This window comes from Pseudomonas cremoricolorata, assembly GCF_000759535.1.
Taxonomy (GTDB): Bacteria; Pseudomonadota; Gammaproteobacteria; order Pseudomonadales; family Pseudomonadaceae; genus Aquipseudomonas; species Aquipseudomonas cremoricolorata_A.
The window spans coordinates 1,204,745-1,317,080 of record NZ_CP009455.1 but is presented as its reverse complement, the minus strand read 5'-3'; the positions used below and the strand labels follow the sequence as shown (position 1 = coordinate 1,317,080).

At 63.8% G+C, this 112,336-nt stretch carries 108 protein-coding genes and 1 other RNA gene (1 of these 109 only partly in view); 61 read left to right on the top strand and 48 right to left on the bottom strand.

The window, feature by feature from the left end; translation table 11 throughout:
- The 7 genes from LK03_RS05655 to LK03_RS05625 all read left to right on the top strand — a co-directional run.
- Positions 1–476, top strand: the final stretch of a protein-coding gene (locus LK03_RS05655) for an MFS transporter (RefSeq protein WP_038411449.1). 814 nt of this gene lie to the left of the window's left edge; only the last 476 of its 1,290 coding nucleotides appear in the window; its start codon lies beyond the left edge, outside the window; it ends in the stop codon at positions 474–476.
- Positions 477–618: 142 nt separating this feature from the next.
- Entirely contained in the window at positions 619–1,617 is a 999-nt protein-coding gene (locus LK03_RS05650) for a phosphate ABC transporter substrate-binding protein PstS (RefSeq protein WP_038411448.1), read from the top strand.
- A gap of 416 nt (positions 1,618–2,033) precedes the next feature.
- Complete coding sequence (locus LK03_RS05645) at positions 2,034–4,043, top strand: ABC transporter permease subunit (protein ID WP_205621235.1); 2,010 nt, start codon at positions 2,034–2,036, stop codon at positions 4,041–4,043.
- Between the two features lie 17 nt (positions 4,044–4,060).
- On the top strand, positions 4,061–5,731 hold the full coding sequence (pstA, locus tag LK03_RS05640) for a phosphate ABC transporter permease PstA (RefSeq protein ID WP_038411446.1): 1,671 nt from the start codon (positions 4,061–4,063) through the stop codon (positions 5,729–5,731).
- A gap of 95 nt (positions 5,732–5,826) precedes the next feature.
- Positions 5,827–6,660: a phosphate ABC transporter ATP-binding protein PstB gene (gene pstB / locus LK03_RS05635; RefSeq protein WP_038411445.1), complete on the top strand. Its 834-nt coding sequence runs from the start codon at positions 5,827–5,829 to the stop codon at positions 6,658–6,660.
- A gap of 143 nt (positions 6,661–6,803) precedes the next feature.
- A complete protein-coding gene (gene phoU, locus LK03_RS05630; RefSeq protein WP_038411444.1) occupies positions 6,804–7,574 on the top strand; it encodes a phosphate signaling complex protein PhoU in 771 nt (256 codons plus the stop codon).
- Positions 7,575–7,716: 142 nt separating this feature from the next.
- Positions 7,717–8,631, top strand: coding sequence for a response regulator (locus LK03_RS05625; protein WP_038411443.1), 915 nt, complete (start codon positions 7,717–7,719; stop codon positions 8,629–8,631).
- Positions 8,632–8,662: 31 nt separating this feature from the next.
- Here the strand turns inward: LK03_RS05625 and LK03_RS05620 are convergent, their stop codons facing one another.
- The 5 genes from LK03_RS05620 to LK03_RS05600 form a co-directional block, all read right to left on the bottom strand.
- Positions 8,663–10,003: a hemolysin family protein gene (locus LK03_RS05620; RefSeq protein ID WP_038411442.1), complete on the bottom strand. Its 1,341-nt coding sequence runs from the start codon at positions 10,001–10,003 to the stop codon at positions 8,663–8,665.
- Positions 10,004–10,129: 126 nt separating this feature from the next.
- Positions 10,130–11,437 carry a phosphate regulon sensor histidine kinase PhoR gene (gene phoR, locus LK03_RS05615; protein WP_038411441.1) on the bottom strand — a complete coding sequence of 436 codons (1,308 nt, stop codon included), beginning with the start codon at positions 11,435–11,437 and terminating at the stop codon, positions 10,130–10,132.
- A 132-nt stretch (positions 11,438–11,569) separates the two neighbouring features.
- Positions 11,570–12,259 (bottom strand): phosphate regulon transcriptional regulator PhoB, encoded by a 690-nt coding sequence (gene phoB / locus LK03_RS05610; RefSeq protein WP_038414621.1) that lies wholly within the window; start codon positions 12,257–12,259, stop codon positions 11,570–11,572.
- A gap of 88 nt (positions 12,260–12,347) precedes the next feature.
- Positions 12,348–13,238 carry a 4-hydroxybenzoate octaprenyltransferase gene (ubiA, locus tag LK03_RS05605; protein WP_038411440.1) on the bottom strand — a complete coding sequence of 297 codons (891 nt, stop codon included), beginning with the start codon at positions 13,236–13,238 and terminating at the stop codon, positions 12,348–12,350.
- The gene (locus LK03_RS05600; RefSeq protein ID WP_038411439.1) at positions 13,238–13,795 is read right to left on the bottom strand and encodes a chorismate--pyruvate lyase family protein; all 558 of its coding nucleotides are present in this window, start codon (positions 13,793–13,795) and stop codon (positions 13,238–13,240) included. The genes ubiA and LK03_RS05600 overlap by 1 nt, the downstream gene beginning before the upstream one ends.
- Before the next feature lie 316 nt (positions 13,796–14,111).
- On the opposite strand from LK03_RS05600, the gene LK03_RS05595 reads away from it, so the two are divergent.
- Both LK03_RS05595 and LK03_RS05590 read left to right on the top strand, forming a co-directional pair.
- Positions 14,112–14,453, top strand: a complete 342-nt coding sequence (locus LK03_RS05595) for an HU family DNA-binding protein (protein WP_049870435.1) — start codon at positions 14,112–14,114, stop codon at positions 14,451–14,453.
- A 144-nt stretch (positions 14,454–14,597) separates the two neighbouring features.
- Positions 14,598–14,972 carry an SCP2 sterol-binding domain-containing protein gene (locus tag LK03_RS05590; RefSeq protein WP_028693153.1) on the top strand — a complete coding sequence of 125 codons (375 nt, stop codon included), beginning with the start codon at positions 14,598–14,600 and terminating at the stop codon, positions 14,970–14,972.
- An 18-nt stretch (positions 14,973–14,990) separates the two neighbouring features.
- Here the strand turns inward: LK03_RS05590 and LK03_RS05585 are convergent, their stop codons facing one another.
- The 6 genes from LK03_RS05585 to exbB form a co-directional block, all read right to left on the bottom strand.
- Positions 14,991–16,391 (bottom strand): aminoacyl-tRNA deacylase and HDOD domain-containing protein, encoded by a 1,401-nt coding sequence (locus tag LK03_RS05585; RefSeq protein ID WP_038411438.1) that lies wholly within the window; start codon positions 16,389–16,391, stop codon positions 14,991–14,993.
- A gap of 79 nt (positions 16,392–16,470) precedes the next feature.
- Positions 16,471–18,549 (bottom strand): ATP-dependent DNA helicase RecG, encoded by a 2,079-nt coding sequence (gene recG, locus LK03_RS05580; protein ID WP_038411437.1) that lies wholly within the window; start codon positions 18,547–18,549, stop codon positions 16,471–16,473.
- A 3-nt stretch (positions 18,550–18,552) separates the two neighbouring features.
- Positions 18,553–19,476 carry a hydrogen peroxide-inducible genes activator gene (locus LK03_RS05575; protein WP_038411436.1) on the bottom strand — a complete coding sequence of 308 codons (924 nt, stop codon included), beginning with the start codon at positions 19,474–19,476 and terminating at the stop codon, positions 18,553–18,555.
- A gap of 93 nt (positions 19,477–19,569) precedes the next feature.
- Positions 19,570–20,301: an energy transducer TonB gene (locus LK03_RS05570; RefSeq protein WP_038411435.1), complete on the bottom strand. Its 732-nt coding sequence runs from the start codon at positions 20,299–20,301 to the stop codon at positions 19,570–19,572.
- A complete protein-coding gene (gene exbD, locus LK03_RS05565; protein ID WP_028693158.1) occupies positions 20,298–20,726 on the bottom strand; it encodes a TonB system transport protein ExbD in 429 nt (142 codons plus the stop codon). Before exbD ends, LK03_RS05570 begins: the two co-directional genes overlap by 4 nt.
- 3 nt (positions 20,727–20,729) lie before the next feature.
- Complete coding sequence (gene exbB, locus LK03_RS05560) at positions 20,730–21,692, bottom strand: tonB-system energizer ExbB (protein ID WP_038411434.1); 963 nt, start codon at positions 21,690–21,692, stop codon at positions 20,730–20,732.
- A gap of 190 nt (positions 21,693–21,882) precedes the next feature.
- Between exbB and LK03_RS05555 the strand changes: the two genes are divergently transcribed.
- Positions 21,883–22,737, top strand: a complete 855-nt coding sequence (locus LK03_RS05555) for an SDR family oxidoreductase (protein ID WP_038411432.1) — start codon at positions 21,883–21,885, stop codon at positions 22,735–22,737.
- Positions 22,738–22,757: 20 nt separating this feature from the next.
- Here the strand turns inward: LK03_RS05555 and LK03_RS05550 are convergent, their stop codons facing one another.
- The 5 genes from LK03_RS05550 to LK03_RS05530 all read right to left on the bottom strand — a co-directional run bounded on the left by LK03_RS05550 (position 22,758) and on the right by LK03_RS05530 (position 27,352).
- Positions 22,758–23,486, bottom strand: a complete 729-nt coding sequence (locus LK03_RS05550) for a hypothetical protein (RefSeq protein ID WP_038411431.1) — start codon at positions 23,484–23,486, stop codon at positions 22,758–22,760.
- 54 nt (positions 23,487–23,540) lie between these two features.
- Positions 23,541–23,921: a RidA family protein gene (locus tag LK03_RS05545; RefSeq protein ID WP_009684531.1), complete on the bottom strand. Its 381-nt coding sequence runs from the start codon at positions 23,919–23,921 to the stop codon at positions 23,541–23,543.
- A gap of 23 nt (positions 23,922–23,944) precedes the next feature.
- The gene (spoT, locus tag LK03_RS05540) at positions 23,945–26,053 is read right to left on the bottom strand and encodes a bifunctional GTP diphosphokinase/guanosine-3',5'-bis pyrophosphate 3'-pyrophosphohydrolase (RefSeq protein WP_038411430.1); all 2,109 of its coding nucleotides are present in this window, start codon (positions 26,051–26,053) and stop codon (positions 23,945–23,947) included.
- A gap of 41 nt (positions 26,054–26,094) precedes the next feature.
- On the bottom strand, positions 26,095–26,358 hold the full coding sequence (gene rpoZ / locus LK03_RS05535; RefSeq protein WP_038411429.1) for a DNA-directed RNA polymerase subunit omega: 264 nt from the start codon (positions 26,356–26,358) through the stop codon (positions 26,095–26,097).
- A gap of 118 nt (positions 26,359–26,476) precedes the next feature.
- The gene (locus tag LK03_RS05530; RefSeq protein ID WP_038411428.1) at positions 26,477–27,352 is read right to left on the bottom strand and encodes a LysR family transcriptional regulator; all 876 of its coding nucleotides are present in this window, start codon (positions 27,350–27,352) and stop codon (positions 26,477–26,479) included.
- 522 nt (positions 27,353–27,874) lie between these two features.
- On the opposite strand from LK03_RS05530, the gene LK03_RS05525 reads away from it, so the two are divergent.
- Positions 27,875–29,422, top strand: a complete 1,548-nt coding sequence (locus LK03_RS05525; protein WP_038411427.1) for an APC family permease — start codon at positions 27,875–27,877, stop codon at positions 29,420–29,422.
- 28 nt (positions 29,423–29,450) lie between these two features.
- Here the strand turns inward: LK03_RS05525 and gmk are convergent, their stop codons facing one another.
- Positions 29,451–30,080, bottom strand: a complete 630-nt coding sequence (gmk, locus tag LK03_RS05520; protein ID WP_038411426.1) for a guanylate kinase — start codon at positions 30,078–30,080, stop codon at positions 29,451–29,453.
- A gap of 13 nt (positions 30,081–30,093) precedes the next feature.
- Positions 30,094–30,957 carry a YicC/YloC family endoribonuclease gene (locus LK03_RS05515; protein WP_038414619.1) on the bottom strand — a complete coding sequence of 288 codons (864 nt, stop codon included), beginning with the start codon at positions 30,955–30,957 and terminating at the stop codon, positions 30,094–30,096.
- Between the two features lie 178 nt (positions 30,958–31,135).
- On the opposite strand from LK03_RS05515, the gene rph reads away from it, so the two are divergent.
- The gene (gene rph / locus LK03_RS05510) at positions 31,136–31,858 is read left to right on the top strand and encodes a ribonuclease PH (RefSeq protein ID WP_028693168.1); all 723 of its coding nucleotides are present in this window, start codon (positions 31,136–31,138) and stop codon (positions 31,856–31,858) included.
- A 61-nt stretch (positions 31,859–31,919) separates the two neighbouring features.
- Here the strand turns inward: rph and LK03_RS05505 are convergent, their stop codons facing one another.
- Positions 31,920–32,699 (bottom strand): exodeoxyribonuclease III, encoded by a 780-nt coding sequence (locus LK03_RS05505; RefSeq protein WP_038411425.1) that lies wholly within the window; start codon positions 32,697–32,699, stop codon positions 31,920–31,922.
- An 80-nt stretch (positions 32,700–32,779) separates the two neighbouring features.
- On the opposite strand from LK03_RS05505, the gene pyrE reads away from it, so the two are divergent.
- On the top strand, positions 32,780–33,421 hold the full coding sequence (gene pyrE / locus LK03_RS05500) for an orotate phosphoribosyltransferase (protein ID WP_038411424.1): 642 nt from the start codon (positions 32,780–32,782) through the stop codon (positions 33,419–33,421).
- 87 nt (positions 33,422–33,508) lie between these two features.
- On the opposite strand, the gene LK03_RS05495 is transcribed toward pyrE, so the two are convergent.
- From LK03_RS05495 to coaBC, 7 genes are all read right to left on the bottom strand, one after another.
- On the bottom strand, positions 33,509–34,168 hold the full coding sequence (locus LK03_RS05495; RefSeq protein ID WP_038411423.1) for a DUF799 domain-containing protein: 660 nt from the start codon (positions 34,166–34,168) through the stop codon (positions 33,509–33,511).
- On the bottom strand, positions 34,165–34,533 hold the full coding sequence (locus LK03_RS05490; RefSeq protein ID WP_038411422.1) for a DUF4810 domain-containing protein: 369 nt from the start codon (positions 34,531–34,533) through the stop codon (positions 34,165–34,167). Before LK03_RS05490 ends, LK03_RS05495 begins: the two co-directional genes overlap by 4 nt.
- A 29-nt stretch (positions 34,534–34,562) precedes the next feature.
- A complete protein-coding gene (locus LK03_RS05485) occupies positions 34,563–35,243 on the bottom strand; it encodes a CsgG/HfaB family protein (RefSeq protein WP_038411421.1) in 681 nt (226 codons plus the stop codon).
- Positions 35,244–35,304: 61 nt separating this feature from the next.
- The gene (gene argB / locus LK03_RS05480) at positions 35,305–36,219 is read right to left on the bottom strand and encodes an acetylglutamate kinase (protein WP_028693174.1); all 915 of its coding nucleotides are present in this window, start codon (positions 36,217–36,219) and stop codon (positions 35,305–35,307) included.
- 29 nt (positions 36,220–36,248) lie between these two features.
- A complete protein-coding gene (locus LK03_RS05475; protein WP_038411420.1) occupies positions 36,249–37,637 on the bottom strand; it encodes a phosphomannomutase/phosphoglucomutase in 1,389 nt (462 codons plus the stop codon).
- A 66-nt stretch (positions 37,638–37,703) separates the two neighbouring features.
- Positions 37,704–38,159 carry a dUTP diphosphatase gene (gene dut, locus LK03_RS05470; protein ID WP_038411419.1) on the bottom strand — a complete coding sequence of 152 codons (456 nt, stop codon included), beginning with the start codon at positions 38,157–38,159 and terminating at the stop codon, positions 37,704–37,706.
- 5 nt (positions 38,160–38,164) lie between these two features.
- The gene (gene coaBC / locus LK03_RS05465; RefSeq protein WP_038411418.1) at positions 38,165–39,376 is read right to left on the bottom strand and encodes a bifunctional phosphopantothenoylcysteine decarboxylase/phosphopantothenate--cysteine ligase CoaBC; all 1,212 of its coding nucleotides are present in this window, start codon (positions 39,374–39,376) and stop codon (positions 38,165–38,167) included.
- Positions 39,377–39,501: 125 nt separating this feature from the next.
- On the opposite strand from coaBC, the gene radC reads away from it, so the two are divergent.
- Positions 39,502–40,182, top strand: coding sequence for a RadC family protein (gene radC, locus LK03_RS05460; protein ID WP_038411417.1), 681 nt, complete (start codon positions 39,502–39,504; stop codon positions 40,180–40,182).
- A gap of 6 nt (positions 40,183–40,188) precedes the next feature.
- On the opposite strand, the gene LK03_RS05455 is transcribed toward radC, so the two are convergent.
- The gene (locus LK03_RS05455) at positions 40,189–41,778 is read right to left on the bottom strand and encodes an ABC transporter substrate-binding protein (protein WP_038411416.1); all 1,590 of its coding nucleotides are present in this window, start codon (positions 41,776–41,778) and stop codon (positions 40,189–40,191) included.
- 362 nt (positions 41,779–42,140) lie between these two features.
- Between LK03_RS05455 and rpmB the strand changes: the two genes are divergently transcribed.
- On the top strand, positions 42,141–42,377 hold the full coding sequence (gene rpmB, locus LK03_RS05450; protein ID WP_028693180.1) for a 50S ribosomal protein L28: 237 nt from the start codon (positions 42,141–42,143) through the stop codon (positions 42,375–42,377).
- Positions 42,378–42,387: 10 nt separating this feature from the next.
- Positions 42,388–42,543, top strand: coding sequence for a 50S ribosomal protein L33 (rpmG, locus tag LK03_RS05445; RefSeq protein ID WP_021702025.1), 156 nt, complete (start codon positions 42,388–42,390; stop codon positions 42,541–42,543).
- A 90-nt stretch (positions 42,544–42,633) separates the two neighbouring features.
- Here rpmG and LK03_RS05440 read toward each other — a convergent pair whose 3' ends face one another.
- Complete coding sequence (locus LK03_RS05440; protein WP_156109514.1) at positions 42,634–42,963, bottom strand: hypothetical protein; 330 nt, start codon at positions 42,961–42,963, stop codon at positions 42,634–42,636.
- A 98-nt stretch (positions 42,964–43,061) separates the two neighbouring features.
- Positions 43,062–43,421: a cupin domain-containing protein gene (locus LK03_RS05435; RefSeq protein ID WP_038411414.1), complete on the bottom strand. Its 360-nt coding sequence runs from the start codon at positions 43,419–43,421 to the stop codon at positions 43,062–43,064.
- A 195-nt stretch (positions 43,422–43,616) separates the two neighbouring features.
- On the opposite strand from LK03_RS05435, the gene LK03_RS05430 reads away from it, so the two are divergent.
- Together LK03_RS05430 and LK03_RS05425 are read left to right on the top strand one after the other, a co-directional pair.
- Positions 43,617–45,110 (top strand): aldehyde dehydrogenase, encoded by a 1,494-nt coding sequence (locus tag LK03_RS05430; protein ID WP_038411413.1) that lies wholly within the window; start codon positions 43,617–43,619, stop codon positions 45,108–45,110.
- A gap of 97 nt (positions 45,111–45,207) precedes the next feature.
- Positions 45,208–46,347: an MFS transporter gene (locus tag LK03_RS05425; RefSeq protein ID WP_038411412.1), complete on the top strand. Its 1,140-nt coding sequence runs from the start codon at positions 45,208–45,210 to the stop codon at positions 46,345–46,347.
- Positions 46,348–46,356: 9 nt separating this feature from the next.
- On the opposite strand, the gene LK03_RS05420 is transcribed toward LK03_RS05425, so the two are convergent.
- Both LK03_RS05420 and LK03_RS05415 read right to left on the bottom strand, forming a co-directional pair.
- Positions 46,357–47,913, bottom strand: coding sequence for a phospholipase D family protein (locus tag LK03_RS05420; protein WP_038411411.1), 1,557 nt, complete (start codon positions 47,911–47,913; stop codon positions 46,357–46,359).
- Positions 47,910–49,400 carry a PLP-dependent aminotransferase family protein gene (locus tag LK03_RS05415; RefSeq protein WP_081951559.1) on the bottom strand — a complete coding sequence of 497 codons (1,491 nt, stop codon included), beginning with the start codon at positions 49,398–49,400 and terminating at the stop codon, positions 47,910–47,912. The genes LK03_RS05420 and LK03_RS05415 overlap by 4 nt, the downstream gene beginning before the upstream one ends.
- A gap of 176 nt (positions 49,401–49,576) precedes the next feature.
- Between LK03_RS05415 and LK03_RS05410 the strand changes: the two genes are divergently transcribed.
- Positions 49,577–49,798: a DUF1127 domain-containing protein gene (locus LK03_RS05410; protein ID WP_038411410.1), complete on the top strand. Its 222-nt coding sequence runs from the start codon at positions 49,577–49,579 to the stop codon at positions 49,796–49,798.
- Here LK03_RS05410 and LK03_RS05405 read toward each other — a convergent pair whose 3' ends face one another.
- A complete protein-coding gene (locus LK03_RS05405; protein ID WP_038411409.1) occupies positions 49,799–51,079 on the bottom strand; it encodes an NAD(P)/FAD-dependent oxidoreductase in 1,281 nt (426 codons plus the stop codon).
- Between the two features lie 137 nt (positions 51,080–51,216).
- On the opposite strand from LK03_RS05405, the gene LK03_RS05400 reads away from it, so the two are divergent.
- Entirely contained in the window at positions 51,217–51,570 is a 354-nt protein-coding gene (locus tag LK03_RS05400) for a YkgJ family cysteine cluster protein (RefSeq protein ID WP_038411408.1), read from the top strand.
- Positions 51,571–51,583: 13 nt separating this feature from the next.
- On the opposite strand, the gene LK03_RS05395 is transcribed toward LK03_RS05400, so the two are convergent.
- A complete protein-coding gene (locus LK03_RS05395; RefSeq protein WP_028693190.1) occupies positions 51,584–52,072 on the bottom strand; it encodes an Lrp/AsnC ligand binding domain-containing protein in 489 nt (162 codons plus the stop codon).
- A 155-nt stretch (positions 52,073–52,227) separates the two neighbouring features.
- Between LK03_RS05395 and dadA the strand changes: the two genes are divergently transcribed.
- From dadA to LK03_RS05370, 5 genes are all read left to right on the top strand, one after another.
- Positions 52,228–53,529 (top strand): D-amino acid dehydrogenase, encoded by a 1,302-nt coding sequence (gene dadA, locus LK03_RS05390; RefSeq protein WP_038411407.1) that lies wholly within the window; start codon positions 52,228–52,230, stop codon positions 53,527–53,529.
- A gap of 92 nt (positions 53,530–53,621) precedes the next feature.
- On the top strand, positions 53,622–54,695 hold the full coding sequence (gene alr, locus LK03_RS05385; RefSeq protein ID WP_038411406.1) for an alanine racemase: 1,074 nt from the start codon (positions 53,622–53,624) through the stop codon (positions 54,693–54,695).
- 97 nt (positions 54,696–54,792) lie between these two features.
- Positions 54,793–55,341 (top strand): cupin domain-containing protein, encoded by a 549-nt coding sequence (locus LK03_RS05380; RefSeq protein WP_038411405.1) that lies wholly within the window; start codon positions 54,793–54,795, stop codon positions 55,339–55,341.
- Between the two features lie 137 nt (positions 55,342–55,478).
- Positions 55,479–55,901: a c-type cytochrome gene (locus tag LK03_RS05375; protein ID WP_038411404.1), complete on the top strand. Its 423-nt coding sequence runs from the start codon at positions 55,479–55,481 to the stop codon at positions 55,899–55,901.
- Between the two features lie 103 nt (positions 55,902–56,004).
- Positions 56,005–57,876: an acetyl-CoA hydrolase/transferase C-terminal domain-containing protein gene (locus tag LK03_RS05370; protein ID WP_038411403.1), complete on the top strand. Its 1,872-nt coding sequence runs from the start codon at positions 56,005–56,007 to the stop codon at positions 57,874–57,876.
- A gap of 102 nt (positions 57,877–57,978) precedes the next feature.
- Here LK03_RS05370 and LK03_RS05365 read toward each other — a convergent pair whose 3' ends face one another.
- Positions 57,979–58,548 carry a xanthine phosphoribosyltransferase gene (locus LK03_RS05365; RefSeq protein ID WP_028693196.1) on the bottom strand — a complete coding sequence of 190 codons (570 nt, stop codon included), beginning with the start codon at positions 58,546–58,548 and terminating at the stop codon, positions 57,979–57,981.
- 73 nt (positions 58,549–58,621) lie between these two features.
- Positions 58,622–60,631 (bottom strand): DNA helicase Rep, encoded by a 2,010-nt coding sequence (gene rep / locus LK03_RS05360; RefSeq protein ID WP_038411402.1) that lies wholly within the window; start codon positions 60,629–60,631, stop codon positions 58,622–58,624.
- Between the two features lie 248 nt (positions 60,632–60,879).
- Here rep and LK03_RS05355 point away from each other — a divergent pair, with 248 nt between their 5' ends.
- Positions 60,880–62,547 (top strand): putative bifunctional diguanylate cyclase/phosphodiesterase, encoded by a 1,668-nt coding sequence (locus LK03_RS05355; protein WP_038411401.1) that lies wholly within the window; start codon positions 60,880–60,882, stop codon positions 62,545–62,547.
- Positions 62,548–62,553: 6 nt separating this feature from the next.
- Here the strand turns inward: LK03_RS05355 and LK03_RS05350 are convergent, their stop codons facing one another.
- From LK03_RS05350 to gcvA, 3 genes are all read right to left on the bottom strand, one after another.
- Complete coding sequence (locus LK03_RS05350; RefSeq protein ID WP_038411400.1) at positions 62,554–63,909, bottom strand: NorM family multidrug efflux MATE transporter; 1,356 nt, start codon at positions 63,907–63,909, stop codon at positions 62,554–62,556.
- A 79-nt stretch (positions 63,910–63,988) separates the two neighbouring features.
- On the bottom strand, positions 63,989–65,383 hold the full coding sequence (hglS, locus tag LK03_RS05345; protein WP_038411399.1) for a 2-oxoadipate dioxygenase/decarboxylase HglS: 1,395 nt from the start codon (positions 65,381–65,383) through the stop codon (positions 63,989–63,991).
- Between the two features lie 102 nt (positions 65,384–65,485).
- The gene (gcvA, locus tag LK03_RS05340) at positions 65,486–66,388 is read right to left on the bottom strand and encodes a transcriptional regulator GcvA (protein WP_038411398.1); all 903 of its coding nucleotides are present in this window, start codon (positions 66,386–66,388) and stop codon (positions 65,486–65,488) included.
- Between the two features lie 134 nt (positions 66,389–66,522).
- On the opposite strand from gcvA, the gene amaB reads away from it, so the two are divergent.
- The 6 genes from amaB to LK03_RS05310 all read left to right on the top strand — a co-directional run bounded on the left by amaB (position 66,523) and on the right by LK03_RS05310 (position 73,373).
- Positions 66,523–68,013 carry an L-piperidine-6-carboxylate dehydrogenase gene (gene amaB / locus LK03_RS05335; protein ID WP_038411397.1) on the top strand — a complete coding sequence of 497 codons (1,491 nt, stop codon included), beginning with the start codon at positions 66,523–66,525 and terminating at the stop codon, positions 68,011–68,013.
- Between the two features lie 125 nt (positions 68,014–68,138).
- Positions 68,139–69,425, top strand: coding sequence for an L-pipecolate oxidase (amaA, locus tag LK03_RS05330; protein ID WP_038411396.1), 1,287 nt, complete (start codon positions 68,139–68,141; stop codon positions 69,423–69,425).
- Between the two features lie 259 nt (positions 69,426–69,684).
- On the top strand, positions 69,685–70,584 hold the full coding sequence (locus tag LK03_RS05325) for a TauD/TfdA dioxygenase family protein (protein ID WP_038411395.1): 900 nt from the start codon (positions 69,685–69,687) through the stop codon (positions 70,582–70,584).
- Between the two features lie 19 nt (positions 70,585–70,603).
- On the top strand, positions 70,604–71,623 hold the full coding sequence (locus tag LK03_RS05320) for an ABC transporter substrate-binding protein (RefSeq protein ID WP_038411394.1): 1,020 nt from the start codon (positions 70,604–70,606) through the stop codon (positions 71,621–71,623).
- A 6-nt stretch (positions 71,624–71,629) separates the two neighbouring features.
- Entirely contained in the window at positions 71,630–72,496 is an 867-nt protein-coding gene (locus LK03_RS05315; protein WP_038411393.1) for an ABC transporter ATP-binding protein, read from the top strand.
- A 13-nt stretch (positions 72,497–72,509) separates the two neighbouring features.
- Positions 72,510–73,373 carry an ABC transporter permease gene (locus tag LK03_RS05310; RefSeq protein ID WP_038411392.1) on the top strand — a complete coding sequence of 288 codons (864 nt, stop codon included), beginning with the start codon at positions 72,510–72,512 and terminating at the stop codon, positions 73,371–73,373.
- Between the two features lie 40 nt (positions 73,374–73,413).
- Here the strand turns inward: LK03_RS05310 and LK03_RS05305 are convergent, their stop codons facing one another.
- Positions 73,414–73,971 (bottom strand): WYL domain-containing protein, encoded by a 558-nt coding sequence (locus LK03_RS05305; RefSeq protein WP_038411391.1) that lies wholly within the window; start codon positions 73,969–73,971, stop codon positions 73,414–73,416.
- Between the two features lie 208 nt (positions 73,972–74,179).
- Between LK03_RS05305 and LK03_RS05300 the strand changes: the two genes are divergently transcribed.
- The 8 genes from LK03_RS05300 to LK03_RS05265 all read left to right on the top strand — a co-directional run bounded on the left by LK03_RS05300 (position 74,180) and on the right by LK03_RS05265 (position 81,234).
- Positions 74,180–74,980, top strand: a complete 801-nt coding sequence (locus tag LK03_RS05300) for a tetratricopeptide repeat protein (RefSeq protein ID WP_038411390.1) — start codon at positions 74,180–74,182, stop codon at positions 74,978–74,980.
- Positions 74,981–75,108: 128 nt separating this feature from the next.
- Complete coding sequence (locus tag LK03_RS05295; RefSeq protein ID WP_038411389.1) at positions 75,109–75,546, top strand: MarR family winged helix-turn-helix transcriptional regulator; 438 nt, start codon at positions 75,109–75,111, stop codon at positions 75,544–75,546.
- Entirely contained in the window at positions 75,543–77,630 is a 2,088-nt protein-coding gene (locus LK03_RS05290; RefSeq protein ID WP_038411388.1) for an FUSC family protein, read from the top strand. The genes LK03_RS05295 and LK03_RS05290 overlap by 4 nt, the downstream gene beginning before the upstream one ends.
- Positions 77,627–77,839, top strand: coding sequence for a DUF1656 domain-containing protein (locus tag LK03_RS05285; RefSeq protein ID WP_028693214.1), 213 nt, complete (start codon positions 77,627–77,629; stop codon positions 77,837–77,839). The genes LK03_RS05290 and LK03_RS05285 overlap by 4 nt, the downstream gene beginning before the upstream one ends.
- Entirely contained in the window at positions 77,836–78,711 is an 876-nt protein-coding gene (locus tag LK03_RS05280) for an efflux RND transporter periplasmic adaptor subunit (protein ID WP_038411387.1), read from the top strand. Before LK03_RS05285 ends, LK03_RS05280 begins: the two co-directional genes overlap by 4 nt.
- Positions 78,708–80,111, top strand: a complete 1,404-nt coding sequence (locus tag LK03_RS05275; protein ID WP_038411386.1) for an efflux transporter outer membrane subunit — start codon at positions 78,708–78,710, stop codon at positions 80,109–80,111. Before LK03_RS05280 ends, LK03_RS05275 begins: the two co-directional genes overlap by 4 nt.
- Before the next feature lie 352 nt (positions 80,112–80,463).
- Positions 80,464–80,718, top strand: a complete 255-nt coding sequence (locus tag LK03_RS05270; RefSeq protein WP_038411385.1) for a hypothetical protein — start codon at positions 80,464–80,466, stop codon at positions 80,716–80,718.
- Positions 80,719–80,781: 63 nt separating this feature from the next.
- On the top strand, positions 80,782–81,234 hold the full coding sequence (locus LK03_RS05265; RefSeq protein ID WP_028693218.1) for a YaiI/YqxD family protein: 453 nt from the start codon (positions 80,782–80,784) through the stop codon (positions 81,232–81,234).
- Between the two features lie 36 nt (positions 81,235–81,270).
- Here LK03_RS05265 and elbB read toward each other — a convergent pair whose 3' ends face one another.
- Positions 81,271–81,939: an isoprenoid biosynthesis glyoxalase ElbB gene (gene elbB, locus LK03_RS05260; protein WP_038411384.1), complete on the bottom strand. Its 669-nt coding sequence runs from the start codon at positions 81,937–81,939 to the stop codon at positions 81,271–81,273.
- 77 nt (positions 81,940–82,016) lie between these two features.
- Complete coding sequence (locus LK03_RS05255; protein ID WP_038411383.1) at positions 82,017–82,658, bottom strand: DedA family protein; 642 nt, start codon at positions 82,656–82,658, stop codon at positions 82,017–82,019.
- Between the two features lie 209 nt (positions 82,659–82,867).
- Here LK03_RS05255 and hemB point away from each other — a divergent pair, with 209 nt between their 5' ends.
- Positions 82,868–83,878 carry a porphobilinogen synthase gene (gene hemB, locus LK03_RS05250; RefSeq protein WP_038411382.1) on the top strand — a complete coding sequence of 337 codons (1,011 nt, stop codon included), beginning with the start codon at positions 82,868–82,870 and terminating at the stop codon, positions 83,876–83,878.
- Positions 83,879–83,952: 74 nt separating this feature from the next.
- The gene (gene ppk1 / locus LK03_RS05245; protein WP_038411381.1) at positions 83,953–86,178 is read left to right on the top strand and encodes a polyphosphate kinase 1; all 2,226 of its coding nucleotides are present in this window, start codon (positions 83,953–83,955) and stop codon (positions 86,176–86,178) included.
- On the opposite strand, the gene ppx is transcribed toward ppk1, so the two are convergent.
- Positions 86,165–87,667, bottom strand: a complete 1,503-nt coding sequence (gene ppx / locus LK03_RS05240; RefSeq protein ID WP_038411380.1) for an exopolyphosphatase — start codon at positions 87,665–87,667, stop codon at positions 86,165–86,167. The two genes, ppk1 and ppx, sit on opposite strands and share 14 nt — an antisense overlap.
- A 318-nt stretch (positions 87,668–87,985) precedes the next feature.
- Here ppx and trxA point away from each other — a divergent pair, with 318 nt between their 5' ends.
- The 7 genes from trxA (at position 87,986) to LK03_RS21555 (ending at position 96,468) form a co-directional block, all read left to right on the top strand.
- Positions 87,986–88,315: a thioredoxin TrxA gene (gene trxA / locus LK03_RS05235; RefSeq protein WP_038411379.1), complete on the top strand. Its 330-nt coding sequence runs from the start codon at positions 87,986–87,988 to the stop codon at positions 88,313–88,315.
- Positions 88,316–88,543: 228 nt separating this feature from the next.
- Positions 88,544–89,803 (top strand): transcription termination factor Rho, encoded by a 1,260-nt coding sequence (rho, locus tag LK03_RS05230; RefSeq protein ID WP_028693225.1) that lies wholly within the window; start codon positions 88,544–88,546, stop codon positions 89,801–89,803.
- A gap of 170 nt (positions 89,804–89,973) precedes the next feature.
- Positions 89,974–91,440 carry a 4-hydroxy-3-polyprenylbenzoate decarboxylase gene (gene ubiD / locus LK03_RS05225; RefSeq protein ID WP_038411378.1) on the top strand — a complete coding sequence of 489 codons (1,467 nt, stop codon included), beginning with the start codon at positions 89,974–89,976 and terminating at the stop codon, positions 91,438–91,440.
- Positions 91,440–92,408, top strand: coding sequence for a CDP-6-deoxy-delta-3,4-glucoseen reductase (locus LK03_RS05220; RefSeq protein WP_038411377.1), 969 nt, complete (start codon positions 91,440–91,442; stop codon positions 92,406–92,408). The genes ubiD and LK03_RS05220 overlap by 1 nt, the downstream gene beginning before the upstream one ends.
- A gap of 210 nt (positions 92,409–92,618) precedes the next feature.
- Entirely contained in the window at positions 92,619–93,269 is a 651-nt protein-coding gene (locus LK03_RS05215; RefSeq protein WP_038411376.1) for a gamma-glutamylcyclotransferase, read from the top strand.
- Positions 93,270–93,434: 165 nt separating this feature from the next.
- Positions 93,435–93,842 carry a flagellar basal body-associated protein FliL gene (locus LK03_RS05210; protein ID WP_038411375.1) on the top strand — a complete coding sequence of 136 codons (408 nt, stop codon included), beginning with the start codon at positions 93,435–93,437 and terminating at the stop codon, positions 93,840–93,842.
- Between the two features lie 151 nt (positions 93,843–93,993).
- Positions 93,994–96,468, top strand: coding sequence for a M60 family metallopeptidase (locus tag LK03_RS21555; RefSeq protein WP_049870434.1), 2,475 nt, complete (start codon positions 93,994–93,996; stop codon positions 96,466–96,468).
- A 28-nt stretch (positions 96,469–96,496) separates the two neighbouring features.
- On the opposite strand, the gene LK03_RS05190 is transcribed toward LK03_RS21555, so the two are convergent.
- A complete protein-coding gene (locus LK03_RS05190; RefSeq protein ID WP_038411371.1) occupies positions 96,497–96,949 on the bottom strand; it encodes an EVE domain-containing protein in 453 nt (150 codons plus the stop codon).
- Between the two features lie 175 nt (positions 96,950–97,124).
- Between LK03_RS05190 and LK03_RS22285 the strand changes: the two genes are divergently transcribed.
- Positions 97,125–97,274, top strand: a complete 150-nt coding sequence (locus LK03_RS22285; protein WP_167334486.1) for a hypothetical protein — start codon at positions 97,125–97,127, stop codon at positions 97,272–97,274.
- Here LK03_RS22285 and LK03_RS05185 read toward each other — a convergent pair.
- The 4 genes from LK03_RS05185 to LK03_RS05175 all read right to left on the bottom strand — a co-directional run bounded on the left by LK03_RS05185 (position 97,271) and on the right by LK03_RS05175 (position 98,747).
- The gene (locus LK03_RS05185) at positions 97,271–97,900 is read right to left on the bottom strand and encodes a 5-formyltetrahydrofolate cyclo-ligase (protein WP_038411370.1); all 630 of its coding nucleotides are present in this window, start codon (positions 97,898–97,900) and stop codon (positions 97,271–97,273) included. The two genes, LK03_RS22285 and LK03_RS05185, sit on opposite strands and share 4 nt — an antisense overlap.
- Positions 97,901–97,981: 81 nt before the next feature.
- Positions 97,982–98,161: non-coding RNA, 6S RNA (ssrS, locus tag LK03_RS21775), on the bottom strand.
- 17 nt (positions 98,162–98,178) lie between these two features.
- Complete coding sequence (locus tag LK03_RS05180; protein ID WP_038411369.1) at positions 98,179–98,496, bottom strand: cell division protein ZapA; 318 nt, start codon at positions 98,494–98,496, stop codon at positions 98,179–98,181.
- Positions 98,493–98,747: a TIGR02449 family protein gene (locus LK03_RS05175; RefSeq protein ID WP_049870433.1), complete on the bottom strand. Its 255-nt coding sequence runs from the start codon at positions 98,745–98,747 to the stop codon at positions 98,493–98,495. The genes LK03_RS05180 and LK03_RS05175 overlap by 4 nt, the downstream gene beginning before the upstream one ends.
- Positions 98,748–98,856: 109 nt before the next feature.
- On the opposite strand from LK03_RS05175, the gene LK03_RS05170 reads away from it, so the two are divergent.
- The 11 genes from LK03_RS05170 to gabT all read left to right on the top strand — a co-directional run bounded on the left by LK03_RS05170 (position 98,857) and on the right by gabT (position 111,233).
- A complete protein-coding gene (locus tag LK03_RS05170) occupies positions 98,857–99,411 on the top strand; it encodes a YecA family protein (protein WP_038411368.1) in 555 nt (184 codons plus the stop codon).
- A 22-nt stretch (positions 99,412–99,433) separates the two neighbouring features.
- Positions 99,434–100,768 carry a Xaa-Pro aminopeptidase gene (pepP, locus tag LK03_RS05165; RefSeq protein ID WP_038411367.1) on the top strand — a complete coding sequence of 445 codons (1,335 nt, stop codon included), beginning with the start codon at positions 99,434–99,436 and terminating at the stop codon, positions 100,766–100,768.
- Positions 100,765–101,961: a 2-octaprenyl-6-methoxyphenyl hydroxylase gene (gene ubiH / locus LK03_RS05160; RefSeq protein WP_038411366.1), complete on the top strand. Its 1,197-nt coding sequence runs from the start codon at positions 100,765–100,767 to the stop codon at positions 101,959–101,961. The genes pepP and ubiH overlap by 4 nt, the downstream gene beginning before the upstream one ends.
- A gap of 32 nt (positions 101,962–101,993) precedes the next feature.
- Positions 101,994–102,440 (top strand): DUF4442 domain-containing protein, encoded by a 447-nt coding sequence (locus LK03_RS05155; protein WP_430962058.1) that lies wholly within the window; start codon positions 101,994–101,996, stop codon positions 102,438–102,440.
- A 9-nt stretch (positions 102,441–102,449) separates the two neighbouring features.
- Positions 102,450–103,667: a 2-octaprenyl-3-methyl-6-methoxy-1,4-benzoquinol hydroxylase gene (locus LK03_RS05150; protein WP_205621234.1), complete on the top strand. Its 1,218-nt coding sequence runs from the start codon at positions 102,450–102,452 to the stop codon at positions 103,665–103,667.
- 117 nt (positions 103,668–103,784) lie between these two features.
- Positions 103,785–104,786 (top strand): extracellular solute-binding protein, encoded by a 1,002-nt coding sequence (locus tag LK03_RS05145; RefSeq protein ID WP_038411363.1) that lies wholly within the window; start codon positions 103,785–103,787, stop codon positions 104,784–104,786.
- Between the two features lie 90 nt (positions 104,787–104,876).
- Positions 104,877–106,499 (top strand): ABC transporter permease, encoded by a 1,623-nt coding sequence (locus tag LK03_RS05140; RefSeq protein WP_038411362.1) that lies wholly within the window; start codon positions 104,877–104,879, stop codon positions 106,497–106,499.
- 124 nt (positions 106,500–106,623) lie between these two features.
- The gene (gene gcvT, locus LK03_RS05135) at positions 106,624–107,706 is read left to right on the top strand and encodes a glycine cleavage system aminomethyltransferase GcvT (RefSeq protein WP_038411361.1); all 1,083 of its coding nucleotides are present in this window, start codon (positions 106,624–106,626) and stop codon (positions 107,704–107,706) included.
- Between the two features lie 50 nt (positions 107,707–107,756).
- A complete protein-coding gene (gcvH, locus tag LK03_RS05130; protein ID WP_038411360.1) occupies positions 107,757–108,140 on the top strand; it encodes a glycine cleavage system protein GcvH in 384 nt (127 codons plus the stop codon).
- A 193-nt stretch (positions 108,141–108,333) separates the two neighbouring features.
- Positions 108,334–109,776, top strand: a complete 1,443-nt coding sequence (gene gabD, locus LK03_RS05125) for an NADP-dependent succinate-semialdehyde dehydrogenase (RefSeq protein WP_038411359.1) — start codon at positions 108,334–108,336, stop codon at positions 109,774–109,776.
- A 179-nt stretch (positions 109,777–109,955) separates the two neighbouring features.
- A complete protein-coding gene (gabT, locus tag LK03_RS05120; RefSeq protein ID WP_038411358.1) occupies positions 109,956–111,233 on the top strand; it encodes a 4-aminobutyrate--2-oxoglutarate transaminase in 1,278 nt (425 codons plus the stop codon).
- A gap of 89 nt (positions 111,234–111,322) precedes the next feature.
- Here the strand turns inward: gabT and LK03_RS05115 are convergent, their stop codons facing one another.
- The gene (locus tag LK03_RS05115) at positions 111,323–112,312 is read right to left on the bottom strand and encodes a GGDEF domain-containing protein (protein WP_038411357.1); all 990 of its coding nucleotides are present in this window, start codon (positions 112,310–112,312) and stop codon (positions 111,323–111,325) included.
- Positions 112,313–112,336: the final 24 nt, after the last annotated feature.

The following is a 112,336-nucleotide window of genomic DNA, read 5'->3' as shown; positions in this document are numbered from 1 at the left end:
CGGCGCTGCTGCAAAGCCTCTATCACATCAGCCCTACCGACGCGCTGAAGGCCAACAGCCTGGCGATCGTGCTGCTCAGCCTGGGCTGCATCGGTGCCGGCTGGCTGTGCGACCGCATTGGCGCCGGTCGTGTGCTGGTGATCGGCAGCCTGCTGCTGCTTGCCACCTCCTGGACGTTCTACCACAGCCTGGAAAGCCACCCTGAATGGCTGTTCATGCTCTACGCCGCCACCGGCCTGTGCGTCGGCACCATCGGCGCCGTGCCGTTCGTGATGGTCAAGGCCTTCCCAGCGGTGGTGCGCTTCACCGGCCTATCGTTCTCCTACAACGTGGCCTACGCGATCTTCGGCGGCCTGACCCCGATGGTGGTCACCGCACTGCTCAAGTTCAGCCCGCTGGCGCCGGGGTATTACGTGGCGGGGTTGTGTGGGTTGGGGTTGGTCGTTGGGGGGTATTTGTTGAGCCGCAAGCGTTGAGCGACTCACAGAGCGGATGAAAGGCCATCACTCATGATGGCCTTTCATCCAATTGTCACAATCCGTACATAGAGTCTTCATACGGTCTTTCGATACTTGGCCCGCTCTCTTCCGACCCCCGAATTCCTGCTAGGAGCAAGGCATGAAACTCAAGCGTTTGATGGCGGCCCTGACATTCGTCGCCGCTGGCGTTGCCACCGCCAACGCGGTTGCTGCTGTCGATCCCTCGATCCCGACCTACACCAAGACCACCGGTGTTTCGGGCAACCTCTCCAGCGTTGGCTCCGACACCCTGGCGAACCTCATGACCTTGTGGGCCGAGGCCTATAAAAAGGAATACCCGAACGTCAACATCCAGATTCAGGCGGCCGGTTCGTCCACGGCGCCACCTGCGCTGACCGAGGGCACTGCCAACCTCGGGCCGATGAGCCGCAAGATGAAAGACGTCGAGCTGCAGGCCTTCGAGCAGAAGTACGGCTACAAGCCCACCGCCATTCCGGTCGCGGTCGATGCGCTGGCGGTGTTCGTGCACAAGGACAACCCGATCAAGGGCCTGACCATGGCGCAGGTCGATGCGATCTTCTCCTCGACCCGCCTGTGTGGCGCCAAGGCCGAGGTCAAGACCTGGGGCGATGTCGGTGTAACGGGCGATCTGGCGAACAAGCCAGTGCAGCTGTTCGGTCGCAACTCGGTGTCGGGCACCTATGGCTACTTCAAGGAAGAGGCGCTGTGCAAAGGTGACTTCAAGCCCAACGTCAACGAGCAGCCTGGCTCGGCCTCGGTAGTGCAGTCGATCAGCAGCTCGCTGAACTCCATCGGTTATTCGGGCATTGGCTACAAGACTGCCAGCGTCAAGACCGTGCCGCTGGCGAAGAAGGAAGGCGGCGAGTTCGTCGAGGACAACGAAGCCAACGCGCTGAACGGTACCTACCCGCTGTCGCGCTTCCTCTACGTGTACGTCAACAAAGCGCCGAACAAGCCACTGGCGCCGCTGGATGCCGAGTTCATCAAGCTGGTGCTGTCGCAGTCGGGCCAGCAGGTTGTGGTGAAAGACGGTTATATCCCGCTGCCGGCCAAAGTGGTGGAAAAGACCTTGGCTGACCTGGGCTTGTCCCACGCGGGCAACGTCGCCAAGCAGTAACCGTCAACAGGGCGCATCGGCCTGGCCGATGGCGCCCATCCTGTTTCCGGTCCGTGGCACAGACTCTCTGGGCTGCGGGCCTTTTTGCGTCACGCGGCTGTAACGTTTCTGTCATATGTCGCGGCTAGGGTGTGCGCATGAATGATCTGGTCAAGGCTTCCATGACTCAAAATTCCTCCTCTGCGCGGATCGATTTCAACACCCCAGAGATGCAGCGCAAACGCCGCCTGCGCGCCCTGAAGGACCGCGTCACGCGCTGGTACGTGCTGGTGGGCGGGCTGGCCGTACTGGCTGCGATCACCCTGATCTTCTTCTACCTGGCCTATGTGGTACTGCCGTTGTTCCAAGGCGCGGAGCTGACACGCAAGCCAGCCCTGACGCCCGCCTGGCTGCAGCAGGAGGCTGGCAAGCCGCTGATGATCGCCCTGGAAGAGCAGAACCTGGTGGGACTGCGGGTGTCCGACCGCGGTCAGGCATTGTTCTTCGATACCAAGACTGGCGCCGAGCTCAAGCGCGTCGACCTGCCGCTGCCGGCGGGTACCCAGGTCACCGCCATCGGCAGTGATCAGCCGGGTAGCCCGCTGATCACCCTGGGCCTGTCCAACGGGCAGGTCCTGGTGTTCCAGCACAGCTACAAGATCACCTACCCCGAGAACAAAAAGACCATCACCCCCGGTGTTGATTTCCCCTACGGCGAGCAGCCGTTCGTGCTCGACGAACAGGGCCGCGCGCTCGATCACGTCAGCCTCAACCGCAACGGCGACAGCCTGCTGCTGGCCGGCTCGGTCGGCGCGCAGTTGCAAGTGATGAAGATCACCCGCGAAGAAAACATGATGACCGGGGAAGAGACCCGCGAGCAGAGCCGCATCGTGCTGCCGCAGATGATCGAGCCGGTCAAGGCGATCTATGTCGATCCACGCCAGCAATGGCTGTACGTGATCAATGGCCGGGCGACGGCAGACGTGTTCAGCCTGCGCGACAACAGTCTCAACGGTCGCTACAAGCTGCTGGAAGATGGCAACGCCGAGGTGACGGCCAGTGGTCAGCTGGTCGGCGGGATTTCGCTGATCTTCGGTGATTCCAAGGGTGGCCTGAGCCAGTGGTTCATGGCCCGCGACGCCGATGGCGAGCAACGCCTCAAGCACATTCGCAGCTTCCAGCTGGGCAAGGCGCCCGTTGTGCAGATCGACGCCGAAGAGCGTCGCAAAGGCTTCACTGCCCTCGACAGCGAAGGCCAGCTGGGGGTGTTCCACAGCACTGCGCACCGCACCTTGCTGGTCGAGCCGGTGGCTGACGGTGCTGGAGTTCTTGCGCTGTCGCCGCGGGCCAACCGCCTGATCATCGAGCGCAACGGCCAACTGCTGCCGCTGAGCCTGCGCAACCCGCACCCGGAAGTGTCGCTGAGCGCGCTGTGGGGCAAGGTCTGGTACGAAAACTACGACGCGCCGCAGTATGTCTGGCAGTCCACCGCCTCCAACACCGACTTCGAGCCCAAGCTGAGCCTCTCGCCGCTGACCTTCGGCACCCTCAAGGCAGCGTTCTACGCCATGATCCTGGCCGCGCCGCTGGCCATCGCCGCAGCGATCTACACCGCCTACTTCATGGCGCCGGGCATGCGCCGCAAGGTCAAGCCGGTGATCGAGCTGATGGAGGCGATGCCGACGGTGATCCTCGGCTTCTTCGCCGGGCTGTTCCTCGCGCCGTATCTGGAGGGCCATCTGCCCGGTGTGTTCAGCCTGTTCCTGGTGCTGCCGCTGGGGATTGTGCTGACCGGATTCGCCTGGAGCCGGCTGCCTGAGTCGATTCGTCTGCGCGTGCCCGATGGCTGGGAAGCGGCGATTCTGATTCCGGTGATCCTCGCCATCGGCTGGTTCGCCCTGAGCATCAGCCCGCAGGTGGAAAGCTGGTTGTTCGGTGGCGACATGCGTCTGTGGATCAGCAACGACCTGGGCATCACCTACGACCAGCGCAACGCCTTGGTAGTCGGTATCGCCATGGGCTTCGCGGTGATCCCGAACATCTACTCCATCGCCGAGGACGCCGTGTTCAGCGTGCCGCGCAGCCTGACCCTGGGCTCGCTGGCCCTGGGCGCGACGCCGTGGCAGACCCTGACCCGCGTGGTCATCCTCACCGCCAGCCCGGGCATCTTCTCGGCGCTGATGATCGGCATGGGCCGCGCCGTGGGTGAAACCATGATCGTGCTGATGGCCACCGGCAACACGCCGGTGATGGAGATGAACCTGTTCGAAGGCATGCGCACCCTGGCCGCCAACGTGGCGGTGGAAATGCCCGAATCGGAGGTCGGCGGCAGCCATTACCGCGTGCTGTTCCTCGCTGCGCTGGTGCTGCTGGTGTTCACCTTCATCATGAACACCTTGGCCGAGCTGATTCGCCAGCGTCTGCGCAAGAAATACTCGTCGCTTTGATTGAAAGGTAGAGATCCGTGAAGCAGGATTCCCTCAAAGGCTGGTTCAAGAGCGGCGCGCCCGGTGTGTGGATCAGCGGTGGCGCAGTCGCCATCGCGGTGATCATGACCATCGGCCTGCTCTCGGTCATCGCCGTGCGTGGCCTTGGCCACTTCTGGCCGGCCGACCTGGTGCAGGCCAGCTACCAGGTGCCGGGTCAACCCGAACAGACCGTCATCGGCGAAGTGGTGCAGAGCGAGCAGGTGCCCCGTGCGCGGCTCAAGAGCGCAGGCTTGCCGGTGCCGGATGAAGGCCCCGAGTTCATGACCCGCGAGCTGATCAAGATCGGCAACCGTGACCTCAATGGCAACGATTTCAGCTGGGTGATCGGCGACTGGCTGGTCAACCAGCAGCGCCCCGCTGAGCTGATGGCGCTGGAGCGTCGCGAATGGGGCAATTTCTATGGCTATCTGGTCAGCGTCAAGGAGGGTGACCGGGTGGTGGCCCAGGGGCCAGCCGCCTGGGCCGAGCTGCATGCGCGGCTCAAGCGCGCCAGCCAGCTCAGTGCCGAGCTGCAGAGCCTGGAAAAGAAAGACATCGGCGCCATCAATCACGGCCTCGAGCGCCTGCGCCTGCAAGGGCGCAAGCTGGAGCTGGAAGGCAAGCTCGATGCGGCAGCGCAAGCTGATCTGGACGCTGACCGGGCCGAGCTCAATAGCCGCTACAAGGCCATCGAAGAACGTCTCGGCAGTCTGCACCAGGCCTTCGCCCGCGACAGCCTGGTGGCCCGTGACGGCAATGGCCGGCAGGTCGAGATCAACCTGAGCAAGGTGGTTCACGCGATCCAGCCCAACGGCATGTCGACCCTGACCAAGCTCGGCACCTATTTCGCCAAGGTGTGGGAATTCGTCAGTGACGATCCACGGGAAGCCAACACCGAAGGCGGTATTTTCCCGGCCATCTTCGGCACCGTGATGATGACCCTGATCATGGCGGTGATCGTCACCCCATTCGGCGTGCTGGCGGCGGTTTACCTGCGCGAATACGCCCGGCAAGGCCCGGTGACCCGGTTGATCCGCATCGCGGTGAACAACCTCGCCGGGGTGCCGGCGATCGTCTACGGCGTGTTTGGCCTGGGCTTTTTCGTCTATGTGCTGGGCGGCTCGATCGACCGATTGTTCTTCCCCGAGTCACTGCCGGCACCGACCCTGGGCACGCCAGGGCTGCTGTGGGCCTCGCTGACCCTGGCGCTGCTGGCCGTGCCGGTGGTGATCGTGGCGACCGAAGAGGGTCTGGCACGTATCCCGCGCACGCTGCGCGAAGGCTCGTTGGCGCTCGGCGCGACCAAGGCCGAAACCCTGTGGAAGATCGTCATTCCCATGGCCAGCCCGGCGATGATGACCGGAATGATCCTGGCGGTGGCGCGGGCGGCGGGCGAGGTCGCACCGTTGATGCTGGTCGGTGTGGTCAAGTTGGCGCCTTCGCTGCCGCTGGACGGCAATTACCCCTACCTGCACCTGGACCAGAAGATCATGCACCTGGGCTTCCACATCTATGATGTCGGGTTCCAGAGCCCCAACGTCGAGGCGGCTCGGCCGCTGGTGTATGCCACGGCCTTGCTGCTGGTGCTGGTGATCGCAACGCTCAACCTTTCGGCAGTGTGGATTCGCAACCACCTGCGGGAAAAATACAAGGCCCTGGACAGCTGACCGCAGCGCCAAGCCACAAGCGGCACGCCGTTCGCCGTTGTGCCCCAACTTGCAGCTTGCAGCACACCGCCTGCAGCTCCCGAAGGAGTGTGACCATGCAACAAGATTCCCACCCCCGCAGCATCGACCTGTCTGCCCTGGGCCGTGACAAGCAGGGCCTGCGCCTGGGTGAAGAAACCGTGGCGATCGAAGTGCCGGGTCTGTCGCTGTTCTATGGCGATAAACAGGCACTGTTCGACATCAAGCTGAACATCCCCAAGCAGCGCGTGACCGCGTTCATTGGTCCCTCGGGCTGCGGCAAGTCGACCTTGCTGCGTACCTTCAACCGCATGAACGATCTGGTCGACGGCTGCCGCGTGGTCGGCGAGGTCAACCTGTATGGCAATGACATCTACCGCAAGGGCGAAGAAGTGGCCGAACTGCGTCGCCGCGTCGGCATGGTGTTCCAGAAGCCCAACCCATTCCCCAAGACCATCTACGAGAACGTGGTGTATGGCCTGCGCATTCAGGGCATCAACAAGAAGCGTGTGCTCGACGAAGCCGTGGAATGGGCGCTCAAGGGCGCTGCGCTGTGGGACGAGGTCAAGGACCGCTTGCATGAGTCGGCGCTGGGGCTCTCTGGTGGTCAGCAGCAGCGTCTGGTGATCGCCCGCACCATCGCTGTCGAGCCGGAAGTGCTGTTGCTCGACGAGCCCTGCTCGGCACTCGACCCGATCTCGACCCTGAAGGTCGAAGAGCTGATCTACGAGCTCAAGTCCAAGTACACCATCGTCATCGTCACCCACAACATGCAGCAGGCGGCGCGGGTGTCGGACTACACCGCGTTCATGTACATGGGCAAACTGGTGGAATTCGGTGATACCGATACGCTGTTCACCAACCCGGCGAAGAAACAGACCGAAGATTACATTACCGGCCGCTATGGCTAGCGGCAGCGGCAAGCTGCTGGCGGCAAGCTGTAAGCAAGTCGCTGAGCCTGTTCCCAATGTATGAAACCCACACACGTGCAGCTTGAAGCTTGCAGCTCAAAGCTTGCAGCTCGCCTCCAGAGGCGCGATCGCGGAGCGACAGCATGATCAACAAAGAAAGCCTCACCCACCACATTTCCCAGCAATTCAACGCCGAGCTGGAGGAGGTGCGCAGCCATCTGCTGGCCATGGGCGGGCTGGTCGAGAAGCAGGTGAACGACGCGGTCACCGCGCTGATCGAGGCCGACTCGGGGTTGGCCCAGCAGGTGCGAGAGGTCGACGAGCAGATCAACCAGATGGAGCGCAACATCGACGAGGAATGCGTGCGCATTCTCGCCCGGCGTCAGCCGGCAGCCTCGGACTTGCGCCTGATCATCAGCATTTCCAAATCGGTAATCGACCTCGAACGTATCGGCGACGAGTCGACCAAGATCGCCCGCCGCGCCATCCAGCTGTGCGAAGAGGGCGAATCGCCGCGTGGCTATGTCGAGGTGCGACACATCGGTGACCAAGTGCGCAACATGGTCCGCGATGCCCTCGACGCCTTCGCCCGCTTCGATGCCGACCTGGCCTTGTCGGTGGCGCAGTACGACAAGACCATCGACCGCGAGTACAAGACCGCCCTGCGCGAGCTGGTGACCTACATGATGGAAGACCCGCGCTCGATCTCGCGGGTACTCAGCGTGATCTGGGCGCTGCGTTCGCTGGAACGTATCGGCGACCATGCGCGCAACATCTCCGAGCTGGTCATCTACCTGGTGCGTGGCACCGACGTGCGGCACATGGGCCTCAAGCGCATGCAGGCCGAAGTCCAGGGCAAGGGCCTGGATGATGTACTCCTGGCTAATGTTCCGCCCTCGCCTGACGATAAATAGTACTGCGCGTTCGCCAAGACGCCCGGCCAGTGCCGGGCGTCGTCGTTTTCACCGGACGCCTGCGATGAGCGCGGCTGGCACGGCTTTTTGGCAAAATGCCACTAGTCGGCGGTATGCTAGCCGGCATAGATGAGGAATATCGATGAGTAAAGTCAAAGTGCTGGTGGTGGACGACGCCTCGTTCATTCGCGACCTAGTCAGAAAAGCCCTGCGCAGCGCCTTCCCCGGCATCGCCGTGGAAGATGCCATCAACGGCCGCAAGGCCATGGCGATGTTGAGCAAAGAGCCGTTCGACCTGGTGCTGTGCGATTGGGAGATGCCGGAAATGAGCGGCCTTGAGCTGCTCGAATGGTGCCGCCAGCAGCCGTCGCTCAAAGGTTTGCCGTTCATCATGGTGACCAGCCGCGGCGACAAGGAAAACGTTATCCAGGCGATTCAGGCGGGCGTCTCGGACTTCGTTGGCAAGCCCTTCACCAACGAGCAGTTGCTGACCAAGGTGAAAAAGGCCTTGAGCAAGACCGGCAAGCTCGAAACGTTGCTCAGTGGTGTGCCGGCACGGGCTACCTCGGCCTTCGCCAATGACTCGCTCAATGCTTTGACCGGTGGTCGTCCGCAGACGGCCCAGGCTCCGGCAGCGGCCATGGCCGCGCCGGCCAGTGCCGCACCGCGTGCCCCTGTGGCGCCGGCGCCGACTGCTGCGCCGACCCCCGCGCCTGCCGGCCGTGGCCAGGGCCAGTTACGTCTGGCCAGCGGTGCGGTGCAGGGTTGTGTCATCAAGGCGCTGAGCCTCAAAGAGGCGCTGCTGGTCATCCGCCGCAGCGAAGCGCTGCCGCAGATTCTGGAAAGTGCGGTACTGGACCTCGAGCAGGGCGAGCAGGCCGAGGTGGCACGGCTCAATGGCTATCTGCACGCCATCGCCGCGCTGGAGCAGCGGCCGGACAGCGACTGGCTGCAACTGACGTTCAAGTTCGTCGATCAGGATGCGCAGAAGCTCGACTACCTCTCGCGGCTGATCGCCCGGGGTACGGCGCAGAAGCACTTCACCCCAGGCGCCTGACGCTGGGGCTGTTGCCAGCCCCGCTGGGTGCTCAGTCGAGCTTGAGCACCTTGGCCAGGACGATCTTCGGGCCTTTCATCTTCTTGATGTTGATGCGCAGGCCTTCGACCTCCAGCAACTCTTCCTCTTCCGGAACGCGCTTGAGGGTCTCGTAGACCAGGCCTGCGAGGGTCTCGGCCTCGATGTGGTCAAGGTCGACACCGAGCAGACGTTCGACCTTGAACAGCGGCGTGTCGCCGCGCACCAGCAGCTTGCCAGGTTGATAGGCAAGAATGCCGCGCTCGGTCTTGCGGTGCTCGTCCTGAATGTCACCGACCAGCACTTCCAGCACGTCTTCCATGGTCAGGTAGCCGATCACCTTGCCATCGGCCTCTTCGACCAGCACGAAATGCGCACCGCCCTTGCGGAACTGCTCCAGCAGTTGCGACAGCGGCATGTGCCGCGACACACGCTCCAGCGGGCGAATCAGGTCGTCGAGGTCGAGTGTGCCAGGCAGGTGGTCGGGCTCGGCCAGCTCCAGCAGCAGGTCCTTGATATGCAGCAGACCGATGAACTCTTCGCGCTCGTGGTCGTACACCGGATAACGGCTGAACTTGTGGCGACGGAACATCGCCAGGATTTCCTTGAGCGGCGCGCGTGAGTCGAGGCTGATCATGTCCTCGCGCGAGTTGGCCCAGTCGACCACCTCCAGCTCGCCCATCTCCACCGCCGACGCCAGCACGCGCATGCCCTGGTCGCTGGGGTCCTGGCCACGGCTGGAGTGCAGGATCAGCTTGAGTTCTTCACGGCTGTAATGGTGCTCGTGGTGCGGGCCTGGCTCGCCCTGGCCGGCAATGCGCAGGATGGTGTTGGCGCTGGCGTTGAGCAGGTAGATCGCCGGGTACATGGCCCAGTAGAACAGGTACAGCGGCACGGCCGTCCACAGCGACAGCAGCTCGGGCTTGCGAATCGCCCACGACTTGGGCGCCAGTTCGCCGACCACGATGTGCAGGTAGGAAATCACGAAGAAGGCGACGAAGAACGAGATGCCCTTGATCAGCTCGGGGCTGTCCACGCCCAGATAGGCCAGCAACGGTTCGAGCAGGTGGGCGAACGCCGGTTCACCGACCCAGCCCAGGCCCAGCGACGCCAGGGTGATACCCAGCTGGCAGGCCGACAGGTAGGCGTCCAGCTGGCTGTGTACCTTGCGCAGGATACCGCCACGCCAGCCGTGCAGTTCGGCGATGGATTCGACGCGGGTCGAGCGCAGTTTGACCATGGCGAACTCGGCGGCGACGAAGAAGCCGTTGAGCAGAACCAGGAACAGCGCAAAGAGAATCATGCCGAAATCGGCAAATAGCGAGGTGAGGCTAAACGCAGGGGAAGGGTCCATGATGGATTTTTTACGGGGTCCGTCTGTTGTTGAGAAGGGAAAAAAAGTGCCAGCGGATGCTGGCACAAGCGATCCAATGTAGCGGTTGAGACCATAAAAGCAAAGGGGAGTGCTGAACCGTGGGCCTCAGCGGGCGCGTGTGGCCACCTGGGAAGCCGGGAAGTGGCAGGTGAAGGTGCTGCCGTGACCCAGCACGCTGCTGATCTCCAGGCGCCCGCGATGGCGCAGCAACACGTGCTTGACGATGGCCAGGCCCAGCCCGGTGCCGCCAGTGTTGGACGCGCGGCTGGAGTCGACCCGATAGAAGCGCTCAGTCAACCGCGGCAAGTGCTTGGCTTCTATGCCCGGGCCGGTGTCCTGCACGCTCAGGTGCGCGCCATGCTCATCGCGCCACCAGCGAATGCGGATGTCGCCTGCATCCTGGGTGTACTTGACGGCATTGAACACCAGATTGGAAAAGGCGCTGCGCAGCTCCGACTCACTGCCCTTGAGGCTGACACCGGGTTGCGCCTCCAGGCTGATCCGTTGCTGGCGCGGCCCGGACAGCGCCAGGGCGTCGGCCTGAATGGTCTTGAGCATTGCCTCGACGGGCACAGGCTGGTTGTCCGAGGGGTAGTCGGTGGCTTCCAGTTTGGCCAACAGCAGCAAGTCGTTGAGCAGGGCCTGCATGCGCGAGCCTTGCTGGCTCATCTGCTGCAAGGCGCGAGCCCAGCGCGGATTCACTTCATCGACGTTGTCGAGCAGAGTCTCCAGATAACCGGCGATTACCGTCAGCGGAGTGCGCAGTTCGTGGGAGACGTTGGCGACGAAGTCCTTGCGCATCTGTTCGAGCTGATGAATGCGGGTGACGTCGCGCACCAGCATCAGGTGCTCGTTGTTGCCGTAGCGAGTGATGTTGAGCTGGATGCGCAGGCGGTCGTTGATTGGCGAGGGGATTTCCAGCGGTTCGGCGTAGTTTTCCGCTTCGAAGTATTCCTTGAAGCGCGGATGGCGCACCAGGTTGGTGACGGCCTGACCGCCATCCTGGGGCGTCTTCAGACCAAGCAGGGTCTCGGCTGCGCGGTTCCACCATTCCAGGTTGCCGTCGCTGTCGAGCATGATCACCGCATCGCGCAGCGCGGCGGTGGACTCCTGCACTCGGTCGATCACCGCTTGCAGCCGGCCTCGCACCCGCTGATCACGACGTTGCAGGTGGTAGATGCTGTCGAACACCTCGCCCCACAGGCCATAACCGTCGGGCGGCGCTTCGTCGGGTTTGTGGTGGCTCAGCCAGTCATGCAGACGCAACAGTTGCTTGAGCGTCCAGCCCAGGTACAGCGCCAGCCCGACGGTCAGGCTCCAGCCGTAGTGCCCGCTGATCAGGCCGCCGAGCAGGCAGAGGGTGATCAGCAGCAACAGGTGGCGAATAAGGGTCGCATGCCAGTTCTGGTTCACGTGGAAATCCTTCGGACCCGACGGCCCACCGCAGGCCAGGCGCTGCGAGCGGGTGCGGATCGGTGGTGCTGTGACGTCCGTTGTTCAGCCCTGCTGCAAGCAGCATGGGATTACAGGCGTGGCGCTGCCGGTTCAGCTCTTGGTGGAGAAGCGATAACCGGTGCCGCGGACGGTTTGTACCAGATTCTCGTAGGCTTCACCCAGCGCTTTGCGCAGGCGACGGATATGCACATCGACGGTGCGTTCCTCGACGTAGACGTTGCCGCCCCACACCTGGTCGAGCAACTGCCCACGGGTGTAGGCACGTTCCTGATGGGTCATGAAGAACTGCAGCAGACGGTATTCGGTAGGGCCCATGTCGGCGGGCTTGCCGTCGATGGTGACGCGGTGGCTGATGGGGTCGAGCAGCAGGCCGCCGATCTCGATGGGCGCTTCGCTGTCGGCAGGGCCGGTGCGGCGCAGCACGGCCTTGAGTCGCGCCACCAGTTCACGGGGCGAGAACGGCTTGGTGATGTAGTCGTCGGCGCCGACTTCCAGGCCCTGGATCTTGTTGTCTTCCTCACCCTTGGCGGTGAGCATGATGATCGGAATGCTGCCGGTCAGCTCATCGCGCTTCAGGCGCCTGGCCAGCTCAATGCCCGAGGTGCCGGGAAGCATCCAGTCGAGCAGGATCAGGTCAGGCTTGCGGTCGACGATGATGGCGTGGGCCTGTTGCGAATTCTCGGCTTCCAGGCAGTCATAGCCGGCCATTTCCAGCGCGACGGCGATCATTTCGCGAATGGGCGCTTCGTCGTCGACGATCAGAATGCTTCTGCCAACCATGCTCACAACCTCTCCTGGGCTAACCGTTTCATGCAGCGCATTAGATAACGGAATTATTGCAGCTGTGTGACAGGCAGTGGTCTTGCGTTCAGCGCCAGGCGTAGTCCAGGACCACGCCGATGAACACCAGCAGCCCGGCCCAGTGGTTGTGCAGGAAGGCTTTGAAGCAGACTTCACGCCCCAGGCTGCGGGTCGTCCAGAACTCCCACACGAAGCACAGCGCCGCAGCGAGGATGCCCAGCTGGAACCAGCCGCCCAACTCGAAACGGTTGCCGGCCAGCAGCAGACAGCCCAGCGACAGCAGTTGCAGGCTAAGGATGATCACCCGGTCTGCTTCGCCGAATAGAATCGCTGTCGACTTCACGCCGATTTTCAGATCGTCGTCACGGTCGACCATGGCGTAGTAAGTGTCGTAACCGACCGTCCACAGCACGTTGGCGATGTACAGCAGCCAGGCGCTGGCCGGCAGCGTGCCGGTGGCGGCGGTGAAGGCCATGGGGATGCCCCACGAATAGGCGGCGCCCAGCACCACCTGTGGGTAATAGGTGTAGCGCTTCATGAAGGGGTAGCACGCCGCCAACGCCAGTGCGCCGAACGACAGCCAGACCGTGGTGGCATTGGTGCACAACACCAGAAGGAAACTCAGCGTCACCAGCGCGGCGAACAGCGCCAGCGCTTCGCGCGAACGAATGCGCCCGGCCGCCAGAGGGCGATCTGCAGTACGTTTGACGTGGCCATCGACCTTGCGGTCGGCGAAATCATTGATGCAGCAGCCGGCGGCGCGCATCAGCACCACCCCAAGGCCGAAGATCAGCACGTTGGCCAGGGTGGGTGCGCCGTTACCGGCGATCCACACCGCAGACAGGGTTGGCCACAGCAGCAGGTAGATGCCGATCGGGCGATCCATGCGGCTCAGTTGAATGAAATCCCAGGCACGCGGGTGCAGACGGTTGAGCGATTTGAGCAGTTGCAGGTACATCAACGAGCGTCCTTGTCGGCCGCGCGCCAGAGGGCGGGCAGGAAGATTTCAGCCACCAGCAGGCTCAGGCCCTCGCGCTCGAAGCGCGAGCGGCGTGCCCACAGGTGTTGTTGGGGCGCGTCGGCAGGCAGCCAGGCGGGTGGGTACTGGCAGGCCTGCAGCGGATGGCGCACGAATGCCTGGTCACAGAACAGCAGCTCGCCCAGCGAGCGTGTCCCCAGCGTCTGCAGGTCGAGCCCGCCGCGCTCCAGCGCGCTGCGCGCCGCCACGCTGCGGGCAAACACCCAAGGCTGGCCATGGCCGCGCAGGTAGACCTCGCGTACCCAACCTTCAGCACCTGGCACAATGCCCAAGGCTGCGCATTCGTCGGCCCGCAATGCTTGCCAGCCTTCACGCAAAGGGGTGACGGAGAACTGCTGGTCGGCCAGTTGGCTCAGGCGGCGGGTAAGTGAACCTTCATCGAACAGCCAGTCGAGCAGGTGCGCATCGAGGTCGCCTGCCAGCTGTGCGGGGGTCAGCCACTGAAGGGCGGTTACTTGCGAAATGTCGTCGGGCACGTCGGTACGCTGATACAGGCCACAGAGGCGACGAGCTTAGCATGTTCGCCTGGCTTTCCAGACTCCGGTGCGGTGCTGGCGCGTCGATCACAGGAGTACTGCCCATGGCCTGAGCGGCGCTTTGGCGGAAAAACAGTGCTGTATGGCATCTATGCCATTACCTCTAAGCGACAAGGCCCCGGCGGCCACTGGCGCGGTCCAATGGGGCGTGCCATTCTCAAATCCGCCTACCGCAGGCTAGAGCCTGTCGGCGCTGTCAGCGTCGCGTTACTGGCAGTACGGCATAACAACAAAAACCCGTCTACGAGGCATCATTATGCGTAAACCCGATTTGGCCGGCGTCATTGCCGAGAAAACCGACCTCACCAAGGAAATGGGCAACCACGTGCTCAATGCCATTCTCGACTCGATCACGGCAGCAGTTGCCAAAGAATCGGTGACCCTGGTCGGTTTCGGTACGTTCGAGAAACGTCACCGCGGCGCGCGCACGGGCAAGAATCCTCAGACCGGCGAGCCGGTGCAGATCAGAGCCACCAACACCGTTGCCTTCAAACCCGGAAAGCTGCTCAAGGACACGGTCGCCGTGCCAGCGCAGGGTGCTGCCAGCGCGTCGCGCAAGAAAGGCGCCACAGGCAAGACTGGCAAATCCGCCACCTAGCGTTCTTCAGCTTTCCCCGTCAGCAAGCGGGCGCCTTGGGCGCCCTTTGTGTTGATGCGCTGCCGCTGGCACGAAAGTCCCTATACACATTGATTTTTGCGGATAGAATCGCGGTTTCAGTCACTTTGAAGCCGAGAAGCCTTGATGAAGTTTCGTTTCCTGCTCTGGGCCATGGGCCTGCTGATGGCCAGGGCCAGCCGTAACAACCCCGCTTTTCAGCAGCAGTTGGCTGACAAGGACCTTGTGTTCCAGATGCAGACCCTCGACGGCAAGATCGCGCGGCATTTCTTCGTTCGCGACCAGCGCGTGAGCAGCAAGGCGGGCGTGCATCCGCAGCCAGCGTTCGCCATCGCCTTCAAGGATGCCGCCTACGGCTACGCCACCTTGCAAGCCAGCAACAAGCAACTGGCGTTCATGCAGGGCATTCAAGACAAGCACATCCAGATCAAGGGCAATCCCGCGCTGGTGATGTGGTTCCAGAACCTGATGAAGTACCTCAAGCCGCGCAAGAAAGCCTGATCGATCGGGACGCTGGATTTACGGCGTGTTGAATTGCGAGGCCAGCTCGCGCAGCAGCGCTTCGGCATCGAGCACCTTGCTCACCACGTCCTCGGCCTTGTCCTGCGAAAGCCCCAGACGGCTCAGCAGTTGGTCAGGAATCGGTTTCTGCGGTCCGGCACCGATGCCACGCGTGCGCAGCAGGCGATTGGCCAGGCACACCAGGTTCGGGTATGCCGCGTACTCGCCGTCGTAGCTGGCATCGTCCTGAAAGCGCAGCGCGGTACAGATTTCTTCCGGCATGTCCCACAGCTTCATCAGCCAGGCACCCATCTGTTCGCGATTGATGTCCAGCAGATGCTGTTCCACGTAGGTGTGGCTCAGGTGCGGGTTGACCTCGAGGTGGCGGCAGATCAGCGAGAAATGCGGCGGAAACACATGGGCCAGCAACAGATAACCGAAGTTGTGCAGCAGGCCTGCCAGGTAGGTAAGGCCGGCTTCCGGGCGTGAGGGGCGTGGCATTGCCCGGGTCAGGCCCTCGATGACGGCAGCGGTGTAGATCGCTTGTTGCCAGTAGGGGGTCATGTGTTCCGGCTGGTCCTTGGGCAGGCTCATGGTCTTGCCCAGGGCCAAGCCCAGCGCCAGGTTGATGACCAGATCAAAGCCCAGCACACGGACGATGGCGTCCTCCACCGAGCGAATCTTTCCAGGCGATGCGTAGTAGGGCGACGCCGCCCAGCTCACCACCTGCGCCGCCAGTGCAGGATCGGTTTCGACCACACCCGTGATGTCGTCGACACTGGCGTTGGGGTCGACCCGCAGCTTGATGATCTTCTGCGCGGTGTCGGCCAGCGGCGGAATCTCGATGGTCTGCTGCAGGCGCTGCTGGATACGCCGTGCGGTGAACACCTGCACGGCGTGTGTGATTTCTCGGGGGTTGTCATTGAGACGATCGAAACTGGGTTGGATCAGTCGCACGTGTTCGCCGAAGCTGCCGGCGCTGGCCTTGCTCAGCAGGCGCTTGAAGACGTCGCGCTCAAGCTCCAGCCATAAACCGGTTTCCCCGGACTGCAGCAACACCGCGTCGAGCGCAAGCAGGCTCTGTTCATACAGGCAGGGCGAACTGGTCAGGGCCGGGATGCCGGGTAGCGCCTTGAGGCCGTGCTTGTCGAGCATGGTTTTCAGGCGAGCGCCGCGCACCGCCAGCAGGCTGCGTCCGGTCAGCTCTTGAAGGCGCTGGAGGTCGAGCAACTGGCTCTGCGGGAACAGCACCATCAACGCGCCGACTTCGTCGTCGAGCAGAATCGCCTGCACCTTGGCAGCGGCAGGCAGCGCAAAGTGGTCCGGCACTTCGCGGTAGGCCACGCCGAGTTTGTCGAGCAGCAGCCGGATTACAGACGGTGCGCGTGGGGTTGCGGTGTCCAGGGCAACTTCAGTCATGGTCTGGTCCAGATTCTCCTTGCAATCGCGAAAGTATAATCAGCCGGCTGTCCTCACCGGCCTGATTGTGAGACCGGTATCACACCTGGCCATATTGCTGGCCATGGCGTAACCAGCGGTCCAGCAGTGGGCTGACGTGACCGGGCCAGCGTGCCAGCAATGCTTGGGCAGCATCACGCACGGCAGGCAGCAGATCGGCGTCGCGCATCAGGTCGGCGACCTTGAACTGTAGCAGCCCGGTCTGCCGCGTCCCGAGCATCTCGCCAGGACCGCGCAGTTCCAGGTCCTTTTCAGCGATGACGAAGCCGTCGTTGGTCTCGCGCATGATGCCCAGTCGCTCGCGACCGATCTGCGACAGCGGCGGGTGATACAGCAGCACGCAATGGCTGGCCGCACTGCCGCGACCGACCCGTCCACGCAACTGGTGCAGTTGCGCCAGACCCAGGCGCTCGGGGTTCTCGATGATCATCAGGCTGGCATTGGGCACGTCCACACCGACCTCGATGACGGTGGTGGCCACCAGCAGTTGCAGCCGTCCCTCTTTGAATTCGGCCATGACCGCAGCCTTGTCGGCCGGCTTCATGCGGCCATGGATCAGACCGACGCTCAGCTCGCCCAAGGCGCTGCCCAGGTCCTCGAAGGTGCTCTGCGCAGCCTGGCAGGTCAGTTCTTCGGATTCTTCGATCAGGGTACAGACCCAATACGCCTGGCGCCCTTCGGCGCAGGCCGCGCGGACGCGCTCGACCACCTCGAAGCGACGGCTGTCGGCCACCAGTACGGTGTTGACCGGGGTGCGCCCCGGCGGCAGCTCGTCGAGCACCGAGGTGTCGAGGTCGGCATAGGCGCTCATGGCCAGGGTCCGTGGGATCGGCGTGGCGGTCATGATCAACTGGTGCGGGCACAGCTCGCCAGCGACCCCTTTCTTTCGCAGGGCCAGGCGCTGCTGCACGCCGAAGCGGTGCTGCTCGTCGATGATGGCCAAGGCCAGGTGCTTGAAATGCACTTCTTCCTGGAACAGGGCGTGGGTACCCACCACCATCGGCGCACCACCGGCGATCTGCTCCAGAGCGCTGACGCGGGCCTTGCCCTTGAGCTTGCCAGCCAGCCAGGCCACTTCCAGGCCCAGTGGCTCGAGCCAGCGTTTGAAGGTCAGGTAATGCTGCTCGGCAAGAATCTCGGTGGGTGCCATGAGCGCCACCTGATAGCCGGCCTCCAGCGCCTGCAGGGCGGCGAGGGCCGCGACCACGGTCTTGCCCGCGCCGACGTCACCTTGTACCAGGCGCATCATCGGCTCGTGCAGGCTCAGGTCGTAGGCAATCTCGTTGCCGACCCGCTGCTGGGCACCGGTCGGGGCGAAACCGAGGTTGGCCAGGTACTGGGTCGGCAGGCGTCTGGCCTTGGGCAGCACGGGCGCGCGCAAGCTGCGCAGGCTTTCGCGCAGGCGTTGTTGCGAGAGCTGGTGGGTCAGCAGCTCTTCGAAGGCCAGGCGATGTTGCGCCCAATGATGGCCCTCGGCGAGCTCGTCGACATCGGCGTCGGCAGGGGGGTTATGCAGGTAGCGAATGGCGTCGTCGAGCGACGCCAGCTGGTACTCACCGATCAGTTCGGCCGGCAGCCAGTCTGGCAGGCTGCGCGGGCCGAGCAGGCTCAGGCTCTGCTGGCAGAGCAGGCGCAGGCGTTGCTGGGTCAGGCCTTCGGTGGTGGGGTAGATCGGCGTCAGGGTCTGTTCGACCGCAGGGGCCGGCTCGCTGCCATTGAGCGCGCGGTATTCGGGGTGGTAGATCTCCAGCCCCGAGGCGCCTGGCCGGGCTTCGCCATAGCACCGCAGTTGCGTGCCACGCTTGAGCCCTTCTTTCTGCGCATTGCTGAAGTGATAGAAGCGCAAGGTCAGAGTGCCGCTGCCATCGTTGAGCCGCACCACCAGACTGCGGCGCTTGCCCATGGTCACGTCAGTGCCGCTGACCACGCCTTCGATCACCGCATCCTGGCCAGGGCGCAGCTCGCCGATGGGCACGACGCGGGTACGATCCTGATAGCGTGCGGGCAAGTGGAACAGGACGTCCTGAACCGTTTCCAGGCCGACTTTGGCAAGCTTCTCGGCCATCGCCTCGCCGACTCCTTTGAGCGCCGTGACCGGCACGTTCGACAGCTCTGTCATGGTTCAGGTCGGCTGTTCCGTGCGGTTAGGGATCACCGAGCACAGGCGTATCGAATCGGCGAGGATCTCGATCGCCTTGGGCCGCGGGAAACTCGCCCGCCAGGCGATGGCGACCGTGCGGAACGGTGCGGGCGCCGTCAGCGGACGCACCTCGATGACGCCTGGCGCGTAGTGATGGCTGTGCACCGCCGACAGCGGCAGAATCGACACCCCGAGGCCGGAGGCGACCATGTGGCGGATGGTTTCCAGCGAGCTGGATTCCACGGTGGTGTGGCGCGAATCGCTGTTCTTGCTCAGCGTCGGGCAGGCTTCCAGCACCTGGTCACGAAAGCAGTGGCCCTCGCCGAGCAGCAGCAGGCTCTTGTCGTTGAGCAAGGCGGTATCGATGGTTTCGCGCGCGGTCCATGGGTGGCCGCTGGGCATCAGTGCGCAGAATGGCTCGTCGTAAAGCGGCAGGGTCAGCACGTCGGCTTCGTTGAACGGCAGGGCGATGATTACCGCGTCGAGCTCGCCATTGCGCAGCTTGTCGCGCAGCACGTGGGTGAAGTTTTCCTCGATGTACAGCGGCATCTGCGGCGCGACCCGGTGCAACTGCGGAATCAGGTGCGGGAACAGGTACGGGCCGACGGTATAGATGGCGCCGACCTTGAGCGGGGCGGTGAGCTGGTTCTTGCCGGCCTGGGCCAGTTCGCGGATGCCCTGCGCCTGCTCCAGCACCTTCTGCGCCTGGGCGACGATGCCTTCACCGACGGGGGTCAGGCGAACTGCGCTCTTGCTGCGCTCGAAGATCAGCACGCCGAGCTCGTCTTCGAGCTTCTTCACCCCGACCGACAGGGTTGGCTGGCTGACGTGGCAGCGTTCGGCGGCGTGGCCAAAGTGCTGTTCCTGGGCGAGAGTGACGATGTAGCGGAGTTCAGTGAGGGTCATAACGTGCGTCCATGAAGTTGCGGGCCCAGCATAGCGGCTGCAATCGATAGACGCACGTTATCAGACGTGCGCAGGTGTGACAGAAGCAACGGTCTAGCGTTTATCCAGCGAGTAGACGAACGGGGCGACCACTTCGATGCTGCCGTTGCTCAGCAGTTCTGCTGGGGGCTTGGGCAGCGGTTGCGCACGGCGGATCATCTCCAGAGTGGCGCGATCGAGCGCCGCACTGCCCGAGCCTCCGGCCATTTCGTATGACAACACCTTGCCGTTGGCATCGACGACGAAACGCAGTCGATTGATACCCTGCAGGCCGCGGCGACGCGCGTCCTCCGGGTAACGCTTGTACTTGGCCAGGTGGCGCAGCAAGTCGCTCTGCCACGTGGGCAAGGCTTTACTGTTCGACGCGATGCTCGGCGCCGGGGCTGCCGACTTTTTCGGCGGCTCGGTGCTGGGCGGCGTGTCGGCTACCTGCTCCTGGGGCGGTTCCTCGCGCGGCGGCTCAGGCTTTTTCTCAGGCTTGGGCGGCTGTGGCTTGGCCTTGGGCTTGGGCGGTTTTGGAATCGCGATTTTCGGTTTCGGTGCTTCGACCAGTTTCGGCAACGGCGGTTCTTCGACCGGCGCCGGTGGTTGGGGCACCACCTTGGGGGGTGGTGGCGGCGCAGGCTCAGGCAGCGGTGCCAGCTCGACCATCATCGCTGCCGGGGGCAGTTCGATGGCTTGCGGCACCGACCAGTCGAGCATGAGCAGCACAGCGGCGGCATGCAGGCCGAGCACGATGCCCAGGCTGGTGCTGTAACGCGCCAGGGTTCGCCGCGTCTTCGTCATTTTTTCGCTGCCGTCTCAAGCCCTACCAGACCGACTTTCAGGTAGCCGGCCGCGCGCATGGTGTTCATCACTTCCATCAGGTCACCGTAATCCACGCCCTTGTCGGCCTGGAAGAAGATGGTGGTCTCCTTGTCGCCCTTGGTCTTGGCGTCGAGCATGGCGCCGAGCTGAGCGTTGGTGGGCACCTGATCGTCGCCGACGTAGAGCTTCTGGTCGGCCTTGACGCTGACGAACACCGGTTTCTCCGGCCTAGGCGCCGGCTTGGCGGTAGAGGCGGGCAGATCGACCTTGATGTCGACGGTGGCCAGAGGCGCGGCGACCATGAAGATGATCAGCAGGACCAGCATCACGTCGATGAACGGCGTGACGTTGATTTCGTGGTTTTCGGCGAGGTCGTCGCCACCTTCATTCAGATGCAGGCCCATGGCTTACCCCACTTTCACCATGTGAGGGGCGCTGCGGTCGCTGCCCTGGTGGTCGAGGTCACGGCTGACCAGCAGCAGCACCTGTGCCGAAGCGTCGGAAACCTGCGCCTTGTAGCCAGCGATGGAGCGAGCGAAGACGTTGTAGATGACCACCGCAGGGATCGCCGCGACCAGGCCCAGGGCAGTGGCCAGCAAGGCTTCGGCGATGCCTGGCGCAACCACGGCCAGGTTGGTGGTCTGGGTCTTGGCGATGCCGATGAAGCTGTTCATGATGCCCCACACGGTGCCGAACAGACCCACGAAGGGTGCGGTCGAACCGATGGTGGCGAGTACGCCGGTGCCGCTGCTCATGTTGCGGCCGCTGGCGGCGACCAGGCGCTCGAGGCGGAAGCTCACACGTTCCTTGATGCCTTCCTTCTCGCGGGTATTGGCCGACAGACGCATTTCTTCGAGGGCGTCGTGTACCAGGGTATGGGCGAGGGTGCCTTGCTTGCTGGAGACGTCGCTGGCTTCCTTGAGGCTGGCGGATTTCTTCAGCGCAGCGATTTCACCGCGCAGGCGACGCTTGGCGCCCATCAGCTCGAAGCCTTTGGCGATCCAGATGGTCCAGGTGATGATCGAGGCGATGGCCAGGCCGATCATGACGATCTTCACCACGATGTCGGCGTTCTTGTACATGCCCCAGGGCGAGAGGTCGTGGGCCATGCCCAGGCTGGTGTCTTCGACCAGCGCCTGAACGTTTTCGTCGGCGGCAGCTTCGCTGGCCGGAGCGCTGTCGGCAGGCGCGGCTGGCGTTTCGCTAGTGTTGGCCGGGGCTGGCGCGGCGGCGGCCGCTGGCGCAGGCGTGGTGGCACTGGGTTCATCGGCCATGGCAGCGGGGGCCAGTGCCAGGCTGAACAGCAGCGCGGCAATGGCGCGCCAGGCGCGCGATGGGGTTGGCGAGGCGGAGGGTTGGATGCGTGTCATGCTGGCCGGACCTGATGAAGAAAAGAGTTGACGTCACCACGGCCCCGTGTAAGGCCGAGAACAGAGAGGGCGCCATTATTGCAATTAATTCTTGTTAACAGAAGTAATAGAGTAACTTTTTTTATTCGTCTCCTAGCCGCTGACCGTCAGGTCTGTCTAGGGCGTTTGTTTTCAGATCAGGAGTTAGGTGATGTCAGAACTGTCCGCGATGATCGTAGGCTGCGGCGATGTTGGAGGGAGACTGGCCCTTCAGTTGCTCAATAAAGGCTGGCAGGTCAGTGGTTTACGCCGCGCGGTGGAGCATCTGCCAGCGGGTGTCACGCCGATTCGCGCCGACCTCGGCCAGGACGATCTACCGCCAGAGTGGCCCTCGCGCAGCCCTGACTACCTGGTGTATTGCGTTGCTGCCGATCAGCATGACGAGGCGGGCTACCAGGCGGCTTATGTCGACGGTCTGCGCCGGGTGCTCGGCTGGCTGGCGCAGAACCAGCAGCGCCCACGGCGACTGTTGTTCGTTTCCAGCAGCAGCGTGTATGCCCAGCAGCAGGGCGAGTGGGTCGATGAAACGGCGCCCACCGAGCCGCACAGTTATTCCGGACGGATCATGCTGGCTGCCGAGCGACTGGCCCTGGACAGCGGTCTGGCAGCCAGTGTGGTGCGCCTGACCGGCATCTATGGTCCAGGGCGGGAATGGCTGCTCAGCCAGGTGCGACAGGGCTACCGCGTGGCCGAACAACCGCCGCTGTATGGCAACCGCATTCATGCCGAAGACGCGGCAGGGCTGATGGCTTTTCTGCTGGAAAGCGACTCGCGCGGCGTAGGGTTGGAAGACTGCTACCTCGGCGTCGACGATGACCCGGCGGCGTTGTCCGAGGTGGTGGCCTGGTTGCGTGAGTACATGGGGGTGACGCACTGGTCCGATGAGCAGCGCGTGCGCCGTACTGGCAGCAAGCGATGCAGCAACGCCCGGGCGAGGGCGTTGGGCTGGGCGCCGCAGTACCCCAGTTACAAACAGGGGTATGCGGCGATTCTCGCGCAGCCTTGAAGGGCTGAGGGCGAGTGGGGTTACTGCTTTTCCAGCACCCAGCGACGTGCAGCCGGGGCCAGCAGCGGCATTTGGTCCGGCTGCGCGCGGTTCATGGCCTGGAAGATTTCCATCCGGTTGCCCTTACGCGTGAAGATCCACGGCGAACCGCGCTGTTCGCGCTCTAGCCACAGGCTGTCGTGCTCGCCACCCATGGTGGCGCAGTCGCCGGCCAGGCACAGGGCGTAGCGATCTGGGCCGGGCAGGCCGTCGACACTGCCGTTTTCGCGGAAGTGGGCGACACCGCCCTGGCCCGGACCTTCGACGATCTTCCAGTTGCCGCCCAGATACGCCTGGTACAGCGCCTTCTCGAACGCGCCACCCAGCGGCGTGTTGGCCGGTGGGTTGGCACGGCTGAACGCTTGCTCCTTGCCGAGTTGGCCAGGAGCCTGAACCAGCGTCTTGCCATCGAGGCTGAGCTGTTCGCTCTGGCCGCTCTGGAAATTGACCTGCCAGTCGTTCTTGTTGGCCAGCAGCTGGCCGTCGGCAGCCTCGAAGCCGTTGCTCAGGGTCGCCTGCTGTTTGCTGGTGTCGATCTTCCATTCCAGGACCGGACCATTGTCGGCGATGGCCTGGCGCAGGCTGGTGCCTTTACTGGCGGCGTCGATGGCGCGCTGGTTGATCCAGGTGCCGTTGAAATCTTCAGGTTTATGGCTGGCGCAACCGCCGAGAAGCAGGGCTGCCAGTGCAAGGGAAAGGGCATAACGCATGGTAGGAACCTTATGCAGGAGAGGCGACGGGCTCGAGCGCCCGTCACGCGGGCATCACTCGATGACGAGGATGGCGTCCATCTCGACCTGGGCACCCTTGGGCAGGGCAGCGACGCCGATGGCGGCGCGGGCCGGATAGGGCTGTTCGAAGTAACGGCCCATGACCTCGTTGACCTTGGCGAAATGGCTGAGGTCAGTGAGGAAGATGTTCAGCTTGACGATGTCTTTGAACGAACCGCCCGCCGCTTCGGCGACCGCCTTGAGGTTCTCGAACACCTGAACGGTCTGCGCTTCGAAGCCTTCGACCAGTTCCATGGTCTTGGGATCGAGGGGAATCTGGCCTGACATGTAAACGGTGTTGCCAGCCTTGATCGCCTGGGAATAGGTTCCGATGGCGGCGGGGGCCTTGTCGCTGTTGATGACAGTCTTGCTCATGATGACTCCTTGCGGTTGACGGACTACGCACGCATACGGGTGATGCGGACCACGCCGGTCAAGGTGCGCAGCTTCTTGATCACACGCGCCAGGTGCACGCGGTCGTGCACGCTGACCACCAACTGGACCACGCTGATACGGCCGTCGCGTTCGTCCATGCTGATTTTCTCGATGTTGCCGTCGGCGGCGTTGACGCTGCTGGCCAGCAAGGCGATCAGGCCGCGTTGGTGTTCCAGCTCGACCCGCAGCTCGACGTTGAACTCGCCCGTGACGTCCTTGGCCCACGACAATTGCAGGCATTTCTCGGGGTTGTGGCGAATTTCGCTGATATTCCGGCAGTCTTCCAGGTGCACGACCATGCCCTTGCCCGCCGACAGGTGACCGACGATAGGGTCACCCGGAATGGGTGTACAGCACTTGGCATAGCTAAGCACCAGGCCCTCTGTGCCGCGGATCGCCAGCGGGCCTTCAGGCGCAGGCAGTTGTTCGCTTTCCGCCGACAGCAAGCGACGGGCGACGACATAGGCCATGCGGTTGCCCAGGCCGATGTCTTCGAGCAGGTCTTCGAGCAGTTCGAGGCGATACTCGTCGAGGATCGGCTGGATGCGTTCGGCGGCGATCTGCTCGAGGCTGCTGTCGAAGCCGGTCAGTACCTTGTTGAGCAGGCGTTCGCCGAGGTTGATCGACTCGGAGCGGCGCTGCTGCTTGAGGGCATGACGGATGTGCGTGCGAGCCTTGCCGGTGACCACGAAATTGAGCCAGGCCGGGTTCGGCCTTGCCCCAGGGGCGCTGACGATTTCCACCGTCGAGCCGCTCTGCAGCGGTTCGGACAACGGTGCCAGGCGGCGATTGATGCGGCAGGCGATGCAGCTGTTGCCGACGTCGGTGTGCACGGCATAGGCAAAATCGACGGCAGTGGAGCCTTTGGGCAGCTCCATGATCCGGCCTTTGGGGGTGAAGACGTAGACCTCGTCGGGGAACAGGTCGATCTTCACGCTCTCGATGAACTCCAGCGAGTTCCCGGCGCGCTGCTGCAACTCGAGGATGCCTTTGACCCACTGCCGCGCGCGGGCATGGTTGCCCTGGGGCTGTTCATCGCCATTGGACTTGTACAGCCAATGGGCGGCGATGCCATTGTTGGCCATCTCTTCCATTTCGCGGGTGCGAATCTGGATTTCGATGGGCACGCCATGCATGCCGAACAAGGTGGTGTGCAGCGACTGGTAGCCGTTGGCCTTGGGGATCGCGATGTAATCCTTGAAGCGGCCCGGCAGCGGCTTGTACAGGTTGTGCACGGCGCCTAACACGCGATAGCAGGTGTCGACCTTGTCGACCACGATGCGGAAGGCGTACACGTCCATGATTTCGGTGAAGGCGCGGCGCTTGCCGCGCATCTTCTTGTAGATGCCATAGAGGTGCTTCTGCCGACCGCTGACGTCGCCTTCGATGCCATCTGCAGCCAGGCAATTGGCCAGCGAGTGTTCGATCTTGGCGACGATTTCCTTGCGATTGCCGCGTGCGCTCTTGACCGCCCGATTGATCAGCGACGAGCGCATCGGGTGCATGGCCTTGAAACCGAGGTCTTCGAACTCCACGCGCACGGTGTGCATGCCCAGCCGGTTGGCGATGGGCGCGTAGATTTCCAGGGTTTCCTTGGCGATACGACGGCGTTTTTCCCCCGACAGCACTTCCAGAGTACGCATGTTGTGCAGGCGGTCGGCCAGCTTGACCAGGATCACGCGGATATCGCGGGCCATGGCCATGGCCATTTTCTGAAAGTTCTCGGCCTGGGCTTCGGCTTTGGTCTCGAAGTTCATCTGGGTCAGCTTGCTGACCCCGTCGACCAGTTCGGCGACGGTTTCGCCGAACTGCTGACTGAGCGCTTCCTTGGCGATGCCAGTGTCTTCGATGACGTCGTGCAGCATGGCGGCCATCAGGCTCTGATGGTCCATGTGCATGTCGGCCAGGATGTTCGCCACCGCCAGCGGGTGGGTCACGTACGGCTCGCCACTGCGGCGGCGCTGGCCATCGTGCGCCTGTTCGGCGTAGAAATAGGCGCGCCGTACCAGGTTGACCTGGTCGGGGCCCAGGTAGGTCGATAGCCGTTCGGCGAGAGCGTCTATGCTTGGCATGCGTACACCTCTGAGACCCTACGACGTCGACCTGGCTGCAATCAGACGGCCTCGTTGGACTCGTCCTCGAAGGCGGCGAAGACCGGATCTTCGGTGACGATTTCTTCGGCGGCAAGGAAGTCTTCAGTGATGATGCCTTCGGCGATTTCGCGCAGGGCAACGACGGTGGGTTTGTCGTTTTCCCACGCCACGCGCGGCTCTTTGCCGCCGGTGGCCAATTGGCGCGCGCGTTTGGTGGACAGCATTACCAGCTCAAAGCGGTTGTCCACGTGTTCAAGGCAATCTTCGACGGTTACGCGGGCCATGGTGTTCCTCGGTAGCAAAATCGGTGAGCGTGCCCAGAATGGGCGGGCGGACTCGATAGTTTAAAAAATCACCAGCCAATAGGGAAGCGCTGTTTTGTCGCCGACGCTGCCTGACCCCTCAACGTTGCAGCGCCTCGCGCAGCCGCGGAGTGAGTTCTTCGAACAGCGTCTGCACCGAACGCAGCGCGCGACAGTCGGGACGCGTCAGCAGCCACAGTTGAGTATCGCAACCGGGCAGTGGCCCGCTCAGCGCCTCGACACCCTCCAGGGTCGGCACCATGTAGTCGGCCAGTACCGCCACGCCCATGCCGCTTGCCACCAACTGCGCCACGGTGGACATGCCGCTGCACTGGTAGCGTGGGATCAGCTCGGGGTGATGCTGATTGCGCCAGACGACCGTGGGGTGATCGGCCATGGAGTCATCCGGGGTGATCCAGGCCACGTTGTGCACCCCTTGCTGCAGGGCTTGCTGTAGCTCCGGGCGGCCGCACAGCACGTAAGAGGTCGAGCCCAGGCAGCGGCCGACCAGATGCTCGGGCGGAGCGTTGGTCAGGCGCAGGGCGATGTCGGCATCGCGCCGGCTGAGGTTGGCGAAGGTGTTGGAGGTGCCCAGCTCGAGCGATAGCGCCGGGTACGCAGGCATGAAGTCTGCCAGCGCGGGCAGCAGCAGGCCGTGCAGCACCGCTTCGGTACAGGTCAGGCGGACCGTGCCGCTGACTACCTGCTCACCGCTGGTCAGAGCGATACGTGCAGCTTCCAAGGCCAGTTCGGCGCGCTCGGCCTGCTCTGCCAGAGCCTGCGCGGTGTCGGTAGGCAGATAGCCCTTGCGGCTTTTCACGAACAACGCGCTGCCCAAGGCGGACTCGAGCCGGCGAATCGAGCGAAAAACCGTGGATACATCGACCTTGAGCAGTTCGGCTGCCTTGGCCAGGGAGCGTCCGCGGTCCAGTGCGAGGACCAGCGTCAGGTCGGCATGGGTAATCTGATATTGCATGGGTGCACGCTCTGCTTGCCAGAATGCCAGTGTCTGTTGCGTGAGGGCCATTTTATAGTGAAACGGCACTCGGGAATCAACGTGCAGGCCACCGGCCTTTGCCCCATCGATGGGGCCTGAACAATAACAACGCCCGCGTACATCGCCTGCTCCAGGCGTAAGCCGCTGTTTCCAGCATTGCTGCTCCCCAAAGGATGCACTGCCATGACGTTTCAGCTTCCCATCTGCGCATCCGCACTTGGCCTGCGCCCATGATCGGCGTCACGGACCGTCTCGCCTGGCCTCCCCGTGACGGTGACGGCAGCCTTTTGGGCTCGCCCCCTTCAAATCTGCACCGTCGTCATTACAATGGCGCCCCCCGAATCGATACCCAGCGCTGGCTAGAGGACATCTGCCAGAGCCTGTAGCGAACATCGCTGGCGGCGGCGAGCGTGTGGTCGTGTCAGCAAGCGTGCAATGAGTCCGAGCAGCCCTTGTAGGCAAGGCCTGCGAAAACAATATCAATAGCGATGGCAACTACTCATGAGCGAATACACAGAAGCCGGCCGCCCTCCCGACGGCGTGGCCGATTCGACAGCGCCAGGCAAGACGGCCAGTAAAGGTCTGGCCAAGGGTCGCCTGGGGTTGCTGGCCAGCGTGGTGCTGGGCATTTCCACCATCGCGCCGGTCTACACCCTGACCGGCGCGCTGGGACCGACCGTCCGCGAAGTCGGAGCGCACCTGCCAGCGGTGTTCATCGTCGGCTTCCTGCCGATGTTGCTGGTCGCGCTGGGTTACCGCGAGCTGAATGCCGCCGAGCCCGATAGTGGCACCTCGTTCACCTGGTCGGCCCGCGCCTTCGGGCCGATGATCGGCTGGATCGGTGGCTGGGGCCTGGTGGTGGCGACCACCATCGTGTTGTCCAACCTCGCCGGCGTGGCCGTCGACTTCTTCTACCTGTTTCTCGCTCAGATCTCGGGCGAGCAGAGCCTTGCCGGCCTGGCCGACAATCTGTTGATCAACATCACCACCTGTTGTGTGTTCATCGCGCTGGCGGTGTGGATCTGCTGCCGCGGCATGGGTACGACCATGACCGTGCAGTACGCGCTGGTGGCTTTGCAACTGATGGTGTTGATCGGCTTCGCGTTCGCGGCATTTGGGGAAACCACCGCGCCACCGCCGCTGGCCTTCGACCTATCGTGGTTCAACCCATTTGGTGTGGAATCGTTCTCGGCGTTCGCCGCTGGGTTGTCGTTGTCGATTTTCATTTTCTGGGGCTGGGATGTGTGCCTGACGGTCAGCGAAGAATCCATCGGCAGCGAGCAAGTGCCGGGCAAAGCCGCGACCTGGACGGTGGTGCTGATTCTCTGCCTGTATTTGCTGACCGGCATCGCAACTCTGCAATTTGCAGGCATCAGTGAAGAAGGGCTGGGGCTGGGCAATCCACGTATCCAGGAAAACGTGTTCGCCCACCTGGCCGGACCGGTGATGGGGCCGCTGGCGATCCTGATGTCCATCGCCGTGCTCGCCAGTACCGCCGCCTCACTGCAATCGACCTTCGTGTCGCCGGCCCGTACCTTGCTCGCCATGGGCTACTACGGCGCCGTGCCACAGCGATTTGCCAGGGTCTGCCCGCGCTCGCAGACCCCCCGCTACGCAACCATCTGCGCTGGCGTGGCGGCCGCAGTGTTCTACGTCACCATGCGCACCCTCAGCGAAAACGTGCTGGCCGACACCATCACCGCGCTGGGCATGATGATCTGCTTCTATTATTCGCTGACGGCGTTCGCCTGCGTCTGGTACTTCCGCCATAGCTTGTTCAGCAGCCTGCGACATTTGCTGATGCGCGGACTGTGCCCGCTGGTCGGTGGCGTGATTCTTTCGGTGATCTTCGTGCGCACGGCCATCGACAGCGCTTCGCCGGATTTCGGCAGCGGTTCGCATGTCGGCGGTCTGGGGCTGGTGTTCGTGATCGCCGCGATCATTTCCGTGCTGGGCATCGTGCTGATGGTGCTATCACGGTTGCGGGCACCGGCGTTCTTCCTCGGCGCCACGCTGCAGCAGCAGGCCACCTTGCAACTGCGCGACTGAGACTGGGCCCCGTGGCGGCCCTGATGCTTCAAGCGATCAGTTGTTCGAACAGCGCGCCATGGCGCTGGCGCTGTTTGCCGAGCAGCACGCGGTTGGCCAGGAACACCGCGCGCAAGTCCTGCAACGCGACCTCGAAGTCATCGTTGACGATGACGTAGTCGAATTCCTCATAGTGCTGCATCTCGCTGACCGCTTCGCTCATGCGTGCGGCGATGATCGCTTCGCTATCCTGGCCGCGACCGTCCAGACGGTGACGCAGCGCTTCTTTGCTGGGCGGCATGATGAAGATCGAGCGAACGTCGGGCATCAGCTCACGCACCTGCTGCGCGCCCTGCCAGTCGATCTCCAGGATCAGGTCGAAACCTTCGTCGAGGGTCTGCTGGATCGCGCTGCGCGAGGTGCCGTAATAGTTGCCGAACACCTCGGCATGCTCGAGGAAGTCGCCTTGGGCGATCAGTTCCTTGAACTGCGCCTGGCTGACGAAGTGGTAGTTCACCCCATCGACTTCGCCTGGGCGCATGGCGCGAGTGGTGTGCGAGACCGACACGCGGATCTTGCTGTCGGCGCTGTCGCGGGCGGTGAGCGCCGTGACCAGGCTGGTCTTGCCGGCGCCGGAGGGCGCCGAGACGATGTAGAGGGTGCCGCTGCAGTGATTCATGGTGGGAATGGCCTTACTCGATGTTCTGTACTTGTTCACGCATCTGTTCGATCAGCACCTTGAGATTGACCGCCGCCTGGGTGCTGCGCGGGTCGAAGGCCTTGGAACCGAGGGTGTTGGCTTCGCGGTTGAGTTCCTGCATCAAGAAATCCAGGCGCCGACCGGCAGCGCCGGCCGACTTCAATACCCGGCGAACTTCGCCAATGTGGGTGTCGAGACGATCCAGCTCTTCGGCGACGTCACTTTTCTGCGCCAGCAGGACCATTTCCTGCTCCAGGCGCTGCGGGTCGAGTTCGGCCTGCATGTCGCGGAAGCGGTCGAGCACCTTCTGCCGCTGGGCGGCGAGCATCTGCGGCACCAGCTCGCGCAGGGTGGTGACCTCACGGGCCATGCTGTCGAGGCGCTCGTTGATCAGGCGCGCCAGTTCCTGACCTTCGCGCAGGCGGCCGGCAACCAGTTCCTTAAGTGCTTCGTCGAACAGGCCCATGGCCTCGGCGTTGAGCGCCTGCGGATCGCTGGCATCGGCCACCAGCACACCGGGCCAGGCCAGTACTTCCAGCGGATTGAGCGGGGCCGGCTGCTGGATCAGGCTGGCGACGGTCTCGGCGGCGGCCACCAGTTGCGCTGCGCGCTCGCGGTCGACCTGCAGCGGCTTGCCGGTGCTGTCTTCAGCCAGGCGCAAGGTGCATTCGACCTTGCCCCGCGACAGCCCCTGGCGCAGCCCTTCGCGGACCGCGCCTTCGAGGTCGCGCAGCGCCTCGGGCAGGCGCAGGTGCGGCTCGAGGTAACGGTGATTGACCGAGCGCAGCTCCCAGGCCAGGGTGCCTTGGCTGCCGGCGCGCTCGACGCGAGCAAAAGCGGTCATGCTGTGCACCATGGGGACGACCTCGCGAACGGTGATGAGTTGAAGATCAGCCATGCGGCTGCAAGGCGCAGGATTGTAGCGCAGTGCGGCAGCGCCGCCCAATCCACTCCCCGCGACGATAAGGCATGTCCTCGTCGCAGCCCCGGCTTTATACTGCCCGGCAGATTCGAACCCGGTACAGGTATTCCAGATGAAACGTCCAAGTGGTCGCGCTGCCGACCAACTCCGCTCGATCCGCATCACCCGCAATTACACCAAGCACGCAGAGGGGTCGGTTCTGGTCGAGTTCGGTGACACCAAGGTCATCTGCACCGTCAGCGTCGAGAACGGTGTGCCGCGCTTCCTCAAGGGGCAGGGCCAGGGCTGGCTGACTGCCGAGTACGGCATGCTGCCGCGCTCGACCGGTGAACGTAACCAGCGTGAGGCCAGCCGTGGCAAGCAAGGCGGCCGCACCCTGGAAATCCAGCGCCTGATCGGCCGCTCGCTGCGCGCTGCGCTGGACATGAGCAAACTGGGCGATATCACCCTGTACGTCGACTGCGACGTGATCCAGGCCGACGGCGGCACCCGCACGGCGTCCATCACCGGTGCCATGGTCGCGCTGGTCGATGCCTTGCGCGTCATCAAGAAACGCGGCGGCCTGAAGGGCGGTGATCCGCTCAAGCACATGATCGCTGCCGTGTCGGTGGGCATGTACAAGGGCGAAGCGGTACTCGACCTCGACTACCTGGAGGACTCCGCTGCCGAAACCGACCTCAACGTGGTGATGACCAGCGCGGGCGGTTTCATCGAGGTGCAGGGCACCGCCGAAGGTGCGCCGTTCCAGCCGGAAGACTTCAACGCCATGCTGGCGCTGGCGCAGAAGGGCATGGACGAGATTTTCGAGTTGCAGAAGGCCGCGCTGGTCGACTGACCGCTGGGCAGACACGAAAAAGCCGACGTTGACGTCGGCTTTTTTGTGTTCGCCTGGGCGCTTAGATGGTCAGCGTCCAGTCGTAATCGACGATCAGCGGCGCGTGTTGCGAGAAGCGCGGCTGGCGTGGCAAACGGGCATTGCGGACGAAGCGGCGCAGCCCCGGGGTCAGCAACTGATAGTCGAAGCGATAGCCGAGGTTGAGCATTTCGGCCTGTTCGTTATCGGGCCACCAGCTGTATTGATCGCCCTCGCGGCTGACTTCGCGCAGTGCGTCGACATAGCCCATGTCGCCCACCACCGAGTCGAGCCAGGCACGTTCGGGTGGCAGGAAACCCGGCGATTGCTGACTGTCGCGCCAGTTCTTGATGTCCAGTTTCTGCTGGGCCACGTACAGCGAGCCGCAATAGATATATTCGCGACGTTTGCGCCGTTGTTTGTCCAGGTACTTGCCGAAGTCGTCCATCAACTTGAATTTCTGGTTCAAGTCTTCGTCGCCGTTCATGCCCGAAGGCAGCAACAGACTGGCAATACTGACTTTGTCGAAATCTGCTTGCAGGTAACGCCCGTAACGGTCGGCTGTCTCGAAGCCCAGGCCGGTGATGACTGCCTTGGGCTGCATCCGCGAATAGAGCGCAACGCCACCTTGGGCGGGCACCTCCGCTTCGCAGGCATAAAGGAAATAGCCATCGAGCTGGAAAGCTGGGTCATCGAGTTCAAAGGCCGAGGCGCGGGTGTCCTGGAGGCAGATGACGTCGGCATTCTGGGCTTGAAGCCAGCTGAGCAATCCACGCTCGGCCGCTGCCTGAATGCCATTGACGTTCACACTGATGATCCGCATAAATGGCCCCAAAAATCTCGTGCGTGTATGATACCCGAGCTCAACTCATTTAGCTAAATCCGTGGTATTCGGGACTTTACATGCAGCCGTATCAGCGTGACTTCATTCGTTTTGCCATCGACCGCGGCGTTCTGCGCTTCGGTGAGTTCACGTTGAAATCGGGGCGTACCAGCCCTTATTTCTTCAATGCCGGCCTGTTCAATACCGGCTCGGCGCTGGCGCAACTGGGCCGCTGCTATGCCGCGGCCATCGTCGACAGCAAGATTCCCTTCGATGTGCTGTTCGGCCCTGCCTACAAAGGCATTCCCCTGGCTGCGGCCACGGCGGTCGCCCTGGCCGAGCAGCATCAGCTCGACATGCCCTGGTGCTTCAACCGCAAAGAAGCCAAGGACCATGGCGAAGGTGGCAGCCTGGTTGGCGCGCCGCTGGCGGGTGACGTGCTGATCATCGACGACGTGATCACCGCCGGTACCGCCATTCGTGAAGTGATGCAGATCATCGAGGCGCAGCAGGCCAAGGCCGCCGGCGTGTTGATCGCACTGAACCGCGAAGAGCGTGGCACTGGCGAGCTGTCCGCCATTCAGGAAGTCGAGCGTGACTTCGCCATTCCAGTGGTCAGCATTGTCTCGCTGACCCAGGTGCTGGAATTTCTCGCCGATGACCCGCAGCTCAAGCAGCATCTTCCGGCGGTCGAAGCCTACCGGGCGCAGTACGGTATTTGATCGCGTGAACTGGGCCGGCGTGGCCGGCCATCGCGGCTGAAGCCGCTCCTACACGGCCCCCTTGTAGCGGCTTCAGCCGCGAATACCTCAGTCAGTGCCGTACTTCGGTGAACGGGGTCCGTAGAGGATGCCGCCGTTGGGGTAGGGGGTCAGCAAACGGGCGCTGGTGATTCCGGCAATCGGGTAGCCGGCGTCATCCTGGGCACTGCTGATGATCTGGTTCAGCGCCGCGACCACCAGCATGCCGATCAAGCCACCCTGGTTCTGCTGGTTTTCCTGGCTCGAAGCCGTGGCACTGCCGGTCCACAGGGTGCTGCCGGTCTTCAGGTCGACTAGCTTGGCGCTGGCAGTGACGATGGTGGCACTGGCGAGCACCATGTAGCGGGTGCCGTAATCGCTGACGGTTACGTACAGCCCGGCATCCGCGCCGAAGATCTCGCGCAGCTTCTGCGGCGGCAACTGATGGATGTCCTCAGGCTGGGTCAGGCCGTTCTGATTGAACGTCTGTGCCACCAGGGCCACCGGCATCACGTAGTAGCCTGCCTCGGCCAGCGGATAAGTGACTTGCGACAGCATGCTGTAGGTCGCCTTCACATCCGGCGACTGGTTCAGCGGCGGCATGATCAGAATCGACTTGGGCCGCGCTTGCTTGTACGCCGAATAATCCACCGTCTGGCGCTCGGCGCAGCCGCTGAACAGGGCCACGATGCAGACGCCCAGCACCAGTTGAGTCAGTCGCTTGATCATCGTTTGGCTCCTTGCCCGGCGTTACTCAGCAGAAAGTCCATGTAGGCGGCCGATTCCGGGAACAGCGCCTTCTCGGTGTTGAACTGCTGGACCATCTGGTCATCGCGGCCCAGCTCCGAATACAGCAAGCCCAGCTGGGCATGGTAGCCCGGCGGTACGGCGCCATTCTTCGCCTTGATCTTCTCCAGGTCGCGCTCCAGGGCGATGGCCTGTTCTTCCTTGGACTGGCCGTTGAAGTACTGGTAGACCTGCGGCTGGTAGCTTTCCCACTGGTACAGCGGCTTGGGCGTGTTGCAGCCGGCCAACAGCAGGCTGCCCAGCAGCAGCCCGGCGCTCGTGCGCCAGGCCGGTAGGGTAATGCTCATCGAAACTGCTTCCTTGTCGTCCGGGGCGATTACTTGGCCTGGGGATTCCACTGGCCGTTGTCTACGGCGTTGACCAGCTTGTTGACCGCTTCGCGCATGGCCAGGTCGAGCACCTTGCCATTGAGCGTGGAATCGTAGCTGGCAGTGCCGCCGAAACCGACGATTTCGCGGTTGGACAGCGCGTACTCACCCGCGCCCTGGGTCGAATACACCACTTCCGAGGTGCTGATGTTGACGATGTTCAACGCCACCTTGGCGTAGGCGATCTGCGTCTTGCCGCGGCCGAGGATACCGAACAGCTGGTGGTCGCCGACTTCCTTGCGACCGAACTCGGTGACATCGCCGGTCACCACGTAGTCGGCACCGCGCAGGCGCTGGGCCTGGCCCTTGATCGCCGCTTCCTGCTGGATTTCGCTCATGTTGTCGCGGTCCAGCACGCTGAAGCGGTTGGTCTGCTGCAGGTGAGTGATGAGGATGGTCTTGGCCTGGCCACCGAGGCGGTCGACGCCATCGGAGAAGATCCCGCGCATGTAGCTGGAGCGGTTGTCGAACTTGCCGACGGCAATCGGCGAACGCTGGCCGGTATAGGGGCGGTTGACGCTTTCGACCTGTTGCACGGCAACGGCTTTAGAGGTTTCAGTGGCGCAGCCAGCGAGCGACCCGAAGGCGATGGCGGCAGCCAGCACGAGTCCATGTGATGCGTATTTCACGCGGTTTCTCCAGAAGGGGTAGGAACGAATGGGGCGACAGGTGCCGCCCCCAAGGTGAATATCAGTTGATCAGCGCGCGCTTCTTGTTGGTGATCAAGGTGCCAACGCCGCTGTCAGTGAAGATTTCCAGCAGCACCGCATTGGGCACGCGCCCATCGATGATGTGCGAGCTGTTGACGCCGCCCTGCACCGCTTCCAGGGCGCATTTGATTTTCGGCAGCATGCCGCCGTAGATGGTGCCGTCGGCGATCAGCTCGTTGACCTGCTCGGTGGTCAGGCCGGTGAGCACCTGGCCTTGCTTGTCCATCAGGCCGGCGATGTTGGTCAGCAACATGAGCTTCTCGGCTTTCAGCGCCTCGGCCACCTTGCCGGCGACCAGGTCGGCGTTGATGTTGTACGACTCACCGTCGGCGCCAACACCGATCGGCGCGATCACCGGAATGAAGTCGCCTTTGACCAGCATGTTGAGCAGGTCGGTATTGACCCCGACCACTTCGCCGACGTGGCCGATGTCGATGATTTCCGGGGTGGTCATTTCCGGGGTCTGACGGCTGACCTTGAGCTTCTTGGCGCGGATCAGCTCGGCGTCCTTGCCGGTCAGGCCGATGGCGCTGCCGCCATGGCGGTTGATCAGGTTGACGATGTCCTTGTTGACCTGGCCGCCCAGGACCATCTCCACCACGTCCATGGTCGCCGCGTCGGTGACGCGCATGCCATCGATGAAGTGGCTTTCGATCGACAGGCGCTTGAGCAGATCGCCGATCTGCGGGCCGCCGCCGTGGACTACCACTGGATTGATGCCCACCGCCTTCATCAGCACGATGTCGCGGGCGAAGCCGGTTTTGAGCTCTTCGCTCTCCATCGCGTTGCCGCCGTACTTGATCACCAGGGTCTTGCCGACAAAGCGGCGGATGTAGGGCAGCGCTTCGGACAGTACCTTGGCGACTTGGGAAGCGGCATCGCGTTCGAGGGTCATGCGGGACTCCAGTGAAAACAGAGGGTCGGTCAGAACGGCAGTTGCAGTTCGGGGGCCACCCGGAGCAACTGCGTGCGGAAAATACGCTGAATACGTTGCAGTTCGGCCTCATCATCGGCCTCGAAGCGCAGCACCAGCACCGGGGTGGTATTGGACGCGCGCACCAGGCCCCAGCCGCGTGGGTAGTCGACGCGTACGCCATCGACGGTGGTCAAGTCGGCATCGCCCCATTCGGCATCGCGATTCAGCGCTGCAATGATGCTGAATTTACCTTCGTCGGTCACATCTATGTTGATTTCCGGTGTGGAAATGTCGTCCGGGAAGGTGGCGAACAGCGACTCGGCGTCTGCATCGGTGTGGCTGAGGATCTCCAGCAGGCGCGCCCCTACGTAAATGCCGTCATCGAAGCCGTACCAACGCTCCTGAATGAACAGATGGCCGCTCATCTCGCCGGCCAGCAGGGCGCCGGTTTCCTTGAGTTTCTTCTTCATCAACGAATGGCCGGTCTTCCACATCAGGCTGGTGCCGCCGTGCGCGGCGATCAGCGCCGGCAGGCGGCGGGTGCATTTGGCGTCGAACAGCACCTGGGCGCCGGGGTTGCGCGCCAGCACGTCCTGGGCGAACAGCATCAGTAGCCGGTCTGGGTAGATGATGGTGCCGGCGTTGGTGACCACCCCGACCCGGTCGGCATCGCCGTCGAAGGCCAGACCCAGGTCGGCGCCGGTCTCCAGCACCTTGGCGATCAAGGCCTGCAGGTTCGCCGGCTTGCCCGGATCGGGATGGTGATTGGGGAAGGTGCCGTCGACCTCGCAGAATAGCGGCACCACTTCGCAGCCCAGCGCCGCGATCAGTTGCGGTGCCACCACACCGCCCACGCCATTGCCACAGTCGACCACCACCTTCAACGGCCTGACGAGCTGGACGTCAGCCATGATGCGCTGTTGGTAGCGCTCGAGGATATCGAACCGGTCGAGCTGCCCCCGGCCCCGGCTCAGACGGCCTTCGTTGAGCCGCGCCAGCAGGCCGTGAATCTGTTCGTTGGCCAGGGTGTCGCCGGCGATCATTACCTTGAAGCCGTTGTAGTCCGGCGGGTTGTGGCTGCCGGTGAGCATCACTGCCGAGCGTCCCGGCAAGGTGTGCGCAGCGTAGTACAAGGCCGGTGTGGGCAGCATGCCGACATCGCTGACCAGGCAGCCCGCGTCCACCAGGCCCTCGATCAGACGCGCGCCCAGCGCCGGGCCGGACAGACGCCCATCACGCCCCACGGCCACCTGCGCCTCGCCCTGGGCCAGGCTTTCGGCGCCGATGGCGCGGCCGATCCAGTAAGCGGCTTCAGCGTTCAGGGTCTTCCCGACCACACCCCGGATGTCATAAGCGCGGAAGATGCTCGCAGGCAGTGCAGGAACCTGTTCGTCCATGGAAGGTGCCTCGGGGCTGAAAGGTGGTCCGGCGCGTGGGACACGGCGGTTTTTGGCGTCAGAAGGCTATTGGGTACCGGAATGGCCGAAGCCACCTTCGCCGCGCTGCGAGGCGTCGAAGGTCTCGACGATCTCGAACTGCGCCTGCACCACCGGCACCAGCACCAGTTGCGCGATGCGCTCGCCGACGGTGATGGTGAACGGCGTGCTGCCACGGTTCCAGCACGACACCATCAGTTCGCCCTGGTAATCGGAGTCGATCAGCCCGACCAGATTGCCCAGTACGATGCCGTGCTTATGCCCCAGGCCGGAGCGCGGCAGGATCAGCGCCGCCAGCCCAGGGTCGGCGACATGGATCGATAGCCCGGTGGGGATCAGCACGGTCTGGCCGGGCTCGAGCACGGTGTCGTGTTGCAGCAGGGCGCGCAGGTCGAGGCCTGCCGAGCCTGGTGTGGCGTACTGCGGGAGGGGGAATTCGCTGCCCAGACGAGGGTCGAGGATCTTGGCTTGAAGAGCGTGCATCTGACTTATTGAACCTGATTGAGACGTTCGGCGATGAAGCTGACCAGTTGCCGGGCGATCTTGCCTTTGCTGGTCTGCGCGAAAAGGGTTTGCTGCTGCTGGCGGTCGATCACCGTCAGGGCGTTCTCCTCGCTGTTGAAGCCAATGCTGGGGTTGGCCACGTCATTGGCGACGATCAGATCGAGGTTCTTGTCCTTGAGCTTGCGCGTCGCATAGTCGAGCAAGTGCTCGGTCTCGGCGGCGAAGCCTACGCTGAACGGACGGTCGTTACGGCCTGCGAGGGTGGCAAGGATATCCGGATTGCGCACCATCTGCAGCAGCATGCCGTCACCGGTCGTGGGATCTTTCTTGAGCTTTTGCGGGGCAACGACTTCCGGACGGTAGTCCGCAACCGCCGCCGAGGCGATCAGCAGGTCGCAGGGCATGGCTGCTTCGCAGGCGGCGAGCATGTCACGCGCGCTGACCACGTCGATTCGGCTCACCCGATCAGGTGTCGGCAAGTGCACCGGGCCGGTCACGAGGGTCACCCGAGCCCCGGCTTCGGCGGCCGCTTCGGCCAGGGCAAAGCCCATCTTCCCGGAGCTATGATTGGTGATGTAACGGACCGGGTCGATGTTTTCCTGGGTCGGGCCCGCCGTGATCAGCACATGCTTGCCGGTCAGTGACTGGCGCTTGAAGCTCTCGGCCGCGCACCAGGCCAGGTCGCTGGCCTCGAGCATGCGGCCCAGGCCGACGTCGCCGCAGGCCTGGCTGCCCGAAGCGGGGCCGAACACCTGAATACCGCGCTGCTGCAGCAGTTGCAGATTGGCCTGGGTGGCCGGGTCGCGCCACATGGCCTGGTTCATCGCCGGCGCGACGGCAACGGTGGCATCGGTCGCCAATACCAGGGTGGTCAGCAGATCGTCGGCCATGCCCTGAGTCAGGCGCGCCATGAGGTCGGCGGTGGCGGGGGCGATGAGCACCAGATCGGCCCATTTGGCCAGTTCGATATGGCCCATGGCCGCTTCGGCGGCCGGGTCGAGCAGGTCCATGTGTACCGGGTGCCCAGACAGCGCCTGCAAGGTCAGCGGGGTGATGAACTCGGCACCGCCACGGGTCATGACGACGCGCACCTGCGCGCCATGTTCCAGGAGCCGGCGAATCAGCTCGGCGCTTTTGTAGGCGGCAATACCGCCTCCTACGCCGAGCACGATGCGCTTGCGATACAGCCGCTGCATAGAAAGGCCTTTTTCCAGAGAGAGCGTGCGGCGACGAGCCTGCCTGCGGCGGATCGTCGCATCTACGGGACGAACTAGGTTAACACAGCGCCCAAATGCGCCGCAGTACCACACAAGGAGCGTCGATGAACATCAGGGAATGGCCTTTGGCCGAACGACCACGGGAAAAGTTGCTCGAGCAGGGTGCTGCCGGTCTGTCGGATGCCGAGCTGCTCGCCGTGCTGCTGGGCTCGGGCGTGCGCGGGCGTAACGTGGTTGACCTCGCCCGAGGGCTGCTGGCCCGCTTCGGCGGACTGCGACAGGTCCTGGAGGCCGACAGGGCAGCGTTTCTGGGTGAAACCGGGCTTGGACCGGTGCGCTACGCGCAGTTGCAGGCCTTGCTGGAAATCGGCAGGCGTCACCTGGCCGAGTCCATCGCCCGCGAGCCGGCGTTGGAGTCGCCGCAGCAGGTCAGGCGTTACCTGAAGGCGATGATGCGCCACGAAGCCAGCGAGGTCTTCGCCTGCCTGTTTCTGGACAGCCGGCACAGGCCGCTGGCTTTCGAGGTGCTGTTTCGCGGCACCATCGATCGCGCCAGCGTGTTCCCGCGCGAAGTGGTGCGCCGGGCGCTGGCGCGCAACGCCGCTGCAGCCATCCTGTGCCATAACCATCCCTCGGGGGTGTGTGAACCCAGCCCCGAGGACGTGCACCTGACCCTGACCTTGAAAACGGCGCTCAAGCTGGTTGACGTACGCGTGCTCGATCACATCATCGTGGGCGAAGGTGACCCGCTGTCGATGGTCGAGCACGGTTGGTTCAGCGCCTGAGGCCGGTCAACGTGCGACCGAGGTGCCAGCGAAGTCCAGGCGCCCGAATGGACTCACCTGATATCCCTCCACACGTTTGCGCAGCAACGTCGAGGCGGTCGGGTGAGCCAATGGCAGCCACAGTGCCTGTTGCTGAATCAACGTCTGTGCCTGCTGGTACAGGCGGCTGCGCACGCTCTGGTCGGCGGTGGTGCGCCCGGCGGTGATCAACTGGTCCAGACGCGGGTCGCAGAAGCGTGCGAAATTGGTGCCCGACTGCACCGCGGCGCAGGAAAACTGTGGGGTCAGGAAGTTATCCGGATCGCCGTTGTCGCCGGCCCAGCCCATGAACAGCAGGTCGTGCTCGCCGGTCTTGGCGCGGCGGATCAGTTCGCCCCATTCGATCACGCGGATTTCAGCCTTGATACCGATCTTCTTCAGGTCGGCCTGCAGCATTTGCGCGCCCAGGCTGGGGTTGGGGTTGAGCAGGCTGCCCGAGGGACGGGTCCAGATCGTGGTGCTGAAGCCTTCCGCGAGGCCCGCCTTGGCCATCAGCGCCTTGGCCTTTTCCACGTCGGTCGGATAGCCCGGCAGGTTCTTGGCATAGCCCCAGGTGGTCGGCGGGTAGGGCCCGTTGGCGGCGGTACCGGTGTTCTCGAACACTGCTTGCAGGTAGCTGGTCTTGTCGAAGGCCAGGTTGATCGCCTGACGCACCTCAGGCTTGTTCAGCGGTGGACGCTGGCTGTTGATGGCGACGAAGGCGGTCATGAATGCAGGGGTGCTGGCGACCTGCAGCGCGTCATCCTGCTTGGCTTCGGCGATGTCCAGCGGCTTGGGCGAAAGCGCCACTTGGCACTCGTTGCGCTTGAGCTTCTGCAGACGAACGGTGGCATCCGGGGTGATGGAATAGATCAACGGGTCGACCGCGGGTTTGCCGGCGAAGTAGTCGGCGTTGGCGCGGTAGCGCACCAGCGCGTCTTTCTGGAAACGTTGGAAAACGAACGGCCCGGTACCGATCGGCTGGCTGTTGAGCTTGTCCTGGGCCCCGGCCTTGAGCAGCTTGTCGGCATATTCTGCGGAATAGATCGAGGCGAAGCCCATGCTCAAGGTCGCCAGGAACGTGGCGTCGGGGTGGTCGAGGGTGAAGCGCACGGTGTCTGGCGTCGGTGCTTCGACCGACTTGATCAGGCTGGGCAGTTGCAGCGACTGGGCATGCGGATAGCCGCCGGGTGCGCTTTTGTACCAGGCGTGAGCGGGGTAGAGCATGCGCTGGAAGCTGAACAGCACGTCGTCGGCCTGTAGCTCGCGGGTCGGCTTGAAGTAAGCGGTGCTATGGAATTTCACCCCTTTGCGCAGGGTGAAATCGTAGGTCAGACCATCGGCTGAAACCTTCCACTGTTCGGCCAGGCTCGGAATCACCTTGCCCTGTGCCGCGTCGAACTCGACCAGACGGTTCATCAGTACGTCGGCCGCGGCATTGGTGGTGGTCAGCGAGTTGTACTGAACCACATCGAAGCCTTCCGGGCTGGCTTCGGTGCACACCACCAGCGGCGTGGCCTGGGCAAGGCCCGCGGCGAACAGGGAAGACAACGCGAAGCAAAGGGTGGCGGCACGCATGTGGGCTCCTCGGTAGGATCAGATAGCCATCTGCCGGTGCAGTCTGGGAAAGGCCCTACACTAGTGGCGACGTTTGCAAATGACCACCGCTGTGTCGATAAATTCGTCGACAGACGGTCGACACCCCCGCGCCCCTGTCGCTATGCTGGTCGGCCGCGTATGGCCTGAGCTTCCTGCGCATAATCTGTTGTTGCGAAGAACTCTTTCTGGTATAAAGCAGCGCTCTTTTCTAGGGGCTCGGCCTGCCGTGCAAACGGATCCGGTCGTGTAAGACCCCTGAAATACGGCGCCTGGCGCCAAGACTGAGAGATTAAGCGGCCAACCCATGCCGGGTTGGGCATGTGGTTTTAGAGGGCTGAGGCATGTCGAGAGTCTGTCAAGTTACCGGTAAGGGTCCGGTAACCGGGAACAACATTTCCCACGCAAACAACAAAACCCGTCGTCGTTTCCTGCCGAACCTGCAGCACCACCGTTTCTGGGTTGAATCCGAGAAGCGTTTCGTGCGTCTGCGCGTTTCCGCCAAAGGTATGCGTATCATCGACAAGCGCGGCATCGATGCCGTTCTGGTCGACATTCGCCGCGCCGGCAACAAGGTTTAAGGAGAGCATCATGCGTGAATTGATCCGTCTGGTATCGAGCGCTGGCACTGGCCACTTCTATACCACCGACAAGAACAAGCGTACTACCCCGGACAAAATCGAGATCAAGAAATACGATCCGGTTGTTCGCAAGCACGTGACCTACAAGGAAGCCAAGATCAAGTAATTGATCTGGCGACCCGAAAAAACCCGCGTCCGAAAGGAGGCGGGTTTTTTTTGCTTCTACGCAGCAAGAAGTGGATTACTCCAGGTCTCGTCACTCGCGTTTCGCAGGCGCGACCCACACCCTATGGGGGGTTGCGTGGCGAGCGACGTAGATATTGACGATAATGCCGTCCTTGACTTCATATTCAACTTCGCAGAAGCGCGCTTCGCGTGTTGGCCTGAGCTTCTCGACTCGCGAGATACCAGTCATTTCCTGAATGTAGGCCACGACGCTGGGGACGAAAGGCGTACCCACCAGATGTTGAACGTCGCCAATGCTTTCTTTGCACGGGTGCATGATTTTTCCTCGTTGGTCACCCTTTATTGGGTCGTACAAAGGTGACGCGGGTGAGCCGAGAAAAACGGTAGATAATGCTGCCATGTTGCACCAGGGCAGTGCTGACCTGCATTGGAAACCGTCCGAACTCCAGGCCGCACTGCTGCTTGCAAGGCCATGATTGCCGGACGGTAAGCTGGCCGCTACTTGGACTCGAACAGCGCGTAAATCTTGCGACACGGCTCGAGCACTTCCCAAGTGCCTTTGAACCCCGCCGGGATCACGAAGCGATCGCCTGCCCGCAGCGTCTTGGCTTCACCCGCCTCATCGCGCAACACCGAAACGCCTTGAACGATTTCGCAGTATTCATGCTCGGTGTAATGCACCTGCCACTGGCCCACGGCACCCTCCCAGACGCCGGCGGCGAATTGGCCGCACGGACTGGCATAGTGGTTGTAGATCAGCTGATCCGGTTCGCCCTTGATGATTTTCTCTGCAGCAGGGCGATAGCTCTCGGCTTCGGTGAGCGCCTGGGCGAAGTCTATGATGGTAGCGATGCTCATGATTAACCCCTTTGACCGTTTAATAAAATGAACATGGAGAGGCCTTGCTGGCTTTAATGTCAAATATATTGATAGTCTGACCGCCCTGGTTTAGGGTGTCGCGGCCCGTGTGCGCAGTGTACCCGGCCAGCATTTCAGACAACGCCGAGAAATCCTCGGTGCGGCGTTGCACCTATACAAGAGGAGGAGTTTGGTATGACTACCCTGACGCGTGCGGATTGGGAACAACGGGCACAACAACTGAAGATCGAAGGCCGCGCCTTCATCAACGGCGAGTATACCCAGGCCAGTTCCGCGCAAACCTTCGATTGCCTCAGCCCCGTCGATGGTCGGTTCCTCGCCAAGGTCGCCAGCTGTGACCTGGCAGATGCCAACCTGGCGGTGGAAAATGCCCGCGCCACCTTCGCCTCGGGCGTCTGGTCGGCGTTGGCGCCGGCCAAGCGCAAGGCCCGCCTGATTCGTTTCGCCGAGCTGATGCGTGCCAATCTCGAAGAGCTGGCCCTGCTGGAAACCCTCGACATGGGCAAGCCGATCGGCGATTCCTCCAGCATCGACATTCCCGGTGCGGCCAATGCCATCCAGTGGACCGCCGAGGCCATCGACAAGGTCTACGACGAAGTCGCCCCCACCCCGCACGATCAGCTCGGTCTGGTGACCCGCGAACCGGTCGGTGTGGTCGCGGCCATCGTGCCGTGGAACTTCCCGCTGCTGATGGCCTGCTGGAAGCTCGGCCCGGCGTTGGCAACCGGTAACTCGGTGGTGCTCAAGCCGTCGGAAAAATCTCCGCTGACGGCCATACGTATCGCGCAACTGGCAGTCGAGGCTGGCATTCCGGCGGGTGTGCTCAACGTGCTGCCCGGTTACGGCCACACCGTGGGCAAGGCGCTGGCCTTGCACATGGATGTCGACACCCTGGTGTTCACCGGCTCCAGCCGTATCGCCAAGCAGTTGATGATCTACGCAGGCGAATCGAACATGAAGCGCGTGTGGCTCGAGGCGGGTGGCAAGAGCCCGAACATCGTCTTTGCCGACGCGCCTGATCTTGAGGCCGCCGCCCAGGCCGCCGCCAGCGCCATTGCCTTCAACCAGGGTGAGGTGTGCACGGCAGGCTCGCGTCTGCTGGTGGAACGCTCGATCCGCGACCAGTTCCTGCCGCGTGTCGTCGAGGCGCTCAAGGCCTGGAAACCCGGCAATCCGCTGGACCCTGCGACCACCGTGGGTGCGCTGGTCGACACCCAGCAGATGAATACCGTGCTGTCGTACATCGAGGCCGGCCATCAGGACGGCGCCACGCTGCTCACCGGCGGCAAGCGCATCCTGGAAGAGACTGGCGGCACCTATGTCGAACCGACCATCTTCGATGGCGTCACCAATGCCATGAAGATCGCCCAGGAAGAAATCTTCGGCCCGGTGTTGTCGGTCATTACCTTCGACAGTGCCGAGGAAGCGATTGCCATCGCCAACGACACGCCGTATGGCCTGGCGGCAGGTATCTGGACGGCTGACATCTCCAAGGCGCACAAGACCGCCCGGGCGGTGCGTGCTGGCAGCGTGTGGGTCAACCAGTACGACGGTGGTGACATGACTGCGCCGTTCGGCGGCTTCAAACAGTCAGGCAACGGCCGTGACAAGTCGCTGCACGCGCTGGAGAAGTACACCGAGTTGAAGGCCACCTGGGTCAAGCTGTAAGCCCCAGTGAGCCACTGCACCATCAGCAGCCGGGTCGACTCAGGTCGACCCGGCTGCTTCGTTTCTGCCATGGATCATGCCGGGCCGGGGAGGCTGCATGCGTTGGGGTACTTATTTCGCCGTTCTGTCGGCGGTGCTCAGTGTCGGCCTGGCGCTGGGCGTGAGCATGCCGTTGGTCTCGCTGCGCCTGGAGCAGCAAGGCTACGGTGGCTTCGCCATTGGCGTAATGGCAGCCATGCCAGCGCTGGGGGTGCTGTTGGGCGCGAGCCTGTCCAGCCGTCTGGCGGGCTGGCTTGGCGTGCCGGCGGCCATGCGCGTGTGCCTGTGGGGCGGGGCAGTGTCGATTGGGCTGTTGGCGGTGCTGCACAGTTACCCGCTATGGCTGGGCCTGCGCCTGCTGATCGGCATGGCGTTGACCGTGGTGTTCATTCTCGGTGAGAGCTGGATCAACCAGCTGGTGGTCGAGCAGTGGCGCGGTCGCCTGGTGGCGCTGTATGGCAGCAGCTACGCCCTCAGCCAGCTTGCCGGGCCGTTGTTGCTCGGTGTGCTCGGCACGGATGACGATTTCGGCTTCTGGGCAGCTACAGGGCTGTTGCTGATCGCGCCTCTGGTATTGATTGGCCGCGGCGGCGCGCCGCGTACTGAAGCGTGCAGCGTCAGCTTGATGGACTTGGTGGGCTTCTGCCGTCGCTTGCCGGTGATCGCATGGGCGATCGCTCTGTTCGCTGCCTTCGAGGCGATGATTCTGACGCTGCTGCCGGTGTATTGCCTGCAACAGGGCTTCACCGCAGAAGTGGCGCTGTTCATGGTCAGTACCGTGGTGGTGGGCGATGCCGTGCTGCAGTTGCCTATCGGGGCGCTGGCTGACCGGGTCTCGCGGCGCTTGTTGTTCACCGCCTGTGCGCTGAGCTTGCTGGTGTCGAGCCTGGCCATTCCGTTTCTGCTGCACACGCCGCTGGTGTGGCCGCTGTGGGTGCTCTTCGGCGCCAGTGCAGGCGGGTTGTTCACCTTGTCATTGGTGTTGATCGGCGAGCGCTACCGGGATGATGCGCTGGTGCGGGCCAATGCTCATGTCGCGCAGCTGTGGGGCATCGGCTGTCTGCTCGGGCCGCTGCTGGCCGGGGCTGGTAGCCAGTGGGTGAGTGGTCACGCGTTGTTGTGGCTGATGGCCGCTGGCGCCGCCGGGCTTGTGTGGCTGACCCAGCGCCGTGGCGCGTTCGAACCGGCTCCGGCCTGACGGATTGGCCTAGAGCATGCGCTCCAGGCCTACGGCCTTGGCCACCCAGGCATTGAAACGCCGCCACAGGCCGCCAGGCTCGTGGTCGAGGGTATGCAACTGGCCATCGTCTTCAGTGATCCACACCAGCTTGTCGCCCTGCAAGGTCGGCCTGTAGCTGACGGCGGGCGCCATGCCCTGCAACGCCAGTTCGCGGGTGTAGGCGGCGAGTTTCGGACTGTCGACCAGAATGCCCACTTCGGTGTTCCATAGCACTGAACGCGGGTCGAAGTTGAACGAGCCGACGAAGGTCTTCTGCCCGTCGAACACCATCGCCTTGCTGTGCAGGCTCGAATCGGAACTGCCACGGAAATTCAGGCCACGGGTCGAGCTGGGGTCGCCTGGCTGGCGGCGCAGCTCGAACAACTGCACGCCGTGTTCGAGCAGGGCGCGGCGGTAGGGCGCATAGCCGCCGTGCACGGCCGGCACGTCGGTGGCCTCCAGCGAGTTGGTCAGCAGTTTTACCGTCACCCCGGCATCGGCGCGCCCGGTGAGGTAGAGCAGGCCGGTCTCCCCAGGGACGAAATAGGCCGAGACCAGAATCAGCTCGTGCTCGACGTGCTTGAGGTCAGGTGCCAGTTGCCGGGTCATGAGCAACTGCGGATCGGGCTCGTTCTTGGCCAGCACCTTGCTCGGCGCGTCCCACAATGCTTGCGCATGGGCCCAGATCAGTTCATTGCGCCATTTGTCCAGGCGCGGCTTGCGTTGCCATTCCATCAGGCGGTCGTACAGCACATGACGCTTGGTGCGTGCGTCGCCCAGCCAGGCGTCCAGGCTGCGGCGGCTGGCCACAAGGTCGCGGGCATCGGGTTGTTGCCAGAGGAAATCACCGATCGGCCGGCTCAGGGCGCTGTTCCAGTATTGGTCGAAGCTGTGCCCCAACTGCTCGGCGACAGGCCCGACGCTGAGCATGTCGATGTCGGTGAAATTGAGGTTGGGCTCGGCGTCGAAATACTCATCGCCCAGGTTGCGCCCGCCGACGATGGCCATGCTGTTGTCCACCAGAAACAGTTTGTTGTGCATGCGCCGATGCTGCAGCGACAGGTTGAACAGGCGCCCGGCGGCGCGGGTCACGCCGGTGCTGCGGCCCAGGTGCAGCGGGTTGAACAAGCGAATCTGTATGTTCGGGTGCGCGGCCAAGGTGCCGATCAGGGTGTCCAGGCCGTCGCTGGTGGTGTCGTCGAGCAGCACGCGCACGCGCACGCCGCGATCGGCGGCCTGTAGCAGCTCATGTACCAACGCGCGGGTGCTGAGGCCGTCATGGACGATGTAGTACTGCAGGTCGATGCTGGTCTGGGCATGACGCAGCAGCTCGGCACGGGCGTGGAACGCTTCGGTGCTGTTGGGCAGCAGGCGAAATCCCGAGCGTCCTTCATGCTCGGCCGCCTGATGTTGCACCGAGCGGCCGAACGCCGACTGGTCGGCCGGCAGCGCGTGACTGATCACCCGCGGCGAACTGACGCCGGCACAGCCAGAAAGGCCGAGCAGCAGGGCCAGCAGAAGGGGTAGAACGCGCTGGAGTTTCAAGAAGTGGATCGTCCTGTACGGGAGGCTGCAGGTATGACACTCCCCGGGGGGACAAAGTTACCGGCATCGGTCTGTTCGGCCAGCAGGCGTTGTGCGCTCTCACCGACTGTGCGCACCGCCGCCTCGATCTGCGCCGAAGGCTTGCCCGCGTAGTTCATGCGCAGACAATGCCGGTACTTGCCCGACGCCGAGAAGATACTGCCCACGGCAATCTGTACCCCTTGGTCGAGCAGGACGCGGTTCAGGCGCAGGGTGTCGAAGCTTTCCGGCAATTCCACCCACAGCACGAAACCGCCCTGGGGCCGGCTGACCCGCGTACCTGGCGGGAAGTAGCGCGCTACCCAGTCGCTCATCACATCGCGGCCGCGCTGGTACTGGCTGCGCATGCGCCGCAGGTGTGGCTGGTAATGGCCGCCGGCGATGAAGTCGGCAATCGCCAGTTGCGGTTGTACGGCGGTGCTGCCAGTGCCGATGAACTTCATGTGCAGCGTGCGCTCAAGATAACGCCCTGGCGCCACCCAGCCGACCCGCAGTCCGGGGGCCAGGGTCTTGGAGAACGAGCTGCACAGCAGTACGCGGCCGTCGTCGTCGAAGGATTTCAGCGTGCGCGGCCGCGGGTAGGTATAGGCCAGGTCGCCATACACATCGTCTTCGAGAATCGCCACGTCGAAGCGCTGCGCCAGGCTCAGCAGGGCCTTCTTGCGCGCCTCGGGCATGATGTAGCCCCACGGGTTGTTGCAGTTGGGGGTGATCTGGATGAGTTTGATCGGCCATTGCTCCAGGGCCAGCTCGAGAGCTTCGAGGCTGATGCCGGTCAGCGGATCGGTGGGAATCTCCAGCGCTTTCATGCCCAGGCCCTTGAGGGTCTGCATGGCGCCGTGGAAGCTCGGCGAGTCCACGGCGACGATGTCGCCCGGTTCGCACACGGCGCGGATGCTGCACGACAGCGCTTCGTGACAGCCGGTGGTGACCACCAGGTCGGCGGGTGCCAGGTGACAGCCGGAATCGAGCATCAGGCGGGCGATCTGTTCGCGCAGGTGCAGGTTGCCCTGGATGGTGTCGTAGTACAGGCCAGGCATGTCCTGGCGCCGGCTCAGTTGCGCGAGGCTGCGCAGCAGCGGCTTGAGGGTGGGGGTGTCGACGTCCGGCATGCCACGGCCGAGCTGGATGACCTCGGGACTGGGGGTACTGCGCACCAGCTCGAGTACTTGCTCCCACTGCGAGATATCCACCGGCCGCTGCGCCGGTCGGGTGATTGCCGGCAGAGCAGGCAGGCTGCGGCCTTCGCTGACGAAGTAGCCCGACTTGGGCCGTGGCGAGACCAGGCCGTTGTCTTCGAGCAGGCGATAGGCCTGCTGTACGGTGCTCAGGCTCACGCCGTGTTCAACACTGAGGGCGCGCACCGAGGGCAGACGCTGGCCGGGTCGGTACAGGCCTTGCTCGATGCGCGCGCCGAGCAGGTCGGCGAGATTCATGTACAGCGTCATTCCATACTCCTGAAGCCCGGGCTGCTTTTGACCGATACAGATCGATAAGAAAATACAGCATTCATCTTCAGATTCGGCATTTCTGTATGGTTTTAATAAAGCTTTTTTGAGTCTGTATTGCCATGGCTGCCTGCGCGATGCTGTGTTCACGGTTTCGTGGGCAGGGAGACAGGGTGATGAGCCGATTCAATGATATCGACCTGGCGATCGAGCCAGGTGCCACCGCGGCAGGGCAGCGCCAGCTGCAGGTGGGCGTGCAGGGTGTTTACACGCAGTGGGTGCAACGTTACTCCACCCGACGGGCGCTGCTGGCCCTGAGCGAACAGCACCTGCGCGACATTGGCCTGAGCCGCGAGCAAGCCGTCGCGGAAGGTTCGAAGCCGTTCTGGAAGGCCTGATCAGACCAGCTCTTTGAGCCGATGCCAGAGCATGCCCATGGCCAGCAACGGCGAGCGCAGGTACTTGCCGCCGGGGAAGGTCATGTGCGGGACCTTGGCGAACAGGTCGAAGCGGCCGCTGGCCTGGCCGCTGATGGCTTCGCCGAGCAGGCGTCCGGCCAGGTGCGTGGCGTTCACGCCATGCCCGGAGTAAGCCTGGGCGTAATAGACGTTGGGCTGGCTGGCAAGCCGGCCGATCTGCGGCAGGCGGTTGGCGCCGATGCCGATCATGCCGCCCCATTGGTAGTCGATGCGCACGTCGGCCAGGTGCGGGAAGACCTTGAGCATCTTCGGGAGCATGTATCCGGCGATGTCCCGCGGATCGCGCCCTGAATAATGGCAGGCGCCGCCAAACAACAGACGGTTGTCGGCAGACAGCCGGTAGTAATCGAGGGCAACCCGCTGGTCGCAGACCGCCATGTTGCGCGGCAGCAGCTGCCTGGCGCGCTCGGCGCCGAGCGGCTCGGTGGCGATGATGTAGCTGCCGGCCGGCAGTACCTTGCCGCCCAATTCTGCATTCAGGCCATTGAGGTAGGCATTGCAGCACAGCACCAGGGTGTCGGCCTGCACTTTGCCCGCTGCCGTGTGCACCACCACCTGCGGCCCGTAGTCGATGCGCGTGACCGCCGAGTGCTCGTGCAACTGCACGCCCAGGCGCTGCGCCAGTGCGGCTTCACCGAGCGCCAGGTTGAGCGGGTGCAGGTGGCCCGAACCCATGTCGATCAGGCCGCCGACGTAACGGTCACTGCCCACCACGCTGCGGATGTCGGCCTTGGGCACCAGCTTCAGCTCATGCGGATAGCCCAGGCTGCGCAGGTGCTCGGCCTCTTCGGCGAACCCGTCCAGCTCGCCGGCTTTGTTCGCCAGGTCGCAGTAACCCCAGGTCAGGTCGCAGGCGATGGCATTGCCCTCGACCCGTTGCCGAACGATATGCACCGCCTCCAGGCCCATCAGTTGCAGGCTGCGCACGCCATCTTCGCCAATCACCGGGCGGAACTGCTCGAGGCCATGGCCAACCCCGCGAATCAGCTGTCCGCCGTTGCGCCCGCTGGCGCCCCAGCCGATCTGCTGCGCTTCCAGCACGATCACCGACAGCCCGCGCTGGGCCAACTCGATAGCGGTATTGAGCCCCGAAAAGCCCCCCCCGACAACGCACACATCAGCCCGCTGCGTGCCCTGCAAGGGCGTCAATGTGAGCGGGAGGTTGCAACTGGCGGCGTAGTAAGAGGCGGCGTGGGACATGGGCGAATCCTGGCATGGGCGCGAGCAGGCGAGGATAAGCGCTGGTTTCCGGGCCGGGCAAGCGCGGGTCTCGGCGATTGGGCGAGCGCGGCGGTTTGTCTTACACTGCCCGGCCCCTTTTACCACCTGCTGGGCACATGTCTGATAACCGCCACAAGATCCACTTCCTGCGTGAACTGATCCCAAGTTTCGAATGCGAGCCCGGCTGTCACGATTGCTGCGGGCCGGTGACCACCTCTGCCGAGGAAATGGCCTGCCTGCCGCGCACCTCGGCGGCGCAACAGGCCGCCGCCCTGGAGCGTCTCGATTGCGTGCACCTGGGGCCGCAAGGCTGCACGGTGTATGCCGACCGCCCGCTGATCTGCCGCCTGTTCGGCACCACGCCGCGCATGGCCTGCCCGCGTGGGCGAGGGCCGGCGACCCTGATCGAGCCCGAAGCCGAGCACCTGGTGCATCAGTTCATCGCCACCACTCGGCAAGTGCTGGTCTGAACGCCGGCAAGCTTCAGTCGGGAATCGGCAGGCACAGGCTTTCTTTGACTTCTTCCATGACGATGTAGCTTTTCGACTCACGCACGTGCGGCAGCTTGAGCAGGATGTCGCCGAGCAGCTTGCGGTATGAGGCCATCTCGGAAATCCGCGCCTTGACCAGGTAGTCGAAATCGCCCGAGACCAAATGGCATTCCAGCACATGGGGCAGCTTGAGCACGGCGCGGCGGAATTCTTCGAAGGTGTCGCCGGATTTGTAGTCCAGGCCGATTTCCACGAACACCAGCAGGCTGCCCTTCAGGTGCTGCGGGTTGAGCCGCGCGTTGTAGCCCATGATGATGCCTTCGCGCTCCAGCCGCCGAACGCGCTCGGTGCATGGGGTAGTTGAAAGGCCGACCTTTTCCCCCAGCTCGGTGAACGAGATACGCCCATCATTCTGCAGGATACGCAGGATATTGCGGTCGATCTTGTCCAGTTCGCGCTTGCTTTGATGCTGGGTCCTCATAGGGGATGCCCCTCCGTGAAAGGCCAAAGTGCCGAGAATTGTCGCCAAATATAGGCTTTTATATAGTGAAAAGCACTGAGCGGTAGTTTTTATACTGCGGCCATTCGATACATCTCAACAAACGCCCGCGGCTGGCCGCGCGAGAGGGAGCGACAATGCGAGTTCTGGTATTGGGTGGCGGTGTCATTGGAACCGTCAGCGCTTACTACCTGGCCCGACAAGGTTTTCAAGTGACGGTGGTCGACCGCCAGCCTGCGGTGGCCATGGAAACCAGCTTTGCCAATGCTGGCCAGATCTCGCCAGGCTACGCCTCGCCATGGGCCGCTCCGGGTGTACCGCTCAAGGCCATCAAGTGGCTGCTCGAGCGTCACGCGCCGCTGGCGATCAAACTCACCGGTGATATCGACCAGTACCTGTGGATGGCGCAGATGCTGCGCAATTGCACGGCCAATCGCTATGCGGTGAACAAGGAGCGCATGGTGCGCCTGTCGGAGTACAGTCGTGACTGCCTCGACGAGCTGCGCGCCGAAACCGGCATCGCCTACGAAAGCCGCACCCTGGGCACCACGCAATTGTTCCGCACCCAGGCGCAGGTCGATGCCGCGGCCAAGGACATCGCCGTGCTCGAGCAGTCCGGCGTGCCCTACGAATTGCTCGACCGCGACGCCATTGCCCGCGTCGAGCCGGCGCTGGCCGGCGCCAAGCACCTGCTCGCCGGTGCCCTGCGCCTGCCCAACGACCAGACCGGCGACTGCCAATTGTTCACCACGCGCTTGGCCGACATGGCCGCCGAGCTGGGTGTGGAATTCCGTTTCGGCCAGGATATCCAGCGCCTCCATGCCAATGGTGATCGCCTCGATGGCGTGTGGATCGACGGCAAGCTGGAAACCGCCGATCGCTACGTGCTGGCCTTGGGCAGCTACTCGCCGCAGCTGCTCAAGCCGCTGGGCATCAAGGCCCCGGTGTATCCGCTCAAGGGCTATTCGTTGACCGTGCCGATCACCGATGCGGACATGGCGCCGACCTCGACCATTCTCGACGAAACCTACAAGGTCGCCATTACCCGATTCGACAACCGCATTCGTGTCGGCGGCATGGCAGAGATCGCCGGCTTCGACCTGAGCCTCAACCCGCGTCGGCGCGAAACGCTGGAGATGATCGTCAATGATCTCTATCCTCGCGGCGGCGATTTGCGTCAGGCGGAGTTCTGGACCGGTCTGCGCCCGGCCACACCCGATGGCACGCCGATCGTCGGCGCCACGCGCCTGAGCAACCTGTTCCTCAATACCGGACATGGCACCCTGGGCTGGACCATGGCCTGTGGTTCGGGACGCCTGCTGGCCGATCTGATCGCGCGCAAGACGCCGCAGATCAGCGCGGCCGGGCTGGACATCTCGCGCTACGGCAATGTTCAGGACGTGGCCCGTCACGGCCATCCCGCGCCGGCTCACCGCTAGGTGCTGCGGGCGGCGTAGCGTCCAGGTTGTCCGCCGCGCGTCTGACGCGCGGCGTTTTCACTTTCTCAACGAACTGCCAGAAGGCTGTAGTCATGCGTCCTGCCCGTGCCCTCATCGACCTCCAGGCCCTGCGCCACAACTACCGCCTGGCCCGCGAACTGTCAGGCGCCAAGGCGCTGGCAGTGATTAAGGCCGATGCTTACGGCCACGGCGCCGTGCGCTGCGCACTGGCTCTGGAGCCTGAGGCCGATGGCTTCGCCGTGGCCTGTATCGAAGAGGCCCTGGAGCTGCGCGCCGCAGGCATCAAGGCGCCGGTGCTGCTGCTGGAAGGCTTTTTCGAGGCCAGCGAACTGGCATTGATCGCCGAGCATGATCTGTGGTGCGTGGTGCATTCGATGTGGCAGCTCGAAGCCATCGAGCAGACGCCGCTGCACAAGACGCTGAAGGTCTGGCTCAAGCTCGACACCGGCATGCACCGCGCAGGCCTGCACCCCGATGAATACCAGAACGCTTATCAGCGCCTGCTGGCCAGCGGCAAGGTGGCCCGCGTGGTGCTGATGAGCCACTTCGCCCGCGCCGACGAACTCGACGCCAGCACCACCGAGCGCCAGTTGGCGGTGTTCCTGGCCGCCCGCGAGGGGTTGGCAGCAGAATGCAGCCTGCGCAACTCACCGGCGCTGCTGGGCTGGCCGCAGATTCCCAGTGACTGGGTCCGCCCGGGCATCATGCTTTACGGCGCCACCCCGTTCGAGGTGGCGCAGGCCGAGGCGTCACGCCTACAGCCGGTGATGACCCTGCAGTCGCGGCTGATCAGTGTGCGCGAACTGCCGGCCGGCGAGCCGGTGGGGTATGGCGGCCTGTACACCACCGCCCGCACCTCGCGGGTCGGGGTGGTCGCCATGGGGTATGCCGACGGCTATCCGCGCCAGGCGCCGACCGGTACACCGGTGATGGTCGCCGGGCAGCGCACCCAACTGATCGGCCGGGTGTCGATGGACATGCTCTGCGTCGACCTCACCGACGTGCCGCAGGCGGTGGTCGGCAGCCCGGTGGAGCTGTGGGGCAAGCAGGTGCTGGCCAGTGATGTCGCCGCCCAGGCGGGCACCATTCCTTACCAGATCTTCTGTAATCTCAAGCGCGTGCCGCTGGAATACGTGGACGCCTGAGGCACAACCGCCAGAGCCTCGACTGTTGTAAATTCTGAACGCGGTTGCCATCATATCGGCCACATTCCCCCCCGCGACCGTTTCAGGAGGCTCAGCTTTGGACGTCGGCGAACGACTGCAGGCCATCCGTAAGCTCAAGGGCCTGTCCCAGCGTGAACTGGCCAAGCGCGCAGGGGTGACCAACAGCACCATCTCGATGATCGAGAAGAACAGTGTCAGCCCCTCGATCAGCTCGCTGCGCAAGGTGCTAAGCGGCATCCCCATGTCGATGGTCGAGTTCTTTTCCGTGGAACTGGAAACCGAAGGCACCCCGCAAATCGTCTACAAGGCCGATGAACTCATCGACATCTCCGACGGCGCAGTGACCATGAAACTGGTCGGCAAGTCGCACCCCAACCGCGCCATCGCCTTTCTCAACGAGGTGTATCCGCCCGGCGCCGACACGGGGGTCGAGATGCTCACCCACGATGGCGAGGAAACCGGCATCCTCCTCGAAGGCCAGCTGGAGCTGGTGGTGGGCAACGAGACATTCATCCTCGAAGCCGGTGACAGCTACTACTTCGAAAGCACCCGCCCGCACCGTTTTCGCAACCCGTTCGACAAGCCCGCACGGCTGATCAGCGCGGCTACCCCCTCGAATTTTTGATCTGGCGCAGGCAAATGTGTCGGCAATACCCCTTTCCAATGTGGGGTCGTTCCGCCGCTCAGACCTTGTCGTTATACTTTTCGCCGCCCGCGTAAACCGTGGCCGTGGGCGTGATCAGCCACCATGAGGGTGTAAGCGTGAACCAGATCAACCAGTGGCTGGCCCTGCCAGCAGCTCTTTTCGCCCTGTGGGCGCTCAACGCCCAGGCAGCGACCGACGACGATATCGCCAAGCGCCTGGCACCGGTCGGCCAGGTGTGTATCCAGGGCCAGGAATGCAAGGGCATGGCGGTGGCCGTCAGCGCCAGTGGCGGGGCGGCGAAGAACATCGACGACGTCATCGCCAAGCATTGCAACGCCTGCCATGGCACTGGCCTGCTGGGGGCACCGAAAGTCGGTGACACGGCGGCCTGGAAAGAGCGCGCCGACCACCAGGGCGGCCTCGACGGTATCCTCGCCAAGGCCATCACCGGCATCAACGCCATGCCGCCCAAAGGCACCTGCGCCGACTGCTCCGACGACGACCTGAAACAGGCCATCAAGAAGATGTCCGGGCTGTAACCGCTTTATCCCGTTGCATGGCCCTGCCGCCGTGCAGCGATGCAGCAAAATCTCTCCGCCACCGGTCCAACGTCCGCACCCTCGGACGTTGACGGAGGCCACGATGGCCCGGCATTGCTCTCTCGATCAGGCGGTAGACCAGGTGCTGGCCCAGCTGCCGGCGCACATCCACATGGGCATGCCGCTGGGCCTGGGCAAGCCCAATGCCTTCGTCAATGCGCTGTACGCGCGTATCCGCGAACTGCCCGAACGCCGCCTGACCCTGTACACCGCACTGAGCCTCGGCCGCCCGCCGCTGGGCGACGGCTTGCAGCGACGCTTTCTCGAACCCTTCGTCGAACGGGTGTTCGCCGACTATGAAGAGCTGGACTACCTTGCCGACCTGCGCAACGACAGCCTGCCGCCGAACATCCGCGTCGAACAGTTCTTCATGCAGCCCGGCAGCCTGCTGCACAGCGCGGCGGCCCAGCAGGACTACGTCAGCAGCAACTACAGCCATGCCGCGCGCGACATCAACGCCAAGGGCCTGAACCTGATCGCTCAACTGGTGGCGGCGACCCCCGAGCGGCCCGGGCAACTGAGCTTGGCCTGCAACCCGGACATCACCCTCGACCTGCTACCGATGGTCGCGCGGCGCCGCGAAGCCGGCGAGACCATTCTCGTGCTCGGCCAGGTCCATGAAGAACTGCCTTACATGCCCGGCGATGCCGAACTTGGCGAGGCGCAGTTCGACCTGTTGATCGACACCCCCGAGCGGCGCCGGCTGTTTTCCACGCCGAACATGCCGGTGACCACCCAGGATCATTGCATCGGCCTGCACGTCAGTGCGCTGGTGCGCGATGGCGGTACTTTGCAGATCGGCATCGGCGCCATGGGCGACGCCGTGGCCTCGGCGCTGCTGGCCCGGCACCGCGACAACGCTGGCTATCGCAGCCTGCTCGCGGCGCTGGATCTGAGACCCTGGCAGGGTCTGGTAGCGGGCGAGGGCGGGCTGGATGTGTTCGAGCAGGGCCTGTACGGCTGCAGCGAGATGTTCGTCAACGGGCTGCTGGCGCTGGTCGAAGCCGGGGTCATTCGCCGCCCGGCCGACGAGCACGGGGTGCTGGTGCATGGCGGCTTCTTCCTCGGCCCACGCAGTTTCTATCAGCGCCTGCGCGAGATGCCGCTGGCGCAGCGCAGCCAGTTCGCCATGACCGCCATCAGCTATATCAACGAACTGTATGGCGATGAGCCGCGCAAGCGCCGCGAGCGCCAGGATGCGCGCTTCGTCAACACGGTGTTCGCCTGTACCGTGCTCGGCGCGGCGGTGGCCGACCAGCTGGAAGATGGCCGGGTGCTCAGCGGCGTCGGGGGGCAGTACAACTTCGTCGCCCAGGCCCATGCGCTGGAGGGCGCGCGCTCGATTTTGCTGCTGCGCAGCTGGCGTGAGGCGGCGGGCAAGGTCAGCTCGAACCTGTACTGGCAATATGGGCACTGCACCATTCCCCGGCACCTGCGCGACATCGTGGTGACCGAGTACGGCATCGCCGACCTGCGCGGGCAGAGCGACAGCGAAGTGATCGCCCGCCTGCTGGCAGTGTGCGATTCACGCTTCCAGCCCGAGCTGATGGCCCAGGCGAAAAAGGCCGGCAAGCTGGCCGAGGACTTCGAACTGGCGCCGCGCTTCACCGACAACTCACCCGAGCGCCTGGAAGCGCTACGCGCCGAACATCCAGCGTTCTTCCCCGAATACCCGCTGGGCAGCGACTTTACCGACGAAGAACGTGACCTGGTGCGTGCACTGGACTGGCTCAAGCGCAAGTTCAAGCTCAGCGAGGCGCTGGAGCTGGGCAAGGCCGCGCTGGAGGCCCCTGAGCCTGATGCCTACCCGCGGCACCTGCAGCGCATGCAACTGCAGTCGCCCGATGGGCTCAAGGAAGAGCTGTACCAGCGCCTGCTGTTGGCGGCGTTGCAGGCGACCGTTCGCAACGGGTGATCGGTGTCGGGCCAGCTCAGGCAATCGAGACAGCCTGGCGCAACCGTGCGGCCGCTGCGCTGCGGTTTGGCCGCAAGCAGGCCCAGCACCGATACAAAGACCTCAGATGAAGCTGACCACACCACCTTCCAGCGACTTGACCCGGGCCAGGGATTCGACCCGGTAGCCTTGGCTGTCCAGCTCGGCGCGGCCGCCCTGGAACGACTTCTCGATGACGATACCGATGCCGGCTACGGTTGCGCCGGCCTGCTTGATGATCGAGATCAGCGCTTGGGAAGCCTTGCCGTTGGCGAGGAAGTCATCGATCACCAGCACGCGGTCGCTGCTGCTCAGGTGGCGCGGCGAGATCGCCACGGTGTTTTCGGTCTGCTTGGTGAACGAGTACACCGAGGCGGTCAGCAGGTTCTCGGTCAGCGTCAGCGACTGGTGCTTGCGGGCGAAGATCACTGGCACGCCCAGGCGCAGGCCAGTCATCACCGCAGGGGCGATGCCGGAGGCCTCGATGGTGACGATCTTGGTGATGCCGGCATCGGCGAACAGGCGGGCGAACTCGTCACCGATCAACTGCATCAGCGCAGGGTCGATCTGGTGGTTGAGAAACGCATCGACCTTGAGAACCTGATCGGAAAGCACGATGCCTTCTTCGCGAATCTTCTGCTGCAGTGCTTGCACGGTGGTGTCCTCGATGTAACGAAAAGGGCGCCGGCCCACATGGCCGGTGCACAGTTGAAAGGGTAATGGCCGCTCAGCGTTTGAGCATGGCCCGGATATCGGCCAGCGCATTGTTGCCACGCGCTGCCTTGACTTCGACCGGCGCGTCGTCGAGGCCTTCCCAGGCCAGGTCGTCGGGCGGCAGTTCGTCGAGGAAGCGGCTCGGGGTGCAGTCGATGATTTCCCCGTACTGCTTGCGCTTGGCGGCGAAGGTGAACGCCAGGGTCTGCCGCGCCCGGGTGATGCCGACGTAGGCCAGGCGCCGCTCTTCCTCGATGGTGTCGGCCTCGATACTGGAGCGGTGCGGGAGGATTTCCTCTTCCATGCCCATGATGAACACGTAGGGAAATTCCAGGCCCTTGGAGGCGTGCAGGGTCATCAGCTGCACGCCTTCGGCGTTTTCTTCTTCTTCCTGTTGGCGCTCGAGCATGTCGCGCAGCACCAGCTTGCCGATGGCATCTTCGATGGTCATGTCACCCTCTTCGTCTTTTTCGAGGGTGTTCTTCAGTGCATCGATGAGGAACCACACGTTGCTGATGCGAAAATCCGCGGCCTTGTCGCTGGCGGTGTTCTGGCGAATCCAGTTCTCGTAGTCGATGTCGCGGACCATTTCGTGCAGGGCCGCGATCGGGTCGTCCAGGGCGACCTTGTGGCGCACGCCGTCGAGCCAGTGCTTGAAGCGTTGCAGGCGCTCGGTGTAGCGCGCATCGAGGTGCTCGCCCAGGCCCATTTCCTCGCTGGCGGCATACATCGATACGCCGCGCTCGGTGGCGTAGTTACCGAGTTTCTCCAGGGTGGTCGAGCCGATTTCCCGGCGCGGCACATTGATCACCCGCAGGTAGGCGTTGTCGTCGTCCGGGTTGACCAGCAGGCGCAGGTAGGCCATGAGGTCCTTGACTTCCTGGCGGCCGAAGAAGCTGTTGCCGCCCGACAGGCGATACGGCACCTGGTGGTGTTGCAGCTTCAACTCGATCAGCTTGGCCTGGTAGTTGCCCCGGTAGAGGATGGCGAAATCGCTGTACGGACGGTCGGTGCGCAGGTGCAGGGTGAGGATTTCCATGGCCACGCGTTCGGCCTCGGTGTCCTCGTTCTTGCAGCGGATCACGCGGATCTCGTCGCCCACCCCCATTTCGCTCCACAGTTGCTTTTCGAAGGCATGGGGGTTGTTGGCGATGAGCACGTTGGCGCAGCGCAGGATGCGGCTGGTGGAGCGGTAGTTCTGTTCGAGCATGACCACCTTGAGCGAAGGGTAGTCGTCCTTGAGCAGCATCAGGTTTTCCGGTCGCGCGCCGCGCCAGGCGTAGATCGACTGGTCGTCGTCACCGACCACGGTGAACTGGTTGCGCATGCCGATGAGCATCTTCACCAGCAGGTATTGGCTGGCGTTGGTGTCCTGGTATTCGTCCACCAACAGGTAGCGCACGCGGTTCTGCCAGCGCTCCAGCACATCGGCGTGCTCTTCGAACAGCTTGACCGGCAGCAGGATGAGGTCGTCGAAGTCCACCGCGTTGTACGCCTTGAGCGTGCGCTGGTAGTGGGTGTAGACGATGGCGGCGGTCTGCTCGCGCGGGTTGCGGGCTTTCTCCAGGGCTTCGGCGGGCAGGATCAGGTCGTTCTTCCACGAACCGATCATGTTCTTGACCTCGTCGAGGCCGTCGTCGCCGGAGTATTCCTTTTGCATGATGTCCGACAGCAAGGCCTTGATGTCGGTCTCGTCGAAGATCGAGAACCCCGGCTTGTACCCCAGCCGCGCGTGCTCCTTGCGGATGATGTTCAACCCCAGGTTGTGGAAGGTGCACACCGTCAGACCGCGGCCTTCACCGGGGCGCAGCAGGGTCGCGACACGCTCTTTCATCTCGCGCGCGGCCTTGTTGGTGAAGGTCATGGCGACGATGTACTGGGCGCGGATGCCGCAGTTCTGGATCAGGTGAGCAATCTTGCGTGTGATCACGCTGGTCTTGCCCGAGCCGGCACCGGCGAGCACCAGGAGAGGGCCGCCGACGTAATCGCAGGCTTCCTGTTGCCGGGGGTTGAGTCGGGACATGCGGGAAAACCGGGGGTGGCCAGAAAATAGCCGCGCATTCTATCAGGCCTGCAAGGCTTGTGGCGCGACCGTCCGCCGCGAAGTCCGAGGTAAATCACATTTGCCGAAGCAAGACGGTTGGCGCAGGATGCACGACAAAATGTGTCGTGCTATAAGGCACTTTGCCTCTATCCAGGTGAGAACCATTTCCACTTGTGGAGTAGCATACTGCCGTCCACTGCCATGGTCTTCATGCCTAAGGAGCCTGCGTGCCCACGCCTGCCCAACCCTTGCGTCTGCTGTTGCTGGCCGAAGACCCGGAATGGGCCGCGCAATTGCGCGAGTGCCTGCGAACGCTGGGTGGCTCGGCAGTATTGCTGACTGCGCCAAATTGGGAAGCCGTCGACAGTCTGTTTTGTGACGACCGTCAAGCTGTGGTGCTGGCCACCCCCGACTTGCAGCCGGCACCGGGGCGCTGCGCCTTGCCGACCATCCTGCTGCTCGACACTGAACCCACGGCTGCGCCGAGCGGGGTCAGCGACTGGCTGGTGCGGGGCCAGTTGAGCGACGATGCCTTGCGTCGTTCGCTTCGCCATGTCCGCGAGCGCGGTGTACTGGTGGCGACCCTGCAACGCTTGGCCGAGCAGGATCCGCTGACCGGGATCGCCAATCGCCAGGGTTTCCAGGCACTGCTCAGTGCCCGCCTGGCCCAGCACGACGGCCGCGGCGTGGCGCTGGGTCATCTGGATCTGGACAACTTCCGCCATGCCAACGACGCCCTCGGCCATCAGGGCGGCGACCGCCTGATTCTGCAAGTGGTGGCGCGCCTGCAACAGCAGCTGGAGGCGGGCGACCAACTGGCGCGTCTGGGCGGCGACGAATTCGCGCTGTTGATCGACACGCAGCGTGATCCCAGCCGCGCGCAGTGGGTCGCCGAGCGTATCACCGAGGCCTTGGCCGAGCCTTACTGGATCGACGGCGAGAGCCTGCTGCTCGGCTGCAGCCTTGGCCTGGCCCACGCCCGCGCCCAGGCCGGCGCCGATCCGTTGATGTGGCACGCACACATCGCCATGCGTCAGGCCAAGGCGGTGCAGGGCTGCACCTTCCATGTGTTCAATGAGCGCATCAACCGCAACGCGCGCAGCCTCGCCGACCTCGAAAGCGAGCTACGCCGGGCTTTGCGCCGTGACGAGCTGGAGCTGCATTACCAGCCGCGCCTGAGCCTGACCGACGGCCGCATCGTCGGCCTCGAAGCCCTGGTGCGCTGGCGCCACGCCGAACGTGGCCTGCTACCCCCCGGCGAGTTCGTACCGCTGGCCGAGCAAAGCGGCTTGATCGTGCCGCTGGGCTACTGGGTGATCTCCCGTGCCCTGCGTGACATGCAGTGGCTGAGCGAGCGTGGCGTGGCGCCGTTGCACATGGCGGTAAACCTGAGCTTTCGCCAGTTCCAGGACAGCCAGCTATTGCCGACCCTGAGCCGGCTGATCATCGAGCATGGCGTCGATGCCCGCTGGCTGGAGTTCGAGCTGACCGAAACTGCGGTAATGCGCCGCAACGAACAGGTGCGCCAGACCATGGACGCCCTGGGCCGGCTGGGCGTGCGTTTTTCCCTGGACGACTTCGGCACCGGTTTCTCGTCGTTCGTCCACCTCAACAGCCTGCCGATCACCTTGCTCAAGGTCGACCGTAGCTTCGTCGCCGGCATGGAGCAGCGTGAAGAGAACCGCAAGCTGGTGCACGCGATGATCAACCTGGCGCACAACCTCAACCTCGAGGTGGTCGCCGAAGGCGTCGAGAGCGCCGAGCAGCTGGGGCTGCTGCGCGGATTTGGCTGCGATCAGGTGCAGGGCTTTCTGGTCAGCCGGCCATTGCCGGTAGAGGCGCTGGTGGCCTACCTGCAAAGCGCTGCCAGTCCGGCCTTGCGCGAGCGCTGGTAGGCCGCCTCAGCGCGCCAGCTTCTGCCGCACGCGCCATTCGAAGCCTAAGGTCATGGCCACCGAGGCGCAGGCCAGGCCCAGCGCCAGGCCCCACCAGATGCCCGTTGCACCGACGCCGAGGGTGAAGGCCAACAGCCAGGCGCTGGGTGCGCCGACCAGCCAGTAGCAGAGCAGGCCGATGACGAAGGTGGTCTTGGCGTCCTTCAAGCCACGAATCGAGCCCATGGCGATGGTCTGCACGCCGTCGAACAGCTCGAACCAGGCCGCCACCAGCAGCAACGACACCGCCAACTGGAAGATCGCCGCGAAGGCCGGGTCGTTGCGGTCGATGAAAATGCCGACCAAGGCTTCCGGGCACAGCCAGAACAGCGCCGCGAACCCGAACATAAGCGCTGCGCCGAAGGTGATGCCGACGCGCCCGGCACTGCGCGCGGCAAGAATCTGCCCGGCGCCGAAGTACAGCCCCACGCGCATGGTCACCGCATAAGAAAGTCCGGTCGGTACCATGAACGCGGTCGAAACCAGCTGCAGGGCGACCTGATGCGCAGCCAGTTCGGTGCTGCCCAGCACGCCCATGCACAGCGCGGCGAAGGCGAACAGGCCGATTTCGACCATGTAGGTGCCGCCAATCGGCAGGCCCAGGCGCAGCAGTTCACGCAATGCGCCGAGCGAAGGCCGGCTCAGCCCTTTTCGCAGCGGATAGGCGTCGTAGATGCGGTGCCAGCGGATATACAGCGCCAAGGCCACGGCCATCCCCAGCGAGACCAGCGCGGTGACCAGGCCGATGCCCAGCAGGCCCAGTTTCGGCAGGCCCATCCAGCCTTCGATCAGCGCATGGTTGAACAGGTAGTTGAGCACGGTACCGATCAGGCTGATGACCATCACCGGAGTCGAATGGCCCAGGGCGCTGGTGAAACCGCGCAAGGCCATGAAGGTCAGGTAGCCGGGCAGGGCCAGCGGCAGCAGGGTCATGAACTGCATGGCGCCGTCGATGTTCTGCGCATCCTGGCCGAACAGCCGCAGCAACGGCGCGAGGTTCCACAAGGCGAGGGCGGCAAGCAGCGCCAAGCCCCAGGCCAGCCACAGGCCATTCTGCGCCAGGCGCGTGGCCCCGGCGATATCGCCCGCGCCCTTGCGGATCGCCACCAGGGTGCCGACCGCAGCGATGATGCCCAGGCACAGAATCGACACGAACGAATAGCTGGCCGCGCCCAGGCCACCGCCGGCCAGCGCCTGCGGGCTGATGCGCGCCATCATCAAGGTGTCGGTGAGCACCATCAGCATGTGCGCCAGCTGCGAGGCGATCAACGGCCCTGCCAGACGCAGCAGGGCCTTGAGTTCGGTGGTGGGCGCGACGTGCATGGGGGCAATCCTTCAAGGGCAGGACGCGAGTGTGCAGCTTTGCTCGGCGTTCTACAAAAGGATTAGCCAAGCGCAAGTGCTAGAGCGTCTCCAGACCAAGCATCTCGGCACACGCCTGCAACGAACGCCGTTCGCTCTGCGCGTATAGCTTCAGTTCGTCCTGCACGGTCATCTGCAAAGCGGCTTCGAACGCGTCGCGGTTGGCGTTGCTGCCGTATTCGGCATGGCTGTCGTCACCCAGGTTGGACTGGAAGATGCCTGCGGCGCTGACTGGCAGGAAATCCTCGTACACCAGCGCTTCGAAGTGCACATGTCCGGCGTCGATCAGCGCTGCCAGGGTGCGTGGGCGCTCGGGCTCTGCGCGTGCGGCCAGGCCTTTTTCCGTGGCGAAGTAGCGGAAGTACGCCAGGCCTTGTTCACGCATCTGCGCCAGATCATCGGGGAAGGCGGCGAAGGTCTCGGCGAGCAGGCTGCGGTAGCGCTCGGCATTGGCTTCGGCCGGCACCCCGCCGAGGGCGGCGCGGGTGGCGTCGAGGAGGGTGTCGTACAACTGGCGGCCCTTGGGCGTGAGCGCCGCGCCGCGCTGTTCGATTTCACCGAAGCGCGCGGTGTGGCTGCCCTCGCTGCCGTGCTGGCCGCGGAACGCCACGGTTTCCTGCAAGGCCTTGAAGCTGGTCTGGCGCAGCAGAATCGGATGACTGCGGGTGGGCGGACCCTCGACCACGGCTTTGGGCGGTATGCCTTTGCCCGGCATGCCTAGCTGGATGGCGTCGATGTCCAGGGTGCGCGGGGTCAGGTGATTGATGTGCGGGCCCTTGAACGCCACCACGTCGGCGATCAGCCGGTGCTGATCGTGCAACTGCTGGTACTGCTCGGCACTGACGGTGGCCTCGCGGTGCCAGCGGAAGGTATGCAGCGCCTCTTCGACGAAACGCTCGGCGTCGGCGGCGTTGAGGCCTCCGTCGCGTTCGCACTGCTCGATCAGTTGCAGCGCGCCGTCGGTAAAGATCCGCCGTTCGGCGAGAATGCCCTGGGCCAGCGCGCGCAGTTGCGGGTTGTCGATCAGTTCCAGGCGCAGCAGCGAGGTGAACACGCGGAACGGGCTGATGTGCAGCGATTGTTCGTGCACTGCGCGGAAGGCGGTGGAGTGCACCGGCACGCCCGCCGAGCTGAGGTCGTAGTAACCCACCGGCTGCATGCCCATGACCGCGAACAGCCGGGCGATGGTCGCCAGTTCCTCTGCCGTGCCGACGCGGATGGCGCCGTGGCGCTCCTGGTCGAGGCGCTCGAGCTCGCCGGTCCAGCGCAGTGCCTCGGCCACCTCGGGACGTTGCCCCAGCACCTGCTGGTTGATTTCGCTCACCAGCGCCAGCAGCGTGCCGTACAGCGGCACTTCCTGTTTGTACATGAGCGACATCGCCGCAGAGAACTGCGCGCGGATGCTGTCGGGGCTGACGAAATCGTGGGCGGGCATCGCAACCTTCCTGAGGAAATGAATACCCTTACATGAAAACTGGGAATGCACTTTGCCTACAAGCGAAAAAAAGTGCGTGAGTCATTCCTTTTCTGATCGACCTCAGGCGTGATGCCCGGCGGCCAACTGGGCCTGAATCCACGCCACCAGCGCCCGCACCTTGGGCACCTCGGCGGCGTGTTCGGCGAAGGCCAGGTAGTGCGCGCCGTTGCTGGCCATGGCGTGCTCCCAGGGAATCACCAGGCTGCCTTCGCGCAGTTCGCGCTCGGCCAGGTAGCGCGGCACCAGCGCTACGCCGCAGCCTGACTGCGCCGCGCTCAAGGCCATATAGAAGGTGTCGAAGCGCGGCCCCTGATAACTGTTGGCCGACTGCAAGCCTTGTTCGAGGAACCATTCGTGCCAGGCCTCGGGCCGCGAGGTACTTTGCAGCAGCACCCAATCGGCCAGCGCTTCGGCGCTCTCGAGCCGGCCGCCGTCGAGCAGCTCCGGCGCGCACACCGGCACCACCTGCTCGCGGAACAGCTCCACGCAGGTCGCCCCGGGCCAAGTGCCGCGGCCAAAGAAGAACACCACGTCTGCCGAGCCTTGCAGCAGCATGAACGGCTCCATCTCGTTGCGGATGTCGAGGTGGATGTTGGGGTGCTCGCGGCCAAAACCCTTGAGGTGCGGAATCAGCCAGCGCACGCCGAAGCTGGGCTGGGTCGCGACCTTGAGCACCTCGGTCTGTTGACCGTAGGTCAGCACGTAGCGGCTGGACATGTCGATCTGGATCAGAATCTTGTTCACTTCTGCCAGGTACAGGCTGCCGGCCGGGGTCAGTTGCAGACGCCGGCGGATGCGCAGGAACAAGTGGTGATGGAGCATTTCCTCGAGCTGCGCCACCTGCTTGCTCACCGCGCTCTGGGTCAGGTGCAACTCTTCGGCGGCTCGGGTGAAACTCAGATGACGGGCTGCGGCCTCGAAGCACTGCAGGGCGGTCATGGTCGGCGCCAGGCGTTTGGACATAAGGTTCTCGACGGTAGGTGGCATTCCCCGGCGGAATGATAAGCGGAATAAAGGTCGTTTGTTGCCCCGCAGCCATCGGATTAATACTGATCCACAGCATTTTTCAACCCGTTTACCGATGTAGGAGAAGCACAATGGTCGCTGCATTGCTCGAGCGCCTGGGCGTCGCCGCCCAGGACCACACCCAGGGTGATTACCCGGTCCACACGCCGATCGACGGCAGCCAGATCGCCGCGGTGACGCTGCTCGGCAAGGCCGCCACCACGGCCAGCATCGATCAGGCCCACAGCGCCTTCGAAACCTGGCGCAGCGTACCGGCACCGCGCCGTGGCGAGCTGGTGCGTCTGTTCGGTGAGGTGCTGCGTGCACACAAGGCCGAGCTTGGCGAGCTGGTTTCGATCGAAGCCGGCAAGATCACCCAGGAAGGCCTGGGCGAAGTGCAGGAAATGATCGACATCTGCGACTTCGCCGTGGGCCTGTCGCGTCAGCTGTACGGCCTGACCATCGCCTCCGAGCGCCCCGGCCACCACATGCGCGAAAGCTGGCATCCACTGGGCGTGGTCGGAGTGATCAGCGCCTTCAACTTCCCGGTGGCGGTGTGGGCGTGGAACACCACGCTGGCGCTGGTGGCCGGCAACGCGGTGGTGTGGAAACCGTCGGAAAAAACCCCGCTGACCGCCCTGGCCTGCCAGGCGCTGTTCGAAAAAGCCCTGAAGGCCTTTGGCGACGCGCCGCAGGGCCTGGCGCAACTGGTGATTGGCGGTCGTGAAGCCGGTGAGGCACTGGTCGACGACCCCCGCGTGGCCCTGGTCAGCGCCACCGGCAGCACGCGCATGGGCCGTGAAGTCGGCCCGCGGGTGGCCGCACGCTTTGGTCGCAGCATCCTCGAGCTGGGCGGCAACAACGCGATGATCCTGGCGCCGAGCGCTGATCTGGACCTCGCGGTGCGTGGCATCCTGTTCTCGGCGGTCGGCACCGCAGGCCAGCGCTGCACCACCCTGCGCCGGTTGATCGTCCATCGCTCGATCAAGGACGATGTGGTCGCCCGGGTCAAAGCCGCCTACGCCAAGGTGCGCATCGGTGACCCGCGCCAGGACAACCTGGTCGGCCCGCTGATCGACAAGCAGTCGTTCGACGCCATGCAAGGCGCGCTAGCCAAGGCCCGCGACGAAGGTGGGCAAGTGTTCGGTGGTGAGCGTCAACTGGCCGAGCAGTTCCCCAACGCCTACTACGTCTCGCCCGCCATCGCCGAGATGCCGGCGCAGAGCGACGTGGTGCGCCACGAGACCTTCGCGCCGATCCTCTACGTGCTGGCCTATGACGACTTCGAAGAGGCCTTGCGCCTGAACAACGAAGTGCCGCAGGGGCTGTCGTCGTGCATCTTCACCACCGACGTGCGTGAGGCCGAGCGCTTCCAGAGCGCTTCGGGCAGTGACTGCGGTATCGCCAACGTCAACATCGGCACCAGCGGCGCCGAGATCGGCGGGGCGTTCGGTGGCGAGAAGGAAACCGGCGGTGGCCGTGAGTCGGGCTCCGATGCCTGGAAAGGCTACATGCGCCGCCAGACCAACACCGTCAACTACTCGCGCGAGCTGCCGCTGGCGCAGGGCATCGTCTTCGACTGATCGCTCCGGCGGGGCATTGCGTCCCCGCCATACAGGCCCCTGTTGCACCGGCGCTAGTCTGAGCGCGGTGGGGCAGGGGCCTGCACGATTGACCCGCTATAAGAACAACAGTGCTGGAGCCGGCCATGTCCGAATTGCGTCAAGAATGTCTGTGGGAATTCGTCACCAAACCGACCGCTACCGCCCAGGCCCTGGCCGGGGAGCATAAAACGGACGTGTGCGTGATTGGCGGCGGTATCACCGGCCTGGTGGCCGCCATCCACCTGCTCGAGCAAGGCCGTTCGGTCGTGCTGCTGGAGGCGCACGGCATCGGGCATGGCGGCTCGGGACGCAACGTCGGCCTGGTCAATGCCGGCACCTGGATTCGTCCCGACGATGTTGAAAGCACCCTCGGCGCAAAGCACGGTGGGCGGCTCAATACCGTGCTGGGCGAGGCGCCGGCGCAGGTGTTCGCGCTGATCGAGCGTCTGGGCATCGATTGCCAGGCGCAGCATAAAGGCACCCTGCACATGGCCCACAACGCCACAGGTATCGCCGACCTGCAGGCGCGCCACGAGCAGTGGCGTCGGCGTGGCGCGCAGGTCGAGTTGCTTACCGGGGCGCGCTGCGAGGAGTACTGCGGCACCCGGCAAATTGCCGCCGCGCTGCTCGATCACCGCGCCGGCACTATCAACCCGATGGGCTACACCCAGGGCCTGGCGGCAGCGGTGCTACGCCTGGGCGGGCGGGTGTTCCAGCAGTCGGCAGTGACTGGCCTGGCGCGCAGTGCTGACGGCTGGCGCGTCAGCACCGCCCGTGGCGCTGTGCAGGCCGGGCAGGTAGTGATTTCCACCGGCGCCTACACCGAGGGCGACTGGACCACGCTGAGCAAACAGTTCTTCCGCGGTTACTACTACCAGGTGGCCTCCAAGCCGTTGCAGGGTGCTGCTGCCGAGCGCGTGCTGCCCCACGGCCAGGGCTCGTGGGACACGCGCACGGTGCTCAGCAGCATTCGCCGTGACGATCAGGGCCGCCTGCTGCTGGGCAGCCTGGGGCGGGTCGACAACAAGCCGGCCTGGTTCATCCGCCGCTGGGCCGACCGTATCCAGCAGCACTACTACCCCGAGCTGGGCAAGGTCGACTGGGACATGCACTGGACCGGCTGCATCGACTTCACCCCCGACCACCTGATGCGCCTGTTCGAGCCTGCCCCCGGGCTGGTGTCTGTGACCGGCTACAACGGGCGCGGCAACACCACCGGCACGGTGGTCGGCCAGGCCCTAGCGCAGTTCCTCAACGGCGGCACGGTCGACGCCTTGCCGATTCCCTTCAGCCCCGAACAGCCGGTGCGTGCGCCGGCACTGCGTACTGCGTTCTATGAATCGGGGTTTTCGCTGTATCACGCGGGGCAGTGTTTGCGGGTGGTGTTGTAGGAAAACGTTGGGCTGTCCGCGGGTGAACCGCAGTGGCGGATCGCCTGCTCCAACATGGGGACAATCGATCAGCCAGCCCACACACATATGGATATTCCTTAAAGGTATTTAAATAATTATTTTTATGCCTTTATAGTCAGTCCCACTGCGTACCTGCCGACCAATCGGCGCGCCGCACGAACTTGAACCCACACGGGCAACCCCCGTGCGTTTGTGATCGATGCGCGCCCTTGGGTCGCGCACTGCGTGGGAGTGAAACATGTCAGCCGCCATCAGTGCCGTGCCGTTCGGGCACAGTACCGCAGCACAAGCCTTTCAGATCGTACCCCTGGATGGGGCCGTCGGCGCAGAGGTCATTGGCCTCGACCTGGCCCGGCCAGTGAGTGATGACGATTTCCGCCGCATCCACCGGGCCCACCTCGATCACCATGTGCTGGTGTTCAGAGACCAGCGCATCACACCCGAGCAGCACATCGCCTTCAGCCGACGCTTCGGCACCTTGCAGATTCATGTGCTCGAACAGTTTCTGCTCGAACACCATCCGGAAATCCTCATCGTTTCCAACATCGTCGAAAACGGCCGCAACCTCGGCCTGGGCGATGCCGGCAAGTTCTGGCATTCCGACCTTTCGTACAAGGAGCTGCCGAGCCTCGGCTCGATGCTGCATGCCCAGGAATTGCCCAGCGAAGGCGGCGACACCCTGTTCGCCGACATGCACCGGGCCTGGGACGCAGTGCCCAGCGAGCTGCGCCGCATCATCAAGGGCCGCGACGCGGCGCATTCCTACACCGCGCGCTATGCCGAGACCAAGTTCGAGGGCAACTGGCGCCCGACGCTGTCCGCCGAGCAGTTGGCGCAGGTCAAGGAAGTGATTCACCCGGTGGTGCGTATCCACCCGGAGAACGGTCGCCAGGCGCTGTTCGTCAGCGAGGGCTTCACCACCCGCATCGTCGGCCTGCCGGAAGACGAAAGCCGCGACGTGCTGCAGCAGTTGTATGCGCTGAGCGTGCTGGACGACAACGTCTACCGCCATCGGTGGCAGCCCCACGACCTGGTGTTCTGGGACAACCGCTCGCTGATCCACCTGGCCGCCGGCTGCCCGCCGCACCTGCGCCGCAAGCTGTACCGCACCACTATCCAGGGCGATGCCCCGTTCTGACTTTCAAGGAAAATTCATTATGCGTAGAACCCTAAGCCGCCTGACGGCCAGCATCGGCCTGGGCGTCAGCCTGGTCGTCGGCAGCCTGGCTGCTCCCGCCGTGGCCCAGGCCGAAGGCAAGATTCGCATCGCCGAGCAGTTCGGCATCGTCTACTTGCTGCTCAACGTGGTGCGTGACCAGCAACTGATCGAGAAGTACGGCAAAGAGCAGGGCATCGAGATCGAAGTGGACTGGGCGCAGCTCTCGGGCGGCGCGGCGATCAACGATGCCTTGCTGTCTGGCTCGGTGGACATCGCCGGTGCCGGCATCGGGCCGCTGCTGACCGTGTGGGACCGCACCTACGGACGGCAGAACGTCAAGGCCGTGGCCTCGCTTGGTAACTTCCCCACCTACCTGCTGAGCAGCAACCCCAACGTCAAGACCATCGCTGACTTCAGCGCCAAGGATCGCATCGCCGTGCCGGCGGTGGGCGTGTCGGTGCAGTCGCGCTTCCTGCAATACGCTGCCGCCAAGCAGTGGGGCGACAAGGAATACAACCGCCTCGACAAGTACACCCTGGCCGTGCCGCACCCCGATGCCACCGCCGCCCTGCTGGCCGGCGGCACCGAGTTGAACGGGCATTTCTCCAACCCACCCTTCCAGGAGCAGGCACTGGCCAACAAGGACGTGCACGTCGTGCTCAACAGCTACGACCTGCTCGGGCCCAATTCGCCGACCCTGCTGTTCGCCACGGAAAAATTCCGCAACGACAACCCCAAGACCTACAAGGCCTTCCTCCAGGCCCTGGCCGAGGCGGCGAGCTTTGCGCAGAACGACAAGGCCGCCGCTGCCGACACCTACATCCGCGTGACCAAGGCCAAGATCGACCGCGACGCGCTGATTCGCCTGATCGACAACCCGCAGTACGAATTCACCATCACCCCGAAGAATACCTACCCCCTGGCCGAATTCCTGTACCGGGTCGGCGCCATCAAGCACAAGCCCGAGTCGTGGAAGGACTACTTCTTCCAGGACGAGCAGCCACTGCAAGGGAGCTGAACCGCCATGAACGCGCCGTTGCCAGGTCACGCGGCCAGCACCCTGAGCCGCAATCCACAGGCTGCACCGCTGTTGGCGGTGGACCACCTGAGCCTTGAATACCGCAGCGCCCAGCACGTGGTGCGGGCCACTCACCAGGTCAGTTTCGAGGTCGACCAGGCCGACCGTTTCGTCCTGCTCGGCCCTTCAGGCTGCGGCAAGTCGAGCCTGCTCAAGGCTGTGGCCGGGTTTCTCGCCCCGCAGGAGGGGCAGATTCTGCTGCAGGGCGTGCCGGTGCGCGGGCCAGGACCGGACCGCATCGTGGTGTTCCAGGAGTTCGACCAACTGCCGCCGTGGAAAACGGTGAAACAGAACGTCATGTTTCCCTTGCTGGTGTCTGGCCAGCTCCCGCGCAAAGAGGCCGAACAGCGGGCCCTGCACTACCTCGACAAAGTGGGTCTGGCCGCCTTCGCTGAGGCCTACCCGCACACGCTGTCGGGTGGCATGAAGGCGCGGGTGGCGATCGCCCGGGCGCTGGCCACGCAGCCGAAGATTCTGCTGATGGACGAGCCGTTCGCCGCCCTCGACGCCCTGACCCGCCGCAAGATGCAGGAAGAACTGCTGCTGCTGTGGGAAGAAGTGCGCTTCACCCTGCTGTTCGTGACCCATTCCATCGAGGAGGCGCTGGTGGTGGGCAACCGCATTCTGTTGCTTTCGCCCCATCCGGGCCGCGTGCGCGCCGAGGTGCACAGCCATCAGTACGACCAGGGCAGCCTCGGTGGTGCCGAGCTCCAGGCCAGCGCGCGGCGCATCCATCGCTTGCTGTTCGATGAAGGCGACAGCCCGGCGCCGGCCACCGAGCTGGGCTTCAACGACATTCGCATTGCCTACTGACAGGAGCGACGCCATGACCACCACGCCTGTCCGACAGGAATTCGAGCACGTCCTGCAACCCTTGCAGAGCGTGCCACTGGAACGCCGTCTACCACTGACCCAGCGCCTGTGGCAGCACGGCTGGCTGCGCAAGGCGCTGATCCTCGCCGTGCTTGCGGTGCTCTGGGAAGCGCTGGCGCGTTACACCGACAACGACCTGCTGCTGCCCAGCTTCCTGCAAACCGCCAGCGCCTTCGCCGACGGCATGCTCAGTGGCGAACTGCCGGCCAAGGTCGCGGTGTCGCTGGTGGTGCTGCTCAAGGGTTATGTGATCGGCATCGTCCTGGCCTTCGCCCTCACCAGCCTGGCGGTGTCGACGCAACTGGGCCGCGACCTGCTCGGCAGTCTGACCTCGATGTTCAACCCGCTACCGGCCATCGCCCTGTTGCCGCTGGCGCTGCTGTGGTTCGGCCTGGGTGACAACAGCTTGATCTTCGTTCTCGTGCATTCGGTGCTGTGGGCCCTGGCGCTGAACACCTATGCCGGGTTTCTGGGGGTGTCCGAGACGTTGCGCATGGCCGGGCGCAACTATGGCCTGCGCGGTCTGCGCCTGGTGCTGCACATTCTGGTGCCGGCAGCGCTGCCCTCGATTCTGTCGGGGCTGAAGATTGGCTGGGCCTTCGCCTGGCGCACGCTGATCGCCGCCGAGCTGGTGTTCGGCGCCAGCAGTGGCAAGGGCGGACTGGGCTGGTACATCTTCCAGAACCGCAACGAGCTGTACACCGACAAGGTGTTTGCCGGCCTGGCCGTGGTGATCATCATTGGCCTGCTGGTCGAAGGGCTGGTGTTCAATACCCTCGAACGCCTGACCGTACGGCGTTGGGGCATGCAGCGCTGAGGGGCGTCAGCCTGGCGCGCAAGGCTCGATAAGCGGGGCGTCAGGGGAGGTAGCGCGCGGCGGCGCTGCTCAGGGTGTGGGCGATCTCTTCACGCAGTGACAGGGGCTGCTCGACCAGCAAACCGACGCCCTGGCTCAGCAGCCACCAGCGCAGCGGCAGGCTATCGCTGACCGTGGCACGCAAGCGGTGGCCCTGGTCCAGGGCGGTCAACTGCATGTCGGCACTCAGCGGCGCTTCGCGCAACTGCCGCGCCAGACCATCGCTGATCAACGCCTGCAACTCCAGACCAGCGCCAGGACTCGCCTGTAAACCGTCGGCGCGCAGGTAACCTTGCAGATCGAAGCTGCCCCGCAGCTCGCCGCCAGCCGTGGCCGACCAGTGCCAGCCGAACGGAATGCTCTTGTCGTTGCGCTCGATCGGGAAGATCAGCGACAGTTCGTTGAGGTCGCGTTCCACTGTCCGCTTGCTGACGCTGAATCCGACATCGCGCAGGCTCCATACCAGCTCTGCGCTGGTGGTTCCCGGCGAGCGACTGGGTAGTTGACGCAACAGCGCCCATTGGCGACTGAGGGTGGCGCGGGTAGTGGCAAACGGCAAATTAAAACGTCCTTGTCTAGGCTTGCCGACATAGCATGGCGGCAGCGGGAAGGCATGGCAATTAGCCACGTGTCGGTGAGATCAAGGAACCCGCATTTGGTTGCCTGAAACCGGATCGTTCGCGACAGGTTTTGTCGTGAGGTCGCGCAAGAATCATCGGGCTATCGCGGCCGAGGTCGCGGTTGCGGTCTGTTCAATGGGGATGAACATGGCGACTGCCAGCAATATCCATTCACTGCTAGAGCGCGTGCTGCCGCTTGCCGTCAGTCCGGCGCCGGCACGCTTCGGCCGTCGCCAACGGCTGTTCAACGGGGTCGGTCTGCCCAGCTCGGACGGTGGTACTACGTTGATCGAGCGTCTGGAGCTGGCTGAGCACCCCCATGCCCTGTACGCCGAGCTGCGCCTGCGCGCCTTGCAAGGTCAGCCGGCGGCGCTCAACGACCTCGGCTGGATCTGGCTCAATGGCCGTTACTGGCGGGCCGATCCGCTGTTGGCCGGGCACCTGCTGCGCATGGCGGCGCAGCAGGGCAGTGCTACCGCCTGGTACAACCTCGGTCAGCAGTACTACTTCGGCAAAGGCGTAGAGATCTCCTACGCCAGCGCCGCCGGCTACTACCGGCAGGCGTTCGAGCGCGGCATGGGGCATGCCGCGGCGGCGTTAGGCGACCTTTACGAAGAAGAGGTGTGCGACGGCGAGCAGGAGTGGAACGTCGATTCGCAGCTGGCTTACCAGTGGTTTCTGCGCGGCGCCGAGCAGGGTGAAGCACGTTGTCGCTTCGAGGTGGGGTATCGCCTGCTGTACGGTTTGCACATCGAGGCCGATGCCCGTGGCGCCCTGCATTGGCTGGAGCTGGCCAGCGCCGCCGGGGTGGTTCAGGCCGCCGAAGAACTGGAACTGCACTTTCGCCAGCACCATGCGGCACGTGCCCGCCACTGGCGCGAGCATGCCCTTGAACTTGGCAGCGATCACCCCGGTCGTACCCGCAACGACGACCAACTGAGCTCCTGAACGCCGACCGCGTGGGCCCGTGTCGATTTATCGTCACGGGCGCCGCCGGGCACCTGGCTGTTGACGACGGGGGGGAGGAGGGGCGTAACATTGATAGTTAGCAAACTATGAATTTATCGATCTCTCCCATGACCCTCGAGACCCTGCACTTGAAAATCAGCAGCGGTATGGTGGTTGCCGCTCGCCACTGGCGGCGGCTGTGCCACGCTGCGCTCACCGGCTATGGCATTTCCGAAGCCTGTGCCGTGCCGCTGCTGATGATCGTGCGCCTGGGCGATGGCGTACATCAGGTGGCGGTTGCCCAGGCGGCTGGTCTGGAAGGCCCCTCGCTGGTGCGCCTGCTCGATCAGCTGTGCAAGGCCGGTCTGGTCTGCCGCAGTGCCGATCCCCATGATCGCCGCGCCAAAGCCCTGAGCCTGACCGCGCAAGGGCGTGTTCTGGCCGAATCCATCGAAAACGAACTGGTGCGCCTGCGCCATGAGGTGCTGGAAGGCATCGATCAGGCTGATCTGGAAGCGACCCTGCGCGTCATTCGTGCCTTCGAGGCGGCGGGAGGCCCGGCATGAAGGGCTTTTTCAGCTCGGTGCCACCGGCCCGCGACTGGTTCTATGGCGTGCGCACCTTCGCCGCCTCGATGATCGCCCTGTACATCGCCTTGTGGATGCAACTGCCGCGCCCTTACTGGGCGATGGCCACGGTGTACATCGTCTCCAGCCCCTTCGTCGGCCCCACCAGTTCCAAAGCCCTCTACCGCGCCCTCGGCACCTTGCTCGGCGCAGGGGGTGCGGTGTTGCTGGTGCCGCCACTGGTGCAGTCGCCGCTGCTGCTGAGCGTGGCGGTGGCGCTGTGGACCGGCACCTTGCTGTACCTGTCGCTGAACCTGCGCACGGCCAACAACTACGTGCTGATGCTGGCCGGCTACACCCTGCCGATGATCGCCCTGGCGGTGGTCGACAACCCGACAGCGGTGTTCGATGTGGCGTCATCACGGGCCCAGGAAATCTGCCTGGGCATCGTCTGCGCAGCGGTGGTCGGGGCGATCTTCTGGCCACGGCGGCTGGCACCGGTGGTGGTTGGCGCCAGTGGCAACTGGTTCGCCGAAGCCGCGCGTTATTGCGAACACTACCTGGCGCGCACGGCCACTGGCGAGCAAGTCGCCAGCATGCGCGCGACCATGGTCACTACCTTCAACAGCCTGGAGGTGATGATCGGCCAGCTCGGCCACGAGGGGGTAGGGCGTCAGACCCTGAAGAACCTGCGCGAACTGCGCGGCCGTATGATCCACCTGCTGCCGGTGATCGACGCCCTCGACGATGCCCTGCTGGCGCTGGAAGGCCGCGCGCCGGCGCGCTTCGCTGAGCTGCAGCCGCTGTTGCAGGAAGCCCGTGACTGGCTGCAGCGGAGCACAGAGCGCCCCGACAGCCCCGGCTGGCAGGCCCTGCGTAGCCGCCTCACTGCCCTGCAACCGGATGCCGGCACGCTTGCCGAGCGCGAACGCCTGTTGCTGTCCAACGCCCTCTACCGCCTGCGCGAATGGATCGACCTCTGGCAAGACTGCTGGACCTTGCAACACGCCTTGCGCAACGACGACGCCAGCCCCTGGCGCGCCGTGTACCGGCACTGGCGGCTGGGCCGGCTGACGCCGTTCTTCGACCGTGGGCTGATGTTCTACTCGGTGTTTTCCACAGTGACGGCGATCATCGTCGCCTGCGCTTTGTGGATTCTGCTGGGCTGGCACGACGGCGGCAGTGCGGTGATTCTCGCTGCGGTGGCGTGCAGTTTCTTCGCTGCCATGGACGACCCGGCGCCGCAGATCTACCGGTTCTTTTTCTGGACCCTGATGTCGGTGATCTTCTCCAGCCTGTACCTGTTCTTGGTGCTGCCGAACCTGCACGACTTCCCCATGCTGGTGCTGGCCTTCGCGGTACCGTTCATTTGCGTCGGCACCCTTACGGTGCAGCCGCGGTTCTTCCTCGGCACCTTGCTGACCATCGTCAACACCGCCACCTTCATCAGCATTCAGGGTGCCTACGACGCCGATTTCTTCACCTTCATCAACGCCAACCTGGCCGGCCCGGTGGGGTTGTTGTTCGCCTTCATCTGGACCTTGCTGCTGCGCCCGTTCGGCGTCGAGCTGGCAGCCAAGCGCATGACCCGCTTCACCTGGCGCGACATCGTCGAGATGAGCGCCCCTGCGCCGCTGGCCGAGCAGCGCAAGGTCGGTGTGCAGATGCTCGACCGCCTCATGCAACACCTGCCGCGGCTGTCACAGACCGGCCAGGACAGTGGCGTGGCGCTGCGCGACGTGCGCGTCGGGCTCAACCTGCTCGACCTGCATGCGTACCTGCCACGGGTGGGGGCCGAGGCCGGCCAGCACCTGCAAACGGTGATCGACGAAGTGGGCGGGCACTACGCCAATTGTCTGCGCGCAGGCGAGCGACTGCCAGCGCCGCCGCTGCTGCTGCGCAACATGGAGCGCGCCCGCCGCGCGCTGGTGGCCGACAGCGGGGACGACCGTGGCGAGGCCCGCACGCACCTGCTGCACGCCCTGAGCGGCCTGCGCCTGGCGCTGTTGCCGGGGGTGGAGGTGATGCTCGAACCGAGCGAACAACTGCAATTGCCCGCAGGGCTTGATGGAGCGCCATTGTGATTGGTGATGTGGATGTCAGCGGGGTGTTCCTGCCCACGCTGCTGGTGATGATGGTGTTCACCTACGTGCTGTTTCTAGGACTGCACGCGGTGCTGGTGCGCGTGCATTTCTACCGTCTGGTCTGGCACCGGGCGCTGTTCAACGTTGCCTTGTATGCCGTGCTGCTGAGCGCGGTCGACCATTTTTGCCGAAGCCTGATGCTGCCATGAAAAAACCTATGTTGACCCTGGGCCGTGTGGTCCTGACCCTGTTGGTGGTGAGCTTCGCCGTCGTGCTGGTATGGCAGATGGTGGGCTACTACCTGTTCGCCCCCTGGACCCGCGACGGCCATATCCGCGCCGACGTGATCCAGATCGCCCCCGACGTCTCAGGCCTGATCCAGCACGTCGAGGTGCGTGACAACCAGGTCATCAAGCGTGGTGATGTGCTGTTCACCATCGACCAGGACCGCTTCCGCCTGGCGCTGCGCCAGGCCCAGGCGACCCTCGCCGAGCGCCAGGAAACCTTGGCCCAGGCGGCGCGGGAAACCCGCCGCAATCGCAAGCTGGGCAACCTGGTGGCGGCCGAGCAACTGGAAGAAAGCCAGTCCCGCGAAGCCCGCGCCCGTTCGGCGATGAACGAAGCCCAGGTGGCGGTCGATTCGGCGCAGCTCAACCTCGACCGCTCGGTGGTGCGCAGCCCGGTGGATGGGTATCTGAACGACCGCGCGCCGCGCAATCACGAGTTCGTCACCGCAGGCCGTCCGGTGCTGGCCGTGGTCGACAGCGCCTCGTATCACGTCGATGGCTACTTCGAGGAAACCAAACTTGGCGGCATTCATATCGGTGATGCCGTGGATATCCGCGTGATGGGCGATGACACCCCACTGCGCGGCCGTGTACAGAGCTTCGCCGCCGGCATCGAAGACCGCGACCGCAGCAGCGGCGCCAACCTGCTGCCCAACGTCAACCCGGCGTTCAGCTGGGTTCGCCTGGCCCAGCGGATTCCGGTGCGCATTGCCTTCGATGAAGTGCCGGCGGACTTCCGCATGATCGCCGGGCGCACCGCCACGGTATCGATCATCGAGGGGCAGCGGCCATGAAGCGCGCACTCGTATTGGGTCTGGCCCTGGCCGTAGCCGGCTGTTCGACGGTCGGCCCGGACTACCATGTCCCTGCTGAGGCCGCGGTACAGCGCAGCGACCTCAATGGCGCATTGCGTCAGGATGCGAGCAGCGTGGTGTCGGCGCCGGTTCCGCAGGATTGGTGGCGGCTGTATCAGGACCCGCGCCTGGACGCCCTGGTGCGCCAGGCGCTGGCCGCCAACACCGAGCTGCGCGTGGCTGCTGCGAACATCGCCAAGGCCCGCGCGCAGGTTGAGGTCGCTGAGAGCCAGGGTGGTTTTCAGGGTGGGGTGAAGGTCGGTGCGCAGCGGTTGCAGGAATCGGGCGAGGCATTCTTGAAACCCGACAAAGTGCCGGTGGCCAACGTCGGCGAGGCCATCGCCAGCGTCTCCTACCAGTTCGACCTGTGGGGCACGCTCAAGCGCGGTACTGAGGCAGCCCAGGCCAATGCCGATGCGGTACAGGCCGCCGCCGACACCGCGCGCATCACCCTGGTGGCCGATGTGGTCAAGGCCTACACCCAGGTGTGCTCGGCCAACGAGGAATACCACATCGCCCGTGAGTCGCTGGACTTGCAGGAACAAAGCGTGCAGCTCAACCAGCGCCTGCGCGATGCCGGCCGTGGCGATGAAACCCAAGTGACCCGCTCGCAGACCCAGTTCAAATCCCTAGGCGCCGAGCTGCCGCGCTTCAAGGCCGAGCGCGAGACCGGCCTGTACACCTTGGCTGCGTTGTTGGCCAAACCTGTCGATCAGCTTCCTTCGGGGGTGGCTGACTGCGCCGAGCTGCCGCAGCTGACGCAATTGATTCCGGTCGGTGATGGCGCAGCCCTGCTCAAACGCCGCCCGGACGTGCGCCAGGCCGAACGGCAACTGGCCGCCGCCACCGCCAACATCGGCGTGGCCATCGGCGCGCTGTACCCGGATATCAGCATCGGCGCGCAGATCGGCACCATCGGCATCGTCGACAACCTCGGCAAACCGGCTACCAACCGCTGGGGCTTCGGCCCACAGATCAGCTGGAACATCCCCACCAATGGCACCCGCGCCCGCATCCGCGAGGCCGAAGCCTCGACCCAGGCCGCACTGGCGCATTTCGACGGCGTGGTGCTCAACGCCGTGCGCGAAACCCAGACCCGTCTGGCCCAGTACAGCGCGCTGCTGGAACGCCGCGACGCGCTGGTCGACGCCGAACGCTCAGCCAAGGACGCCGCCGACCAGACTCATCGGTTCTACCAGGCGGGCAGAGAGTCGTTCCTCGCCGACCTGCAAGCGACCCGCACCTACACCGACATGCGCGCGCAACTGGCGGCGGCGAACAGTCAGGTGGCGATGGGGCAGGTGGGGGTGTTTTTGGCATTGGGTGGGGGGTGGCGGTAGGGATGGAGCGTCGGCCACTCGCGTTCTCATCGAAATGAGCCGCCCTGTAGGACCTTTCCGAACCTGAAACCAAATGCTTCAGATGTTCTGTGCGGTCGAATTATCCTACGGCGCTTATCGAACACCGCTGACTGTTCAGTCGGCCTCCTTGGGAATATTTTCCGTCAGTCGTCGTGCAAGACGACCGGGCGTGAGACCCCGAGGTGTACAGGCACCGCTTTATGGCGGTTGTGTGCGGGCAGGCTTACGCCTGGCCGGGTTGCCTACGCCCCGGGTCTCACCCCGCACACGACTGCCACCCATTCCGTGAGACGAGGAGGAGGCAGTGCTGACCAATCGTAGGAACCTCGCCATGAAAAAGCTCGTCCCCGACCCGCCACTTTCGCCAGCATCCTCCATTTCTCTGCCCACGCACCTCAGCGCCCGCGAAGCGCTGGTCTGTGCCGACACGCTGCTCAAGGATATCTACCAGACCACCGAGGCTTACCAGCGCACGCAGCCTGGTGAACCGCTCGATGCCGTACTGGACTCGGCGGTGATCGCCGCCACGTTGATCCTCCACGCGCTGGACCGGCTGGAACACCGCCCCGCTGGCCCCCCACGCTGATTTGTGACGCCTGCGCCAGCCGGCCATAATGCCTGCCCGCTCCCGCTGAAGAAGAACCGCCCCATGCGTATCTGGATAGACGCCGACGCCTGCCCACGCCCTGCCCGCGACTTGGTAGTCAAGTTCGCCCTCAAGCGCAAACTGGCGGTGATCATGGTCGCCGGGCAGGCGGTGGCCAAGCCGGCGTTCGCCGTGGTGCAGCTGATCGTGGTGCCCAGTGGGCCGGATGCTGCCGACGACTACCTGGTCGAGCACGCTCTGCCGGGTGAACTGGTGATCTGCAGCGATGTGCCGCTGGCCGACCGCCTGGTGAAGAAGGGTGTCGCTGCGCTCGATCCGCGGGGCAAGGAGTTCGATGAGCGCAACATGGGTGATCGTCTGGCGGTGCGTAACCTGTTCACCGAGCTGCGTGAGCAGGGCCAGGTCGGGGGAGGGCAGGCGCCCTATGGCGAGCGGGAAAAACAGGCGTTCGCCAATGCGCTGGATCGAATTCTCACGCGCTTGACCAAGGCCTGAGGCAGTCAGGGGCCTGCAAGGCAGGCCCCGGCGGGGTCATTGATCGTCTTCGTGGGTCAGTTCGAGGATGCGGTCGACCAGCTTGTAGATACCGCCGGCGGCATCGCTGATGTTTTCTGCCAGCATGTAGGCCGGGGTGCTGACCAGTCGGCGCTGGGTGTCTTCGACGATGTCGTGGACATCGCACTCTTCGTGAGTAGCGCCCATCTTGGTCATTGCATCGCTGGTGTCGGCGTCGTTGCCGATGGTGCAGACCACACCGGGACCGTAGATTTTCGCCGCCAGGGCCGGCGAAATGCAGATCAGCCCGACCGGCTTATTGGCCGCGGCGAAGCCTTCGGCCAGACGCAATACATCGGCTTGCACGGTGCAATCGGCACCTTTGCCGGCAAAGTCAGAAAGGTTCTTCGCAGCTCCAAAGCCGCCTGGCACGATCAGCGCGTCGAAGTCTTCGACTTTGGCCTCCTGTACATCCTTGACCTGACCCCGCGCGATGCGTGCCGACTCGACCAGGACGTTGCGTTTTTCCTGAGTCTGTTCACCGGTCAGGTGATTGATGACATGCATTTGCTCGACATTCGGCGCGAAGCACTGTACCTGGGCACCACGTTGATCCAGGCGCAGCAGGGTGATGACGCTTTCGTGGATTTCTGCGCCGTCATAGACACCGCAGCCGGACAGAATCACTGCAACTTTTTTTGTCATAGGGTTACTCCAGAGTCGAGGCGCTGACTGTACTCAGTTGGAACACAAACCGTGAAGCGTGTTCAGTCGGCCTCGGCTCAGGGATGTTCGCGCTCGGCTTCAGGTTCGGGGCGCTTGGGCCGGGTGTCTTCGGCGTGGGCCAGTGCCGCGGCGCGTTCGGCGCGCTCGGCACGGCGGTTGCGCAGGTAGCGGCGGACCCACAGCAGGATGCCGATCACCAGCAAGGTGCCCAGCACCCACAGCTCGTAGCGCTTCACATTGCCCAGCAGGCCTTCGAGGATGGCGCCGAAGTGGTAGGCGGCAGCGCCCAGGGCCAGGGCCCACACCGCAGCGCCGATGCCGTTGAGGATCAGGTAGCGGCGCGGCGGGTAACCGGAAAGACCAATCGCCACCGGCATCACCGTGCGCAGGCCGTAGACGAAGCGGAAGCTCAGCACCCAGATATCGGGATGCCGGCGGATATGGTCCAGCGCCTTGTCGCCCATGGCCTGCCAGCGCGGCTTGCGCGCCAGAATCGCGCGGCCATGGCGGCGGCCCATGAAGTACCAGAGCTGGTCCCCGGCGTAGCTGCCGAAGAACGCGACCACCACTACCAGACTGATGTCCATGTAACCGCGGAACGCAAGAAAGCCCGCGAGTACCAGAATGGTCTCACCTTCAAAAAACGTGCCGAGAAAAAGGGCAAAGTAGCCAAAATCGTGCAGGAATTGTTGAAGCATGGTGTAGGGGTGGTGGCGAAATGAACGCGCAGCCTACCCCTTAGTGAGCGTGGGGGAAAGTGTCCAAATGTGTCTCGACGTGAACATTTCCTACGAGGAGAATGCCTGCGGCCGCAAGTCGCAGGGTTGTCCTTCCCTGTCACACAGGGGTCATAATGGGCGCTTATAACTGTCGCGCTCGCCCGCCTGCGCGGGCTCAGGAGTCTGCCGTGAGCTTTACCCCCGCCAATCGCATGTTTCCTGCCACCCGTTTGCGCCGCAACCGTCGGGACGATTTTTCCCGGCGGCTGGTGCGCGAAAACGTTCTGACCGTCGATGACCTGATCTACCCGGTGTTCGTCCTCGATGGCGAAAATCGCCGCGAAGAAGTGCCTTCGATGCCGGGCGTCGAGCGCCTGTCCATCGACCTGCTACTAGAAGCAGCGCAAGGCTGGGTGGAGCTGGGCATTCCGGCGCTGGCGCTGTTCCCGGTCACCCCGGTGGAGAAGAAGTCGCTCGATGGTGCCGAAGGCTGGAACCCCGACGGCATCGCCCAGCGCGCCACCCGCGCCCTGCGCGAGCGCTTCCCGGAGCTGGGGGTGATCACCGACGTGGCGCTGGACCCGTTCACCACCCACGGGCAGGACGGCATTCTCGACGAAGAAGGCTACGTACAGAACGACATCACCGTCGATGCGCTGGTGCGCCAGGCGCTGTCCCATGCCGAAGCCGGTGCCCAGGTAGTGGCGCCGTCGGACATGATGGATGGCCGTCTGGGCGCGATTCGCGAGGCCCTGGAAGTGGCCGGTTACGTCAACGTGCGCATCATGGCCTACTCGGCCAAATACGCCAGCGCCTACTACGGCCCGTTCCGTGATGCAGTCGGCTCGGCGCTGAACCTGGGCAAGGCCAACAAGGCGTCCTACCAGATGGACCCGGCCAACAGTGACGAGGCCCTGCACGAAGTGGCCACCGATCTGGCCGAAGGCGCCGACATGGTCATGGTCAAGCCAGGCATGCCCTACCTGGATATCGTTCACCGGGTCAAAAGCCAGTTCAAGGTTCCGACTTTCGTTTACCAGGTCAGCGGCGAGTACGCCATGCACATGGCCGCCATTCAGAATGGCTGGCTCAGCGAGGCGGTGATTCTCGAGTCGCTGACCGCTTTCAAACGGGCAGGGGCCGATGGGGTCCTGACCTATTTCGCGGTGCGAGCCGCACAGATGCTCAAAGCGCAGTGATGCCTCCGAGCACGTCCTGACAGAGCTGTCCCAAACGGGCACGTTCTGTCAGGCCTGTCTTACAGGAATGTCCGATGAATAATGAAGTGCTGACCGCTGTCGATCTCAAGGATGCCCAAGCCGTGCCCGAAGAACTGGTGCAAACACCACCGGACCTGGCCCCGCCAGCCGAACCTGTGGTCGAGGCGCCGCCAGCGCCCCCGACCCCGGTGATCAACGTGCCTGGCCTGGACGACAGCAGCCTGTACATTCATCGCGAGCTGTCGCAGTTGCAGTTCAATATCCGCGTGCTGGAACAGGCGTTGGACGAGAGTTACCCGCTGCTCGAACGGCTGAAGTTCCTGTTGATCTTCTCTAGCAACCTGGATGAGTTCTTCGAAATCCGCGTCGCCGGGCTGAAGAAGCAGATCACCTTCGCTCGGGAACTGGCCGGTGCCGATGGCTTGCAGCCGCACCAGGCGCTGGCGCGGATCAGCGAACTGGTGCACATCGAAGTCGATCGCCAGTACGCGATCCTCAACGACGTGCTGCTGCCAGAGCTGGAAAAACACCAGATTCGCTTCATTCGCCGCCGTTACTGGACACCCAAGCTCAAGACCTGGGTGCGGCGCTTCTTCCGCGACGAGATCGCGCCGATCATCACCCCGATCGGCCTCGATCCGACCCACCCGTTCCCGCTGCTGGTCAACAAGAGCCTGAACTTCATCGTCGAGCTGGAAGGTGTCGATGCCTTCGGGCGCGATTCGGGCCTGGCGATCATCCCGGCGCCACGTCTGTTGCCGCGCGTGATTCGCGTGCCGGAAGAGGTCGGTGGCCCCGGCGCCAACCATGTGTTCCTGTCGTCGATGATCCACGCCCACGCCGATGACCTGTTCCAGGGCATGAAGGTCAAGGGCTGCTACCAGTTCCGCCTGACCCGAAACGCCGACCTGGCGCTGGACTCCGAAGACGTCGAAGACCTTGCCCGCGCCCTGCGCGGTGAACTGTTCTCGCGCCGTTACGGCGATGCCGTGCGCCTGGAAGTGGCCGATACCTGCCCCAAACACTTGTCCGACTACCTGCTCAAGCAGTTCAACCTCAGCGAGAGCGAGCTGTATCAGGTCAATGGACCGGTCAACCTGACCCGCCTGTTCAGCATCACCGGGCTGGACAGCCACCCCGAGCTGCAATACACCCCGTTCACCCCAGCGATCCCGAAGATCCTGCAGAACGGCGACAACATCTTCAGCGTGATCAGCAAGCAGGACGTGTTGCTGATGCACCCGTTCGAGTCGTTCACTCCGGTGGTCGACCTGCTGCGCCAGGCCGCCAAGGACCCGCACGTGCTGGCGGTGAGGCAGACCCTGTACCGCAGTGGCGCCAACTCCGAGATCGTCGATGCGCTGGTCGATGCGGCGCGTAACGGCAAGGAAGTGACCGCAGTCATCGAATTGCGTGCGCGTTTCGACGAAGAGTCCAACCTGCAGATGGCCAGCCGTCTGCAAGCGGCCGGCGCGGTGGTGATCTACGGCGTGGTGGGCTTCAAGACCCACGCCAAGATGATGCTGATTCTGCGCCGTGAACAGGGCGAGATCGTTCGCTACGCCCACCTCGGTACCGGTAACTACCATGCCGGTAATGCGCGCCTGTACACCGACTACAGCATGCTCACCTCCGATGCGGCGCTGACCGAAGACGTCGGCAAACTGTTCAGCCAGCTGATCGGCATGGGCAAGACCCTGCGCATGAAAAAGCTGCTGCATGCGCCGTTCACGCTGAAGAAGGGCATGCTCGACATGATCGCCCGGGAGACCCAGTTCGCCCTGGACGGCAAGCCGGCGCACATCATCGCCAAATTCAACTCGCTGACCGACGCCAAGGTGATCAAGGCGCTGTACAAGGCCAGCCAGTCAGGCGTGCGTATCGATCTGGTAGTGCGCGGCATGTGCTGCCTGCGACCCGGCATCGCCGGGGTATCGCACAACATCACCGTGCGCTCCATCATTGGCCGTTTCCTCGAACACACCCGGGTGTTCTACTTCCTCAACGGTGGGGAAGAGCAGATCTATCTCTCCAGTGCCGACTGGATGGAACGCAACCTCGACAAGCGCGTCGAGACCTGCTTCCCGGTCGAGGGCAAGAAGCTGCTGTTGCGGGTCAAGAAAGAGCTGGAAAGCTACCTCACCGACAACACCCACGCCTGGACCCTGCAGTCGGACGGGCGCTACGTGCGCAGCACCCCGACCGGCAACCAGAACTCGCGCAATGCCCAGGCGCAACTGCTCGAGCGCCTGAGCAACCCGGTCCTCAACGTACGCTGAGGACAAAGTTGACCCGGGTCAGCCACTCCGCCTCGTTGGCGAAGTCGGCCTGGGTCAGCGGGTGTTGTTCCAGCCAGCCTTCCGGGAAGATCACCTCCAGGCTGTTGGCGCCTGCCTGCAATTGCACCGTCGGCATCTCTTGGGTGCCGCGGATGTGATGGAACAGGATGGCGAAGCGCAGCAGCACGCACAGGCGCAGCAGCTGCACGCTTTCTTCAGCGAATTCAGCGAAGCGTTCCTTGGGGATGTTGCGCCGATGGCCGCGCACCAGCAGCGCGATCATCTGCTGGTCTTCGCGGGAAAAGCCGGCCAGGTCGGAGTGCTCCAGCAGGTAGGCGCCGTGCTTGTGGTAGTGGTAGTGGGCGATGTCCAGACCGACTTCATGCACTTTTGCCGCCCAGCCCAGCAGGTCGCGCCAGTTGCCGTCTTCCAGCTGCCAGGCAGCCGCTACCTGATCGAAGGCATGCAGCGCCTTGCGTTCGACGCGGGCGGCCTGGCCCTGGTCGACGTGGTAGCGCTCCATCAGCGAGTTGAGGGTGCGTTCACGCACGTCTTCGTGGTGATGACGGCCTAGCAGGTCGAACAGTACGCCTTCGCGCAAGGCGCCGTCGCAGTGGTCCATGCGCGCCAGTTCCAGGGCGTCGAAAATCGCCTCCAGAATCGCCAGGCCTGCCGGGAAGATCGCGCGGCGGTCGGGTTTTACCCCTTCGAAGTCGATACGGTCGGTTTCGCCCATCTTGAACAGCTTGCGCTTGGCCCAGGCCAGGCCTTCGGCATTGACTTCGCCATTGCCCAGGCCGCCGGCCTTGATCGCCGCGCCGATGGCGCGGATGGTGCCGGACGAGCCGATGGCTTCGTCCCAGGTCAGGCGGTGCAGGGCGTTTTCGATGCTCATCAGTTCCAGGCGCGCAGCGGTGTAGGCCTGGGCGTAGCGTGCCGGGGTGATCTTGCCATCACGGAAATAGCGCTGGGTGAAGCTGACGCAACCCATTTGCAGGCTTTCGCGCAATAGGGGTTCGAAGCGTTGGCCGATGATGAACTCGGTGCTGCCGCCGCCGATGTCGGCCACCAGGCGCTTGCCGGGGGTATCGGCCAGGGTGTGCGACACGCCGAGGTAGATCAGACGCGCCTCTTCGCGGCCGGAAATGACTTCCACCGGATGGCCGAGGATGGCTTCGGCGCGCTGGATGAACACCGCACGGTTGCGCGCTTCGCGCAGGGCGTTGGTGCCCACGATGCGTACCGCGCCCGGCGGCATGCCGTTGATCAATTGGGCGAAGCGCTTGAGGCATTCCAGGCCACGGTCCATGGCCTCTTCGCTGAGCAGGCGGTCTTCGTCGATGCCGGCGGCGAGCTGGACCTTCTCCCCCAGGCGTTCGAGGATGCGGATCTCGGTGTGATGGGCCTTGGCGACGACCATGTGGAAGCTGTTGGAGCCGAGGTCGATAGCGGCGATCAGAGACAGGTTCTTCGCGGTTTTATGCGGCATGGTCTGGTAGTTCTCGGTCGATAACCCGGCAATCGTGACACGATCGTTGGCCTACGCCAACGCGCGAAAGGCCGGGCTTTGATGCAGGACAAGGGCTCGATAGGGTGGCGATCGTTCCTCACATTAGCTGGCCGAACGCACCTGCGCCTGCCGCTTGAGCGTCAGCGCACCCGTCGTCCATCCTATGACAGGTATGTGACCGTTTCGATTCGTCGGGTCTTGCGCCATCATAGCGACAGTCAATCGGCTTCGGCTTCCTGTAGAACGAAGGGACGGCTATGATGGAAGCCGATTTTGCCTTATGACCTGGAGATATCCATGAGCAGCGATCTTATCAAACACGTCACCGACGCCACGTTCGAGGCAGAAGTGCTCAAGGCCGACCAACCGGTGCTGGTCGACTACTGGGCTGAATGGTGTGGCCCTTGCAAGATGATCGCTCCGGTGCTGGACGCCGTCGCCGCCGACTATGAAGGCAAACTGGTCGTCGCCAAGCTGAACATCGACGAAAACCAGGAAACCCCGGCCAAGCACGGCGTGCGCGGTATCCCGACGCTGATGCTGTTCAAGAACGGCAACGTCGAGGCGACCAAGGTCGGCGCCTTGTCCAAGTCGCAGTTGGCTGCGTTCATCGACGCCAATATCTGATCTGCGAAAGCCCCGGAAATCCGGGGCTTTTCTTTTTTAGCCCACTAGACGCCGAAAAAAGCAAGTGTTACATTCGGCCCCGCACTGCTTCTCCAGTGCCCTCTGCACGCCGTCGCCGACGCATCCCTAATTCGAATCAGTACGCGATCCTGTCGCCAATCTTGCGGCGCGGCTTCATTAAGCCAGAAGCTTAATTCTCCCTTCTTACATGATTACGTCACTCCCCTTATGAACCTGACAGAACTCAAGCAAAAGCCGATTACCGATCTGCTGGAAATGGCCGAGCAGATGGGCATCGAAAACATGGCCCGCTCGCGCAAGCAGGACGTGATCTTCGCCCTGTTGAAGAAACACGCGAAAAGCGGCGAAGAGATCTCGGGTGACGGCGTGCTGGAGATTCTCCAGGATGGATTCGGTTTCCTGCGTTCGGCAGATGCTTCGTATCTGGCCGGCCCTGACGACATCTATGTCTCGCCCAGCCAGATCCGCCGCTTCAACCTGCGCACCGGCGACACCATCGTCGGCAAGATCCGCCCGCCGAAGGAAGGGGAGCGCTACTTCGCGCTGCTGAAGGTCGATACCATCAACTTCGACCGTCCGGAAAACGCCAAGAACAAGATCCTGTTCGAAAACCTCACGCCGCTGTTCCCCAACAAGCGCCTGAAGATGGAAGCCGGCAACGGTTCCACCGAAGACCTGACCGGCCGCGTCATCGACCTGTGCGCCCCGATCGGCAAAGGCCAGCGCGGCCTGATCGTCGCGCCGCCGAAGGCGGGCAAGACCATCATGCTGCAGAACATCGCGGCCAACATTACCCGCAACAACCCCGAGTGCCACCTGATCGTCCTGCTGATCGACGAGCGCCCGGAAGAAGTGACCGAGATGCAGCGCACCGTGCGCGGCGAAGTGGTCGCCTCGACCTTCGATGAGCCACCGACCCGTCACGTACAGGTTGCCGAAATGGTCATCGAGAAGGCCAAGCGCCTGGTTGAGCACAAGAAGGACGTGGTCATTCTGCTCGACTCCATCACTCGTCTGGCCCGCGCCTACAACACCGTGATCCCGAGCTCGGGCAAGGTGCTCACCGGTGGTGTAGACGCCCACGCGCTTGAGAAACCCAAGCGCTTCTTCGGTGCGGCGCGCAACATCGAGGAAGGCGGTTCGCTGACCATCATCGCCACCGCGCTGGTGGAAACCGGCTCGAAGATGGATGAAGTCATCTACGAAGAGTTCAAGGGTACCGGCAACATGGAACTGCCCCTGGACCGTCGCATCGCTGAAAAACGCGTATTCCCGGCCATCAACATCAACCGCTCCGGCACCCGTCGCGAAGAGTTGCTGACCGCCGACGACGAACTGCAGCGCATGTGGATTCTGCGCAAGCTGCTGCACCCGATGGACGAGATCGCCGCCATCGAGTTCCTCACCGACAAGCTCAAGCAGACCAAGACCAACGACGAGTTCTTCCTGTCGATGAAGCGCAAGTAAGCGCGCTCGATCAGGCATGATTGGGGCCGATTCGCAGCCTTTCGCGGGTAAACCCGCTCCCACAGGTCCGCAATCTGTGGGCGCGGGTTTATCTGCGAAGGCAGGCGACGCGGCCTCAATGCATTGCGCTCCCCCTTTACCGACCGATACGGCCAATACGAGGCTCACGCATGCAGTATCGCGACCTACGCGACTTCATCCGAGGCCTGGAGCAGCGCGGCGAGCTCAAGCGCATCCAGGTTCCGATTTCCCCCGTGCTGGAAATGACCGAGGTCTGTGACCGCACGCTGCGGGCCAAGGGCCCGGCCTTGCTCTTCGAGAAACCCACCGGCTTCGATATCCCGGTGCTGGGCAACCTGTTCGGCACCCCGGAGCGCGTAGCCATGGGCATGGGCGCCGAGTCGGTCGAGGAACTGCGGGAAATCGGCAAGCTGCTGGCGTTTCTCAAGGAGCCCGAGCCGCCCAAGGGCTTGAAGGACGCCTGGTCGAAACTGCCGATCTTCAAGAAGGTCGTGTCCATGGCGCCAAAGGTGGTCAAGGATGCGGTGTGCCAGGAAGTGGTGGTGGAGGGCGATGATGTCGACCTCAACCAGTTGCCGATCCAGCACTGCTGGCCAGGCGATGTCGCCCCGCTGATCACCTGGGGCCTGACCGTGACCCGCGGCCCGAACAAGGACCGCCAGAACCTGGGCATCTACCGTCAGCAGTTGATTGGCCGCAACAAGGTCATCATGCGCTGGCTCAGCCATCGCGGCGGCGCGCTGGACTACCGCGAGTGGTGCGAGAAGCATCCTGGCGAACCATTCCCCGTGGCTGTCGCCCTGGGCGCCGATCCGGCGACCATTCTCGGCGCGGTGACGCCTGTGCCTGACACCCTGTCGGAGTACGCCTTCGCCGGCCTGTTGCGCGGCAACCGCACCGAGCTGGTCAAGTGCCGCGGCAGCAACCTGCAGGTGCCGGCCACCGCGGAAATCATTCTCGAAGGGGTCATCCACCCCGGCGAAATGGCGCCCGAGGGGCCGTACGGCGATCACACCGGCTACTACAACGAGGTGGACAGTTTTCCGGTGTTCACCGTCGAGCGCATCACCCATCGCCGCCAGCCGATCTACCACAGCACCTACACCGGGCGTCCACCGGATGAACCGGCCATCCTCGGCGTGGCATTGAACGAAGTGTTCGTGCCGATTCTGCAAAAGCAGTTTCCCGAGATCGTCGACTTCTACCTGCCGCCCGAGGGCTGCTCGTACCGCATGGCGGTGGTCACTATCAAGAAACAGTACCCCGGCCATGCCAAGCGCGTGATGCTCGGTGTGTGGTCGTTCCTGCGACAGTTCATGTACACCAAGTTCGTTATCGTGACCGACGACGATATCAATGCCCGCGACTGGAACGATGTGATCTGGGCTGTCACCACGCGCATGGACCCCAAGCGCGACACGGTGATGATCGACAATACCCCGATCGACTACCTCGACTTCGCCTCGCCCGTGTCGGGGCTGGGATCGAAGATGGGTCTGGATGCCACCCACAAGTGGCCGGGCGAAACCACGCGTGAATGGGGGCGTGCCATCGTCAAGGACGAGGCCGTGACCCGGCGTATCGATGAGCTGTGGGATCAGTTGGGAATAGAGTGATGCAGGTAACCTTGCAGCCATCCGGGGCAGTGCTCGCACTCGAGCCCGGAGAACGGATTCTGGATGCGGCGCGGCGCCTGGGCTATGACTGCCCCAACAGCTGCCGCAATGGCAACTGCCACGTCTGCGCGGCGTTGCTGGTGGAAGGGCGGGTACGTCAGGACGGTGAAGTGCGTGACCACGGTGAGCTGTTCACCTGTATCGCCGAGCCACTGGAGGATTGCGTGCTGCTGTGGGATGGCGTGCTGGCACTGGGTGAGCTGCCCGTACGCAAGCTGGCCTGCACCCTCACCGAGTGCGTCGAGGTGGGCGGTGATGTCTGGCGCGTGCGCCTGCGTGCTCCGGCCGGCAAACCGCTGCGTTATCACGCCGGGCAGTACCTGATGATCGAGCGTGAAGGCGCGAGCAAGGCGGCGTTTTCCCTGGCTTCGGCGCCGCACAGCGGGCGCGATCTGGAAATGCACATTCTTGCCCGCGAAGGCGGGGCCCGACTGTTGATCGAGCAGTTGCAGCGCGAGCGTCTGGCGCGCCTGGAGCTGCCGTTCGGCGACGCGCACCTGGCCGAGTTGCCGGACGGGCCGCTGGTGCTGATCGCTGCCGGCACCGGCATGGCGCAGATGCACAGCTTGCTGGAGCACTGCCGGGCGCAGGACTTCACGCACCCCGTGCACCTGTACTGGGGCGTGCGCCGGCCCGAGGATTTCTACCAGATCGAGCACTGGGACGAGTGGGCGCAACGTCCCAACCTGTTCCTGCACAAGGTGGTCAGCGACCTGTGCGGCTGGGACGGGCGCTGCGGGCTGTTGCATGAAGCGGTGTGCGAAGACATCGCCGAGCTTACCCACGTACACGTCTACGCCAGCGGTTCGCCGGCCATGGTCTACGCCACCCTGGATGCGCTGGTGGAGGCAGGGATGGATGCGCACCAGATGCGTGCTGACGTGTTCGCCTACGCACCGCGCGGCTGACTGCACCGGCGCCCTGCCAAGGCACGCCAGGGCGTCTGGCATAGAAACCGCAGGCAGGTCGTTATGCCAAGACGGTTTATCAGAACCGGGTCAATAGCGCTCGACGGACTTGAAAGCGGCGACCGTTCCGCCGTACGGTAAGTTCATAACGGCATCACTCAGTTACAGTTCGATGCTCCAGTGTTTTATGAGAAGCAATGGCGGCACGTTATGGCGGTAAGTGAACCTACGTCCTGGAAAGTCTCCTACCCTCCACGGCTCGATTTCGGCCCGCAACTGAGCCACGAGCAATTACTCCACTCGATGACCTCGACCATGTCGCGCCATGCCGGTGGCCCGGTCTGGCTGTTTGCCTACGGCTCGTTGATCTGGCGTCCCGAGGGCAATACCCTGGAGCGACAGCGCGCCAGGGTGCATGGCTATCACCGCGGTCTGTACCTGTGGTCGCACGCGCACCGTGGTACACCGCAGACGCCTGGGCTGGTCTTCGGGCTCGACCGCGGCGGCTCGTGCAGCGGCTTCGCCTATCGCCTCGACGAAGGCAGCCTGGAAGATTCGCTGATGGCGCTGTGGCAGCGCGAGATGCCGTACCCGGCCTACCGTCCGCACTGGCTCAATTGCCGGCTGGACGACGGCAGCAAGGTGCAGGCGCTGGGCTTCGTGCTCGAACGGCATCTGCCGTGTTACGCCGGTAACCTGCCGGACACACTGCTCAGCGAGATTCTCGCCAGGGCTGAAGGACGCTTCGGCAGCACCCGCGATTACGTCGAGCAGACCCTGCATGCCCTGCGTGATCATCAGATGCCTGATCGCAACCTGGAGGCGCGTTTCAAGCGCTGTCATACCTTGCGTCAGGCGTGAGGATTGCCGAGCGCAGTCTGCCAATCCAGCGCGTGACACCACGGCGGGCCTCTTTCTTTGCCGACGTTGGCCGATACCTGTAGCAATGCCCAAGTGCGAATCGATGCGCTTGGGTTTACTGCACTCGCTGGTTAAGCTGGCGCCAACTACGAAAGGAGCTGAACCGTGAAAGCGTGGATCTTGATGGTGCTGGCCTTGTTGCTACCCATGGCGGCACTGGCTGAAGAGGAAGCCAAGGAAGGAGAGGCCAAGGTCTCCTACTACAGCCTGACCCCGCCATTCGTGGGCAACTACGCCCTCGATGGCAGCCCGAAACTGCACGTGTACAAGGCCGATGTCGCTCTGCGCGTGACCGGCGCCGAGGCGGCTGCGGCGGTGAAGCTGCACGAGCCGCTGATTCGCAATCAGCTGGTTGCCTTGTTCACCCAGCAGACCCTTGACAGCATGAGTAACGTCGAAGCCAAGGAGCGGCTGCGCCAGGAGGCCTTGAAGCAAGTCCAGCAAGTGCTGGAAAGCGAAGAGGGCAAGCCGATCGTCGAAGACTTGCTGTTCAACAATCTGATCGTGCAGTAGGGCCTTGGTTATCCGGGCGGCCTGTCAGTTCTGTCAGTTGTAGGCGCTAGGCTGCTTCGCTGGAATGTCCTGAATCCCTCGAGCGTCATCGACGTCGCCGCAAGCCTCTTGATTCGAGCGGCTCGGCGCGAGGGTTTCAGGAGAGACATGGATGAACAGTTCGACCTTACCGCGTCTGCACAGGATCCCCGGTACACCCCTTGTTCCCCTCGGCCTTGCGGCACTGCTGCTGTCGGCGAGCGTAACCGCCGCTTCGGCATCGTTCGCGTTCGATTCACCCGTCAACGATACCGCGTCCGCCAACCCCGGTACGCTCATCAGCAAACGTGCCAGTGACAGCGGTCAGGCGCGCAAATGCCTGGTGGTGGGTGCGGACGGTAGTTCTCCAACGCTCGATCGTTGTGACATCGCGGGCAAGGGGCAGTGGCAGACCGTGCCGACCGGGCAAGGGATGATGCTGCAGGAGGTCGGCGGCCCGAGCCCGCAGCGGTGTCTGGTAAATGTCGGGTGGCAGGCCAAGGTCGCTGCCTGCGCCCCTTCCAGAGCCGAGCACGCCTGGCGAGTACGAGATGGTCAACCCGGTTTTGTCAGGCTGCAGAACGCTTACTCCACTGAAGAGCGCTGTCTGGCGTTCGATGGCGCGCGCGTCAGCCTGGACACATGCGCTGAGCAGGTCGATGCGGGGCAGTTGTGGAGCGACAGCATCGTGCCACGCGGCCCGACGTTCGAGCAGCGTCAGCTCGAGCGCTTTCCGCAGTCGCGCAGGCTAGTCCTGAGCCCTCTGCCGGACGCCAGCGCCGAACAGCAGCGGCTCAAGCAGCGGTTGAAATGGTCGGACTGGCAACCCACCGGTTTCTACCTGAATCATTCGACGCCACTGCAGGTGCAGGTCAGCGGCTTGCCAGCCGGCGCCACGTTGCAGTTGGCCGTGGGGGTGAATTCGCTGGTTCAGCCTTGGGAGCCGTCGACCTGCGAGAGGGGCATGTCGGTTACGGCGTTGCGCAATGGGACCAATACCATCTATCAACCGGTCCAAGGGGGACTGGTTCTCATGCGTTTTGTGGCGCCCGAGGCCGGTAGCCGAGTCACGGTCGAGCTGGGTCAGACTGCGATGCCAGTGCCCTATTACACCGAAGGGGTCGATTATTCTGCATGGACCTCGATGCTGGACGCGTCGACGGTTCCGTATGCGCTGCATTCGGGTAGTAGCGTGGTCATCGCCAGCAGCTTGTCGTCGGCAAAATACGTGGGTCCAGAGAGCCACCCGACGGCGTTGATGCTCTATTACCAGATGGGTATCAACGCACAGAGCGCGGCTGCCGGGCTGGACGGCCAACAGCCGCCCCATCAGGCCAGCCCTTTGCGTCCTTGGGTAGTGGAGACCTGCGCAGGCGTCAATCCAAATGCCTCGGACTACAGCGCCAACATGCCCTATCCTGCTCTGGACGCGCTGTCCGTGTTGAGAGCGCCGTCCACTTGGGGCCTGTGGCACGAGCTGGGGCATCAGCGCCAGAGCACCGTCTGGCCGTGGGACATGCCCTCGCTGGGGGAGGTAACGGTGAACATCTTCACCACGGCGGCGCTGCGTCGTTTCTGGGGAGAAAGCTTGCCGGTCGGCCCACGGGCAGCGACCTGGGACCGCGCGCAGATTTATCTCATGCAGCCCGATGCGGAGCGTGAATTCGACAACATGGAAAGCAACACAGGCGCCAATCGCGAGGTGATGTTCGAGCAGTTGCGACGCAGCTTTGGTGATACGTTCTATCCGCGTCTGGAGCGGGCGGCGCGCACCTTGGGCGACCCTGGCGACAAAGCCGCTCGCAAGCGCCTGTTCCAAGTCGAGGCGAGCAAGGCCGCTAATGCGGATCTGTCCGAGTACTTCGGCGCCTGGGGCCTGCGCCCCGATGCACAGACACTGGCACAGATCGCCGCATTGAGCCTTCCCAAACCACCCGGCCAACCTACCCAGGTTCCGGTGTTCGGTGGCAGTGCCGAGTCGCGGATACTGGATGTCTGGGCCTTTTCGGCGCAGGGCAGAAATGTGCAGATCGAAGGCCATGCCTGGCCACCAGGAGCGGTCATCGAAGCGCGTACCCAGCACAATGGCCGGGCGGGCGTCGCTACCGCCGATGCGTTCGGACGCTACCGCAATGATGCCCTCGACAAAGGCTATTTGCGCGACGGTGCAACCCTGCTCGAGCTTCGTACGGCCAACAGCGCGGGGGCATCACAGCAAGCGACTGTGACACAGCGTCCAGTGGTGACCAGCTTGCGCGTAAGGCGCACGCAGACCGGGGCGATCTGGGTCAACGGTACAGGCGCTCCGGCAGGTGCCGATGTCGAAGTGCACAATCGCGATGGCTCCTGGCCTGCCGTCGCCACCGTGGGTGGTGATGGGACGTTCGAGAACGATCACCTGAACGACAATCATCTGGTCGACGGCAGCACCATGCTGGAAGTACGCATGAATTTCCGTGAGCGTAGTTTCCCTGAGCGGTGGCGGGCCGTGCTGTTGCAAGCTATCGATGGCAGCTTCGACGTCGAGTGCCGATTCACTACATCAGAGCCTGCCGGCGAATCGTTGCAGGCCATTGAAGGGCAATGCGCGAAGGCTGTCTTGCCGTAGCGTGCGGGGCGGAGCGGGGCGGGGCGGCTCAGGCGCTCAGCGCCATGATCGCCGCCCACTGCGCTTCGCTCACAGGCATCACCGACAGCCGGCTGCCTTTGTGCACCAAAGGCAGCTCGGCGAGTGCCGTCTGTTGCTTGAGCAGTCCAAGCGGGAGCACGTGCCGGAAAGTCCGTACGTGGGCGACATCCACCGCACTCCACGGGTTTTTTTCCGCACTTGCTTTTGCATCATGATAGGGGCTGCTTGGGTCCAGTGCCGTGGGGTCGGGGTAGGCCGCCGTGATGATCCGCGCTATACCGGCAATGCCCGGTTGCGGACAGCTGGAGTGGTAGAAAAAGCATTCATCGCCTAGGCTCATGGCCCTCAGGAAATTGCGCGCCTGGTAGTTGCGTACGCCGTCCCAACGGGCCTCGTCCAAGCGGCTCAACCCTTCGATGGATAGCTCTTCGGGTTCGGATTTCATCAGCCAATAGGCCATCTGGGATGCTCCTGACAGTCGGTGAAATAATCTGTTTCATCAAACCGACCAGCGGTGACAAACAGCATTTGCGTGGCGACTTGGGTTGTCGCAGAATGCGCGCGATTTCAAAGCTCGTTGCCCTGTCAGCCCCTGTGTGCAGACGGGGCTGATCTGTTTGCCTGGGGGGCAATCGATGAACAAACGCAAACCGGATCTGCTCTGGGTCCTGGTCTTCATCTTCGGTCTAGGTGTCGTCACTACCGGTTACGCGCAAAGCTTCTGGGAACGCAAGCTCGACGCTGCGTACCAGGCTCCGGTCGTGCAGGTTCAATCGATACGCTAGATGCAGGTCGCGGCCTCTGGGGCCGAGGCCAGGTACCATCCCCCGTCGGATACCGTTCCCTTCAACGGCACATCCCAGCTGGCCTGGGTCAGCCGTTCGACCTTCTGGCACTCGTGGGCCAGCCCCAGCAACAGCGGCTTCTTCCAGCCCTTACGCCTTGATTGGTAAGCCAGGCTGCGGTCGTAGAAGCCGCCGCCCATGCCCAGCCGGCCACCCACCTCATCGAACCCGACCAGTGGTAGCAGAATCAGGTCCAGCGCCCAGGTTGGCCGCTGCCGTTTGCGGTTGATCACCGGCTCGGCAATGCCGAAGCGGTTGGGCCGCAAGGGTTCGTGGGCGTCGAAGCGTTGAAAGACCATGTGCGTGCGAGGCCAGGCGTGCAGTACCGGCAGATACGTGCGCTTGCCGCGCCGCTGAGCCTCACGCAACAGTAGGCGTGGATCGATTTCACCGTCGTTGGGCAGGTACAGGGCGATGTGCCGGGCGCGGCGGAACAGCGGGTGCTGCGCCAGCTGCCGGTACAGCCCACGGGCAGCCTGTCGCTGTTGCAACGGGGTGAGCGCACGGCGTGCATCACGCAGCAGGCGACGAAGCTGGGGGCGGGTGAGCGGCGCGGTGTCGGTCATGGCACAGGCGGTCTCGAATCGACAGGCCGGCGTGGACGGCCCAGACAAATTGCCCGCCAGGGAAGGCGGGCAAGAGAATTCAGGCTCCCCGATAAGACCGCTATCGGTGTAGCCCTTGAACCCGAAAGTTCAAGGTGGAGATTGCAGGAGGCATTAAGGCTTTCCGTCAGGCGGACATGCACACCTGCCTCAGCGTGCAACCCCCGTGGTTGTGCGTATCGGCTCAGGGACATAACCGACTGGCGCATCCACCAGGGAGTGGCGCCAGTATACCCACGTCAGTCGATTTTACTACCCACGTCGTCGGACAACGCCTGATCGACACGCTCCAGCAGTTCACGTACCTGCTCGCGGCTGGTGATCACCGGCGGGGCGTCCGGGGTCTCCTGGCGGTGCAGCAGTTCGTGGGTGATGTTGAGCGCGGCCATGACCGCGATGCGGTCGGCGCCAATGACTTTGCCACTGCTGCGGATCTCGCGCATCTTGCCGTCGAGGTAACGCGCGGCACCGACCAGATTGCTGCGTTCTTCCGGCGGGCAGATGATCGAATATTCTTTGTCGAGAATCTGCACGGTGACGCTGTTGGGTGAACTCATGAGTCTTGCTCCAGGGCCTTGAGGCGCACGATCATCGATTCGACCTTGCGCCTGGCGATCTCGTTCTTGTCGATGAGGAGGGCGCGCTCCTCGCGCCAGGATTTTTCCTGAGCCATTAGGAGTGCATTTCGCCGTTTTAGTTGCTCGACCCGCTCGATCAGTATCTCGAACCGGCTCATGAGCGTTTGCAGGTCGTTCTCTTGCGTGGGTTGCACTCGCTTCGCTCCATCGTTGACTCGCCAGACGATCATGCCTCGGTGCCTGCCCCGGCGGCCAGTGCCGATGGTCTTGGCGCGTCTGCCGGTGCTAGGATACAAGCCCTTCATTCTAGTCATCGCGCCGTCTGGCGCCTAGTTGCCCATGCCTAATACCCATTCGCCGTATACCGCGTTCGCTACGTTGCTTTCCAGTAACGGGCATCCTGTTTCTCCCGCCGAACTGCACGGCCTGCTGCTCGGCCGCTGCTGCGCCGGTGCCGGCTTCGATGCCGAGGCCTGGCTGGCCGATGCGGCGCAACTGCTGGAAAACGAGCCATCCGACCCGGTTCGCAATGCCCTGATCGGCCTGCAGGAAATGGTCAAGGGCGAGCTGACCGGCGAAGACATCGCCCTGGTTCTGCTGCTGCCGGGCGACGAAGCGGCGCTGCTCGACCGCGCCGTGGCGCTGGGACAGTGGTGCCAGGGCTTCCTCGCAGGCTTCGGTCAGCATTCGGGCGGCCTCGACCTGAGCAGCGACGCCAAGGAAGTGCTGCAGGACCTGGTGGCCATTTCCCAGGTGCAGGAAGCGCTGGAAGAATCCGAAGACGGCGAGAACGACTACATGGAGGTCATGGAGTACCTGCGTGTGGCGCCACTGTTGCTGTTCACCGAACTGGCCAAGCCGGCCGCGCCTGAGCCCAAGCCATCGCTGCACTGATCATCCGGGGGTCGTTTTGCCCATGAGCCACATACCCAAGGCGGAGTACGCCCGTCGGCGCAAGGCGCTGATGGCGCAGATGGTCCCCAACAGCATCGCCATCCTGCCGGCGGCTGCGGTCGCCATTCGCAACCGCGATGTCGAGCATGTCTATCGCCAGGACAGCGATTTCCAGTACCTCAGCGGCTTTGCCGAACCTGAGGCGGTGATCGCCCTGATCCCCGGCCGCGAGCATGGTGAGTACGTGCTGTTCTGCCGTGAGCGCAACCCTGAGCGCGAGCAATGGGACGGCCTGCGCGCCGGCCAGGACGGTGCGATCAAGGTGCATGGCGCAGACGATGCGTTTCCCATCGCCGACATCGACGAAATCCTGCCCGGCCTGATCGAAGGCCGCGAGCGGGTCTATAGCGCCATGGGCAGCAACCCCGAATTCGATCGCCGGCTGATGGACTGGATCAACGTGATCCGCTCCAAGGCCCGGCTCGGTGCGCAGCCGCCGAACGAGTTCGTTGCCCTGGATCACCTGCTGCACGACATGCGCCTGTATAAATCCGCCGCAGAAGTGAAAGTGATGCGCCTGGCTGCCGAGATTTCCGCCCGCGCCCATGTTCGCGCCATGCAGGCCTGCCGCGCCGGCCTGCATGAGTACAGCCTGGAGGCCGAGCTGGATTACATATTCCGCCAGGGCGGGGCGAAAATGCCGGCGTACGGCTCCATCGTCGCGGCGGGACGCAATGCCTGCATTCTGCACTACCAGGAGAACGACGCCGCGCTCAAGAACGGTGACCTGGTGCTGATCGACGCCGGCTGCGAAATCGATTGCTACGCCAGCGACATCACCCGCACCTTCCCGGTCAGCGGCACCTTCTCGCCTGAGCAGAAAGCTATCTATGAGCTGGTGCTGAAGGCTCAGGAGGCTGCATTCGCCGAGATTGCGCCGGGCAAGCACTGGAACCATGCCCACGAGGCAACCGTTCGCGTCATCACCGAAGGCCTGGTCGAACTGGGCCTGCTCAAGGGCGAGGTTCAGGCATTGATCGACAGCGAGGCGTACCGCGCCTTCTACATGCACCGCGCCGGCCATTGGCTGGGCATGGATGTACACGACGTCGGCGACTACAAGGTCGGCGGCCAGTGGCGGGTGCTGGAAGTAGGCATGGCATTGACCGTCGAGCCAGGCATCTACATCGGTGCCGATGACAAGTCGGTGGCCAAGAAATGGCGCGGCATCGGCGTGCGTATCGAGGACGATGTGGTGGTGACCCGACAAGGCTGCGAGATTCTCAGCGGTGGCGTGCCCAAGACCGTAAGCGAAATCGAGGCACTGATGGCCGCTGCCCGTGAGGCCGCCGCATGAGCCGGGTGAACCTGGCGATCATCGGCGGTGGGCTGGTCGGTGCCAGCCTGGCCCTGGCGCTGCAAGCCGGGGCCAAGGCGCGCGGCTGGAAGATCGTGCTGATCGAACCCTTCGCGCCGGGCGACAGTTTCCAGCCCAGTTACGATGCCCGCTCTTCCGCGCTGTCCTACGGCACTCGGCAGATCTATCAGCAGTTGGGCGTGTGGTCGCAGATCGCGCAGCGCGGCGAGCCGATCCTGCAGATTCAGGTATCGGACCGTGGCCGCTTTGGCGCCACCCGTCTTGCCGCCCATGATGAAGGCGTGCCGGCGTTGGGCTATGTGGTCGAGAACGCCTGGCTTGGCCAGTGCCTGTGGCAGGCCTTGGACACGGAAGTGGTCAGCTGGCGCTGCCCGGCCGAGGTGACCTCGCTGCAACCGATCGAGCACGGCTACCGGCTGCGCCTAGATGACGACACCTCGCTGGACTGCGACCTGGCCGTGCTCGCCGATGGCGGCCGCTCGGGCCTGCGCGAGCAGTTGGGCATCCATGTGCGCCGGCGGCCCTACGCGCAAAGCGCGCTGATCGCCAACATCACCCCTGGCGAACAGCATGCCGGGCAAGCGTTCGAACGTTTCACCGAGCAAGGTCCTATGGCCTTGCTGCCGCTGCCGGAAAACCGTTGTGCGCTGGTCTGGACCCGGCAGGGCATGGACGCGCAGCGTCTGGCCGAGATCGACGAGCGGCAGTTCCTGCGCGAGCTGCAAGACGCCTTCGGCTATCGCCTGGGGGCGTTGCGCCAGGTGGGCGCGCGTCATCTGTATCCACTGGCGCTGGTCGAAGCCCAGGAACAGGTGCGTCCGCACCTGGTGGTACTGGGCAACGCCGCGCACAGCCTGCACCCGATTGCCGGGCAAGGCTTCAACCTCTCGCTGCGCGACGTACAGGCGCTGGCCGAGGCGCTGCTCGGCGGCCCGGCGCAACCGGGTGACCTGGCCACCTTGCAGGCGTACCAGCAGCGCCAGCGGCTCGACCAGACCCTTACCGTCGGTTTCTCCGACCAGGTCACCCGACTGTTCGGCAGCCGACAGCCGCTGCTTGCCAACGCGCGCAACCTGGGCCTGCTCGGCCTCGACCTGCTGCCCCCGGCCAAGCGCTGGTTCGCGCGCCAGGCGATGGGGCTGGGCACGCGTCCTGCCCGGGGCGGACTGTGACCGACGCGCGCAGACTGGCCCGGCGGGCCCGCATGCTGCGCTGGCTGCTCAACTGCTACCCGCCTTATCTCGGGGCAGGCATTCGCGTGCAGTCGATCAGCCCGGACATGCGGCGCATCAAGGTGCGCATGAAACTGACCCGGTGGAATCGCAACTACGTCGGTACCCAGTTCGGCGGCAGCCTGTATTCAATGGTCGATCCTTTCTACATGCTGCTGCTGATCGAGCAACTGGGCAGTGAGTACATCGTCTGGGACAAGGCGGCCAGCATCGATTTCATCACCCCGGGCAAAGGTCCGGTGCATGCCGAGTTCGAAATCGATGACACCTTGCTGGACGACATCCGTCAGCAGACCGCCGGGGGCAAGAAATACCTGCCCAGGCTTCAGGTCGACATCCGCGACGACGCCGGCGAGCTGGTGGCGCGGGTCGACAAAACCTTATATGTGCGGCTCAAACCGCAAGCGAGGCAGGCGTAGATCATGGAATTGCGTGCGGATCTGGTGATTGTCGGTGCCGGTATGGTCGGCAGCGCCCTGGCGCTGGCCTTGCGCCACAGCGGCTTGCAGGTGCTGCTGGTCGACGGTGGGCCACTGGCGGTCGAGCCGTTCGATGCCGCAGCGCCGTTCGAGCCGCGGGTCAGTGCGTTGTCGGCGGCCAGCCAGCGCATCCTCGAACGCCTCGGTGCCTGGGACGGCATCGCCCGCAGGCGCTTGTCGCCGTATTCCGACATGCAGGTATGGGACGGCACCGGCACCGGCAACATCCACTTTTCCGCGGCCAGCGTGCATGCCGAGGTGCTGGGCCACATCGTGGAGAACCGTGTGGTTCAGGATGCTTTGGTCGAACGCCTGCACGACAGCGACATCGGCCTGCTGCCCGGCGCGCGGCTGGAACAGATGCGTCACTCCGGTGATGACTGGCTGCTGACCCTGGCCGATGGCCGCAGCCTGCGCGCGCCGCTGGTGATCGCCGCCGATGGCGCCCACTCGGCGGTGCGTCGCCTGACCGGGAGCGTCACGCGTGAGTGGGATTATCTGCACCATGCCATCGTCACCAGCGTTCGCTGCAGCCGACCGCACCAGTGTACCGCCTGGCAACGCTTCACCGATGAAGGCCCGCTGGCGTTCCTGCCGCTGGTCCGTGACGGCAACCAGGACTGGTGCTCGATCGTCTGGTCGATCACGCCTGAGCGCGCCGAGTGGGCCATGGGCCTGGATGACGCGGGCTTCTGCAAGGCGCTGGAACAGGCTTTCGAAGGACGCCTGGGCGAGGTGCTGCACGCCGACCCGAGGCTCTGTGTACCGCTGCGCCAGCGGCATGCCAAGCGCTACGTGGAACGCGGTCTGGCGCTGATCGGCGACGCAGCCCACACCATCCATCCCCTGGCTGGGCAGGGGGTGAACCTGGGCTTTCTCGATGCCGCCGTGCTCGCCGAAGAGTTGCAACACGCCGCCGCCCGTGGCGGGCGCCTGGCCGACCTCAAGGTGCTGAGCCGCTACGAGCGCCGGCGCATGCCGCACAACCTGGCGCTGATGGCCGCCATGGAGGGCTTCGAGCGGCTGTTCCAGGCCGACCCGCTGCCGCTGCGCTGGTTGCGCAACAGCGGCCTGAAAGTGGTCGAGCAACTGCCCGAAGCCAAAGCGCTGTTCGTTCGCCAGGCCCTGGGCCTGAGCGGTGACCTGCCGGAACTGGCGCGTCCGTGACCGACCCCCACCCCGCAGCAGACTACCGTCGCAACATCCGGTAACGCCTGGGTGGGTGAGTCGGCAAATAAGAACCACTACCCTTTGCGCCTCTCAATTCAGCGAGGAGCGCTTTCCATGTTGTCACGCAAGCCCCTGTTGGCCGCCCTGGCCCTTGTTCTGATCGGCGGCACTGCCCAGGCGGCGGACGAAGTGGTGGTCTATTCCTCGCGCATCGACGAGCTGATCAAGCCGGTGTTCGACGCCTACACCGCCAAGACCGGCGTCAAGGTCAAGTTCATCACCGACAAGGAAGCGCCGCTGATGCAACGCATCAAGGCCGAAGGGCAGAACGGCGTAGCCGATCTGCTGCTGACCGTCGATGCCGGCAACCTCTGGCAGGCCGAGCAGATGGGTATTCTCCAGCCGATCAAGTCGACCGTGATCGATCAGAACATCCCTGCCCAGTACCGCGCTTCGTCCCACGACTGGACCGGCCTGAGCCTGCGCGCACGCACCATCGTCTACGCCACCGACCGGGTCAAACCTGAAGAACTCAGCACCTATGAGGCGCTGGCCGACAAAGACTGGGAAGGCCGCCTGTGCCTGCGCACGGCGAAGAAGGTCTACAACCAGTCGCTGACCGCCACACTGATCGAAAACCACGGCCCGGCCAAAACCGAGGAAATCGTCAAGGGCTGGGTCGACAACCTCTCCACCGACGTGTTCTCCGACGACAACGCCGTGCTCCAGGCGATCGCCGCCGGGCAGTGCGATGTTGGTGTGGTCAACACCTACTATTTCGGGCGCATGCACAAGGCCGACCCGAACCTGCCGCTCAAGCTGTTCTGGCCCAATCAGGGCGACCGTGGTGTACACGTCAACCTCTCGGGCATTGGCCTGACCAAGCATGCACCGCACCCCGAAGCCGCCATCAAGCTGGTGGAATGGATGACCGGCGAGCAAGCGCAGAAGCTGTTCGCCGACCTCAACCAGGAGTTCCCGGCCAACCCCAAGGTCAAGCCATCGGATGAAGTGGCGGCCTGGGGCGACTTCAAGGCCGACAGCATTCCGGTAGAGGTGGCTGGCAAGCGCCAGGCCGAAGCGATCCGCCTCATGGATCGTGCAGGCTGGAACTGAGGCCTCCGCCCAACCAGCCCCACCCATGACGCCGTGGACCTGCCACGGCGTTGTGCCATCTGCCTTTCATCAAGTGATCGAGACCCTGCCGTGTCCCATGCTCCGCAACGCCGTTGGTACTTGCCCGTCGGCCTGACTGCTGCCCTGGTGATCCTGCCATTGAGCGTGCTGGTACTGTCTTGGCAGAGCATCGACATGCAGATCTGGTCGCACCTGCTCGATACGCAGATGCGCCGTTTGCTGGGCAATACCCTGACCCTGGTGGTCGGCGTGGGTGTGGGCGTGACGGTGCTCGGGGTCAGCCTGGCCTGGCTCACCACACTGTGCGAATTCCCGGGCCGGCGCTGGCTGGACTGGGCCTTGATGCTGCCGTTCGCCATTCCCGCCTATGTGCTGGCGTTCGTCTTCGTCGGCCTGCTGGATTTCGCAGGCCCGGTGCAGAGTGCCTTGCGCGAGGTGTTCGGACCGATGCGCCTGCCGCGGGTGCGCTCCACGGGTGGCGTGATCACGGTTCTGGTGCTGGTGTTCTACCCCTATGTCTATCTACTGGCGCGCAGCGCCTTCCTGGCCCAGGGCAGGGGCCTGATGGAGGTGGCACGGGTACTTGGGCTGTCGCCGCTGCAGGCGTTCTGGCGGGTGGCCCTGCCCATGGCCAGGCCCGCCATCGCGGCCGGTGTGGCGTTGGCGCTGATGGAGACGCTGGCCGATTTCGGCGCCGTATCCGTCTTCAATTTCGACACCTTCACTACCGCCATCTACAAGACCTGGTACGGCTTCTTCAGTCTGTCCAGCGCCGCGCAACTGGCCAGCCTGCTGCTGTTGTTCGTCATGTTGGTGCTCTACGCCGAGCGTCGCGCGCGAGGAGCGGGGCGCAGCGGCAACGAGCGCGCGCGGTCGCAGCCGTTGTACCGCTTGCGTGGCATCAAGGCGCTGGCTGCCAGCGGCTGGTGCCTGCTGGTGTTCGCCTGCGCGTTCGTCATTCCGCTGCTGCAACTGCTGGCCTGGTTCTGGCAGCGCGGCCGGCATGATCTCGACGAGCGGTACCTGGGCCTGGTGTCGCACACGGTTTCGCTTGGCCTGGGCGCTGCGGCGTTCACTGTCAGCGTGGCCCTGGTGCTGGCCTTCGCACGGCGTCAGGCGCCAACCTCGACCATTCGTAGCGGTGTGGCCGTGGCCAACCTGGGTTACGCCTTGCCCGGCTCGGTGCTGGCCGTTTCCCTGATGCTGGCGTTCAGCTACCTGGACAACCAGCTGGTGATTCCGCTGTCGCAGTGGCTCGGCGGGGCAGGCAAGCCGTTACTGCTGGGTAGTCTGTGGGCGCTGTTGCTGGCCTATCTGGTGCGCTTCATGGCGGTCGCCTACGGCCCGTTGGAAAGTACCCTGGCGCGCATTCGTCCGTCGCTGCCGGAAGCCTCGCGCAGCCTCGGTGTGGGCGGGCTGCCACTGCTGCGCAAGGTCTACCTGCCCTTGCTGCTACCTGGCACCCTCAGCGCGGCGCTGCTGGTATTCGTCGACGTCATCAAGGAAATGCCGGCCACCCTGCTGATGCGTCCATTCGGCTGGGACACCCTGGCGGTGCGCGTTTTCGAGATGACCAGTGAGGGCGAGTGGGCACGCGCCTCGCTGCCGGCGCTGACGCTGGTCGCGGTCGGCCTGGTACCGGTGATCGGGCTGATTCGCCGCTCGGCGCGGGCGCCAGGGCAACGCCACTGAGCGTGCCAGGGATCGCCCTTGTGTCTACAATGCGCGGCATTCGCAACGACGCGTCCTACAGCATCAACAGACAATTAAACGTCATCGGTCGTCGTTGCTTCGCCACGCCCGGAAGGAGAAACCCATGGGACAGCGTACGCCCCTGTATGACCTGCACTTGGCGCTCGGTGCCAAGATGGTCGACTTCGGTGGCTGGGATATGCCCTTGCACTATGGCTCGCAGGTCGAGGAGCACCATCAGGTGCGCGCTGACTGCGGCGTCTTCGATGTATCGCACATGACCGTGTTCGACCTCGACGGGGTCGATGCCACTGCCTACTTGCAGTACCTGATGGCCAACGATGCAGGTCAGCTCGATGAGATCGGCAAGGCGCATTGCAGCCCGATGCTCAACGAGCAAGGCAAGGTCATCGATGATCTGGTTGTCTACCGCACCGATGCTGGCTATCGCCTGGTGGCCAGCGCGCCCACCCGAGATCGGGTGCTCGGCTGGTTCCAGCAGCGCGGCAGCGGTTTCGAAGTCCGCGTAACGCCCTGTCCGCAACTGGCCATTCTTGCCATCCAGGGCCCGCATGCCCGGGAAAAGGTCGCTGAACTGCTCAGCAGCTCGCGCGCTGCCTTGGTTCGCAGGCTGCACCCGTTCGAGGGTGTGGCCGATGGCGAGTGGTTCATCGCCCGCACCGGCTATACCGGCGAGGACGGCCTGGAGATCATGCTGCCAGGCTCTCAGGCGCCCGGCTTCTTCTACGACCTGGTCGGGGCCGGTATCGCCCCGAGCGGCCTGGGCGCGCGTGACACCTTGCGCCTGGAGGCCGGGATGAACCTGTACGGCCAGGATATCGATGAGGCGCACACGCCGCTGACCTCCAACCTCGACACCTGCATCGCCTGGGAACCGGCCAGCCGGGATTTTCTCGGGCGCAGCGGCCTGCTGGCGGAGATCGAACGTGGCGTTCAGGAAAAGCTGGTCGGCCTGGTACTCGAAGAACGGGGCGTACTGCGCGCGCGTCAGGTGGTACGGGTGGCTGGGATTGGCGAAGGGGAGATCACCAGTGGTAGTTTCTCCCCTACGCTGAGCAAATCCATTGCCCTGGCAAGGTTGCCAATCGCCACGGGCGAGCGCGCCGAGGTGGAAATCCGCGGCAAGTGGTACCCGGTGCGCGTGGTCAAGCCGACCTTCGTGCGCCACGGCAAGATTCTGATCTGAACACACCAACGGCGGGATCGACCGCTGAACCTGATCGAGGAAAACACGACATGAGCAACATCCCCGCTGAGCTGCGTTTCGCCGAAAGTCACGAATGGGCCCGTCTGGAAGCTGACGGTTCCATCACCGTAGGCATCAGTGACCATGCCCAGGAAGCGTTGGGCGACGTGGTGTTCGTCGAGCTGGCGGAAGTGGGCAAGGTGTTCGCTGCGGGCGATGCGGCGGGTGTGGTCGAGTCGGTCAAGGCTGCGTCCGACATCTACTCGCCAGTCAGCGGTGAGGTGATCGCGGTCAACGAAGCGCTGGCCGACAGCCCGGAACAACTCAACGACGCGCCGTACCAGGCGTGGATCTTCAAGCTCAAGCCGAACGATGCCAGCGAGCTGGACAAACTGCTGGATGCGGCAGGCTACCAGGCTGCCATCGGCGAGTGATGCGCGGCGTTCGAAGCCAGGCCACCGCCTTCGGACGCCACACCCCGCTGTAAGACAAAACGACCATTCGTTCTTTTTTCTGAACGGCCTATTGTCCTACACCCCAGCAGACGCTTAGCATTCGTTTGAGATTTCAAACGCTCGATGCCCTGTGTCGGGCGCTTTTCAACAATCCACAATTCGGGAAGCCGACATGCAGCTCAAAGACGCTCAGTTGTTCCGCCAGCAAGCCTTCATCAACGGTGAGTGGCTGGATGCGGACAGCGGCCAGACCATCAACGTGACCAACCCGGCCACCGGTGAAGTCATCGGTACCGTCCCGAAGATGGGCACTGCCGAAACCCGCCGCGCCATCGAGGCGGCCGACAAGGCCTTGCCGGCCTGGCGTGCACTGACTGCCAAAGAGCGTTCCACCAAGCTGCGTCGCTGGTTCGAGCTGATGATCGAGCACCAGGACGACCTGGCCCGTCTGATGACCACCGAGCAGGGCAAGCCGCTGGCCGAAGCCAAGGGCGAAATCGCCTACGCCGCCTCGTTCATCGAGTGGTTCGCCGAAGAAGCCAAGCGCGTCTACGGTGACACCATCCCAGGCCACCAGCCGGACAAGCGCCTGATCGTCATCAAGCAGCCCATCGGCGTCACCGCGGCCATCACTCCGTGGAACTTCCCTGCGGCGATGATCACCCGTAAAGCCGGCCCGGCCCTGGCCGCCGGTTGCACCATGGTGGTCAAGCCTGCTTCGCAGACTCCGTACTCCGCCCTGGCCCTGGTCGAGCTGGCCACCCGTGCCGGTATTCCGCAAGGCGTACTCAGCGTGGTCACCGGCAGCGCCGGCGAAGTCGGCGGCGAGCTGACCGGCAACTCGCTGGTGCGCAAGCTGTCGTTCACCGGCTCGACCGAAATCGGTCGCCAGCTGATGCAGGAATGCGCCAAGGACATCAAGAAAGTCTCGCTGGAGCTGGGCGGCAATGCGCCGTTCATCGTGTTCGACGACGCCGACCTGGATAAGGCCGTCGAAGGCGCGATCATTTCCAAGTACCGCAACAACGGTCAGACCTGCGTCTGTGCCAACCGCATCTACGTGCAGGACGGCGTCTACGATGCCTTCGCCGAGAAGCTCAAGGCAGCGGTCGCCAAGCTCAAGATCGGCAACGGTCTGGAAGACGGCACCACCACTGGCCCGTTGATCGACAACAAGGCCGTGGCCAAGGTCCAGGAGCACATCGAAGATGCAGTCTCCAAGGGTGCCAAGGTGCTGTCCGGTGGCAAGCTGATCGAAGGCAACTTCTTTGAGCCGACCATTCTGGTCGACGTGCCGAAAACCGCTGCCGTCGCTAAAGAAGAGACTTTCGGCCCCCTGGCGCCGCTGTTCCGCTTCAAGGACGAGGCCGAAGTCATCGCCATGTCCAACGACACCGAGTTCGGCCTGGCTTCGTACTTCTACGCCCGTGACATGAGCCGTGTGTTCCGTGTCGCCGAGGCCCTGGAGTACGGCATGGTCGGTATCAACACCGGCCTGATTTCCAACGAAGTGGCGCCGTTCGGCGGCATCAAGGCTTCGGGCCTGGGCCGTGAAGGCTCCAAGTACGGCATCGAGGACTACCTCGAAATCAAATACCTGTGCATCAGCGTCTGATGCGCTGACAGGCTTTACCTCTGCCAGCGGGGCGCGAGAGCGACGCCTCGCTGGCCTTTTTTACAGCGCAGTACCTGGTGGCCAGGACGCGCGCGGCAGTCGATCAACGAATACTGTCCGCGGCGCACCCAGCCACCCCCGATAAGCGCGCCATCTGAATCGGCGCCAAAGAGGGCACCATGAGCAAGACCAACGAATCCTTGATGCAACGTCGTGTCGCCGCCGTTCCACGTGGCGTCGGCCAGATCCACCCGATCTTCGTCGAGAAAGCGAAGAACGCGACCGTGATCGACGTTGAAGGCCGCGAACTGATCGACTTCGCCGGCGGCATCGCCGTACTCAACACCGGCCACCTGCACCCGAAAGTGGTCGCCGCCGTTCAGGAACAGCTGACCAAAGTCAGCCACACCTGCTTCCAGGTACTGGCCTACGAGCCGTACGTTGAAGTCTGCGAAAAGATCAACGCCCTGGTGCCAGGCGACTTCGCCAAGAAGACCCTGCTGGTGTCGACCGGCTCCGAAGCGGTCGAGAACGCCGTGAAGATCGCCCGTGCCGCCACTGGCCGTGCCGGCGTGATCGCCTTCACCGGCGCCTACCACGGTCGCACCATGATGACCCTGGGCCTGACTGGCAAGGTCGTGCCGTACTCCGCAGGCATGGGCCTGATGCCAGGCGGCGTGTTCCGCGCGCTGTTCCCCAACGAACTGCACGGTGTCAGCGTCGATGAAGCCATCGCGTCGGTCGAGCGCATCTTCAAGAACGATGCCGAGCCTAAAGACATCGCCGCGATCATCCTCGAGCCAGTACAGGGCGAGGGCGGTTTCCTGCCAGCACCGAAAGAACTGATGCAGCGCCTGCGCGCGCTGTGCGACCAGCACGGCATCCTGCTGATCGCCGACGAAGTGCAGACCGGCGCTGGCCGTACTGGCACCTTCTTCGCCATGGAACAGATGGGCGTCGCGCCTGACCTGACCACCTTCGCCAAATCCATCGCTGGCGGCTTCCCGCTGGCCGGTGTGTGCGGCAAGGCAGAGTACATGGACGCCATCGCCCCAGGCGGCCTGGGCGGCACCTATGCCGGTTCGCCGATTGCCTGTGCTGCGGCCCTGGCGGTGATCGAAGTGTTCGAAGAAGAAAAACTGCTCGAGCGCAGCCAGGCAGTCGGTGAGCACCTGACCGCCGGCCTGCGCGCCATTCAGCAGAAGCACCCGATCATCGGTGATATTCGTGGTCTGGGCTCAATGATCGCCGTGGAAGTGTTCGAGAAGGGCACCCACACGCCGAACGCCGCAGCCGTTGCACAGGTCGTTGCCAAGGCTCGCGACAAGGGTCTGATCCTGCTGTCGTGCGGCACCTACGGCAACGTCCTGCGGATTCTGGTTCCGCTGACCGCCGAAGATGCACTGCTGGACAAAGGCCTGGCGATCATCGAAGAGTGCTTCGCTGAGCTGGGCTGATTACGCTGACCAAAGCCGCTCAGGTGATGAGGCTGTTCACTTGAACGGTGGTAGAACTGATCGGGGCTGCTATGCAGCCCCGATTGTTCTCACCCCAGCACGATCTGATTCTTGCCCTGACGCTTGGCCTGGTACATGGCTTCGTCGGCCCGGGCGAACAGGCTTTCCAGCCCTTCATCACCCTCGTCCAGACTGGTCAGGCCCTGGCTGACTGTCACGCAATACGGCTTCTGTCCATGGCTGAAACTCAGCCGCTGGATCTCCCGTTGCAGGCGCTCGGCGATTTGCTCGGCCACTTCTCGGGTGCAGCCGGGGAATACTGCGGCGAACTCTTCGCCCCCGACCCGCCCGAACAAATCCCCTCGGCGCAGCGCGCTCTTGCCACTGTCGGCAATGCGTTGCAGCACCTGATCGCCTTGCTGGTGGCCATAGCTGTCGTTGATCAGCTTGAAATCATCGATGTCGAGCAACAGGAATGACAGCGGGGTTCCGTCGGCGCGTGCGTCATCGAAGGCCTGCCGGGCACACTCGAAGAAATGCCGGCGGTTGCTGCTCTGGGTCAGCACATCGGTGGTGGCCAGGCGCTGCAGTTCGCGTTCTAGCTGTTTCTTCTCGGTGATGTCCTCGGCGATACCAACGATGATGACGCGGTTGTCGTCATCGTCACGGTGCTTGAGGTAGCACTTGTCGCTGAGCCAGCGCACTTCGCCTGCGGCGTTGATGATGCGGTACTCGCGATCTTCCACCGCGCCGTTGACCAGGACGTCGGCCATGCTGCGTTCTGCGTGGGCCAGGTCATCGGGGTACACGGCGTCGCGCCACTCGTTGTAGTCCGACAGCACCAGCGCAGCCTGGCGACCGAAGATGCGCTCGAACGCAGGGCTGACATACAGCACCTGGCGCGTTTCCCAATCGAACGCCCACAGCACCGCATTGACGCTTTCCAGCAAAGAACTGAACAGCTGTTCACGCTCGCCAAGACGAGAAACTTCGGCTTGGGCATGGAACAGGGCGAGCAGGGTCTGGGCAGTATCTGAAGGGGGCGCTTGGTACGCAGGGGGGTCGAGTTTCTTCGGCATCGGCAAGGATCGTCGGTTTGCGGT

Excerpts from the sequence above, each read along its gene's own strand:
- LK03_RS05650 (WP_038411448.1), top strand. The coding sequence starts at position 619 with ATGAAACTCAAGCGTTTGATGGCGGCCCTGACATTCGTCGCCGCTGGC.
- LK03_RS05645 (WP_205621235.1), top strand. The coding sequence starts at position 2,034 with ATGATCGCCCTGGAAGAGCAGAACCTGGTGGGACTGCGGGTGTCCGAC.
- pstB (WP_038411445.1), top strand. The coding sequence starts at position 5,827 with ATGCAACAAGATTCCCACCCCCGCAGCATCGACCTGTCTGCCCTGGGC.
- phoU (WP_038411444.1), top strand. The coding sequence starts at position 6,804 with ATGATCAACAAAGAAAGCCTCACCCACCACATTTCCCAGCAATTCAAC.
- LK03_RS05625 (WP_038411443.1), top strand. The coding sequence starts at position 7,717 with ATGAGTAAAGTCAAAGTGCTGGTGGTGGACGACGCCTCGTTCATTCGC.
- LK03_RS05620 (WP_038411442.1), bottom strand. The coding sequence starts at position 10,003 with ATGGACCCTTCCCCTGCGTTTAGCCTCACCTCGCTATTTGCCGATTTC.
- phoB (WP_038414621.1), bottom strand. The coding sequence starts at position 12,259 with ATGGTTGGCAGAAGCATTCTGATCGTCGACGACGAAGCGCCCATTCGC.
- ubiA (WP_038411440.1), bottom strand. The coding sequence starts at position 13,238 with ATGTACCTGCAACTGCTCAAATCGCTCAACCGTCTGCACCCGCGTGCC.
- LK03_RS05595 (WP_049870435.1), top strand. The coding sequence starts at position 14,112 with ATGCGTAAACCCGATTTGGCCGGCGTCATTGCCGAGAAAACCGACCTC.
- LK03_RS05590 (WP_028693153.1), top strand. The coding sequence starts at position 14,598 with ATGAAGTTTCGTTTCCTGCTCTGGGCCATGGGCCTGCTGATGGCCAGG.
- LK03_RS05585 (WP_038411438.1), bottom strand. The coding sequence starts at position 16,391 with ATGACTGAAGTTGCCCTGGACACCGCAACCCCACGCGCACCGTCTGTA.
- recG (WP_038411437.1), bottom strand. The coding sequence starts at position 18,549 with ATGACAGAGCTGTCGAACGTGCCGGTCACGGCGCTCAAAGGAGTCGGC.
- LK03_RS05575 (WP_038411436.1), bottom strand. The coding sequence starts at position 19,476 with ATGACCCTCACTGAACTCCGCTACATCGTCACTCTCGCCCAGGAACAG.
- LK03_RS05570 (WP_038411435.1), bottom strand. The coding sequence starts at position 20,301 with ATGACGAAGACGCGGCGAACCCTGGCGCGTTACAGCACCAGCCTGGGC.
- exbD (WP_028693158.1), bottom strand. The coding sequence starts at position 20,726 with ATGGGCCTGCATCTGAATGAAGGTGGCGACGACCTCGCCGAAAACCAC.
- exbB (WP_038411434.1), bottom strand. The coding sequence starts at position 21,692 with ATGACACGCATCCAACCCTCCGCCTCGCCAACCCCATCGCGCGCCTGG.
- LK03_RS05555 (WP_038411432.1), top strand. The coding sequence starts at position 21,883 with ATGTCAGAACTGTCCGCGATGATCGTAGGCTGCGGCGATGTTGGAGGG.
- LK03_RS05550 (WP_038411431.1), bottom strand. The coding sequence starts at position 23,486 with ATGCGTTATGCCCTTTCCCTTGCACTGGCAGCCCTGCTTCTCGGCGGT.
- LK03_RS05545 (WP_009684531.1), bottom strand. The coding sequence starts at position 23,921 with ATGAGCAAGACTGTCATCAACAGCGACAAGGCCCCCGCCGCCATCGGA.
- spoT (WP_038411430.1), bottom strand. The coding sequence starts at position 26,053 with ATGCCAAGCATAGACGCTCTCGCCGAACGGCTATCGACCTACCTGGGC.
- rpoZ (WP_038411429.1), bottom strand. The coding sequence starts at position 26,358 with ATGGCCCGCGTAACCGTCGAAGATTGCCTTGAACACGTGGACAACCGC.
- LK03_RS05530 (WP_038411428.1), bottom strand. The coding sequence starts at position 27,352 with ATGCAATATCAGATTACCCATGCCGACCTGACGCTGGTCCTCGCACTG.
- LK03_RS05525 (WP_038411427.1), top strand. The coding sequence starts at position 27,875 with ATGAGCGAATACACAGAAGCCGGCCGCCCTCCCGACGGCGTGGCCGAT.
- gmk (WP_038411426.1), bottom strand. The coding sequence starts at position 30,080 with ATGAATCACTGCAGCGGCACCCTCTACATCGTCTCGGCGCCCTCCGGC.
- LK03_RS05515 (WP_038414619.1), bottom strand. The coding sequence starts at position 30,957 with ATGGTGCACAGCATGACCGCTTTTGCTCGCGTCGAGCGCGCCGGCAGC.
- rph (WP_028693168.1), top strand. The coding sequence starts at position 31,136 with ATGAAACGTCCAAGTGGTCGCGCTGCCGACCAACTCCGCTCGATCCGC.
- LK03_RS05505 (WP_038411425.1), bottom strand. The coding sequence starts at position 32,699 with ATGCGGATCATCAGTGTGAACGTCAATGGCATTCAGGCAGCGGCCGAG.
- pyrE (WP_038411424.1), top strand. The coding sequence starts at position 32,780 with ATGCAGCCGTATCAGCGTGACTTCATTCGTTTTGCCATCGACCGCGGC.
- LK03_RS05495 (WP_038411423.1), bottom strand. The coding sequence starts at position 34,168 with ATGATCAAGCGACTGACTCAACTGGTGCTGGGCGTCTGCATCGTGGCC.
- LK03_RS05490 (WP_038411422.1), bottom strand. The coding sequence starts at position 34,533 with ATGAGCATTACCCTACCGGCCTGGCGCACGAGCGCCGGGCTGCTGCTG.
- argB (WP_028693174.1), bottom strand. The coding sequence starts at position 36,219 with ATGACCCTCGAACGCGATGCCGCTTCCCAAGTCGCCAAGGTACTGTCC.
- LK03_RS05475 (WP_038411420.1), bottom strand. The coding sequence starts at position 37,637 with ATGGACGAACAGGTTCCTGCACTGCCTGCGAGCATCTTCCGCGCTTAT.
- dut (WP_038411419.1), bottom strand. The coding sequence starts at position 38,159 with ATGCACGCTCTTCAAGCCAAGATCCTCGACCCTCGTCTGGGCAGCGAA.
- coaBC (WP_038411418.1), bottom strand. The coding sequence starts at position 39,376 with ATGCAGCGGCTGTATCGCAAGCGCATCGTGCTCGGCGTAGGAGGCGGT.
- radC (WP_038411417.1), top strand. The coding sequence starts at position 39,502 with ATGAACATCAGGGAATGGCCTTTGGCCGAACGACCACGGGAAAAGTTG.
- LK03_RS05455 (WP_038411416.1), bottom strand. The coding sequence starts at position 41,778 with ATGCGTGCCGCCACCCTTTGCTTCGCGTTGTCTTCCCTGTTCGCCGCG.
- rpmB (WP_028693180.1), top strand. The coding sequence starts at position 42,141 with ATGTCGAGAGTCTGTCAAGTTACCGGTAAGGGTCCGGTAACCGGGAAC.
- rpmG (WP_021702025.1), top strand. The coding sequence starts at position 42,388 with ATGCGTGAATTGATCCGTCTGGTATCGAGCGCTGGCACTGGCCACTTC.
- LK03_RS05440 (WP_156109514.1), bottom strand. The coding sequence starts at position 42,963 with ATGGCAGCATTATCTACCGTTTTTCTCGGCTCACCCGCGTCACCTTTG.
- LK03_RS05435 (WP_038411414.1), bottom strand. The coding sequence starts at position 43,421 with ATGAGCATCGCTACCATCATAGACTTCGCCCAGGCGCTCACCGAAGCC.
- LK03_RS05430 (WP_038411413.1), top strand. The coding sequence starts at position 43,617 with ATGACTACCCTGACGCGTGCGGATTGGGAACAACGGGCACAACAACTG.
- LK03_RS05425 (WP_038411412.1), top strand. The coding sequence starts at position 45,208 with ATGCGTTGGGGTACTTATTTCGCCGTTCTGTCGGCGGTGCTCAGTGTC.
- LK03_RS05415 (WP_081951559.1), bottom strand. The coding sequence starts at position 49,400 with ATGACGCTGTACATGAATCTCGCCGACCTGCTCGGCGCGCGCATCGAG.
- LK03_RS05410 (WP_038411410.1), top strand. The coding sequence starts at position 49,577 with ATGAGCCGATTCAATGATATCGACCTGGCGATCGAGCCAGGTGCCACC.
- LK03_RS05405 (WP_038411409.1), bottom strand. The coding sequence starts at position 51,079 with ATGTCCCACGCCGCCTCTTACTACGCCGCCAGTTGCAACCTCCCGCTC.
- LK03_RS05400 (WP_038411408.1), top strand. The coding sequence starts at position 51,217 with ATGTCTGATAACCGCCACAAGATCCACTTCCTGCGTGAACTGATCCCA.
- LK03_RS05395 (WP_028693190.1), bottom strand. The coding sequence starts at position 52,072 with ATGAGGACCCAGCATCAAAGCAAGCGCGAACTGGACAAGATCGACCGC.
- dadA (WP_038411407.1), top strand. The coding sequence starts at position 52,228 with ATGCGAGTTCTGGTATTGGGTGGCGGTGTCATTGGAACCGTCAGCGCT.
- alr (WP_038411406.1), top strand. The coding sequence starts at position 53,622 with ATGCGTCCTGCCCGTGCCCTCATCGACCTCCAGGCCCTGCGCCACAAC.
- LK03_RS05370 (WP_038411403.1), top strand. The coding sequence starts at position 56,005 with ATGGCCCGGCATTGCTCTCTCGATCAGGCGGTAGACCAGGTGCTGGCC.
- rep (WP_038411402.1), bottom strand. The coding sequence starts at position 60,631 with ATGTCCCGACTCAACCCCCGGCAACAGGAAGCCTGCGATTACGTCGGC.
- LK03_RS05350 (WP_038411400.1), bottom strand. The coding sequence starts at position 63,909 with ATGCACGTCGCGCCCACCACCGAACTCAAGGCCCTGCTGCGTCTGGCA.
- hglS (WP_038411399.1), bottom strand. The coding sequence starts at position 65,383 with ATGCCCGCCCACGATTTCGTCAGCCCCGACAGCATCCGCGCGCAGTTC.
- gcvA (WP_038411398.1), bottom strand. The coding sequence starts at position 66,388 with ATGTCCAAACGCCTGGCGCCGACCATGACCGCCCTGCAGTGCTTCGAG.
- amaB (WP_038411397.1), top strand. The coding sequence starts at position 66,523 with ATGGTCGCTGCATTGCTCGAGCGCCTGGGCGTCGCCGCCCAGGACCAC.
- amaA (WP_038411396.1), top strand. The coding sequence starts at position 68,139 with ATGTCCGAATTGCGTCAAGAATGTCTGTGGGAATTCGTCACCAAACCG.
- LK03_RS05325 (WP_038411395.1), top strand. The coding sequence starts at position 69,685 with ATGTCAGCCGCCATCAGTGCCGTGCCGTTCGGGCACAGTACCGCAGCA.
- LK03_RS05320 (WP_038411394.1), top strand. The coding sequence starts at position 70,604 with ATGCGTAGAACCCTAAGCCGCCTGACGGCCAGCATCGGCCTGGGCGTC.
- LK03_RS05315 (WP_038411393.1), top strand. The coding sequence starts at position 71,630 with ATGAACGCGCCGTTGCCAGGTCACGCGGCCAGCACCCTGAGCCGCAAT.
- LK03_RS05310 (WP_038411392.1), top strand. The coding sequence starts at position 72,510 with ATGACCACCACGCCTGTCCGACAGGAATTCGAGCACGTCCTGCAACCC.
- LK03_RS05300 (WP_038411390.1), top strand. The coding sequence starts at position 74,180 with ATGGCGACTGCCAGCAATATCCATTCACTGCTAGAGCGCGTGCTGCCG.
- LK03_RS05295 (WP_038411389.1), top strand. The coding sequence starts at position 75,109 with ATGACCCTCGAGACCCTGCACTTGAAAATCAGCAGCGGTATGGTGGTT.
- LK03_RS05290 (WP_038411388.1), top strand. The coding sequence starts at position 75,543 with ATGAAGGGCTTTTTCAGCTCGGTGCCACCGGCCCGCGACTGGTTCTAT.
- LK03_RS05280 (WP_038411387.1), top strand. The coding sequence starts at position 77,836 with ATGAAAAAACCTATGTTGACCCTGGGCCGTGTGGTCCTGACCCTGTTG.
- LK03_RS05275 (WP_038411386.1), top strand. The coding sequence starts at position 78,708 with ATGAAGCGCGCACTCGTATTGGGTCTGGCCCTGGCCGTAGCCGGCTGT.
- LK03_RS05270 (WP_038411385.1), top strand. The coding sequence starts at position 80,464 with ATGAAAAAGCTCGTCCCCGACCCGCCACTTTCGCCAGCATCCTCCATT.
- LK03_RS05265 (WP_028693218.1), top strand. The coding sequence starts at position 80,782 with ATGCGTATCTGGATAGACGCCGACGCCTGCCCACGCCCTGCCCGCGAC.
- elbB (WP_038411384.1), bottom strand. The coding sequence starts at position 81,939 with ATGACAAAAAAAGTTGCAGTGATTCTGTCCGGCTGCGGTGTCTATGAC.
- LK03_RS05255 (WP_038411383.1), bottom strand. The coding sequence starts at position 82,658 with ATGCTTCAACAATTCCTGCACGATTTTGGCTACTTTGCCCTTTTTCTC.
- ppk1 (WP_038411381.1), top strand. The coding sequence starts at position 83,953 with ATGAATAATGAAGTGCTGACCGCTGTCGATCTCAAGGATGCCCAAGCC.
- ppx (WP_038411380.1), bottom strand. The coding sequence starts at position 87,667 with ATGCCGCATAAAACCGCGAAGAACCTGTCTCTGATCGCCGCTATCGAC.
- trxA (WP_038411379.1), top strand. The coding sequence starts at position 87,986 with ATGAGCAGCGATCTTATCAAACACGTCACCGACGCCACGTTCGAGGCA.
- rho (WP_028693225.1), top strand. The coding sequence starts at position 88,544 with ATGAACCTGACAGAACTCAAGCAAAAGCCGATTACCGATCTGCTGGAA.
- ubiD (WP_038411378.1), top strand. The coding sequence starts at position 89,974 with ATGCAGTATCGCGACCTACGCGACTTCATCCGAGGCCTGGAGCAGCGC.
- LK03_RS05220 (WP_038411377.1), top strand. The coding sequence starts at position 91,440 with ATGCAGGTAACCTTGCAGCCATCCGGGGCAGTGCTCGCACTCGAGCCC.
- LK03_RS05215 (WP_038411376.1), top strand. The coding sequence starts at position 92,619 with ATGGCGGTAAGTGAACCTACGTCCTGGAAAGTCTCCTACCCTCCACGG.
- LK03_RS21555 (WP_049870434.1), top strand. The coding sequence starts at position 93,994 with ATGAACAGTTCGACCTTACCGCGTCTGCACAGGATCCCCGGTACACCC.
- LK03_RS05190 (WP_038411371.1), bottom strand. The coding sequence starts at position 96,949 with ATGGCCTATTGGCTGATGAAATCCGAACCCGAAGAGCTATCCATCGAA.
- LK03_RS22285 (WP_167334486.1), top strand. The coding sequence starts at position 97,125 with ATGAACAAACGCAAACCGGATCTGCTCTGGGTCCTGGTCTTCATCTTC.
- LK03_RS05185 (WP_038411370.1), bottom strand. The coding sequence starts at position 97,900 with ATGACCGACACCGCGCCGCTCACCCGCCCCCAGCTTCGTCGCCTGCTG.
- LK03_RS05180 (WP_038411369.1), bottom strand. The coding sequence starts at position 98,496 with ATGAGTTCACCCAACAGCGTCACCGTGCAGATTCTCGACAAAGAATAT.
- LK03_RS05175 (WP_049870433.1), bottom strand. The coding sequence starts at position 98,747 with ATGATCGTCTGGCGAGTCAACGATGGAGCGAAGCGAGTGCAACCCACG.
- LK03_RS05170 (WP_038411368.1), top strand. The coding sequence starts at position 98,857 with ATGCCTAATACCCATTCGCCGTATACCGCGTTCGCTACGTTGCTTTCC.
- pepP (WP_038411367.1), top strand. The coding sequence starts at position 99,434 with ATGAGCCACATACCCAAGGCGGAGTACGCCCGTCGGCGCAAGGCGCTG.
- ubiH (WP_038411366.1), top strand. The coding sequence starts at position 100,765 with ATGAGCCGGGTGAACCTGGCGATCATCGGCGGTGGGCTGGTCGGTGCC.
- LK03_RS05155 (WP_430962058.1), top strand. The coding sequence starts at position 101,994 with ATGCTGCGCTGGCTGCTCAACTGCTACCCGCCTTATCTCGGGGCAGGC.
- LK03_RS05145 (WP_038411363.1), top strand. The coding sequence starts at position 103,785 with ATGTTGTCACGCAAGCCCCTGTTGGCCGCCCTGGCCCTTGTTCTGATC.
- gcvT (WP_038411361.1), top strand. The coding sequence starts at position 106,624 with ATGGGACAGCGTACGCCCCTGTATGACCTGCACTTGGCGCTCGGTGCC.
- gcvH (WP_038411360.1), top strand. The coding sequence starts at position 107,757 with ATGAGCAACATCCCCGCTGAGCTGCGTTTCGCCGAAAGTCACGAATGG.
- gabD (WP_038411359.1), top strand. The coding sequence starts at position 108,334 with ATGCAGCTCAAAGACGCTCAGTTGTTCCGCCAGCAAGCCTTCATCAAC.
- gabT (WP_038411358.1), top strand. The coding sequence starts at position 109,956 with ATGAGCAAGACCAACGAATCCTTGATGCAACGTCGTGTCGCCGCCGTT.
- LK03_RS05115 (WP_038411357.1), bottom strand. The coding sequence starts at position 112,312 with ATGCCGAAGAAACTCGACCCCCCTGCGTACCAAGCGCCCCCTTCAGAT.